The sequence below is a fragment of the Maribacter confluentis genome, assembly GCF_030505015.1.
Classification (GTDB): domain Bacteria; phylum Bacteroidota; class Bacteroidia; order Flavobacteriales; family Flavobacteriaceae; genus Maribacter; species Maribacter sedimenticola.
On sequence record NZ_JAUKUC010000001.1, the window covers coordinates 3,517,964 to 3,633,306 of the forward strand.

Sequence of the window (115,343 nt, forward strand, 5' to 3'; positions counted from 1 at the left end):
TTTCATTAAGTACGGCCATTACCTTAAACCACAGGTCGTCTGCCTTAGGTGCAAGTTTTAAAAATAGACTTGTATTCATTACTTGCTCGGAAAGGCTTTTTGGAGGGTATAGTACGCCCTCGGCTCCAATTGGTATTACTGCAGTGCTATTGATAGAATTGTGTTTTGGATATACCCAATTTTTATAAGGTAGTACATGTCCCTCTTCATTATAGGTAATATATCTGGTCTGGTTTGCAATGACGGCATTAGGATATAGCTTGTGTTCTTTATATAACAACTGTAACCAATTTTCTCTATACATCATATCATCATCGCACGTAACAATGGTTTCGTTGGGATAATGTTCCAGACTATGGATTAATTTGCGATGAGAGCAGGTTAAATGTGAATATTTTATTTCAAATATATCCGATTCTAAGCGTGATAGTCGTTTGGGAATCTCCGTTTTCAAGGACTGGTGCAACCATAACACTATTTTTTTAGGTCTTTTATTCTGATTCAGTAGGCTCCTTATAGTTAAATGGAGCGTGCCTAATCTAGATGGTATTGAAGTCAAAGAAACAATTACGGGAACAGGGTCTTTTTCCTTCTTGTTCATCCTAGAAGGGGAAATAGCTAAAAGTTTGGCTGAGGTGTAAATTGATACAGGTATTTCTTTTAACTTCATTTTACAATGCTGTAATTTGTCCTTTTAAAAATTAGACCGTCTTTTCTGCATCAAAGATAGATAAGACTTTTATATTTTTGCCGTAATTTACAAGTAGCATGGAGATTCCTAAAATTAGTATCATTGTTAGTACCTATAATGCCGAAGAGTGGTTGAAAAAGGTATTATGGGGCTTTGAACAACAGATCTTTAAAAATTTTGAGGTCGTTATTGCCGATGATGGTTCCGGGCCGGCTACAAAAAATCTCATCGCGGAAATGTCCAAAAAGGTGCATTACCCTATTGTTCATGTTTGGCAAGAAGATGATGGTTTCCAAAAATCAAGAATTTTAAACAAAGCGGTTACGGCGTGTACCGCGGATTACATTATCATGACCGATGGGGATTGTATCCCTAGGGAAGATTTTGTGCAGGTTCATTATATCAACAAGGAACCAGGATATTTTATATCTGGGGGATATTACATGCTTCCCATGAATATTTCAAAACTAATCACTCTAGAGGATATTGAAAAGCAACGTTGTTTCAATATACATTGGCTCAAGGAAAAAGGTATACCCCAAACCTTTAAAAACAATAAACTGACCGCTCAGGGGTTTATTTCCAAAATATTAAACTGGATAACGCCTACCAATGCCAGTTGGAACGGACATAATTCTTCTGGGTGGAAAAAGGATATTGTAAACGTCAATGGCTTTGATGAGCGTATGCAATACGGTGGTCAAGATAGGGAGTTGGGGGAACGTCTCTTTAATTTTGGTATTAAATCCAAACAACTTCGTTATAGTGCAGTTTGTGTGCACCTAGACCATAAAAGAGGATATAAAACCCCAGAGTCTATCGCAAAAAACGTAGGAATACGGAATACTACCAAGAAAGAGAAACGGGTGTGGACGTTCTACGGCATTACCAAGTAATAGGCCAATTCATTCTTTTGTTCCAATCGCTTTAGTTCCTTGTAACGTTCAAGTACGCCCAAAGCATTAAGATAGCAAATGATAAACCCTTTTTTGCCATCTAGGACTCCTAAGCGCAAAATGTAGTGGTTAAAGAATTTCCATCCGGTCTTCAATACCATTTTTACATAATTGTATTGCTTTTCCTTGTAGAAAGACTCAATGGCCTTTAAGCGACCATATTTAAGCATTTTGCCTTTGTAATCCTCGTAATTTTTATAGCAATAGTGCACTAATTTTTCCTTGAGAATACCAGATGTGCCATTCACATCCAATGTTTCATGGACTATTTTGCAGTCGGAAAATTTTACCTTGCTTTTTCTAAAAAGACGAAAATTCTTATCGGTCTGCCAACCGCTATAGTTCAACTTTTCATTTTTGAACATGAACTGTCTGTAGAACCAAAAAGCGGAAATTTCCGTTTTACTGGAAATAGTGGTCAATATTTCCTGCTGCAATGCACTGGTCACTATTTCATCTGCATCTAAAAACAGTACCCAATCATTGGTTGCCTGTTTTAAAGTAAATGATTTTTGTGCTGTGAAATTTTCAAACGGGTTCTGTATTACCTTTACTTTTGGATGGTTTTTTAAAAATTCATATGTGCCATCCGTACTAAAAGAATCCACAACAATGATTTCATCTGCAAATGAAACGGATTCTATACATTTTTCAATGTATCCCATTTCATTATAGGTGATGATCAATGCTGTAAGTTTTTCTTTTGCGGTAACCATAAATTTCCAAATTGGTAGGTTTACTCAAACCGGAGTGAACAAAGTTATAACAAAAAAGGAATTAAAAAATTGTGTAAACGACTAAAATTCTTACAAATTCCCTATATAGCATTTGCTTGTTCCTACATATAATATAGAGGCAATTTTTTTAAATGGTTGCGTTTATTTTAAAACAAAATGGCGTAAAAACAAACCTCTCCAATTATCCGTTGGTAATCAGGTAATTGGAGAGGTGATATATAGTTGTTGATTATTTAAACAGCAACATCATATTCTCTCAACGCTTCATTAAGTGAAGTTTTTTTGTTGGTACTTTCCTTTCTTTTCCCAATGATCAACGCGCAGGGAACATTAAACTCTCCTGCCGGAAATTTTTTGGTATAGCTTCCAGGAATAACTACAGATCGTGCAGGTACCAACCCTTTTCTTTCCACGGGTGTTTCACCGGTTACATCAATAATCTTTGTAGAAGCGGTCAATACTACATTTGCGCCCAATACGGCCTCTTTTTCTACACGTACGCCTTCAACGACAATGCACCTTGAACCTATAAAGGCATTGTCCTCAATGATTACCGGAGCAGCCTGTAATGGTTCAAGAACCCCACCAATACCAACACCACCACTTAAATGAACGTTTTTGCCTATTTGTGCACAACTACCAACGGTGGCCCAAGTATCTACCATAGTACCCTCATCTACATAGGCACCAATATTGACATAACTTGGCATTAAAATAGTACCTGCGGAAATATATGATCCATGTCTTGCTACGGCATTGGGCACCACACGGATACCTTTTTCGGCATAGCCTCTTTTCAATGGCATTTTATCATGGTATTCAAAAATACCGGCTTCCAAAGTCTCCATTTTTTGTATTGGAAAATACATGACCACTGCCTTCTTGACCCATTCGTTAATCTGCCATCCATCGGTTGTTGGTTCGGCACACCTAAGCTCGCCTACATCCAATAAATTAATTACTTTTCTAATTTGTTCTTGGGTAGCGGCCTCTTTTAATAGGTCTCTGTTATCCCAAGCTTTTTCAATATGTGCTCTCAGTTCTGTCATTTTCTTCAAAAATTTTATCAAATATAAGTTGAAGAAGATGAATTCACCATTCGCAAAAGCACATATAACAAATTATCCTTTATTTTTGCCAAAAATTAAGTTTGGGAAGGATTCTTGCAATTGATTATGGAACTAAGCGAATTGGCTTGGCGGTAACGGATGAAATGCGGATGATTGCATTTGGTCTTACTACTGTAGAGACTTCCAACATTTTTTCTTTTTTGACCGATTATTTTAAGAAGGAACACGTTTCATTGATCGTAGTAGGGGAGCCTAAACAAATGGATAATTCCGCATCAGAATCTGAAATGTACATTCAACCTTTTGTAGAAAAGCTGAAAACAGTTTTTCCTACCATAGAAATAGAACGTCATGATGAGCGGTTTACCTCTAAAATGGCCTTCCAGACTATGATTGACGGCGGACTAAAGAAGAAGCATCGGAAAAACAAGGCATTGATAGATGAAATCAGCGCAACCATAATTTTACAATCGTATTTAGGAAAAAGTGGAATATGATGTTGCAACGATTGGAAATATTCATAAAGCGAAAATTCCGCAAAATATTCTCTTCCTTTTATCAAAAAAATGATCGGGATAGATTAAGGAACACGGATTTTGTATTGATTTCTAGAAATTGCTGGGGAGGACAAGCATATCAATGGTTGGGAAAACCTTATAATACTCCTTTTGTTGGACTATTTCTATACGGCCCTTGTTACATGAAATTGCTGCGTAATTTTGATGAATATATACATAAGCAACTAAGGTTTATTGAAATTTCTAAATATCCAGACGCTTATAACAACCACCCTATAGGCTTACTTGGCGATGTTGAAATACATTTTCAACATTATGACAATGAAAATGAGGCGCGTGAAAAATGGGAGAGAAGAAAGCAACGAATGTTAAAAGTATCCAAGGATAATTATTTTTACACCATATGTGATCGGCGTAACGTTACTTCTAATGACATTGAGGAGTTTCACGAAATGGAGTTTAAGAACAAATTGTCCTTTTCATTTGAACGTATAGATGGTTTATGCAACCGTCGGCATATAAAATTTATAAAAGACCCTTTGAAGAAAAAAGGGAGTGCACCCAACGGCAAAAAAAGATTCAAACTAAGTTTTTTGTATTTTGATATGATTCGTTGGTTAAATGATAAAACTGTAATTAGAACAAGATTTAAAGCGTAAATATGATTTTACCCATTATTGCATACGGTGATCCCGTATTGAGAAAAGTTGCTACGGATATTGATAAGGAATATCCAAAATTAAACGAGTTGATTTCCAATATGTGGGAAACAATGTACAATGCTAGCGGAGTAGGACTTGCAGCACCACAAATTGGACTTCCCATTCGTTTATTCCTTGTTGATACCACACCTTTTTCAGATGATGAGGACCTTACAAATGATGAGCAACTACAATTAAAGGATTTTAAACAAGTGTTCATCAATGCCAAGATAACCGAAGAAACAGGTGATGAATGGGCGTTTAACGAAGGTTGCCTTAGTATACCAGATGTTAGGGAGGATGTAAATAGAAAAGGTACCATACAGGTAACCTATTTAGATGAAAACTTCAAGCAGCATGCAAAAACCTTTGATGGTCTTTTGGCCAGGGTTATACAACATGAGTATGATCATATAGAAGGTATTCTTTTTACGGATAAATTATCTGCATTGAAGAAAAGAATGTTAAAGGGTAGGTTGACAAATATATCCAAGGGGAAGATTACAGTAGATTATAGAATGAAATTTCCAGCTTTAAAAAAAGGACGTTAATTCTCTTTATAATTAATAGAAAAGTATAATCTTTGTCGACTTAAATTTAAAATATACTATGGGTTTAGAGAAAATATTGTCCGTTGCTGGAAAACCAGGTTTATATAAATTGATAACACAAACCAGGACAGGATTTGTAGCGGAATCATTATTAGATGGTAAGAGGGTTACGGTAAGCCTTCGTAGCAGTGTAAGCGTACTTTCTGAAATAGCTATCTACACCCTTGAGGAAGAAGTACCTTTAAGAGAGGTTTTTCAAAAGATACAGACCAAAGAAAATGGGGGTAAGACTGCAGTAGGTCATAAAGATGAAAAAATAAAATTAGAGGAATACTTTTTTGAGGTGCTGCCTAATTATGATGAGGATCGTGTATATGTAAGTGATATCAAAAAAATTATACAGTGGTACAATATACTGGTTGATAACAATATAACGGACTTTACAAGCGAAGAGAAAGATAAGGAAGCAGGTTCTGAAGAAGAATAACAATACACTAATAGAATTTAAAAGGCCTCGATTTTAATAAATCGAGGCCTTTTTGTTTATCGATAAAACTGTTTCAACGACAGTTAACGGCAATTCCCCGATAGTTTTATTGCAAATAACCTAAAACACAAAAGATTCAACGTAATACTCTTGACCTTAGCATTATAAATTAATGTTCAATGTAGTATGTGTAAAATGGTCAACAATAGTATAGATGAAATTAATAACGATATAAAAAGCGCTTTTTTTGAAAACGCCCATTCACCTTTTGTGATTTTGGATGGTGATATGAATTTTGTGGGCGTAAACCATGCAGGTGTCAAAACCTTGGGAATTAACAAAGAAAATTTTATTGGTAAAAATCTATTGGATATCTTTCCTTATCTAGAAGGTACCAAACGCTATGATGCTTACAAAAAGGTTATAGAGACCGGCGTGCCAATTGGTTTTGACGAACTATTGTTCAAAGGTGCCAACGTTGAATTTAAGTTTATGGTAAGGGCCTTTAAAATAGGTGAATATTTAGGGGTGTCTACTTTAGATGTCACCAGTTTAGTGGAAACCATTGCCAAATTAAAAAGTACCCAAACTTCCTTGGAAGAGGTCAATCAAAATTTACAACGTAAAAATCAGGAATTAAAGGACTTTTCCTATGTTGCCGCCCATGATCTTAGAGCTCCGCTTACCAATTTAAAAAGCTTGCTGGAAATGGTCTTGACGGCCGATCCGGGTTCGACTGAAATTTATCCTGTAGTTGAGAAAATGCAGGTCGTTACAAAAGTTATGTGCGACAAGATTAGGGCGTTGAACCAGGTCATCAGTATAAAATCGAACTTTAGCGAGTATACAGAAGAAATGGTTTTTGCCGATGTGATCGGTAAAATCAAGTTAAGCCATTCTCAAGAAATTATTGAAGGAAGAACTATTATAAAGGAAGACTTTTCAAGCTGCCCTAGCATAGAATATAATCCGGTACAATTAGAGAGTATACTACAAAATTTAATGTCCAATGCTTTAAAGTACCGCCATCACAATAGAAAATTAAGTATTCGTATTTCAACTAAAAAAGTAAACGAAAAAACCATTTTAACCTTTAAGGACAACGGCCTGGGCTTTGACCAAAACTTGTCAAACAAAATATTTCTATTATTTAAAAGAATGCATACGCATGTTGAGGGGTTGGGAATTGGACTTTATATTATGAATTCCATCGTTAGTGAAAATGGCGGTAAGATAGAGGTTAGCAGTAAAAAGAATAAAGGAACGGAATTTAGAATACAATTATAAATTAGAATTTATATAAAAATGATAAAAATATTAATAATCGAAGACGATGAAATCACCAATTTCATTTCTAAATCCACATTGGAAAAATTTGGGTTCAAAAATATTAGCGTGGCCCTTAACGGACAGGAAGGCTTGGATTTTTTACGGTCTAATATGTGCCCGGATATCATACTACTTGATGTGAATATGCCTGTATTGGACGGGTGGGACTTTTTGGAAGCGAAAGAACGTGAAAACCTTTGTCCCAACGTACCCATAATCATTACCACCTCTTCTGGAAGACCGGAAGATAGAATCATGGCAGCAACTTATGATAATGTAATGAACTATATGGAAAAACCTATAGATTTCAATGCATTGAATATTATACTAAAGGATATTCAGGCTAAAAAAATCAAAAGAACAAAAAAAGCCTCGTTATAATCGAGGCTTTAAATTATTAATCTTTTATTATGGTTTCGTAAGTATAATTGCTCTTTTTCCAATCAATGAGAGGCGAACGGTAATACTTTACGTCCATACGGTCAAGAAATGGTGCCTGTTCTGCCAGACGGACTTTGTAATCTTCCCAATTTCTGTTATCGGGTATGCTCCAGCTAAGTTCAGAGTACCCTATTATCCTTGGAAAAGCTAAATATTCCAGTTCATCTATTGTACTGATAGTCTCTGACCATAATGGGGCTTCCACGCCTAGAATATTTTCCCTGGGAATTCCATATTCCTCAGGGGACCAGGTATAGGCCGTATCCACAGGTATATATGCTGCCCAGTGCAGTCCAAATTTGGATAAGGTATCATATTGCATATCCAAATAGGCTTTTTTGGCGGGCGATACTATTACCTTCATCCCTTTTTCTACCGCTTTTTTAGCATTTTCTTCACTGGCCCACCATTGTGAAATGGAAGTTTCATCTACATTGGCTATGGCAACTTCGTCCCAACCAATCATTCTCTTTCCATGCTTTTGAACAATTTTCTCTACTTTATTGATGAAATAAATGTAATCGTTCTTTTTGGTAACGTGGCTTTCATCTCCACCTACATGAAAATAGGGTCCGGGCGTAATTGCGGTAATTTCCCTAACCACATCATCTATAAAGGTATACACGGTATCCTTTCTAGTATCAAATGTGCTAAAACCTACTCGGGTACCTTCATATAGTTTTGGGGTCTTCCCGTTTCCGTTTAAGAAGGGATAGGCTACAGAAGCCGCATTGGTGTGGCCAGGCATATCGATCTCAGGTACAATAGTCATATAACGCTCTGCCGCATACGCAACGATCTCTTTATATTCTTCTTGGGTGTAAAATCCACCAGATTCACCACCAACCTCGGTTTGCCCACCAATTTCCGTAAGTTTGGGCCAAGATTTAATTTCTATTCTCCATCCTTGGTCATCGCTCAAATGTAAATGAAGTACATTGATCTTGTAATAGGCCAATATGTCAATGTATTTTTTAACATCTTCTACACTAAAAAAATGTCTAGCTACATCAAGCATTGATCCTCTATATGCAAAGTTGGGATTATCATAAATTTTACCGGATGGTACTGGCCAAATCTGTTGTGGTGCCAAGGTGTCATTGCTTTGTATTGGTATTAATTGGCGCAGGGTCTGTATTCCCCTAAAGGCACCTTCAGAATTGTTGGCATTGATGATAATGGAATCTTGATTGATGTATAATTGGTAGGCTTCTGGCGCAGCCAGTTCCAAACTATCAGATTGATTAATATAAATAATTCTTTCAACCGTATTGTTGCCTTCGGTATTAACAGGAATGGTCAACTTGGTATGGTCGTTCAATTTTTGGGACAAGAACTTTCCTACCTCTTCAAATCCTGTAGCATTTTTTGACGTGTAGATTGCCGTAAATTGGTCAAGGGCAAAGGCGGAGTTTGTTGGTATTGTCTTTAATGGCTTAGGAATTAAACTGTTGACGGATAAATCCGTCGTGGGCATTGGTATATGTGCTTTCTTTTTTTCAGTACAGGCAATACATACCAAAGTAATTGCAAGAAAGCAAATACTTCTTATGCTAATGGTTTTGATCATTATTTCTAATTATTGGTTCTCGACTAAGTTTATCATGGCATTATACCATATGTCATATCCTTTTTGATTCATATGTAGCCCATCTTCGATAAAAATATCGGTTCTTAGTTTTTTATTTTCCAACATAGGGTTCCACACATCAACAAAAAATAAATTGGTGTCCTTGCCGGATAACCGTTCCATCTTTCTGTTTAACCGTTTATATTTCCCACGTATCTTCCATCTACTAATGCTGGGCTTTGCAGCTATCAATATAATCTTAGTACCTGGATTGTGCGCTTTTATTCGACGGATGATTTCTTCGGTCGTATCAATAACTTGATTTGGTCTTTTTTTGGCCCATAGATCATTGTCACCTTCATAAATAAATACCTTTTTAGGGCTATATTTTAATACTAAAGTGTCCAAAAAATAGAGTAGGTCAGATGATTGGGAGCCCCCAAATCCTGTATTCAGAATTTGATGGTCGGCAAAACGTTCTTCCAGACCTTTCCATAAACGCACACTTGAACTACCTGTAAAAACAATAGTCTCTCTTTGTGAATCCCAAATAGAGTCATATTTTTTATTGATCTGGGCTACTTCATCCGTAAAACCGTTTTCTAATTGTGCTTGTGAGCCAAAAGTGCCGCACAGTATGCAAAAGGTTAAAAGAGGTAATAGTTTAATGGGTATTCTATACATAAATCTTATATCTGTTTTTTGTTAATTTGCACTTACCGTGGTAAACCCCTCTGTAAGTGCCCATGAATAAAATTGGGCAATCCAATCATCTGAGGCCAAATCCTGTTTTTTCATTCCAAAACCATGTCCTCCTTTAGAATACATGTGCAATCCTGCGTTTTTGTTGTTTTCCAGCCATTCCATATACAATGCCGCACTTGGCTTTGCCAATTGTAAGGGGTCGTCCGATGCACAGATTACCAACATGGCTGGCGCATCTTCTGGAACTTCAAAATCTCCTACCACGGTCATCCAAGGATAGACGGGAACTATAAAATCCGGTCTATCTGCCATGGTGTAGTTTTGTGTAACGCCCATGGTCACCGCACCACCGGCGGAAAATCCCATAAAGCCAATTTTATTGGGGTCTAGCCCAAGCTCTTTGGCGTTGGTCCTAACATAATTTACGGCCGCAAGCCCGTCTGCAATGGACAAGGGCAAGACCGGTTTTACCCGCTCCCCAATTTTTGCAGGATTGCTGACAGATTCATCGCTAATTTCCTTGATGCCATCTACACCTGTGGGTACCAATCTATACTTAAGGACAAATGCCGTAATACCCCTATCATTTAACCATTTTGCAACTTCCCTGCCTTCACTTTCTATACTAAGTCCGTAAAGTCCTCCGCCAGGGGCTACTATGACGCTCGTACCATTTGGGTTATTGGCCTTATATATTTCTAAACGGGGAACGGATACGTTCGTCACCACTTGGGTTTGCCATATTTCTGAATAAAATTCTTTTTCTTCCGTATGCCATGTAACTTGAGAGTCCGTGGAATAGGGAAGTTCAATAATTTCTTGGGCAATACTGTTCATGTAAAGTAATAAACAGGTAAATATAGATATTGTTTTCATAGCTGTTAGTTTAAATAGTCTCGATCAACATATAAAGTAGGGCTGCTAAAATACCACCAATTATTGGCCCTACAACGGGAACCCAAGCATAGCTCCAATCACTTTTTCCCTTGTGTTTTATAGGAAGTAGTGTATGCATAAGACGTGGGCCAAGATCACGTGCAGGATTAATGGCATATCCCGTAGGACCGCCAAGTCCAAAGCCAATACCCATTACCAAAAGGGCTACCGGCAAAGCGTCCAAAGAACCCAACGATACGGCATTATCACCTACGGTACCGCCTGCTATATAGAATACCCCAAATACCAAGGCAAATGCACCTATAATTTCCGTAACCAGATTCCAGAACGGACTTCTGATCGCTGGTGCCGTAGAAAAGGTGGCCAATATTGCATTTTCATCTTCTGTAGCTTCATACTGCTTTTTATAGGTCAACCAAACCAAAAGGTTACCGATCATGGCACCAATGATTTGCGCTACAATATATCCCGGCACTAAATTCCATGAAAATTTACCGGCTGTGGCAAGCCCTATGCTTACTGCCGGATTTAGGTGTGCACCACTAATATCAGCAGATATAAAAACACCTATAAATACAGCTATACCCCACGCAAGGGATATACCCACCCAACCGGAATCCCCTCCTTTGGTTCCTTTTAATACCAAATTGGCAACTATACCGTTACCAATTAAAATTAACATTGCTGTACCAATGATTTCAAAAATATAAATGTTCATGCTTTAAATATTTAGTGGATTAAGATAGAAAAAAAGAAGGAATAACTAATATTTAAAACTGTTTGTTGCATTATTGTCAATTTTATCGGAAATATCTATTTCTTGGACAAATATTTAAGAAAAATTAAATTATCACATCGCCCATATTTAGTGGTAGAAGCAGAATTACAAATAAAATTTCTTAAAACGGATTTTTAAATCAGTCCATTGGATATCTAACTCCATGAACGTTCATCTGCAACGTATAAACAGCGCCTTTGGCCGTAATAAAAAGTGTCTCTTGATTTTTGCCCCCAAAAGTTACATTTGCTGTCCATTCTTCATTTACGGGTATATGTGCAATTTGTTTACCGTCTTTGTTGAATACTGTAACGCCATCACCTGTTAGGTACACATTGCCCTTATGGTCTATGGTCATTCCATCGGAACCCATTTCGGTAAATAAGGTCTTGTTGGTAAGATCTCCATTATCATTTATTGTAAATGAATAGGTTTTTTTTGCACCTATATCCGCTATATATAATGTCTTGCCATCTGCTGTGCCTATAATTCCATTTGGTTGAACAAAACCTTCGGCGGCTATAGTTATATCTTTTCTATTTGGAGCTACATAGTATACTCGTTTTTCCTTGATGTCCGGAGTAGTGCGATCCCAATATGGTCTTTGATAATAAGGATCGGTAAAATAAATGCCACCCTTTAGATCTACCCATAAATCATTGGGGCCATTTAATTTCTTACCTTCAAATTGTGTGATCAAGGTATCAATATTATCATTCATGCCAATCTGCCAAAGCTCATTATGTTCATCGGCAGCCGCCAATAGATTGCCTTTATGGTCAACATATAGACCGTTTGCCCTTCCAGAGGGTTTTTTAAAAACTTCAATAGTGTTTTTTGATGCACTCCATTTTAAAATTTGATCGTTTGGCTGATCTGTAAAAAAAACATCTCCCTCCTCATTGGCGGCAGGGCCTTCCGTGAAACTAAAGGTATTGGCTATTTGGCTTAGTTCTGCCCCTTCTGCAATAATACCAGTGGATTGCGATGTACAGGAACAAAAGTTTACGGCCATTGATATGGTAAAAATCGATTTTAGGGTAATTTTAAAGTGTACCATTTATATGGTGTTTAAAAAATTCATATTATGCTTCATACTATTCTCCGGGGTAGTGGCATACTCTTCCTGTTCTACATAAATATGCTCTACTCCAGAAAGCTCCCTGTTTGTTAACATTAAAGGTATATCAAGTATTCCTTTACCAAATTCTGTACTTTCCTTTTTGTCCATATCCATGTCCTTTAGATGCCATAATGGAAATCTTCCCGGATATTTTTTAAAATAGTTGATCGGATTTCTACCGGCCACCACGACCCATCCCAAGTCAAGCTCCATATAAACCAGGTCCGCTTGCGTATGGTCCATTAAAACATCGTAAAGGACAACATTGTTGTGCGATTCAAATTCATATTCATGGTTATGGTAACCGAATTTTAAACCTACTTTCTTACAGGCTTCTCCCGCCTTATTGAATTGTTCCGCCACTTTTTTATAATTATCCACAGTTTGCCCATCTGAAGGCATGGAGGAACAAATTAAATATTGTTGACCAGAAGCCACCGCATCTTCCATAGTGCGTTCAAAATCAGCATCTAATCTTATATGTCCGCTTGTTAATTTCATGCCTAAATCATTACAGGTTTGCGCCATCTCCTTGGGGGACAACCCATAATAATATCCTTTGCTAGATCCAGCACTTTCAATTTCCTTAAAACCTAATTTGGCAATGGTCTCCAAAGTCTTTTTTGGATTTGAGAGCATGCTATCCCTAAATGAATAAAGTTGTACACCATAACCAGTGGATATACTAGAAGCACAACTGATCTGTGGCATAAGAAATGTTGCGGCCCCAAATAAGCCCGTTTGTCTTATGAATTTTCTACGAGTGGTCATTGTTTTATTTTAATGATTGTTAATTAGCTATGGAGCTACAATGCATTGAACTAAATAATAAGTTACAATGTTGTTCTCCTACATTCTAAATGTACGAAATCTGCATAGGATTATAGCGGGTAACCATTGGTATACGTATTTTTGCAAAAATCCACGGTATGAACAGTAGGAAAGATCAATTACAGGCATTGGACAGGTTATTGACCATTATGGACGAGCTCAGGGCAGAGTGTCCATGGGACAAAAAACAGACCATGCAATCCTTAAGGCACCTCACAATAGAGGAAACCTATGAGCTAGGTGATGCTATTCTTGACGAAGATCTTAATGAAGTAAAGATGGAACTTGGTGATGTGTTGTTACATATCTTTTTCTATGCTAAAATTGGTTCTGAAACCGGTGATTTTGATATTGCCGATGTAGCTAATGCCATATGCGAAAAATTAATTCATAGGCATCCTCATATTTATGGAGATGTCAAGGTTGCCAACGCAGATGAAGTGAAGCAAAATTGGGAGCAAATAAAGCTAAAGGAAGGTAAAAAAAGTGTACTGGAAGGAGTTCCAAGAAGTTTACCTGCACTTGTAAAGGCCAATAGAATACAAGATAAAGTGGCCGGTGTAGGATTTGATTGGGAAAAGCCAGAACAGGTATTTAGCAAAGTACAGGAAGAGTTAGGTGAATTACGGACCGAAGTCTCCGCTGGTAATGAGGAGAAAATAGAATCAGAATTTGGTGATGTGCTATTTTCAATGATCAATTACGCTAGATTTTTAGGAGTGAATCCTGAAAATGCTCTTGAACGGACCAATAAAAAATTCACAAAGCGATTTCAATTCTTGGAGGCGCAAGCGGCCAAATTGGGAAAATCATTAAAGGACATGACCTTACAGGAAATGGATGTTTATTGGAACCAAGCAAAAATGAACGACTAGACCTCTTTAAGATGTTCCGCTACTTTTGCGATCGCTCTCACCAAGTAATCATATTTTAAAGGTTTTACAAAGTATTCTGAAATCATGGAATAGGTTTTGGCGTGAAGCATATCCTTATTGTTCAAAGAAGAGGTCAACATAAAAATATGTATCTTCTTTGCCAATTCTTCTTGGAAAAAATTCAACTCATCTAAAAATTGAAATCCATTTAAGATCGGCATATTTAGGTCTAGAAAAATAATATCCGGGATTACTTCTTCAGAATGTCTATGTTTGGACAAGACCTCTAAAGGTTCAACTGAGTCTGGAAATTCAATAGTTTTTTTTATGCCTATTTCCTGTAGGTTACGTTTTAGGACATATTTTGAAATATCGTCATCATCGATAACCCAAACCAATGGTTGTGCAATCATTTTTTTTGGGGGAATTAGTTAATGGTTACAACAGTAACGTTTTATATGCTAAAATAGTGTTCTGTAAAGTAGAAAAATTGCGTAAAAAAATACATCGCATTTATCCTAAAATTTCGGATATGGAATTGATATCTAACCAACATCTGTCTTATGCAATCAATGGTTTTTAAATTAATAGTATTAAGGTCCGGTGCTTTACCCTAGGTTTTGGAATTAGAAGTACCTTTGTCCGAAATTTAGTTCCTTAGTTTTGTTCAAAGCATATACAAAAGAGTTTAGCTACAATATAAAATTGTCCGTTCCCGTAATACTGGGGATGTTGGGCCACACTTTTGTACAGCTTGCGGATAATATTATGGTGGGTCAATTAGGTACCGCAGAACTTGCTGCAGTTTCGTTGGGCAATAGTTTTGTATTTATAGCCATGTCTTTGGGAATAGGCTTTTCAACGGCTATAACACCTTTGGTTGCAGAAGCTGATGGTGCCGAAAACAAACAAGATGCAAAGAATGCATTAAAGCACGGTTTGGTGTTGTGCACCATATTGGGGCTGTCCCTATTTGGGTTGATTATAGTGGCCAAACCGTTAATGTACGCCATGAAGCAGCCCGAGGTGGTTGTAGAACTTGCCATGCCTTATTTGGATTTGGTTGCCTTTTCTTTGGTGCCTCTGATCGTTTTTCAGGCGTTCAAGCAATTTTCGGAAGGCTTGTCACAGACCAAATATCCTATGTATGCTACCATTGTGGCCAACATCATCAACATTGTTTTAAATTACCTCTTCATTTTCGGCAATTTTGGTTTTCCTAAAATGGGTATTATAGGTGCAGCTATTGGTACCTTGGTTTCACGAATATTAATGGTGCTTTACATTTGGTATATTTTAAAGAGTAAGGAAAAATTCAATTATTATGTTACCGGATTCAATTTTAGAAAAATTGAGCAAAAGGTTATTCGTAAAATTATAGCCTTAGGCTTTCCTTCATCATTGCAGATGTTCTTTGAGGTGGCCATATTTACCGGAGCAATATGGCTGAGCGGGGTGCTTGGAAAAAATGCTCAGGCGGCCAATCAAATTGCACTGAATTTGAGTAGTATGACCTTTATGTTCGGTATGGGGCTGGGCATAGCCGCCATGATTCGCGTGGGCAATCAAAAAGGCTTGGGCAATTTTAAAGAGTTAAGACGAATTGCACAATCCATTTTCTTTTTGACCTTGCTTCTGGAAATTATTTTTGCCGCACTCTTTCTCTTGGGTAGACACTGGTTTCCGGCGCTCTACCTAGATGTAAACGATGTAGCCAATATGGCGGATAATACAGAGGTGTTGATAATGGCCGCTGAATTATTGCTTGTAGCCGCCTTTTTTCAAATTTCAGACGGTATACAAGTCGTTGTTTTAGGAGCTTTAAGGGGATTGCAAGATGTACGCATACCTACAATTATAACCTTTATAGCGTATTGGTTAATAGGTTTTCCTGTCAGTTTTTATTTAGGGCTCTACACACCTTTTAAAAGCACGGGTATTTGGATCGGGCTACTTATAGGATTATCGGCATCGGCCATTATGTTGTATCTTCGATTTAATTATTTGACAAAAAAATTAATTGTTGGTTAAAGCGTTTGCACCATCAATATATGATTATAATGAACATTAGTTTTTAGATTATGGAGTTTCCGAAATTTTTATTGGGTGATAATACCGATTTTCCTACCGCAATTTTCGTAGTACATACTGAATTCCCCAGGTTTATTATCAATCTGGAAAATGATGAGGTAGAATGGTTGGAGGAATTTTCAAAAGAAGATGAAAAGGAGTTGGAAGAAGAGGCGGAGAACCTAATTGCGGCCGCCACTGCATTCTATGATCGTGAGGTTTCCAGATATGAAGAGTAATCAATATGCTTCAAGAACTACTAGATTTTGACAAGGATTTATTTGTATTCTTAAACGGTTTAGGTACAGACCGATGGGATTTTTTTTTTCAGTTCGTCTCCCATAAGCTAAGTGCATTACCTCTATATATTTTTTTGTTGGTCCTTGCCTATAAAAAACTAGGCCTAAAACAAACCTTGGTTTTATTGGTTACCATTACCTTGCTCATAACCGTCACCGATCAACTAAGCAATTTTTTTAAATATGGCGTGGCTAGATTGCGGCCTTGTCACAATCCTGAAATTACACCGGTAATGCGGTTGGTAAAAAGTTATTGTGGAGGCCAATACGGTTATTTTTCCGCCCATGCGGCAAACGCATTTGCGGTAGCCGTGTTTTTTAGCATTTTATTAAAATCTGAAATTAAGTACATAGGCGTTGGTCTGTTGATATGGGCAGCTCTTGTTGCCTATAGTAGGGTATATATTGGAGTTCACTTTCCGCTTGATATTTTTACGGGTGCGGTATTGGGCTCGTTGTTTGGTTGGTTGTTTATAAAGTTATTTATATTTGCACTTCGCAAATTTTCCCTATGATATCCAATCTAAGGTATTGGTTTTTAATTGCTTTGATTTTCTTGGTCTACCTGGCCGGTATGTTTGCAACCTTGTTTGAGAACGATTCTGCCCAGTTTTCCGTGATGGCCATGAGGATGGTCCAGGAAAATGACTTTTTAAGTCTTTTTAAAGGTCCCAATGAATATTTGGATAAGCCCCATATGCATTATTGGTTGGCCGCCATTTCCTACAAAATTTTTGGCTTGCATGCATGGGCCTATAGAATTCCAGGAATTTTGGCAACGTTACTTGCGGCTTATAGCTGTTATGGACTTGGCGCTTTACTGTATAACAAAGATGTGGGTAGATTGGCAGCTTTAATATTCATGACTGCCCAAACCATAGTTTTAGGTGCAATTGATGTTCGTACAGATGCTGTTTTGACCGGTTTTAGCATACTGGCCATTTGGCAATTGGCTAAATATGTGGAGCATGGATCGGTACGTAGTATTGTCATTGGTGCTTTTGCAGCCGGAATGGCCTTTTCTACCAAAGGGCAAATAGCACTTCTTGTAATTGGTTTGCCCTTGATCTGTCATATAGCATACACTAGAAAATGGAATGCTTTTTTAAGTTGGAAGGTTCTTTTGGCTTTATTGGTTTTTGGACTTACAATAACTCCTATGTTATATGCCTATTACACGCAGTTTGATCTGCATCCGGAAAAGGTGATTAGAGGTAAAAGCAATCGTAGCGGTATTTTCTTTATATTTTGGGAACAAAGTTTTGAACGTTTAAGCGGTGAGGGCATAGGTAAGAACAGTAGTGATTTCTTTTTCTTTTTCCACACTTTTTTATGGGTTTTCCTTCCTTGGACCATTATTGGTATTACTGCATATTGGGGTAGACTAAAAACTTTTTTCAAGTCTAGGCTAAAATTCGATTCCAAGTATGAATTTTTAACATTGGGCGGTATAACGCTTATTTTTGCGGTCATTAGTTTTGCCCAATTTAAGCTTCCACATTATTTAAATATAACCATTCCTTTATTTGCGGTATTAACTGCTTCATCTTTATATAATACCTACAGGCTTCAACAACAGCGTACTATTCATATTTTAAAAATAGGTCAGTTTTTTGTACTTGGAATCGTATTCATTGCTTCTGCCTTAATATGTTTTTATGTATTCAAATTAAACAGTGTCCTGGCATATATATCGCTAGTCGTCGCGGCAATAATCATTGTGTATTATGCTATGAAGAGGGAAGGTGAATATATAAAGCTAATAACGGTTTCCGTTTGCGCTTCTGTATTATTGAATGCTGTTTTAAACTTGCATTTTTATCCAAACCTATTGGAATACCAAGGCGGTTCTTCTATGGCTAAAATTGTTGAACAAAAGAATATTCGCGTTGATCGTATTTATAAAATTGGGGACGATTTCACATGGGCCCTGGACTTTTATAATCAATATCCCGTTCAGATAACTTCGGTAGATTCCTTAAAAAACAAGAAGGATGTTTGGGTATATGTTACTGAGGATGAAATGGAATTATTGAAAAACAAAGATTTTGATTGGGATGCCCAATTTAGTGTTGACCAATTTAGGATTACAAGACTTCAGGGTAAATTCCTGAATCCCAATACCCGGAAAAAGGTGACTGGAAAAATGTACTTACTACATATTTATTGACCTTTACCGTGTAAAGTTCTTACTTGCAATTTTATTTTTTTAAAGTGATACCAAATGCCGCACAAGGAAATTATAGCGGTTATCAAAAAAAACAAAACACTGATACTTACGGATATATTTTCATCTAAACCTAAGAATTGGGCACCATAAAAGAATGTTACCTCCCTACTACCTATACCACCTAATGTCAATGGTAGTACGGCAACAATAGATGAGATAAGAAAGATAATTAGATAGGAGATTTGGTGCAACGTAATATTAAGGGCCATTAATATACACCATAGACAGATTAATTGTGCCAATTGTACCAAGCCGGACAACAATGTTGTTTTCCAAAAAATAGGAATTACATAATCAAAGAATTTTTTGTTGAGCAACCAATAGACCGCAATTGATAGTGGTATTGCCAGAATAAAAATCCATTTATAATTTACCAGTTTTTCTATTTCTGCTACTGCCAATAACCCACAGGCAAAAATAAAGAGTAGCAGTAGTCCTCCTAACCGATCTAATATTAAAACACTTATTATTTTTTTGGTTGATACCTCAAAATTCTTTTTAAGGACATACCCTTTATAAGCATCACCACCAATACCGCCAGGAAGAAAAAGATTGTAGAACATACCCAAGACATACAATTTAAGATTACTTTGTTGGGTCAAGGGTACGTTAAGTTGATGAAAGTAAAGATTTAGCCTAAAGGCCGCTATAATTTTTGAAGCAACAAAAAAAAGAGTAGCAATTATCAGGTAGAACGGATCACTTTCAAGTACAATATTCTTTATCTCACCAATATTTATCTTGGTGTAGATGAAATAGATTAAGAGGGCACTGATCAGTACCTTGATGCCAGTGGTTACTTTTTTATTTAATTTGGCCACCTACGCTTACTTTTTTAACACGGTAAGGTCTTTTCTTCTGGGATTCATAATAGGTACGTATTAAAAGCTCCATTACTATTCCTATGGTAAACAGTTGAATTCCTGCAAGAATAAACATCATCCCGAACATCAATAGGGGTCTAGTGCCTATATCCTCCCCAAAACCAACTTTTACGATCAATAGATATACATTGATTAATATTCCCAATAATATCATTAAGAAACCAAAAATACCGAACAGATGTATGGGGCGTTGAAAATATTTGCGAATAAATAAAAGGAGCATCATATCTGCTACTACCTTAAAAACGCGTTCCAAACCATATTTGGACACACCGGCATGGCGTGCGTGATGTTTTACGGGGATTTGTTTTATCTGTCCGCCTTCCAAATGAGCCAAAAGGGTAATGAACCTATGCATTTCTCCGTAAAGATTTAAATCTTTGGCAATATCCTTTGTAAAGACCTTTAGGGCGCAACCATTGTCCTTGATATCTAATTTTGTAATTCGCCTGACTAGGAAATTGGCAATTTTTGAAGGTATTTTTTTAACTAGGGAGTCCTTTCTTTTTTGACGGATACCGGTCACTACATCATATTCCTCGGTTACGGCATAGCTGAGCATTTCAGGAATATCAGATGGGTCGTTCTGCAAATCCCCGTCCATGGTAATGATATACTCTCCCTCCGCATAGTCCAACCCTGCCGCCAAAGCCAAGCTTTGCCCATAATTTTTCTTTAATTCTATAAGATGGACTTTTTCATCCTTTAATGATTTCACTACTTTTTTGGTGGTGTCCGTAGAAAAATCATCCACATATATGATTTGATAATCATAGCCTACCAGACTTTCGTGAATCTTTTGTGTTAGTAAAGTAACATTTTCCTCTTCATTATATAAAGGAACTACGACCGAAAGTAGGGAAGTGGTAATAGGTTGCATTGGGTTGTTTTTGGAATAGCGACAAAGTTATGTTTTTTATCCTTAATAATAAGGCAAAGCTGGTAGGTAACTATGTGGGGATTGTTACTTGAGCAACTTTAATAATTTTTCTGCCGCAGCAAATGGAGATGTTTTGCCGTTCATTACTTCATCTTTAAGTTCTGGCAGTAATTCCTTTGTTTTGTTGTTGTCATAGAAGGCGGTCAATACTTCTTGCTCTAAATATTGAACGAGCCATTGCTCATTTTGCTTTTGCCTATTTTTTGCAAAGAATCCGGAATCTTTCATTAAGGAGCAATAGGTTGAAATGACCTGCCAAATTTTCCGGAGTCCCTTGTTTTCAAGTGCGGAACAAGTAAGTACTTCGGCAGACCATCCGTTTTCCTTAGGAGGGAACATATGTAAGGCCCTTGTAAATTCCGTCTTTGACAATTCAGCATTTTTAATATTGTTGCCGTCTGCCTTGTTAATGACTATTAAATCCGCCATTTCCATGATGCCCCTTTTTATACCCTGCAAGTCATCACCGGCACCGGCTAATTTTAATAATAAAAAGAAATCTACCATACTATGTACGGCTGTTTCACTTTGGCCTACGCCAATGGTTTCAATAATAATGGTATCATACCCTGCCGCTTCCAGCACAATAATACTTTCCCTGGTTTTACGTGCAACGCCTCCCAAAGTTGAACCTGATGCGGATGGCCGTATATAGGCATTGGGGTTTTTGGCCAATTCCAGCATACGTGTTTTGTCCCCTAAAATGCTTCCTTTTGTTATCCTGCTAGAGGGGTCAACGGTCAATACCGCCACTTTTTTCCCCAAATTTGTGAGCAGTGTGCCAAATTGTTCAATAAACGTACTTTTACCCACTCCTGGAACTCCTGTAATGCCTATTCTTACAGTATTATGATTTGATATACACGCTTGCACTATGTCGTTTGCCATTGTGCGATGTTCTGCCTTGGTACTTTCAATAAGCGTAATTGCTTTACTGACCAGAGCTATGTCATTGTTAAAAATACCATCTATAATATCGGTAGAAGTAAGGTTGGCTAGATTCATTGCTGTGTATTTTTAACCGTTGGCAACAAAAGTACTATTTGTAAACGGGAACCATTATTTTGGTGGTATCCCAAGCTAAACTTATAACGTTTTGTGATTTTTGTTGTAATGTTTGTTCTTCAAAAGTAATGGTAAAATCTTCCACAGGATTTTGGAGGTCTATGACCGGTACCTCTACAGTTATTAGATCATAGTTGCTATCATGGGTTGTCTGGTTGCCATTGATGCGGGTAACCCCCCAATCCGGTATTTGCGTGTTGAACATTATTTTCCAGCTCTTTTTATTGGGTATGGACCATAGTGAATAAGTGCCGGCAGGAAGTGGTTTGTCTATAATCTTAATTGGTTTGGAAACGGTTATGGTAGTGGGTTCATTGGCGCCGGTACGCCATACATTGCCATATGGAACCAACTCCCCAAAAATTTTCCTTCCTTTTTTGGACGGACTGGAATAATCTATTTTTAGAACGGTATTGTCAAGTTCCAAAACGGAGGTCTTGTAGGGACTAAATTTTTTAGTCTCTCGGTGTACATAAGGTATGGCTACAAAATAAACCAGAGCGGCCAGTACCAACATGACCACAACAATTTTTTTAATCAGCTTCATACACGTGATTATTTTAAAGAGCTATCCAGCTAGGTCTGCAAATCAAATTTAAAGATAGAAATGTTGTTGTAGATATCGCCGGGTCTTAAGACGCTTTTAGGAAAATCCGGTTGGTTGGGAGCATCCGGATAATTTTGTGTTTCAAAACAGATTCCTGGAAATTCGGTTGGTGTATAAACGACCACCGCGGGTTGGTTGGTATATACCCTCATATGAATACCAGATGTCCTAGATCTTAATTCCGCTACTTTTTCGTTTCCCAAATCTTTGACAAATACCGTATTGAAACGTTGCAGTCCAATTTTTCTAGGTAATAAAAAATCATAGTCGGTCTTTCTAACCGGTATTAAATTACCCGTGGGTAAATGGTTTTCTTTAGTTTCTAATCGGTATGGACAATTTAATTGCAGTTCGCATTCATCAATGAAGGGGTCCTTATCTAATTTAAAATAGGAATGGTTGGTAAGATTAATGACCGTGCTTCTGTCCGTAGTACCTTCATAAATGACCTGCAAGGCATTATCCATTAGCCTGTAGGTAACACTAACTGTTAAATTGCCAGGATAGCCTTCTTCTAAGTGTTTACTGTAATAGGTTAGTTTTACGAAAGGGTTATCTGTGGTATTGACTTCATCAATTGTCCAATATTTTTGATGAAAGCCCTCTTTTCCCCGTGTAAGTGAACCCCATCTTCCTGATAGAGAAAAAACTTTTCCCTATCCAAATCAAACCCACCTCTGGAAATTCTGCCTGCATACCTACCCACACTTGCGCCCAGTATATTTTCGTCCAAACGGTATCTACTGGGATGGTTAAAACCGGCTACAACATTCGTAAATTCCCCATCCTTACCCTTTACGAGCAATTTTTGAATTGTAGCGCCATAATCCAACACCATAAGTGTCATAAACCTATTGGAAATCGTAACTTGTTTCAAAGGGAAATTTTAAAAATAAGTTGTAAAAATAAAGATTTTTGCAACATCCTTTTTTTTCTATCGTCTTTAAAATAACAACAACCAAAAACCAATCTTTTTACCCAATGTTTCAAAGCAATGTTGTAGAGAAATGCAAAGCAAACGATAGGTCTGCACAGGTACAACTGTATAGGAAGTATTGTGAAGGAATGTATATCGTTGCCATGCGTTTTGTTAAGGATGCGGATGATGCGGAGGATGTTTTGCAGGAGGCCTTTATAAAGGCTTTTCAAAAACTTGATCAATTTAAGGGAGATGTGACTTTTGGGGCTTGGTTAAAACGTATCGTCATCAATAAATGTATCGACTTCCTTAAATCAAAAAAAGAGTATTTGGTTTCTTTGGATGAGGGTTATATGCAGAACAAGGATGATGATGAAAATTGGAATATTGAGGCTACGATTACTATTGATGAAGTAAAAAAAGCCATAGATAATCTACAGGCTACCTACAGATGTGTGGTATTGATGTATTTAATTGAAGGATATGACCATCAAGAAATTGCACAGGTATTGAATATCTCCGAAACCGCATGTAGAACAAGATTATTAAGGGGGAAGGCAATCTTAAAAGAAGTATTAAAAGCAAATAGATATGGAACAGGATCTTAGGGAAATGTTTAAGACGCATCATAAAGATGAACGATGTGCCTTGAAGACGGGACATGAAGCACGCTTTTTGCAAAAACTGGAAAAAGAATTGCCAATAGGTAAAAAGAAAAATAGGTCTTGGCTATTTATGGCGGCGTCTATTGTAATCTTATTGGGTATTGGTCTAGGATATACCTATACAAACAGAAATGTTGAACAACCGGCAGTGGTTAATACGGAGGAGAATTTACCTGATCGGGAATTTACATTTGGCGATCTGTCCCCAGACCTAAAAAAGGTAGAAAATTTTTATATGGCAAATATCAATATTGAATTATCCAAACTTCAGTTTTCTACGGACAATAAGGATTTGATCGATAGTTATATGGAACAGTTGAACAACTTGAACATGGAGTATAAAAACCTTAATACCGAATTAAAGGAATTGGGACCCAATGACCAGACCATAACAGCTCTTATAGAAAATTTACAATTACGCTTACAATTATTACAAAAACTAAAAAAGAAGTTAAACGATTTAAAACAATCAAAAAATGAACAGATCATGTAAAACTGTATCGGCGCAACTCATCATTGTGCTGGGACTATTAATGCCTTTGGGGCTACTTGCCCAAACAGAAAGTAAAACCTATAAAGAACGCTATAATGTGGCAGATGATGCCGTATTGGAAATCAATACCAGCTATGCCGATATAGAATTTGAAACCTGGGGCAAGGACGAAGTTGCCATAACCGCAACCATTACCCTTGAAGGTGCAACAAAGGAAGAAGCCGAAGCGTATTTTAAAGGAAATCCTATTGAAATATTAGGAAACAGCAGCAACATCTCAATATCAACTAAATCTAAGAACAACAGGTTTTTTGCTATGGAAGGCACTGAGTTTGACCACAACGACCTTCATATAGAAATACCGGAAATTGCCACTTTTGTCATGAGTATGCCACAAGTTGCCCCCTTTCCAAGTATGCCCCCATTACCACAAACGGAAGCATTTTCGTTTGACTATGAGGCTTTTGAGAAAGATGGTGATAAATACATGAAGCAGTGGCAAAAGAATTTTGAAAAAAGTTTTGATAAGGAACATCAAAAACGATTGGAGGAATGGGCGGAAAAGATGGAGAAACGCGCAGAGGAAATGGAGCAACGTTTAGAGGAACAGAATGAACAACGTCAAAAAAGGTTTGAGGAACGTGCGGAAGAGATGGAACAACGACTTAAGGAGCGAGAAGAGGTCCGTGCCAACCAAATGGTGAAACGAGACTCAATAAGGACAAGTTTTTTTGTACGAAGAGACAGTTTAAGGAGTGCACCCAATATTTTTTATCTAAATACCGATCAAGGCACTAAAAACTATAAAATAAAGAAAACCATAAAGATTAGTTTACCTAAGTCTACCCGAATTAAAATGGATGTAAGGCATGGGGAGGTTAAATTGGCGGCCAATACCAAAAACTTGAATGCGAAACTTTCGCATTCAAGCCTTTGGGCCAATAGTATAGATGGTAAGGAAACCAATGTTTGTGCTTCTTATTCCCCGGTGACCGTTGCTCAATGGAACCATGGTCAATTGAGTACGTCTTATTCTGAACAAATTTCCTTGAATCAAGTTGTACAGCTACAGTTAGAAACCGTTTCCTCAGAAGTAACCATAGAAAAATTACTTAAAAGCGCCCTTGTAAAAAATAATTTTGGTGCGGTGCATATTCTTGAGCTCGGCCCTGATTTTAAGGATTTGGATATTAGTCTAAAAAATGCGGAATTTAGATTGGCACTCCCAAAGGTGGCCAGTGATATATACGTAAAAGGAAATTCCTCAACCTTTGACAGGCCCAAAGGGTTGAACTTAAAAGAGACCATCAATGGGTCCACAAGAATTAGTAAAGGTTATCACTTAAATGACAACAGTGGTAGGTCTATAATGATTACTTCTGATTATAGTGAAGTTGTTGTTCAATAACTACTTATCCAAAATCAATGTGCCAAAAGAGTTTGCATTGATCCAACCTTGATTTTTATCTTCTCCGGGAATAAAGACAGATCCAATTAAATTTTCCCTCTTTTCACTTTGGTCATTATCTCCATAGGCCAAGGCAAAACCAATTTTATCACCCTTTTTTAAAACTGCCGGTTCTACATTTGAACTTGTTGTATAGGTATCCGGATATACTTTCACCAATAGCTCCCAGTAGGTCGTGTTTCCTTCGGTTTTATGAGCAGAAATTATATGATCATTAAAAAAATGGGCTTCCTTGTCTTCTGCAAGATCAACCACATTGCCATCCAATGCAACGTGATAGGTAAAGGCATTGCTATTAAAGCGGTGTAGCCCACCAGAATTGTCCTGATCAACATAGACTAGAACAGAATCATCGTTCCACCAAAGTTTCAGTGGGTCTTTGGCCTGTTTATAAATAGAATCATCAACAATTTCTAAAAGCAGGTATAATCCTTCTTCTTTCCAAGCTATTCTATATTTACCGTTGAAATCCGTATGTTCAAACGGGCCGCCTATCCAATTTTGATCAATGGGATACCACTCTAGGGTATTCCAGAAATTTTCAATTGGCCTACCATCTAACTTGGGCGCATCTTCTATATAGGTAACGGTGGAAATATGGGTATCTTTCTTTTTTTCGATATCACTACATGATAAAAGGGATACCAAGACAATCAAAATGAGAGTCCATTTCATAACGTAAAGGTTTGAAATCTTAAGTTCAAAGATAGTATTTTATTGAGAAGTAAGATTTTAAGCACACTACTATATGAAAGACATTGACCTTTAGAAAGAAAACAGCCTGCAGCATCTATGACGATGGTGCAGGCTGTTATAGTCATAATAGTTTAACGGATAGGTGGGTTTTTTTATAATTTTGGTTCCCAACCATTTTCGTAGATACGCTTCCAAGACTCCATTACTTTGTCGTTATTGGTTACTTTACCGGTCTTTGCATCTATTTGTATGGTTTCTCCCGCGTCTTGGGCCATATTGCCCAAATGGCACAACATGGTAGAAATACTGGCATCCCTAATATCAGAATTTAAGTTTTTGTCCTCACGTATGCCCGCAAAGAAATTAGAGATATGGTTAATGTCCAAAACACCTTCTCCACGAGTATTTGTTGTCAGGCTTGTGCCACCTTCCAACTCTTCTTTTATAAGGTTACCTTCCAAATCAAAAAGGCGATAGAAATTACGGTCTAGCATAATGGTTCCTTTAGAACCATAGATGGTACTACCTCGTCCAGGTCTCTCCGGTTTCATCATTCCTCTACTGTGTCCTGTCCATGTCAGGAATTTATCATTATCAAAGGTATAGGTGACCTGCTGGTTGTCCACAAACTCCCAATCATCTTGAAAAGTATATTTTCCTCCAAACGATGTAACACTATTGGGAAGGTCTACCCCTAATGCCCATCGGCAAATATCTATCTCATGGGTTCCGTTATTATGAATTTCCCCAGTTCCATAGGTGCGGAACCAATGCCAATTATAAGGGTGAACATTGTTTCTATAGGCTTGTCTTGGCGCAGGACCCTGCCATAAATCCCAATTTAATGTTGAAGGGACGTCTATTTCCTTGCCAATGCCTATGGAGCCCCTATTGTTGGAATAATAAGCCTCTCCTTTATATACATCGCCAATGACGCCTTCCTTAATATCCTTGATTGCACTGATTGATGTTTTGGCGGAGCGTTGTTGGTTACCCATTTGCACTTTCTTTCCATACTTTTTATGGGCAGCGACCAAAAGGTCGTTCTCATAAGGATTATGGCTACAGGGTTTTTCAACATATACATGTTTGCCCGCCTGTAAGGCCATTATGGCCATAGGAGCATGCCAATGTTCTGGGGTTGCTATAAAAACGGCATCAACATCCTTATCTTCCAATACTTTTCTAAAATCTTTTTCAACCTTAGGAATGTAGCCAATGGTTTCTTGGCACCATTCATTATGTTCCTTAAGTATTACGTCGTCCACATCACAGGAGTAAACGATTTTGGCATTTTTATCTTTATGAATGGCCATTATATGTGCCTTTGCCCTGCTACGTACACCTATAATTGCACAATTTATATGGTCATTTGCACCTAAAATATTAGCATATGAACTAGTTGGGAATACTAAGCCACCTAAGGTAACGGCTGCAGATCCAGCTGTTGTTTTTTTGATAAAATTTCTTCTTGTCGTCATGTGTTATTCCTTTTCAATTGGTTTTATCTTGATATTCTTAAATGATACCCTATCTCCATGATCTTGCAATAGAATATGACCTTTTTCAGCTTCGCCAAAATTAGGCCATTTTACATATTTACTCTCGGATACCAATTTTCTAAAATCGTCACTTTTGCGTTCGTACTCCAACACTTTCATACCATTAAGGTAATGTTCTACGTGGTTGTCCTTAGATACGATATGGGCAGTGTTCCATTCTCCCGGGCCGTTCATAGGTTTGTTTGGGTCTGCTTTGATAAGGTCATATAATGATGATACGGTACGGCTACCTTCATGGTTTCCAAGTTTGGCATCCGGATGTCTTGCATCGTCCAGTATTTGATATTCCAGTCCTATAGAAGATCCTGGTCCTTTATTGATATCTGTATCTACATAATATTTTATACCGCTATTGGCACCTTCGGTAATTTTAAAATCCAACATCAATTCAAAATCGCCATAAAGTTCTTTGGTCACAATATCACCACCGGCAGCAGATTCTTCACCACCAGAGGAAAGTACGGTCAGTATTCCATCTTTAATCTCCCAGCCTTTTGTTGGGAACTCATCTAAGCGGGCCCCTCTCCAACCATTGGTGGTTTCTCCGTCCCATAACATTTTCCAGCCTTTTTTGACCTCGTCCGCTCCTAAGGCATTTTTGGTATTTATGGGTTGAATTGGTGTTTGTCTAGAATATTTGGATAGACTATCGGTCAATATCTTTATATCTTTCCAAATAATATCCGTTCCATCTTTTTGCTCATCGGATATGCTGTGTACCTGTAGCGCTATAAAACCTTCTGATGTCCTATCATCTATTAAATGAGCCGCAGGTACATCATTGATCCATGTTTTTATGGTATCTCCAATGGCCTCTATCCTATAATGGTTCCAATCATTTTGTTTAAACGCTTGTTGCGCGGTAGGGTTATCGGTCATAGGATTTAGCCAACCACGTCTGGCCTCATCATAAATACCGGCACTCCATGCCCTTTCCGAAGGGTCAATTTCTATTTGATATCCATGTACGCGACCATCCATATAGTGCGGTAAACTGTTGCTTCTTATCTGTACACCGGAATTCATACTAGGATCTACTTTGTAGTCCAGTTCCAAGATAAAGTCCCCGTACATTTTATCCGTCGTCATAAATGAATTTGGTGTGTTGTGCACGGTAGTACCCACAATGGCATTGTCCTTTATGGTATAGGTAGCTTCACCACCTAATTGTGTCCATCCATTTAAAGTTTCTCCATCAAATAGATTAACCCATGGGGTATCATCCTTTGGTTCTTGCTGACAGCTATATAGTAGTGTTGTTAGGGCTACGGTACATAGCAAGTAATTGATTGTTGATTTCATTGGTTTGGTAAATTTTGATTTATAAAAAAGCGCCCAAGATAGGGCGCTTGAATATAGTAATTTTTTAGGAGTCTACTAGTGGGCATCTACCTTTAAATAATCTCCAAAATTTTCTTTAAACCTGTTTAGCCTTGGTATGGATACATTGCGTATATATGAATTGTTTGGATTGTTTTTTTCATAGTCCTGATGGTAGTCCTCTGCTCTGTAGAATATAGTGTGCTTGGTAACCTCGGTAGTAATGGGGTCATTGTCATAAACCTTTTGATCGGTTAGTGCTTTCATATAGTTTTCAATGATTTTTTTTTGTTCTTCCGTTTTATAAAAGGCTATTGAACGGTATTGCCTACCACGATCTGGTCCTTGTCTGTTTAATTGAGTAGGGTCATGAGATCCAAAAAACACCTGTACCAATTGTGTAAACGAAATTTCCTTAGGGTCATAATACACTTCAACCGCTTCGGCATGGTCCGTTTTTCCATAACCCACTTGTTCGTAAGTCGGATTTTTCTGTGTACCCCCCGCATATCCGGAAATGACCTCTTTTACTCCTTTAACACTTTCAAAAATGGCCTCTACACACCAAAAACAACCACTTGCAAAATATGCGGTCTCATATTTGTCTAGTTGCTGAGGTGTAAGTTTTTCCGTTTTTTGACTTTTATCAACGGTAGCTTTGGTGGTATCTGAAAGTTCCGGAAGTATATTTTTTTTGGCTTTGGATTGACAGCTGGTTGCCAATAAGGTGGCACCTAGTAATAGGGTCAGTTGAACTAATTTCATAACAATTTTCTTTTAACAATTGGTAGGTAATTTACAAAGACCTTACGTGGTATAGGGTTAAAAAATGTTAAGAACATGTTTAGATCAATTATTTTTGATAAATGGATGCATTCATTAAGGATTTAATTTCAGTATCGGACACGACTATTCAAATTTTGGATAAAGATCTAGTAACGGAACAATATGTGCCCCTTGATCTATCTAAAAATAATGCTGAATTATATAATTTAAATATAACCGACCCTATGGTTTGTCAAGATTATATTGATAAGGTACTTGGCTACGAAAAAGGCTCTGTAGCTTTTGGCGGGTATTTGGAAGAACGAAATCTTTATAGTGACAAGGAAAGCTTTACCTCCAGTACCGCGCCAATAAGAAATATACACTTAGGGATAGATTTTTGGTGTCAGGCCCATACAAAGGTCATGGTGCCTATTGATGGGATAGTACATAGTTTTAAATTTAATAACGTTCCAGGTGATTATGGACCCACTATAGTTTTACAGCATAGCCTAAACAACCATACCTTTTATACCCTGTACGGTCATTTAAGTTTGTCCTCCTTGGATAATCTAAAATTGGGCAAAGCCTTTTATACGGGCGAAGTATTGGGTGTATTAGGGACTCCGGATATAAATGTAAACTATGCACCACATTTGCATTTTCAAATAATACGCGATATGGAAGGTTATATGGGAGATTATCCAGGAGTTTGTGCCAAGAATAAATTGGAACACTACAAAGGTAATTGTCCTGATCCAAATATATTGTTGAAGCTTTAAAGGACATATCGATAAACTACTTGTTTGATCGCTATGAGGAATTGATGAGGTTTGTTGTTCATCGGACGTAATTTACACTTTGTCCATGTTGTTGTATCGTAACGGAAAATCGTGTTTTTGAGCGAATTGGAATGGGGTAGGACTAGGTTTGCTGCGTTATTTAAGTGTAACAAATCAAGTCATGAAAACAATAGTATCTATCATCTTTATCCTCTTTATAGGAATTGCTGTCCAAGCACAGGATAAAGGTAAGGACGTTAAGGTTGAAACTATTGAATTGATCAATGCACCTAAAATTACCAAGGAATTCAACGCCAAGGATTATAACCAAACAGCACGTTTGTACAGGTCTAAAAATTCGAAGATAAAAAGAGAGCTGAATTTCATCACCAAGGCCAATAAGGCCAAAATGGTCTAATATTATCTATAGGGTGTTACATTGATAATGATATTCTTCAATTCTTTTTCGTATAAGAATTGTCAACCTAAGATAAAGAACCGTAACTGTGATTATAAGTAAGAAAATTGTTTTGTAAGAAGGAATATACTGGATATTGAATAATTGTAGGAATTTAATTACAATACGGGTAAAATGTACGGTTTTATCGATTATCGGTAAATGTTTTTGTAGGAAAACGGACTACAAAAAATGGTAATACATCGAAAAGCTAACATTTCATCGTAAAAAATATACCTTTTGTCGAATTGAAAGTACGTAAAATTAAAAACGGGTAGTTATCTACAAACCAAATTTACCTACTTATGCGTACCCTTATATTTTTATTCCTTGTTATCTGTTTGGGAACATTGTCCCAAGCACAGGAAAATCCTACGGCCAAAAGAGTACAGGTTATTGTTATGCCTATGGCGCAAGCAAAACCTATGGCAGAAAGATTACCTATGAGTTCCCAAACAGCTGCAAGGTTTTTTAAAGTCAAGAATGCTAGAATTAAAAGAGCATTGGCGTTTAAGCCAATTTCAAGAAGAACATTGGTAGCCTAATTGGTCATTGTATTCTTATCGCTTTCCAAAATTTCCGAATTTTCCAAACCTGTGGTGACTATAGGTTTTAATATTTCCCAAACATTTTCGGCCACAATTTTTTGACCTTCGGCCGTAGGGTGTATACCATCTTCCAAATTCAATTCAGGTATTCCTGCAACGCCTTCCAATAAAAATGGAATGAGATAGATATTATTGGATTCTGCCAAGGCGGGATACATTTGCTTGAACTGTGTAGCATAATCTGCACCCATATTTGGAGGTATCTGCATGCCGGCAAGTATTATTCGGGTTTCTGGGTTCCTGTCTTTAACCATATTGATCATGGTCTGTAGGTTGTTCATTGATTCCGTAATGGGTATTCCCCTTAAACCATCATTGGCCCCTAGTTCCAATACAAAAATATCTACTGGCTGGTTTAGCACCCAGTCCAACCTGTTTAGACCTCCAGAAGTGGTTTCCCCACTTAAACCGGAATTAATGACTTTATAATGTAAGTCTAAGGAGTCCAAACGCTCTTGTATTCTTTGTGGAAAACCCTGCTCGGTATCCAATCCATAAGCGGCGGTAAGACTGTTTCCATAAAATAAGATGACCTTTTCATCCGTTTCCAACATTTCTTGTTCCGTTACTTTCGTGGCATTTTCATTAGGTCCAACTTTCTTTTTTTCAACATTTTCCTTACAACCTATAATAAGCAATGCACATAAAAAATAACGAAACTTTAATACTTTCAACATAGCCTTATCTAATTAGAATCCAAATCATTTGCTTATTTTGTTCTCTTGTAGAAAATGATTTATGACAAAGATATTAAACGTTCACAACCTAAAGAAGGTCTATACCAGTGGATCAAAGAAATTAACGGTTCTCGATAATATTTCATTCTCAATAGAGGCAGGTTCAAGTTTTGCCATAGTAGGTCCATCGGGCAGTGGTAAAACTACTCTTTTAGGACTATGTGCGGGTTTGGACCAAATTGATGAAGGAACAATAACCTTATGTGGGGAAGATTTAAACGGCTTGAACGAGGATCAACGTGCTCTTCTTAGAAATGAAAAGGTTGGTTTTATTTTTCAGGATTTTCAACTGCTACCTACGTTAACGGCGTTGGAGAACGTTAGTGTGCCCTTAGAGCTGCAAGGGGTTAAAAATGCGTCCAAAGATGCTAAGGAACTTTTGGATAAAGTTGGGTTGGGCAGCAGATATGACCATTATCCGTCCCAATTATCAGGCGGGGAACAACAACGTGTAGCGCTTGCACGTGCATTTAGTACCAAACCCGAAATTTTATTTGCTGATGAGCCTACGGGCAATCTTGACGAAGAAACCGGAAAAAATGTAATCAAGTTATTGTTTGATCTAAATAAGGAAATGGGAACTACTTTGGTAATAGTAACCCATGACCTGGACTTGGCAAGATTAAATGAGCATGTGTTGCGCTTAAAAGGTGGTAAAATAGTAATCAACGAAACTACGGCGATATCTTGAGCAACTTAAAACGGATTTCAAAGGCAGACTTTGGCTGGTTGGTTAAAATGGCTTGGCGAGATGGCAAAGCCAGTGGCAAACGATTGTTATTTTTCATGGCCTCCATTATTTTAGGAATCAGCGCCGTGGTTTCCATACAATCCTTCAGCAATAATCTAAAAGAAAATATTGGCCTGCAGTCCAAAGCGCTTATGGGTGCCGATTTTTTAATAGACAGCAACCAACCTGCCAATGAAAGGGTAGAGGAATTAATGGATTCCCTTGGTGGGGCAGAAGCTAAAGAAGTCAATTTTGCCTCTATGGCAGCTTTTTTAAAAAACGGCAATACAAAATTGGTACAGGTACGTGGAATAGATGGTAATTATCCATTTTACGGGGAGTTGGAGACGGAGCCTCCCAGTGCCGCAAATTCCTATCAAGAATTAGGTGGGGCCTTGGTAGATGCTACCGCAATGTTACAGTATAATCTTCAGCCGGGCGATAGCGTAAAATTGGGTAACATTACCTTTCCTATTGTAGGTTCATTGCTAACCGCCCCGGGTAGTACCGCTATTGGGGCCACTGCGGCACCGCCCATTATTGTACCCTATCGTTTCATGGAACAGAGCGGACTATTACAACGTGGAAGTAGGTTGGAATATAACTACTATTTTAAGAATGCTACGATAGATTTAAAACAGCTGGATAAAATGGTTGATCCTATGCTGGATGCCGAAAATGCAGATATGGATACGCATACGGATACCAGTGAACGTCTGGGACGACGCTATGACAATGTTGGCCGGTTTTTAAATTTGGTAGCGTTTATAGCCCTATTGTTAGGGTGCGTGGGTATTGCCAGTTCCGTACATATTTATATTAAGGAAAAATTGAAGGCGGTCGCCGTACTAAAATGTTTGGGGGCGACCCGTAAACAAACATTCATGATTTTTCTACTTCAGATTGCTGGAATGGGTCTATTGGGCGGACTTATTGGAACGGTAATAGGATTACTATTGCAACAGACGTTTCCATTAATATTACAGGAGTTTTTACCATTTGAGGTGGAGATTTCCACTTCGTTCCAAGCAATTTTTGTAGGGTTGTCGTTAGGGGTGATTATGTCGGTTCTATTTGCACTGTCCCCTTTAATAAATACCTGGTTTGTATCTCCATTACAGGTACTGCGTGTACAACAGGACACTGGTAAAAAATCTAGACCGTATCAACTTTGGGTCATGTTGACCATTATCCTGTTTGTTTTTTGGTTTGCTTATTGGCTATTGGGCCGTTGGACTTTTGCTGCCAGTTTTGTCCTAGGTATATTGGTAACGTTCTCCATTTTGGGATTGGTATCCATTGGGTTTATGCGCTTGATAAAGAGATTCTTTCCAAAATCATGGAGTTTTGCGGCCCGTCAGAGTTTGTTGAATCTCTTTAGACCGAACAACCAAACCGTAGTACTGATATTGGCTATTGGTATAGGTACATTTTTAATTAGTACTTTATACTTTACCAAAGATTTTTTATTGGCAAAAACTGCTTTTGAAACGAATGAACAAAGTCCTAATCTAATACTTTTTGATGTACAGACCGATCAGCGCAATGAGGTAGCAAATACAATTACCCCAAATGGATTGCCCTTAATAGATAATATTCCAATAGTAACCATGCGATTGGAACGTATAAAGGACCGATCCGTAAATGATATTCGATTAGACACAACTACGCGGGTGAACAAGTGGATTTTAAATCACGAGTTTAGAACCACCTATAGGGATTCCATGATCGGGTCAGAACAATTATTGGAAGGGGAATGGATAGAACGTGTAGACCCCAATGCAAAGGTAATACCAATATCATTGGCGAATAATGTGGCCAATGATGCACTGGTTACCGTTGGAGATACATTGTTGTTCAATGTTCAAGGTAAATTAATGACTACAGTGGTTGGTAATATAAGGCAAGTGGATTGGGCACGGATGCAACTTAACTTTTCCATTGTTTTTCCGCAAGGCGTATTGGAGAATGCACCGCAGTTTCATGTTCTTACCACGAACGCACCAGATAAAAAATCATCGGCCAATTTGCAGCGAGAGCTAGTGCATAAGTTTCCAAATGTATCTATCATTGATTTAAGACAAGTTGTTTCCCTAATCGAAAATATATTGGACAAAATTTCATGGGTCATCACCTTTATGGCATTTTTTAGTATCCTAACAGGAATCATTGTTTTAATAGGTTCCGTACGCAATAGCAAATACCAACGAATACGTGAAAGTGTCTTGTTACGTACATTGGGAGCACAAAGCAAACAGATTTTAAAAATAAATGCTTTGGAGTATTTATTTTTAGGCATATTAGGTAGTGGGGTAGGTGTACTACTTTCATTGTTCAGCAGCTTTTTGCTCGCCTATTTTGTTTTTGACACGCCATTTGTACCTTCTTATGTTCCGTTTATAATTCTTCTGCCTGGCATTACCTTATTGGTGTTGTTTATAGGATGGTTCAATAGCAGGGGGATTTTAAAAAGTCCGCCTTTAGAGGTGTTACGTAAAGAAGGAAGTTAACAGTATTTCATCTGGGGCTAAACAAGGACAAAAACAAAACACCCCACGGTAGTGGATTATTATTGGTCTAAACCCTAATTTTATACCAATAACCTGATAATTGTCTCACTTTGCGTGATTTGTCAACTAATCCACATAGCTTTGCATTTTAATACAAAAGTCATTATATGTCCTTGTTTACCGATTTAAAGATTTCTAGAAACCTTGAAAAAGCGTTGGCAGATTTAGGTTTTGAACAAACTACCCCTATTCAGGAAAAAGCTTTTCCAATAGTTATGAGTGGTAGTGATGTGGTAGGAATTGCGCAAACAGGTACAGGAAAGACATTTGCCTATTTGCTTCCTATTTTAAACACGTTGACATTTTCTAAAGAAATTCATCCTAAAGTAGTAATCTTGGTGCCCACTAGGGAGTTGGTGGTCCAGGTTGTGGAAGAAACGGAAAAACTTGCTAAGTATTCTGGTATTCGTGTACTTGGAGTTTTTGGAGGTAAGAGCATGCTGCGTCAGAAAGAGGCATTGGCTAAAGGTACGGATGTTTTGGTGGCTACTCCGGCACGGTTGTATGATTTAATATTGACCAAGGCGGTGCAACTCAAGCAAGTTAAAAAACTGGTGATTGATGAGGTCGATGTAATGCTAGACCTAGGTTTTAGATTTCAATTGATAAATATATTTGAATTGTTGCCTCAAAGAAGGCAGAACATAATGTTCTCTGCCACCATGACCGATGATATCGATATTTTTATTGCTGATTTTTTTAAGGGAGTCCAAAAAATAGCTATTGCCGTTAGTGGTACACCTTTGGAAAATATTAAGCAACTTGGCTATGCCACACCTAATTTTTATACCAAAGTGAATCTATTGGTGCATCTGTTACAGAACGAAACTGAATTTCATAAGGTGCTGGTTTTTGTTTCTAGCAAGCGAAGTGCAGATTTACTTTTCAAGGAAATGGCAGAGTTTTTTAGTGAAGAGATTTGTATCATCCATTCCAATAAAACCCAAAACTATAGGTTAAGGTCCATTAACCAGTTTGATGAGGGTAAGAACCGCATTTTGGTGACAACAGATGTAATGGCTAGGGGGCTGGACCTACAAGAAATCTCTCATGTCATCAATTTTGACACCCCAGTATATCCAGAAAATTATATGCATCGTATTGGTAGAACCGGTAGGGCAGAGAAAGAGGGTATTTCAATATTACTGTATACTCCTGCAGAAACTGAATATAAGGAAGCTATTGAGACTTTAATGGGACAGGAAATACCATTAAAAACGTTGCCCGATGATGTGGAAATAGCAACCAAACTCACCTATGATGAACAACCCAAACATAGGGAGCGTGAAAATCCTTTACACATTAATGAGGAGGAACGTGGTGCCAGCTTTCATGAGAAATCGGAAAAGAACAAAAAGCAGAATCAAGGTGGTTCCTATAAGCGCATTATCAAAAAGAAATATTCCAAACCAAAGACCAGGGGAGATAAAAATTATGCCAAACGTAAGAAAAGATAATTTCAACATTATTTTTAAACTACCCTAACAACAATTCTTTTATATAAAGTACGATAAACATAACCATAAGGTATTGCAGATGATCAAATCTGCTCATATCTAGTGCTTCTTCATCATAAATTGTACTCGGCAATCTAGTTTTTTTTGAACTGAATTACTCCTGTTGAACATTCTTGTAATTTAATATCATCGACGAAATGCACCCTGTCTCGACATGTGGTTTTTGACCTAAAAACCATTCATCGATACTTTTTGTCTATTCATCAATGAAAATTACAATAAGCGAAAATTATAGCACTTCAGCGAGGTCAACGGGCACTCTTCAACACCTGAAGGTATCTTTACATTGTATTTAGATTAGTTATGAAAACACTTTTTACCTTATTAATAATTCTTTTTACCGGTGGGGTTGCACTGGCTCAAAATACAAAGCAAAATGATAAAGTTGACACTCTTGAAATGGGTATTGTTATGGTTGGTAGCATTAGTGATTCTGACCTTGAGGAAAAGGTTACAGTTTCTGACGAAACTTCAATAGCCCGTTTATATAGATACAAGAATTCTAGGGTCAATAGGGAATTGGCCTTTATTACAAAGAAAAATTACGGTAAATTGGCATAATCTTTGCCATATTAAAAAAGGTGCAACGAAGCACCTTTTAAATATTGAATTATGATTTTACTTACGATTTTAATACCAGTACTTATTGTTCTTGCAGTGTTTACCATTAATACAAGAAAACAAAATAAACTACAAGCGATCAAAGTGCCTGTGGACAAGAAGAAGTTTTAATTCTTGATACCGGGCTGTTTAATGTTATAATTACTTTTTGCCTTGGCTTCATCTACTTGTCTTTTAACATCAGCCAGTAGGGCCTTGGCGTCATATACGATACCATCTTTGATCGTATACTTTACACCACCAATACGAACCACCTCATTGTCATCGGTAAGCCTTATGGCTCCAGTTCCATATAACACTTTAAAGTTTTGAAGTGGATTTTCTTCTACTACTACAAAATCTGCGTATTTACCAATACTGACCGAGCCTATTACATCGTCCATTTCAAGCGCTTCTGCGCCATTTAGTGTGGCAGATTGTATAATTTCCAACGGATGAAATCCAGCTTCGCGCAACAACTCCAATTCACGTATATATGCAAAGCCGTATAGTTGAAAAATGAATCCGGAATCCGATCCCGTCGTTACACGGCCACCTCTATTTTTATATTCATTGATAAAGGTCATCCACAGCTTGTAATTGTTTTTCCATTCCACTTCCTGCTCTGTACCCCAATCATGCCAATAGGATCCATGGGAAATTTTACTTGGTTGATAAAACTCCCAAAGAGATGGCAGTGTATAATCATCATGCCATTCTGCACGTCTAGCTCGTTGTAAATCCCTACTTGCCTCATAAATATTGAATGTGGGGTCAATAGTAAAATCCAACGCCAATAGTTCGTTCATTACATTGTTCCAATGTTCAGAGTATGGTGCTGCCGCCTGTTTCCATAACTTACCCGCATTTTCAAAACGATCCTGCTCATTTTGGTAATTGTAGTCCAACGGAAAATCTTGCACCATACGGTCCTCAAATAATGCCTCAGGCAAACCATACCAATGTTCCATTGAGGTCAACCCGGCCCTAGCGGAATGTAACACGTTCCACCTGGCTACGCTCATCTGTGCATGGTGACATGCCGATCCTAGGCCCAACTTTTTGTTTTCATCCAAAGCGGCTGCCATAATTTCAGGTTCGGCCCCAAAGAATTTAATTCCGTCCGCGCCTTTTTTTGCATTGGCACGTACCCACTCCCGAGCCTGTTCTGGTGTAGAAATAGGTATGTCGTTCAAGGGGTTGAAGGTTTTACTTGTCTGTCCAAAGGCAGTATAGGAAATTATGCGTGGTGCAATTATTTCGTTTCTTTTACTCTTTTCTTTTAAATCTAACGCTATATCAATACCTCTTCCCGCTACTTCTCTCACCGTAGTAACTCCATGTGCCATCCACAGTTTAAACACATAATCCGGGTCTGCTCCTTGTGCATCGCCCCCTATGTGGGTATGCATATCTATAAAACCGGGCATGAGAAACATACCAGTACAATCGAGTTCCTTTCCACCGGGTTTAAGTTTTGGTCTTCTACTTTCATCTATTATTACCCCCGGTAACCAACAACTTTCACATCTTTAATAATGTTGTTCTCAACAACAATATCAACAGGTCCTTGAGGAGGGGCTCCATTACCATTAATAAGCATGACTCCTCTAATAATCAATTGGTTATGTGGTCCGTCACCTTGCAAAGACTGGGCAGATATATTATTTATGAATATAGTGGCGATGACCAGTACTATATGACCTAATTTTTTTTTCATGTTCAATTTTAAAATTTTAAATAGGTATTATTAATCCTGCGAGGGAACTTTTATTTTATCTCCAAGAAAAAGGGCGTTTAAGAATAGCCTGTTTGTTCCATACCATGAGCCTCTAAAATTTGGATTATCAGCAAATAATACGGCCCTGCCTTTGCCTACCTTACTTACAATAAGCGATGCCGAATTCATAATATGTTCCGCCATGTTCTTTTTGGTTATAAAACCGTCAATATGTGGGTCTTCAGCATATTTGGCAACGGTTGCATACGGATTTTTACTGGGAGCCAACCAAACGGAATTGTTTTTATAAACAGGTAATTGATTGTCCCTATAGCCATAGGAGAGTGGATGGGTAATATCCAAGTCAACTTTTAAGATAACACCACCAATACTTTCCTTACCAATATTCTCACGTGCATCTACATAAAGTTTTCTAATAGCTATTTGGGTAGAATCCTTTTCTTTTGAAATGAGCTCTTCTTGAACTATTTTTTTGTCTATAGCCCATTTACTGGCAGAGCCTATAGTCACCAAAGTATTTCCTTTTTCCGTCCATTGCTTTATTTTTTCAATTTGATTTTTAGTAAAATTATATTGTCCCGAAACCATTACTAGGGAGGTATACTTATCTAAATTCAACTTGTTGAAATTGCGAATGGGTACCTTCGTAATAGGCATATGTACACGGGTATCCAGTAGATGCCAAACCTCACCTGCCTCATAAGACCTTACTCCATTACCAATCAACATTACGGCTTTTGGTTGCTTTATAGGTGAGATATTGCCGCTGCCCAAATCAATACCATTATCGCTAAGTCCAGTGTTCACCGCATAAAAAGGAACATTGAATTTTTCCTGTGCTTCTGTAATCATTTGATGAATTGATGTGCCATCTACTTTTTGGAGACTTACCGGAATCAAGACTGCACCATAATTAAATGATTTGTTCTCCTTGTTGGCCCTAACTGAAAATGGCTTTGCAGCGGACGAGGCTATAATTCCTTTTTGCTGTAAATAATATAAGGCTGCCGGTGCATTATAATCGTCCCAATCCATGATATAGGCATAGCTGGATTTGGATACGGGTTCTAATTTGATCAGCTCCTGCGTGGTGGAAATTTTCTCCCCTAAGTCCAAATTATTAACGGGTCTATATTTCATATTGTAAAAATTGGCAACGGACCATGCAGAGGCATCATAGTATACACTGTCTCTATATTTTTCATAGGTTTCAAACATTGTTTGCACCATACGGTATTGTGGTTGCTGGGTGGGTACCGCAAACCTATTGCCAGACCGGTACACCTCTACTTTGTGAAGAAGCAATTTATCAATAAAGGCTTTTGTTCTGTTTTGATCATGAATATCCCCAAAAAGATAGCCTTTAACCTTGTTTTTGGTAGCATTGGTCAAGGCGCTCTTGAAAAAATCTTGTTGATACTTACGCATTATTTCTTTATTGTCCACCGCTGTTTTTACAGTGGTTAACCCAGATACATATTGGTTTCTTATCGTAAAGGCAAAGGTAATTTCACCAAATGCCGTAGTTTGTCTATGTCCTCTTGAGCTGGCCTGTTCAAACAATAGTCCTAGTCCGCCCTGTAGGTCTGGGTAGGAAGAGCCATAGCCGGGATAAGTACCATCAAAAACTTCCTTTGTAAAATATAATGATCCTATGCTATCCAAACTTTTTGCAAATTCATTTCCAAATAGGGTGTTCAAATCTTCATAATTCTCTTTGGGCATAATGGGGTCAAAAGAGGCATTCGTTTTCATTGGTTCAAAAAAGTATGTGCTTTGGGTTCCCATTTCATGAAAATCTGTCACAACGTTGGGGTACCATTGATGGTACCATTTCAATTTACCCCTACTTTCAGGATTAATGGCCAATAGCCAATCCCTGTTCAGGTCAAACCAATAATGGTTAGTTCTTCCCATAGGCCAATATTCATTATGCTCCGCGTCTTGGGGATCTGCCACTTCTGGACTCCCTTGATATGTATTTACCCATTGGGTATGCCTATCCCTACCATCAGGATTAATGGTGGGGTCAATAAAAATAACTGCATTGTCTAAATATTTTAAAATTTCAGGATTTTGGGAAGCTACTAGTGTATACGCCGTTAACATTGCGGCCTCTGAACTTGAAGGTTCATTGCCATGGACGTTATATGCTAAGTTAATGAAGAGAGGAACCTCGTTATAATTGGAAACTTTTTGTTTTGGGTCGGTAAAGGCCAAGTGCGCTTCACGCAAATTGTTTAGGTTGTTTAAATTATTTGGACTGGTAACGGTAAGCATGACCAGTTTTCTACCTTCATGGGTTCTACCGTATTCTTCTATACTTGCCCGATCGGAAAGTTCGGCAAGTTTTTCAAGGTAAGCTACTATGAGGTCATGCCGTGTATGATGCTCACCAATACCATAGCCCAAAAATGTTTCGGGCGAAGGAATTTCAGCTGTAAAGGGTTTGTATTTTTGAACAAAATAATCTTGGGCAGATAAGGTAAATCCAGAAAGAATTACTAAAAGGAGTAATTTTTTAAGCATCCAGTCAGTTATTTAGTTGGTTGCTTAAATATAAACAATTAACTGCAATTACTTTTGTAGTGAATTTTCCTGAACGCCAATTAAATTACTGGCATTATTCTCAACATAAACTTATAGGGTCTGGTTTAACTGCTGACTAATTTCTTGAAACTGTATGATGTAATTAGTTCCTTTTTTAGAGTGGTCCCTTTCTATGGAGCCTCTTAATTGGCGGGTAAGGTTATGTATTAATTTTAGCCCTAATGATTTAGTATTCTTATAATTTACCGTATCTGGGAAACCTTTTCCATTATCACCAATTTCCAAAATATAACAGTTTTGTTTGGCTGGGTCTTTTTGTAATTTTATATGGATCTCTCCGGAATCATCACCTTCAATTCCATATTTTAAGGCATTCGTCAATGCTTCATTGATTAACAATCCTAAAGGTATGGCAGTATCAATACCTAATTTAATATTGGGAATTTCAATATTTAACACAATTGAATTTTCAATTCCTTTTATGGAACGTATAAGGTATTCGCTCAATTCTTGCACGTACGATTTATATTCAATATGGCTAATATCATTACGCATATATAACATTTCGTGAACCATAGCCATGGCTATAACCCTGTTTTGCGTCCCTTTTAGAAGTCCTTTCATAGGTCCGTTTTCAATGTTTCTGGATTGCAGGCTCAATAAACTTGAAACGGTCTGTAAATTATTTTTTACCCTATGGTGTACTTCTTTTAATAGGTTCTCTTTTTCATGAACCTGGATAGCCATATTTTTCTTGGAAGTATATAAGGCATTGTAGGTTTTTAACAAACTTTTGCCAAAGGTATTGCCCAATAGGTATACTGAAATCAATATGGAAAGAAAACTAAATGTTCCAAAGTACTCTTCCGGAACTACATTTTCCGTAACCCTTAAACTTGGTATAGTTTGCGTGAAAAGCAAGCAAATTAGAACGTAAATTAGATTAAAATAATTTCTGCCATATTTACTGCTATTGACAAACCCGCCAAAACCTATTAAGGGAAGCATGAATATAAACGAACTTTGAATACCACCACTATAAAGGGTTACCACAAATGCAGATATAAGTCCAATGACCGATGAAATATTGAACGTGGGTAAAATTTGCTTATGAACCTTGAAATATTGAAGGTTTATAAGGTTGATTATACCAAATGCAACTAATAAAAACGGTATTATTTGGGTAACATGCAATATAAAATAGCATATGGCCCCAAATAATATGGAGATGATACTAGTGGCATAACTTACCCTTAAAAATAATTTGGTTTTATCCTGTAGACGCTCTTGGTCAATGGTAAATCCGGGCATAAATGTGGTTTAGATACTATAAATTATACTGTTTATACAATGTAAATCTAATTATGTTTTTAACATTATACTAGTAAATTTGAGGATAGTATAGCCTAATGCAACAAAAAAATTATTATGAACGTATTTTTTTAGGTTCCAGGTCTGTTAAATCACCAATTTTTATTGCTTTTCCTGACTCTATACTCCTTCTTGCTCCAATTCCTATTAAGACGGACATGGCCCCATCCCTAATGCCTGCAGTTCTGCCATAAGGGTCTGTAGTTTCTGGATTGACAAAGATTTTATCATGAAGACGCTTATCACCGCCACCATGGCCCCCTTTTTCAATGGGTACTTTGACAACCTCATGTTTTTCCCATAATTTATGTACAACGATCGAACCAAAATGTTCTTCCTCTTTATTATTCTGGGCCATTTCCAAAGCATGTTTTTCAGCTTCACTGACCGTGCTGACCGAATGGTAGGGTATATCCTCAGAAGCTTCAATTCTGCCCTTTGTTCCGTTGAACGAAACACGCCAACCTTCAAAAGGGGAGTAGGTCGTTAAGCTATAATTGACTACCGTATTATCGGCATATTTAACCTGTGCGGACATTTTATCATAAATATCTATCTCGTTCCTAAAGAGACAATTGTCCCTGATATAACCATCTTCATGCTCATGGTCGGCATAAAGCTTTTTCATGGACTCATCCTTTGTAATATCCCAATAGAACTCACAAGTGGATTTATGGTCACATGACCTGCAATTGGGACCTCTTTGCGGTCCGTTTTTGCCATAAAATTCCAAATCGCCATAGGCAAATACTTCTTTAGGTTCAGAATTTATCCACCAATTTAACAAATCAAAATGATGGGTAGATTTATGTACCCATAACGAACCACTGCTTTCCATTTCTCCATGCCATCTCCTAAAATAAGATGCACCATGATACGTATTAAGGTACCAATGGAAATCTACGGAAACCAAATCTCCTATGGTTTTGTTGCTTATCAATTCCTTGATTTTTGTAGCATACGGACTCCATCGATAATTAAAACCTACAATTAACTTTTTGTCCGATTTCTTTTCTGCATCAATAATTTCTTGGCATTTGCTTTCGTCCGTAGTCAACGGTTTTTCCGTAAGGACATCACAGCCCATTTCCAATCCTTTAATAATGTATTCATGATGGGTGGAGTCTTTAGTGGTAACGATGACCAAATCAGGTTCAGTCTTTTGTATCATCTCTTCAAAATCCGTAAAGAGCGGGCAGTCCGCTCCTATGAATTTCATGGCATATTTTAAGCGGCTTGAGTTAATATCGGATAAACCAACAAATTCCAATATTTCACCATATTCATCTACCAAACGTTTACCCCAAAAAGTGGTGCCCCTAATACCGGTGCCTACCAAGGCAACCTTTAATTTAGAAGTTTTTTTAAACGCAAAAGTTGATATAGGAAATGCCGAACTGGCTGCAAGCATTCCTATAGAAGTAATGAATTTTCTTCTGGTATTGTTCATTTTTCGGCTTTTTAAGTGGTAACTTAAATATACCGTTTTTTTTATACCAAAATTTTATAATATTCTGATTTAACAAGTTGGAATTTAAAAGTGAGAATTTTACACATAAAAAAAGCATTTCAATAAAATGAAATGCTTTTTAAAAAGAAATGTATTTTAAATTAGTCTTGTGTTAATACCCAAGAGCCACTTTGAATCAGCGGTTCTGCCTGTTTAAACTTTACGGTTTTACTTTCACCGCTCATTACATTTTTAATGGTAACACGTTCGTTTCTACCAATTTTTGGTTGTTCCCTGGTAATGGTTTCTGTAACAGCAGGTCGCTCTCCTTGGTTTTGACCAACTGCTCTATTACGTGCCGCCAATTCATCACTATTGGGTATTTCCTCTTTGGTGGTTTTTAATTTTTCCCTTGAACGCTGAACCATACGTTCTTCTTGAATTGCATTGGTGTTTTCTGAAGGTAGTTCCCCTTTAAAAAGAAAGGAAACAACTTCTTTGTTCACTTTTTCTATCATGGACTTAAAAAGCTCGAATGCTTCAAACTTATAAATTAACAATGGATCCTTTTGTTCGTGAACCGCCAATTGTACAGATTGTTTCAATTCATCCATTTTACGCAAATGGGTTTTCCAAGAGTCGTCAATAATGGCCAACGAAATATTCTTTTCAAAATCTGTTATTAATTGTTTGCCATTGGTATCGTAAGCATCTTGAAGATTGGTTACAACGTTTAGACTTTTAATGCCATCTGTAAAAGGCACAACGATACGTTCAAAATTATTGGCATTATCCTCATGTACTTTTTTGATTACCGGATACGCAGCTGCGGCATTACGTTCCATTTTTTCATTATAATGTTTGTAGGCAGCCTTGTATACTTTGGCGGTAATTTCCTGTGCACCGGATTTGTCAAACTCAGTTTCCTCTACGGGAGAGGTCATTGAGAAATACTTGATCAGTTCAAATTCAAAATTCTTGTAGTCACTGGCACTTTTATTGCCCTCAACGATTACCTCACAGGTATCATAGATCATATTGGCAATATCTAGCTTTAAACGCTCTCCCTGTAACGCATGGCGTCTTCTCTTATAGACCACTTCACGCTGTGCGTTCATTACGTCATCATATTCCAATAGACGCTTACGTACTCCAAAGTTGTTCTCTTCAACTTTTTTCTGTGCGCGTTCTATGGATTTGGTCATCATACTGTGCTGAATGACCTCACCGTCTTCCAAGCCCATTTTATCCATCATTTTGGCTACCCTGTCAGAACCGAACAATCGCATTAGGTTATCTTCCAGGGAAACATAGAACTGAGAACTTCCCGGATCTCCTTGACGTCCGGAACGACCACGTAGCTGTCTGTCAACTCGTCGTGAATCATGCCTTTCCGTACCAATGATTGCAAGTCCTCCAGCTTTTTTAACTTCTTCGGACAATTTAATATCCGTACCACGACCCGCCATGTTGGTAGCAATTGTAACTACTCCGGCATTACCGGCCTCAGCAACTACGTCTGCCTCCTTTTTATGAAGTTTGGCATTCAGTACATTATGGGGAACCTTGCGTACACTCAATAGTTTTGATAAAAGTTCTGATATCTCTACAGATGTTGTACCAATCAATACGGGTCTACCAGCTTTACTGATCTTGGTAACCTCTTCTATGATCGCATTGTATTTTTCCCTTTTGGTCTTATAGATTAAGTCATTACGATCATCTCTGGCTATTGGTCTGTTGGTTGGAATTTCCATAACATCCAATTTGTAGATCTCCCAGAATTCGCCCGCTTCGGTAACTGCCGTACCCGTCATACCCGCAAGCTTGCTGTACATTCTAAAATAATTCTGTAAGGTAACGGTTGCAAAGGTTTGTGTTAAGGCCTCTATTTTTACATTTTCCTTTGCTTCAATGGCTTGGTGCAAACCGTCAGAATATCTACGGCCATCCATAATACGACCGGTCTGTTCGTCAACGATCATTACCTTATTGTCCATGACCACATATTCGGTATCTTTTTCAAATAAGGTATACGCCTTTAATAATTGGCTCATGGTATGAATACGCTCACTCTTAACGGTAAAGTCCTTGAACAATTCTTCCTTTAGTTCCGCTTCTTTTTCAATATCAAGATTCTGATTTTCTATTTTGGCAATTTCACCACCAATATCCGGCATAACAAAGAAATCCCTGTCCTGTTCCCCAGAGATATAGTCTACGCCTTTATCCGTTAATTCTATTTGATTGTTTTTTTCATCTATTACGAACAACAGGTCCTCATCTACCTTGGGCATTTCCCTATTGTTATCCTGCATATAAAAATTCTCAGTTTTTTGAAGCAACTGTTTTACTCCTTCCTCACTCAAGAATTTTATTAAGGCCTTGTTCTTAGGAAGCCCACGATATACGCGCAGTAAAAGGAATCCTCCTTCTTTGGTATCACCTTCAGCAATCAATTTTTTAGCTTCCGCCAATACACCAGTTAAATGCTGACGCTGCTTTTGTACTATTTCGCTAACCTTAGGTTTTAACTCATTAAACTCATGGCGGTCACCTTCGGGTACGGGTCCGGATATAATAAGCGGTGTACGCGCATCATCTACCAAAACGGAATCTACCTCATCTACAATGGCGTAATTATGGGGGCGTTGTACCAAATCTTTTGGGGTATGCGCCATATTATCCCTTAAGTAATCAAAACCGAATTCATTGTTGGTTCCATACGTAATGTCCGCATTATATGCAGCCCGTCTACCATCGGAATTGGGTCTATGGTGATCTATACAGTCTACGGAAAGACCATGAAATTCAAAAATTGGGGCCATCCATGCGCTATCCCTCTTGGCCAAATAATCATTTACGGTAACCAAGTGCGCACCGTTTCCACTTAATGCATTTAAATATAAAGGTAGGGTAGCCACAAGAGTTTTACCTTCACCTGTCTGCATTTCTGCAATCTTACCTTGGTGTAAGGCAATACCTCCTATAAGTTGTACATCATAATGCACCATGTCCCAAGTTACTTCTTTACCTGCGGCATCCCAGGAGTTTTTCCAAATGGCATTATCACCGTCTAAGGTAACATAGCCTTTACTACCTGACAAGGTTCTGTCATATTCAGAAGCGGTAACGGTAATGGTCTCATTATTTGCAAAACGTTTGGCCGTTTCCTTGACCACTGCAAATGCTTCTGGAAGTATTTTGTTCAATGTTTCTTCAGAAAGTGCATAAGCTTCTTCCTTTAATTTATCTATCTCCGTATAGATATCCTCGTTCTTGTCAATGTCATTTGAGTTTTTGACCTCCTCTTCCAATGCATTGATCTGCTCAGTCTTTTCTTTATAGGAATCTTGAATGATTTGTTTAAAATCCAAGGTCTTTTGCCTTAATTCATCATGGCTCAGGCTTTTCAACTGTACTTCAAAAGATTTTATTTGGTCCACTAAAGGTTGAAGCTCCTTTACATCTTTTTGCGATTTATCACCAACAAAGGCCTTTAGGATAGAATTTATGAAACTCATATGTTTTAATCTAATTAGAAATGATACCTAACTTGCCTATTGTTGAACAAGGTAGGTTTCAAAATATTATAGAGTCGGCAAATGTGTCGACGTTGAAAAATAGCAAAAGGTATTCCAGTCTCTGTTTTTCTATGAAATAACCTAACTACCTGTCAAAATTACATAAAAAAAAAGCCTCCTAAGAGACTTTTTTGTAGTTATTATGATATCGAATATTAATATTCGTCCTCGTTCCAGAGGTAGTCTTCTTCCGTTGGATAGTCAGGCCAAATCTCTTCTATCGATTCATAAATCTCTCCACCTTCTTCTTCCATAGACTGTAAATTTTCTACGACTTCCAAAGGGGCTCCAGTTCTAATAGAGTAATCTATTAACTCATCTTTACTTGCCGGCCAAGGTGCATCACTTAAATAAGATGCTAATTCTAATGTCCAATACATAGTAATTGTTTGATTTTAAAATTTTTGCAAAAGTAATTTTTAAATTGAGATAGCCAAGAAATTAGCCTTAAAAATCAATTTTTGTTCCATTATTTTTTGCTTTGATAAATTGATAACGAATAAATTAGCTTTTTATTAGTCCTTTTTTTCAGGAACCCATTTTATTTCATTCGCTTTATGATCTACAGACAATTTTCGTGCCAATACAAATAAATAATCTGATAACCTGTTCAAATATGACAGCACGGTCATATCAAATTTTTCATTCTTAAATAACAAGGTGGACATTCTTTCCGCTCTTCTACAAACAGTTCTGGCAATATGACAGTATGACACGGTCGTGTGACCGCCTGGTAGAATAAAATGGGTCATTGCCGGTAATTTTAAATCTATTTCGTCAATGGCCTTTTCTAAAAATTGGAGCTCTTTTGTACTTATTGTTGAAATGGCCAGTCTCTTTTGCCCATTTTTTAAAAGTGCTTTATTGGGATCTGTAGCCAGAATAGCGCCAACCGTAAACAAATCTTTTTGAATCTGTATTAATTGTTCCTTTGTGGTAGTGTCTATTTTTTGATCGCGTATAAGGCCCAACCACGAGTTTAACTCATCAATAGTGCCATAGCTTTCTATTCTAATATGGTGTTTGGGAACCCTGGTCCCACCAAAGAGTCCGGTAGTGCCATCATCACCTGTTTTTGTGTATATTTTCATTGTACTCTAAAACTATAAGGGATTACGAACATATTGCTCTTATTTACCGTTTGTTGATCGTAACTTATTTTTTGGTTCACGAAATTAACGGCTTAATTTTTCTTGTGCTTATCCTTACGCTCATAATCGCCCATGAATTTTTTTGATTTGCGGGATTTGGATTTGTTCCTATTTATTATCGTAAGTGCCAAATAAAGTGCAAATACTACTGCCAGTATAATGTAAATAGTATTGTTCATTTTTATTGATGAGATTAAGTTTAAAATTACAGGTTTATATCCGTATTTTAAAATGTTCTTTAACTTGTTCCTTTCTAACGAAAACCAAGCCACAATAAAACAAATCTATAGTAACGGTTACTTTATTATGTGCCTGTATATATTTCCATTGTTCAAAATTATTTTGATTTTTATGGATTTTATCAATGAACAGCATTGTTCTATTTTCAAGTTTCTGATCTAGAATTTTACTGTGCAGGATATCATTAACGGAGCCAACAATTACAATTGGGTTTTCTTGGGTAAAATTGACATTAGGGCAATGGTCAAATATATCTTTTTCCAGATTTTTATTCGCGGTCAATAACCTTACGGTTTGGTAATTAAAGTATAAAATACTTTTTACTAGAACTTTTGTACTTACAGGTAGCCTGATTCGTTCTTTTTTATACAAACATTTTGTGACGTAGTCATAGACAAAAGGGGAGTGTACACCGTGTTGATTGGTAGCCGTAACATAGAATTTTAAAAAGGACAATATTTGATACAAAACATTTTTTTTCAAAAATAAGTATCCTTTATCAACTGTAATTGTTTTGAAGTATTTAGTTTGGAATATGAGTTGGCTAAAATGCGCACGTATAATAAAAAAAGTTAAACGTTACGTTAAGCCATTTTTGGTTTGTTCGCTTTTATGTCGAACGCCAATGCCTTAATTATTCTGTTGTTCTTGTTTTTATGCAACCTAGCTACTTCAATTTTATCAGTTGTACTTTTAATTAGTGTTGCTTTATTGGTCTCTATCTTTTGAACTAAAATTGCCTTAGGTGTCCTTGTTGGAGCAGTATTGTCTTCTGTTGTTTTTTGGGCATGACCCAAAAAGTTAGTTAAAAATAGTGCGGTAAAAGCGATAAACAGTCTCATATTCGTTTAATTATACTGCTAAAGTAGTAGCATAGTCTAACTAAATTCTATGACGTTAGGTGAGTATCATTTTACTGTAGACGAACGGTAATTTTTGTTCGTTGGTTATTTTGTCCAAACAAGAGCATACTGCTTAATAACTTTATTGTACCACTAACCTTCAATAATTGCCGAGAGTTCAAACCAGCGCTCTGTCTTTTGGTCAATGGTACCCGTTAATTCTTTAAGTTCAATGGACAGGTCTTTTATTTCATCTGGAGATAAGGAGGTATCCGTAAATTTTTCTTGCACTTTTACCTTTTTTTGTTCCAGTGTCTGTATTTCCCGTTCCAATTTTTTAAACTCCTGTTGTTCCGCGTATGAAGCTTTTGCATTTGAGGAAGTATCTTTCCAATTAGATTTAGGCGTGCTCTTTAATTCTTTCTGTTCTCGCTTTTCCTGTATCTGACTGTCCTCATAAGCCCTGTAGTCCGAGTAATTACCGGGAAAATCCTCAATTACGGCATTACCCCGAAAGACAAAAAGGTGGTCTACGATTTTATCCATAAAATAACGGTCATGGGAAACGACCATTAGACAACCTTGAAAATCCATCAAAAAACTTTCCAATACATTCAGGGTAACAATATCCAAATCGTTGGTTGGTTCATCCAATATCAAAAAATTGGGATTTTGAATAAGTACTGTACATAAATATAGCCGCTTTCTTTCCCCACCACTTAATTTTTCAACAAAATCATATTGTTTCTTTCTATCAAAAAGAAATCGCTCTAAAAGTTGTTGGGCAGAAATTTGCCTGCCTTTCATTAACGGAATATAATCTCCAAACTCACGTATGACATCTATTACCTTTTGACCCTCTTTTATCTGAATGCCCTTTTGGGTGTAATAGCCAAACTTTATGGTATCACCTACCACCACCTTTCCGGCATCAGGTTGGTCCTTGCCTGTAAGAATGTTCAGGAAAGTAGATTTTCCTGTACCGTTCTTACCAATAATGCCTATGCGCTCACCTTTTTGAAATACATATTCAAACTTATCAAGTATTGGTTTATTGGGGTAAGATTTTGAAATCTTATGCAACTCCAATATTTTACTGCCAACACGCTCCATATTCAACTCTAGCTGAACTTGATGGTCCTTTCTCCGCTGGCTGGCTTTTTCCTTGATTACCGCAAAATCATCTATTCTTGATTTTGATTTTGTGGTACGTGCCTTTGGCTGACGCCTCATCCAATCTAATTCTTTCTTGAACAGCAATTCCGTTTTATGTTGCTCTGTGGCCTCCTGTTCTATACGGGCTTCCTTTTTCTCCAAATAGTAAGAATAATTTCCTTTATATGGGTACAGTTTGCCATTTTCCAATTCAATGATTTCATTGCATACACGCTCTAAAAAATAACGGTCGTGCGTTACCATGAAAAGGGTCATGTTTTCTTTTGCGAAAAAATCCTCTAGCCATTCGATCATTTCAAGATCTAGATGGTTGGTTGGTTCGTCCAGGACCAGTAAGTCCGGTTTATTGATAAGTGCATTGGCCAATGCCAATCGTTTTTTCTGCCCACCGGATAACCTGCCCACCTTTGCATTGAGGTCATCCAATTTTAGCTTGGACAATATTTGTTTGTACTGGGTCTCAAAATCCCAAGCTTCAAAACGGTCCATTGCCTCAAATGCCTTTTGGTAAGCATCCGAATCTTCAGGATTTAATAAGGCTTTTTCGTAGTTTGAAATAACTTGTAAAATTTCATTATCAGACGCAAATATGGTCTCTTCAACGGTTAAGTTGGGGTCCATTACCGGCTCTTGTGCCAAAAAGGAAACTCGGGTAGACTTACGATAATTCACTTGACCGGAGTCTGGGGTGTCCGCCCCGGATAGAATATTTAATATGGATGTTTTTCCTGTACCGTTTTTTGCGATCAAGGCAATTTTTTGGTCCTTGTTAATACCAAAAGAAAGGTTGTCAAACAAGACCAGCTCGCCATAGGATTTTGAAATATTTTCAACGGTAAGTAAATTCATATATTTTTTATTGTTCGTTATTGATGCTACGTTCTAAAACCAATTTATTCGTGAGAATTTTAATTAGTTTTGGTTTTTTGGACGGTTTTAAAAAATGAATACAAGAAGATATATCTAATGCTCAATACCCCTAAAACAAGTATCATTAAAATGGAAAATACCTGGATTTTTAAAATCCATATTAAAATGGATATTAGGACCAAAATCATTACAATGATCAAATAGGTATTTATCCATTTTGGAGGGTCGTTTTTTAGAAGATATAATGCCACAATTGCATTTGGAGCAAACGCCCACAAAGCATTATAATTCATTTTTGTTGCCAGGTGGTCGGTACCAAACCAAAGAAAAGCAATTAAAATTCCTGAAAGTCCAGTAAGGATAAACAGTGAAAAATCTAGCCACTTGGTACGTTCTCCTTTGGAATGGTCTCTATAGGTTATCCAGCTAACCAGAACTAAAAGTAATCCTAGCCAAAAAGCGGGACTAAAAACAAAAATAGAACTATCGTCCTGTTCCGGAATATCTAAAAGAACCGTTTCTTTTTTAACAAATGGCTCTCCATTTAGAGTAGTGTGCTTCATCTGCCGATAAACATAAATAGGGAGGAATAAATGTTCATACGGGGTAGCTTTGCGGTCTATCACAGAACCTAAAGCCAAGTCTATTCCAAAATTGGACCAGCTATTAGGGTTGAGCTTTAAACGTATAAGTTGCCTAAATGTTAAATGCTCGCTTAGATGATCAAAATTAAAATGTAATTCATTGCCTAACGTTTTTTCAAATACCATTGGTATTCTAGTGGCACAGTTATCAAATAGGAAATCATACTTGTATCTCTTGTTTTCAGGAAGTAAGTTATGCTCTAAAAAGCCGATTATAGCATTGCGTTGTTGTAAATTCAAGTTAAGTGATTGTTCCTTGACCCAACGTTGCTCTTGTTTGTAAGATCTCTCAAAATATGAATATGGAATTCTGGAAATAGTATAGGCCAATTTACCCCTTGTAAAATTTAAATAAAAATTGGGGTCCTCAAAATCATAGGTGCCGTAACCATATACCTCATCAATTCCTATGGAAGGATCTTGTAAACGAATGGCGCTATGACCAAATTTTGCGGCCAAATCATCACCGGTACCCACGGTAAGCAAGCTTATTTTGGATAGCGGGGATAACTGCACTTCTTGGGATTGCCCCAAAAAGTTAAAAAGGAATATGGTAAAATAAAAAAGTATTTTTTTGAACATAACAAAACATGCACGTGGCGGATACAAAGATGCGAATAATAACAGATTTAATTCTAAAAGCTTTTATAATTTAGTATTGTCTAATGGGCTCATAATTTTACTTTCATATATTACATCTATGATCCATTAGAATTATGTTATTTTTATAGCGCATATTTTGCTCCCTGTTGCCAACATGGTTTTAAAGTGTACCTAACTAAGATTCTTATGAAAAAACATATCCCTAATTTTATAACACTTTTAAATGTCTTCTGCGGTTGTGTTGCCACAATTTTTGCCGTGATGAATCGCTTGGAAATTGCTGCAATATTCGTTGCATTGGGCATTTTCTTTGATTTCTTTGACGGATTGGCAGCAAGGGTTCTTAACGTAAAGAGTGAATTAGGATTACAGCTAGATTCATTGGCAGATATGATTACCAGTGGTTTGGTGCCCGGTATTGTCATGTTTCAGCTATTGGCCATGTCCCAAACAGATGGGTGGGGAGATGGTTCTCACTTTTTTATGGAAGAAGGACAATTAAAGCTCATGCATTTATTGCCCTTTTTTGGATTCATAGTGACAATGGCCTCCGGCTACCGTTTGGCTAAATTTAATATAGATGAAAACCAAACCTCATCATTTATAGGTTTGCCTACCCCGGCAAATGCATTGCTTATACTTTCCTTACCGTTAATACTTCTATATCAAAATAATGATATTATAAATGGTATTATTCTTAACCAATGGTTTTTGATCGTACTTACCCTGTTAAGCGCATACCTATTAAATTTTAGTTTACCGTTATTTGCGCTAAAATTTAAGAATACCAGCTTTAAGGATAATGCTATGCGATATATCTTTATAATTATCAGTATTGTTTTAATCGTAACCATGCATTATATGGCTATTCCTGTAATTATCCTGTTTTACATAGTAAGTTCCTTTGTGCAGGACAAATTTTAAAAGGTAGAAAAGAGTAATATAATATTCCCCAAAAGCATAGTTGATTATGGAAGATGATAGTTTAGAATTTTGGTTAAGTGGGCCAATCCCTAGTATACCCGGTACATTGCAACCCGCAGCACATGCGTTGTTGCAATCAGAAAGGGAATTAAGGAAATATACGGACAATTTCCCAAAGGAATTATTGTGGGCCAAGGCTAGCGGAAGGGCTTCGGTAGGTTTTCATATGAACCATATGACAGGAGTCTTAGACCGGTTGTTGACCTATGCCAAAGGAGAATCGTTATCTGAGGAACAATTTAATTTCCTAAAACATGAGGGTACATTTAATCTACAAACCGAAGTTACTTTTTTACAGGAACAATTTTCCCGTAAGGTAGAGGAAGCTTTGGAGTATTTTAAAAGCTTACCTGAAGAAACCCTAAGTGAAAGAAGAACCGTTGGCAGAAAAAAATTACCTACTACTGTTTTGGGACTGTTGTTCCATGCCGCAGAACATTGTCAACGTCATATAGGTCAATTATTGGTTACGGCAAGCGTATTAAACGATCGGGCATAATTGAAAGACATTACCCTTTTATCGTCCCCGTTACAAGGCTTTACCGATTTTAGGTTTAGGAACGCCTTTCATCGGTATTTTGGAGGTGTAGATACGTTTTACGCACCCTACATACGCTTAAACGGAAAGTTGATCATTAAAAACTCCTATCAAAAAGATATACAACCGCATAACAATACAACCCTAGAGGTAATCCCTCAGGTTATGACGAATGATGCCGACGAATTTTTATTTGTTGTAAATTATATTCAAAGTTTGGGATACAAGGAACTGAATTGGAATTTAGGTTGTCCTTATCCTATGGTGACTAAACAGGGAATGGGAAGCGGACTCATATGTGATCCAGGAAAAATAGACCAAATCCTGAAACGTACGCATGAAGAAACGGATGTAACGGTTTCCATGAAGATGAGGATGGGCTATGAGCATGCCCAAGAAATATTAGACGTATTTCCTATATTGGATAAATACCCATTAAAAAATATTGCAATACACGCGCGTATAGGCAAACAATTGTATAAAGGCGGAGTAGATTTAGAAGCGTTTCAAAAGTGTATAGACAATACCCGCCATAAACTATATTATAACGGGGATATTACATCGGTGGCAAAATTTAGGGAGATGAAAGAACGCTTTCCTGGTATTGACCACTTTATGATCGGCAGGGGGTTAATTGCAGACCCGTTTTTACCGAGTATGATTAAGAACGATACAACGGAATATCCAAAGGATAGATGGAAGATTTTTTCCGAATTTCATGATACTATCTATCAACAGTACGATGAAGCGCTATCAGGTCCAACCCCGATAAAAATGAAAATGCAAGGCTTTTGGGAATATTTTTCCCAATCTTTCTCCAATCCGCACAAAACATTTAAAAGAATCAAAAAGGCCAATAACCCTAGGGCATATCAACAAGCGGTACGCGAAAATCTAAATGAAGGATAATCAGTCCGGTAACCATTATCTTTGCAATATTCCTTTAAAATTACCTAGTGAAAGACCTCTTATTAATAACTCCTCCGTTTACCCAATTAAATACGCCATATCCCGCTACGGCATATATTAAAGGTTTTTTGAATACGAAACAGATTACATCGTTTCAATCAGATTTAGGTATAGAGGTCATTTTAAAATTATTCAATAGGGGTACGTTTCAACATCTTTTTGAAAAGGCGTATGAAGAACAATCCATAGTTTCGGAAAATTGTCAACGAATATATCAGTTACGTGAGCAATACCTACAAACCCTGGATCAGGTACTATTATTTTTGCAGGGCAAGAACCATACGTTGGCCAGGCAGTTATGTACCGATAATTTTTTGCCGCGCGCTTCTCGTTTTCAGCAATTGGACGATTTGGAATGGGCCTTTGGGAATATGGGCATGCAGGACAAGGCCAAACATTTGGCAACATTGTATCTAGAGGATCTGTCAGATTTTTTGGTGGAATGTGTAGACCCTAATTTTGGTTTTAGTAGATATGCGGAAAAATTGGGACGTAGCGCAAATTCTTTTGACGAACTCTATGAACATCTAAATGCCGAGCCTACCTTCATAGATGATATGACCTTATCCATATTGAAGCAAAGGTTAATACAACACGAACCCAAGTTGGTATGCTTTTCAGTTCCTTTCCCTGGAAACTTATATAGTGCTTTTCGCTGCGCCCAATTTATTAAAAGGAATTTTCCCGATATAAAGATTGCCATGGGTGGCGGTTTCCCAAATACGGAGTTACGTAGCGTAACCGATGAAAGGGTATTTGAATTTGTTGATTTTATTTCCTTGGATGACGGAGAGCTTCCTTTAGAACTTATATATGGGTTTGTGCTAAATGGAGTAGGGGAGCTAAAACGGACCTTTATTTTGGAAAATGATGCTATTGTCTATAGGAACAATAGTACCAGATCGGATTATAAGCTGCAAGATGTAGGTACACCGGATTATACGGACCTTCTGTTAGACCAATATATATCCGTAATAGAAATAGCCAATCCAATGCATAGTTTATGGAGTGATGGTCGTTGGAATAAATTGACCATGGCACATGGTTGTTATTGGGGCAAGTGTACCTTCTGTGATATATCGTTGGATTATATTAAAGTATATGAGCCTCTAGCCGCCAGCTTGTTGGTAGATAGAATAGAGGCCATAATTGCCCAGACAGGAGAAACCGGTTTTCATTTTGTGGACGAGGCCGCTCCGCCATCGTTGATGAAGGCGTTGGCCATGGAAATTTTAAAGCGTAAATTGACCATTACATGGTGGACCAATATTCGTTTTGAGAAAAACTTTACCCAGGACCTTTGTTTTCTTTTGAAAGCATCGGGTTGTATTGCCGTTTCCGGTGGTTTAGAGGTAGCTTCTGACCGGTTGTTGCAGCTTATCGATAAAGGTGTAACGGTGGCTCAGGTTGCCCAAGTGACACGTAATTTTACCGAAGCCAATATTATGGTCCATTCTTATTTAATGTATGGCTATCCTACACAGACCGTTCAGGAAACCGTTGACAGCTTGGAAATGGTAAGGCAGTTATTTGAATTGGGAATTATTCAATCAGGGTTTTGGCATCAATTCGCTTTAACGGCCCACAGTCCGGTAGGTCTACGACCAAAAGACTTTGGTGTTGTTCCGGATCTAAAAAAGATTACTTTCGCCAATAATGATATCGAATTTGTGGATGGTACAGGTATTGACCATGCACAATTTAGCTTTGGATTAAAAAAATCATTGTTCAATTTTATGCATGGTATAGGCTTTGACATGCCGTTGCAGGAGTGGTTTGATGTAGAGTTGCCGGTAACGACCATACAACCGGATTATATTTATAACTGTTTGCAGGAGGATACTGTCTTTAAAACCAGACCTACGGCTAGAATTGTATGGCTGGGATCGTCACCTATTTGTACCCAAACGATAAAGTCCAAAAAAGGAAAGATTTGGGAAATGTTGACATTAAAATTTCATACAAAAACCAATGTTTTTGAGATAACCGTAGATAGGGTTCATGGGCACTGGTTATATGACCTTTTAAACAGAATTACACCACAACGCAATGCAATGACCTTTAAGCAAGTAAAAGCGGATTTTGAACTTCAATCCAGTGATTTTGAACTATTTTGGTATTCCAAGCCAATTAGAAGGTTATTCGCTCAAGGTCTTTTAGTAGTATAATTTTGGTTTTTAAGTAAGAAACAACTAAACTATATTTCCATGGTTATTAAGAAATCAAATCTTCTGGATATTGAGGAAATATTTAAACTGTACCGCATTGCTTCTGATTTTCAACGTTCTAAGCAAGAGGTTGTGGTCTGGTCAGAATTTGACCGTACAATGGTAGTCCAAGAGATTGATCAAAAAAGACAGTTTAAGCTTTTAATCGATAATACAATAGCCTGTATTTGGGCCATAACTTTTTCCGACCCTCAAATTTGGGGAGCTAGAAATGCTGATACTGCTATTTACATTCACCGTATTGCCACCAATCCAGAATTTAGAGGGAGAAATTTTGTAGGTTCCATTGTCAATTGGGCCAAAAAGTATGCTGCATTAAAGCAAAAAAGATATATACGGTTAGATACAATTGGAGAGAACAATGGTTTAATACGCCACTATACAACTGCAGGTTTTGACTTTTTGGGTATGTTTGAATTGGATAATGTAGATGAACTGCCGCCTCATTATAAGGAAGGGCCCGCCTGTTTGTTTGAAATTGATATACTAAAACGTAAATAAATGGAACCAAGAATATTGCAGTTTAAGGAAAAATTGGTTGTCGGTATTTCTGCGGATATGAGTATCATAAACAATAAAACCGGCGAGCTTTGGAGAACTCTAAGGTCAAGGGCGGGTGAGATATCGAGTAGGAATTCCGCTGAGTTTATATCGCTACAATTGTATCCTCCAGGATATTTTGATGATTTTGACCCTAATAATACATTTACAAAATGGGCATGTGTTGAGGTGTCAACATTGAATCATATTCCTCTTAACATGCATTATTTAACCATACCAGCTGATTTATATGCGGTTTTTGATTATGTGGGTTCCAGTAGAGACGCTGGTATATTTCAATACATCTATGGGGAATGGGTCCCTAATTCCATGTATAGATTAGATGATAGACCTCATTTTGAGGTCTTGGGAGATGCCTATAAACATAACGACCCTACATCCAAAGAGGAAATTTGGATTCCAATAATCCAGAAATGACAGCTACAAAACAAGCACCTTGGTATTATTTGGTATTGCTAATCTTGGCAGGCGAGAGTGTTTTTATTCTCCCTTTTGTTTTACAACGTGTTTTTAGACCAACAGTCCTTAAAGTGTTTGAATTGGACAACGTGGCATTGGGACTGTGTTTTTCGGTGTATGGTTTTGTGGCTTTGCTCTCCTATTTTTTTGGTGGGCCCTTGGCGGATAAATACCCGCCAAGAAAGTTAATTGCAATGGCACTATGGCTTACGGCGTTAGGAGGATTGGTTTTTGCCACTTTTCCACACTATGCAACACTTCAAATTTTATATGGATTTTGGGGTTTTACTACAATATTTCTTTTTTGGTCGCCCATGATAAAGGCCACTCGTGTTTGGGGAGGAGTGAACGCTCAAGGTAAGGCTTTTGGGTTATTAGATGGTGGCAGGGGCTTGGTAGGTGCACTTTTTGGTACATTAGGGGTTGCCGTTTTTTCTTTTTTTCTACATACCGATTTAGAAGTTGCATCCTTACAGGAAAGTAGGTTTGCTTTTAGATATGTAATTTTATCATCATCCGCCCTTGTTGCACTAGTTGGTGTATTGGTATTGTTGTTCATGAAACTGCCCAATTTAAATGAGCAGGATATTGTGGTTGAGGAAATTACCGTATCTCAAATAGGTCAGGTATTACGCTTGCCATCGGTAATTTTATTAATGGTAATTATTCTCTGCGCGTATGTTGGTTATAAAATTACCGACGTCTTTTCACTTTATGCACAAGATGTTATGCATTTAGATCAAGTTGGGTCAGCACAGGTAGGTACTTTTTTACTATTTGCTAGACCTGTAGTTGGTATTGTTATTGGTGTTTTGTCAGACCGATCCAAACCTAGTGTATGGTTGTTCCTGAGTTTCATAATTGCGTTTGTCGGCTCGATCGTGTTTGCATTGGGAGTCGTAGAAAATATTCCGTATATCTTATTTTTAATTTCAATACTCATAGTGGCCATTGGTGTTTACGCTGCAAGGGCATTATATTTTGCAGTCATGCAAAGCGGTAAGATACCACTGATTTTTACCGGTACTGCCGTAGGCCTAATTTCTTTAATAGGGTATACCCCAGATATATTTGCAGGTGCTGCAATGGGTTATTTGTTGGATGCTTCCCCAGGACTGCAAGGCCATCAACATGTATTTTGGATGCTAGCCTTATTTTCCTTTCTTGGTGCAATAGCCGCATATAAATATGTTCAACTATATGGTAAAAAGGCTAATGAAACTACCTAAACACCTAAATCTATTATTGTCAGGCATAATTGTTATTATAGCAGGCTTGGTATATGGTGGGCACCCTACGGTTTTAATACCGTTAATTCTAGATTATGAGGTAGAGTCCTTAGAGTTGATGAATATGTTACGGGCTATAATGGGAATATACGTGGGAATCGGAGTTTTTTGGCTTATAGGTGCATACAGTACTAAAATTTGGTATAGTGCAACCCTTTGCAATGTGCTTTTTATGGGCGGAATCTCATTTGGCCGAATTATAAGCACTTTTTTAGATGGTATTTCAACACCCTTTACACCGGCACTTTTTTTAGAGCTTCTTTTCTTAGGGTGGGGTATATATAATTTAAAGCGCTATGGAAATGTCTAATAATATCAGCCCTGGTCTTAAGTTCTAAATTTATCCTGTATTAATTACCTAAACGATTAATCACTAGAAATTTTCTAATTGGATTTTTAAAATTTAGAGTAATGTTTTACTGGGTGTTCACAATTAATTGGATAGTTTTCTTTTTTTTGTATAGAATAAATTTTGTTTTCTAAAGTGTTCATTATAAGTGCTATGGCAATTGTGTTCCTACAGTGTTTTTGTATGAATTTTAACCCATGGAATATATTTTAACACTTTATATTCCTAATTACTAAATAATATTTTGAATGATAACCCGTATCCTAGGCCTACTTCTTTTGCTTGTAATTGTACTGCCTTGCAGGGCCCAAGAGATAAGGGGAACTTGGTTAGTGGATAATGGCGGGTATGTAAGGAAAACCAATACCAATATGCTGAGAAATTCTCGAATGATGATTGATTTTGACACCAGGGTCATAAGTGATTTTGACACAAAAGCAGCGTATTCCATTGCCATATAATCCAAAAAAAGCTAGAATAAAGGCAAAAGGTAAAAAGGGAAAATTGGTTTATAAAATGACAAAGAACAACACTCTTGAGGTACAAGGTTCAAAAAACACCAAATTTACATTAAAACAACTGGATTTATCACATCCTATAGGTTGGAACGAAAATGATATCACGGACATTATCATAGATCAGCAATGCAATCCTGTATACGGTGTAGATTTAAAATTTATAAATCAACCTTACGATGATGGTGGGCATGTTAATAGTAAAGGGGTAAACTATAGTTTGCTTAACCAAGATAAAGAAAATACTGGTTATTGGTTTGTACGCAAAATAGAGGGTAACGCTTTTATTGTGTTAAATTTAGAGGAAAAAGAACCTGTAAGCATTTTTCAAATTACCTCAATTACCTTGAACGGACTAAAATTACTGCCCATGCAAGAATACAAGGAGCTTCAAAATTTAAGATTAATTACTACTTGTCAATAATTAATAAGTAATTTCAGGACAAGTTTCCTCTGGTTAAGGGGGGGGTAAGTTGTAACGGAAAAGGCTTAAAAATCAAGTTTCTTTTTACGAAGCTCAAAATTTTGTCCTAAATAAACTTTTCTTACCATTTCATCCGCAGCTAAATCTTCCGGTATGCCGGATTTCAAAATGCCACCTTCAAACATTAAATAGGAGCGTTCCGTAATGGCCAAGGTTTCCTGTACATTATGATCGGTGATTAGAATTCCAATGTTTTTGTCCTTAAGTTGAGCCACAATACGTTGAATATCCTCCACGGCAACGGGATCTACCCCGGCAAAAGGTTCATCCAATAAAATAAATTTGGGGTCAGTGGCTAGGGCCCGTGCAATTTCTGTTCTTCTACGCTCACCACCGGATAATAGGTCACCGCGATTCTTTCGTATATGGCCCAGACCAAATTCTTCTATGAGCGACTCCATTTTCATGTGCTGCTCTTTTTTGCTTAGTTTGGTCAATTGCAGTACGCTTAAAATATTTTTTTCGATACTTAATTTTCTAAATACCGAGGCTTCCTGCGCCAAATACCCAATACCATTTTGTGCCCGCTTGTACATGGGGAACTTGGTGATTTCCATATCATCTAGCCAAATACTGCCGCCATTGGGTTTTATAAGCCCTACGATCATATAAAAAGATGTGGTCTTACCGGCACCGTTAGGACCAAGAAGACCAACAATTTCCCCTTGGTTGACTTCTAGTGAAATTCCTTTGACCACCCTTCTGCCCCGGTATGACTTCATTATATTATCGGCACGTAACTTCATGGTTTCAAATCTATTGGTTATTGCTTGGTTAGAAAAGATTTTAGGGATTATTTAACCTTGTCATTTTGCTGTTCCAGCGCTTCCCAATATTCATAGGCCCTTCTTAGGTGGGGTATAACTATGGTGCCGCCTATTAAAGTTGCAATACCTAAAGTTTCCATAACCTCTTCTTTGGAAACTCCTTCATTGTAAGAACTTTCCAGATGGTATTTTACACAATCATCACACCTTAGGACCGTAGAGGCCACAAGGCCCAATAATTCCTTGGTCTTTACATCTAAGGCCCCTGCAGCAAAAGCATTGGTGTCTAGATTAAATATGCGCTTTACAATTTTATTGTTGTCCGCCAACAGCTTCTCGTTCATCTTGGAACGATAGGCATTAAATTCTTCAATTTGGTTTGACATTGGTATGTTTCTTTTTTTCTTTTTCAGCTTTTTTTCGTTCTTTTCTCAACACCATTGCAGATATATAAATACTTACTTGGTACAGTATCAATACCGGAATTGCCACAATAATTTGGCTGGCAACATCCGGAGGGGTGATTACGGCGGATAATATTAATACGATAACAAGGGCTATCTTCCTGTATTTTCTCATAATATCCGGAGTCACCAGACCCACCTTGGTCAAAAAGAAAATAATGATCGGGAGCTCAAATAGAATACCACAGGCAATAACGGAAGCCCTAACTGTTGAAATATAGGAAGCCAAGTCAAATTCATTCGTAACCTCGGCACTTACTTGATATGTTCCTAAAAAATTAATGGATAGCGGGGCAACTACATAGTAGCCAAAAAGAACCCCTAGAAAAAACAATAATGATGCTATTAAAATAAAACCCCTTGAGTTTTTTCGTTCCTGCTCATATAATCCCGGACTAATAAATTTCCACATTTCATAAAGTACATATGGGAAACCAATGATAAAGCCAGCCCAAATAGATGTCCAGATGTGTGCCGAAAACTGTCCGGACATTAAACGGCTTTGTATGGTAAAAGGAAGCTTTTCTGCACAGAAGGCAGAGTCAAAACCAAAATAAGTGGCTACGTCACAGAATAACTGATAGGTTGGGAAATCCATTTTCTTGGGTCCGAAAATGACCGTATCAAAAATGAAATCTTTCATCAAAAAGGCTACGGAGCCAATGATGACGATCGCCAATGTAGATCGTATTAAATGCCATCTTAACTCTTCCAGATGGTCAAGAAATGACATTTCGTTAGGGGGCGTTGCTGCTTTGGAACCCATTATAAAATACCTTCGTTTATTAAATTATGTAAATGGATGACACCAACATAGGTTTCATTCTTCATGGCCAACAATTGGGATATGCCGTTTTTTTGCATGAACTCCAAGGCCTTTATGGCCAAAGTGTCCGCAGGAATGGTTTTTGGGTTGCGGGTCATGATCTCTTCGGCCGTTAACCCTTTGATCACATCATGCTTGTTCAACATGCGCCTTATATCACCATCGGTAACGATGCCTACAACCTTTTCTCCATCGAGCACCGCTGTGACCCCAAGCATTTTCTTGGAAATTTCAACGATTACCTCCTTTACTTCGGCATTTTTTTGAACTTGTGGCACTTGATTTTTTTCTACTAGATCGGCAACTCTTAAATATAATCGTTTTCCCAATGAACCGCCCGGGTGGTACTTTGCAAAATCCGTACTTGTAAACCCTTTCATTTCCAATAATACTATGGCAAGTGCATCTCCCATGACCAATTGGGCCGTTGTACTTGTGGTTGGGGCCAGACCGTTAGGACAAGCTTCTCGCTCCACATACGTATTCAGGATAAAATCTGCCTGCTTGGCCAAAAAAGAATCGGTGTTGCCGGTCATGGCTATCAATTTGTTGGTTCCCCTTTTAATCAGCGGGACCAACATTTTAATTTCTGGGGTGTTGCCACTATTAGATATACAGATAACCACATCGTTTTCCTGAATGGTACCCAAATCACCATGAATGGCGTCTCCGGCATGCATAAATATTGCAGGAGTGCCGGTAGAGTTCATAGTAGCCACTATCTTTGTGGCCACAATTGCACTCTTTCCAATTCCGGAAATAATGACACGTCCTTTTGCTTCAATAATACAATTAACGGCCAATGCAAAATCATCTGTTAACAGTGCGGAAAGATGGGCAATAGCATCGCGCTCTGTTTCAATGGTTTTTTTCGCTAAGTCAATAATGGTGTGCGTAGCTATCAATCTATTATTCAAATTATGGATTGTAATCCTAAAAGAATGTGTTATCTTTAAGATTACAAAATTAAACAAACTTAATTTTAAATGCCGATTATCGCATAAGAATTTAGAATCACCAAGCTTGGTCTATAATAATTTTGACCACTTATGAGTTTTAAAATAAGTAGTGCTCCCTTAAATGTTAAATGTGACAGACAGTAAAGAATTTGATGATATCGATTTACATGCATCATTAAAGAAGTATTTCGGGTTTTCCCAATTTAAAGGACTTCAGGAAGAAGTAATCAGAAATGTTTTAAAACGTAACAATACGTTTGTAATCATGCCCACCGGTGGTGGTAAATCGCTTTGCTATCAATTACCCGCCCTTATGCAAGAGGGTACGGCAATTATAGTTTCCCCATTGATCGCATTAATGAAGAACCAAGTGGATGCCATTCGTGGCATTTCTTCGGAAAATGGTATAGCCCATGTCCTTAATTCTTCATTGAACAAAGGAGAAATAAAGCAAGTAAAACAAGATATAACGGAAGGTAGGACTAAGCTGCTATATGTGGCCCCGGAATCGTTGACCAAAGAAGAAAACGTTGAGTTCCTGCGTTCAGTGGTCATATCATTCGTAGCCATTGATGAGGCACATTGTATCTCTGAGTGGGGCCATGATTTTAGACCGGAATACCGTAACCTAAAATCCATTGTGGAACGTCTGGGCGAAGATATACCCATAATAGGCTTAACGGCAACGGCAACCCCCAAGGTACAGGAAGATATTATCAAGAACTTGGGTATTGGTGGGGCCAAACTATTTAAGGCTTCCTTCAACAGGCCCAACCTTTTTTATGAGGTCCGTACAAAAACGGAAAACATAGAAGCGGATATCATTAGGTTCGTTAAACAGAATTCCGGTAAATCTGGAATTATTTATTGCCTAAGCCGTAAAAAGGTTGAGGAATTGGCACAGGTACTACAGGTTAATGGGATTAGCGCCGTACCATATCATGCCGGGTTCGATGCCAAAACAAGGTCCAAATACCAAGATATGTTCTTAATGGAAGATGTTGAGGTGGTGGTGGCTACCATAGCTTTTGGTATGGGTATAGACAAACCAGATGTAAGATTCGTCATTCATCATGATATCCCTAAAAGTATAGAAAGTTATTATCAAGAGACCGGCAGGGCAGGAAGGGATGGTGGTGAAGGACATTGCTTGGCCTATTATTCCTATAAGGATATTGAAAAATTAGAGAAATTCATGTCCGGTAAACCTGTGGCGGAACAGGAAATTGGCAATGCGTTGCTACAAGAGGTAGTTGCGTATGCTGAGACTTCCATGTCCAGACGTAAGTTTATGCTACACTATTTTGGTGAGGAGTTTGATGAAGTCAATGGAGAAGGAGCGGATATGGACGATAACACCAAAAATCCCAAGGAAAAGGAAGAGGCCAAGGACAATGTACTGAAATTACTTAAAGTGGTACAAGGTACTAGTGAAAAGTTTAAGTCCAAGGAAATCGTTAATGCCATTCGTGGTAAGACCAACGCCATTATATCATCTCATAAAACCAATGAAAAGGACTTCTTTGGTATTGGCGCAGATAAGGACAAGAGCTACTGGATGGCATTGGTACGCCAAACTTTAGTGGCAGGTTTATTGCGAAAGGAGATTGAGCAATATGGTGTGTTACACTTGACCGATGCCGGCAAGGAGTATTTGGAAAATCCTGTTTCGTTTATGATGACCAAAGATCATGTATACAATGCCGAAAATGACAATGCTATTGTAGGTGCCGCAAAAGGTGGTGGTATAGCGGATGAAATTTTACTAAAACAATTAAAGGATTTAAGAAAGGCCCAGGCCAAAAAACTTGGGGTGCCGCCCTTTGTAGTTTTCCAAGACCCATCATTGGAAGATATGGCCTTGAAATACCCTGTGTCGCACGAGGAGCTTTTAAATGTTCATGGCGTTGGCGAGGGTAAGGCCAGAAAATATGGAAAGCCCTTTACCGCTTTTATCAAAGGGTATGTAGAGGAAAACGATATTGTTCGTCCAGATGATCTAGTTGTAAAAAGTACTGGAGTCAACTCGGCTTTAAAACTATATATTATTCAGAACGTAGATCGTAAACTACCATTGTCGGATATTGCATCCTCCAAAGGACTGGAGATTCCTGAACTCATCAAGGAAATGGAACAAATTGTATTTAGCGGTACCAAATTAAATTTGAACTATTGGATAGATGAGGTTTTGGATGAGGATCAACAAGAAGAAATTCATGAGTATTTTCTGGAAGCCGATACCGATAACCTAGAGGAGGCTATGACGGAGTTTGATGGAGAATACGAAGAGGAAGAACTAAGGTTGTACCGTTTAAAATTTATAAGCGAAGTCGCAAATTAAATTGGTTTAAGTAATTTACTGAGTCCATTACGAAATTCTCGTGATGGGCTTTTTTTATGGCGTTATTTTATTAATTATATGATTTTCAATTATATAATTATGTTTAATTATTCTATTAAATGGTTATTCATTTGGTAATGTGTATATTGATAAATATGATTTTTATATAAATGAAGCACTAAACATTTATTAATAATTTGAAGTCTTGTATAAAATTATAATTTAATTAGAGGTTCTTTCGGAAACTTTATAATGTTTAACATATTATAAAAAATATTAAACAATTTTTAAGAATTTATTGGTGGGTAAGGCGTTACATTTACATCAATCTAAAAAAAAATAGAACTATGAAAATTTTAAAAATTACAATCTTTAGTGCGTTAATGTTATTCATTTCTACTTCTTATGCACAGTCTAAAACAATTGTTGGAGTAGCAGCGGGTAATGAAAATTTTACAACATTGGTTGCGGCGGTTAAAGCGGCAGATTTGGTGGAAACGCTAAATAGTGAAGGACCCTTTACCGTCTTTGCACCGGTCAACAGTGCTTTTGATGCATTGCCAATGGGTACAGTCGATAATTTGTTAAAACCGGAAAGTAAGGATGCATTAACCGGAATTTTAACATATCACGTGGTTGCCGGTAACTATAAGGCAGGCGATGTAATTAATGCTATTAAAGGTAATAATGGTGCTTTTTCCGTAAAAACAGTACAAGGGGGGTCAATTACCCTTAGTTTGAGTGGTGATAAGGTGATGTTGAAAGATGCGAATGGTAATATGGCAACTGTTATTATGGCAGATGTAGCGGCTAGCAATGGTGTTATACATGCTATTGATACTGTAGTTATGCCTAAATAATTCAAGTATTTAAAATTAAAAAGCCCCATCTGAATTCAGATGGGGCTTTTTATTTATTCTATTTAAGGTTTTGAGGCGCTTTCTAAGTTGGACTTATCCCTTTTTAGTTGTCTTTGTATTTTTTTTATGGCAGATTCAATAGATTTTTCCGGTTCTATAATATTGTATTCTCCCCAAAAATTTGGGTCGGCAAAACCTATGGCTTCATCGCTTAAAATTATAGATGATTTTATTCTATCCTTGGTCTTTGGTATTGTGTTCTCCAGATTTTCTTCCCAATCCGTTATAGCCATTTCACAGCTCATACTGTAAACGGAGTTGAACAAGCGCTTGTCCCAATTGACCTTAAATTCTAACAGTACGTTACTATACCCATAGTACCACTTGCCGTTCTTTTCCCTATAATCTACCCTATAGGAAACATCTGTAGGCCATACCTCTGCATTTTTGGGCTTTCTGCGTACGAACATCTGTGAGGCCAACCTTTTATCGGTTATGTTCAGTGAGTAAATGGCACTGGTCAAAATTTTATTTTCAGCATCTATGTACAGTTTGCCCGTATAAAGTGGGTCCAAGATTTCTTCCTTTTGTTTAAAATCTATAACATAGATAAGTTGGTCGTTTACCCTAGTGGAGGTATTAAAGGAGAATTCATAATAGGACAATGTTTCTGGCGTAAATATATAATCTGGGTATTTGACCATATCAACGAACAAGGTATTGAAAGGGCCGCCTTGCAGTTTTAAGGCAACTGTATCCAATTTACTATAGTCGGTGCTTTTTCTGGCTTTGTAAAGTTCCAGCGCATCTTTTTTGTTAGAGGAGTAAGGTGCTTTGTATATATTGACAACGGCTTCGGATAAACTAACATTGGTTCTTCTTTTTTTAATTGTTTCCCTATAAAATGCTGTCATGACCGTATTTTCGTTAAGGTAGTTCGTGCCTTTTTTGTCCAAGACTTCTTTTACCAAGGCTTCTGCATCATTTGGAGCATCTATGCGAGCTTCTGAAAGTGCCATGGCAAACTCTTCCATAAGAATTTTATTCTTTTTGGTCTCTAACTGCGCTATAGGAAACTCTTTGGTCTTGTAACCCAAAAAGGCGACGATTAAATTACGATCCTCAAATTCCATAGGAACCTTAAGTGCAAACTCACCTTCAGAATTGGTTATAGTACTCACATTTGTACCTTCAATACTTAAGGTGGCAAAGACCAGGGCCTTGTTAGTATTGGTATCTAAAACTTCACCCGTATATTCGGTAAAATTAACTGTCTGTGCCTGTAAATAATTAGTGCCTGTGGCCACCAGTAGTATCCAAACTAAAATATGGCCCAATTTTCTTGAAATAAACATGATATATGGTGCTTTAAAATTAAGTGTAATTTTTATATAAGATAATGTTTTTCAGTGAAATAGCATACTTATTTAACACGCTTTTGTTGCAGTTTTAAGAAGATGGACTAGTTTTTCGGTCGGTTTTAGAATTACTGTCCGTCAAAGGTTTTTGAAGAAGTGCTTACCAATCTATTGATTTCCTTTAATTCTTCTTCCGTAATGTCTCTCCATTTGCCTACGGGCACGTCCAAATGTACATTCATTATTCGTATGCGCTTTAATTTTTTAACCCTATAGTCCAGGTATTCGCACATTCTCCTAATTTGTCTATTAAGGCCTTGAGTAAGAATAATACGAAATTGATAAGTGCTAACCTCAAATACCTCACATTCCCTGGTAATGGTATCCAAGATTGGAATTCCCTTTCGCATTTTGACCAAAAAATCCTTTGTGATAGGTTTGTCCACGGTAACTAAATATTCCTTTTCATGATTGTTTCGTGCACGTAGTATCTTATTGACAATATCGCCGTCATCCGTAAGAAATATAAGTCCCTCACTAGGTTTGTCCAGTCTACCGATAGGGAATATTCGTTTGGGGTAATTGATAAAGTCAATGATATTATCTTTTTCTACTCCGGTATCTGTTGTACAGACAATGCCAACAGGTTTGTTAAATGCCAAATAAACATTTTTTCCTTTAGGTTCTTTAATAAGTTCACCGTCAACCTTAACCACGTCATCCGGGCCAATTTTGGTGCCCATTTCAGGAATTTTTCCATTGATGGTAACCCTACCTTGGTCTATTAATTTGTCTGCGGCCCTACGTGAACAATAACCTGCTTCACTTAAGTATTTGTTTATCCTTGTTTTATTGCCGTTATCTTGCATGTATTCTCATTCTAGATTGTAACTATTTTTTTCTTTTTAGCTCAAGGTCATAAATTTCACGACCTAATTGTGCTAGAAAGGGTATGCCAATTTCATTAAACTCATAATGGTCATTATTAAATATGCCATCCTCATTAACCAGAAGTGTAGCGGTCAATAAAAATTCTACATTATTGGCAGTATCTTTAATATAGGCACAATCTGTCACAGTGCCATAAGCAAAGCCTACTTTATTATATATATTTAAGGATGTAGGAATTTCTTCATTGCTATCACCATACATAAAGAATTTGCAATACCCGTCATGAAAGGTGTTTTGGTCATAGCCAACCTTTCTGGGCACGGTAGACATTGCGTTCAATAAAAGTTCACGTTGTTGTTCACTGATATGAAATTGCTCTTTGGGGTCAAATTGTTCAGGAAATATGATTCGTTTTAAAATTGAATGCAGCGAAGAAATTGGCAAATAATTTTTTAAACTGAAATCAAAAGGCTCTTCTATTGGCTTACCATTGGCCATGTAACCAATTCCTTTTTTGATGTTTTGAAGTTTCAACGGCTCAGGGTTGGTGTTGTAAGAGGATACCGTCATACCGGTTGTTGAGTCATTTAAATAAACGACCAAGGGTTTTGTTCGTAGATCTTCTGAATGGTACCCTAATCTATGCGAAATACGCACAGGTCCTATATTCTTTTGGCTTAAGGAGGAATTAATTGCATTTTGGCCAAGCAGTTCAAACAAACGGTTGTTGGCCAAATTATCGCTTACGGCAAAAATTGCTGAAATATCCTGGGCAACCGTGCTTTCTATGGTATCGCCCTCAACATAATATTTGGTCAATACAGTTAAGGTGTCCGTTTGGTGAAGTCTTTCCAAGGCCAAAACCGCTATTGGTAGTTTTACGGTGCTAGCCGGATAAAAATATACACTATCATGTACTTGAAAATCAAAATCCGTAAATACAATACTATCCTTTAAGCGGTCTATTTGGGTGTATTTTATTTGCACCTCATAGCGATCAACACTATCCATGACCAGTCTAATTTTGGGGTGGTCAGAGGTCAATGCTTTTTCCAAAGGGTCAGTAGCTGCGTGATCTTTGGTACATGACCAAATTAGGAAAGACCATAAGAATAAGATGCAGATTCTCAACTGAATTATTAATTAAGGTTCGTATACTTCACCACGATGTGGTTTTAAGGTGTCTCTAACGGAAATCATTTCATGTTCTTCTACCACCATGAACGCTATGCTGAACATATCGTTAATCTGTTGATGCCCTGTAATATTCAATGCAGTACTTTCAATTGCAATGAATTCCTTTAAATGTTTAACATGATGTTCTGCGGTCTTTAATGCGGCCGGGCCTCTAAAATCCCAAATCAACTTAATTTTTCTGCTCAAAAAATAATTTTTAGTAAGGTATATATCGTCGCAAATTTACCTAAAATTCATTTGTAAAACCCTTCCTTTATTAAAGAGGCTTAATTGTTTTAGTAGGTTGTTTTTAATTGATAATAAGATAATTGATAAACTGTTCACTTTTAAAAAATGTGTTAAGTAAATCATTTTGCATTTGCACACGAGAGTGTAATTACTATTTTTGCTCGATGTTTTCTTCTAAAACAAAAATGAAAATGAAAAATGTATACCCTTTTATATGTATGGGGCTGTTTTCATTGGTCATTTTTTCATGTACTGATCTTTTTAAACGTGAGGAAGATAAAAAGCCCATTGCCAGAGTGGGAGCGTCTTTCTTGTATGAAGAGGATATAAAGGCGTTGATTACTGAAAATATGAGTAAGGGCGATAGTGCATCATTTGTTTCTAACTACATCAATAATTGGGCTTCCAAACAATTATTGCTATCCAAGGCAAAGATTAATTTATCCGAGGAAAAATTGGCGCAATATAACGTTCTGGTAGATGATTACCGTACGGACCTTTACACTAGGGCTTATAAAGAGGCTTTAATGTCAAGGGCAACGGACTCGGTAATTACCGATGCTCAATTGGCGGATTTTTACGAACAGGGAAAGGAAAACTTTAAACTAAAGGAGAGAATTGCAAGGATTAGGTTTGTTGCCTTGCCAAAAGGCTTTTTGGATAAGGATGAAGTGTCTAAAAGATTAAAAAGATTTAAGGTAGAGGATATACGTTATCTGGATTCTATAGGGGTGCAATTCAATAAGTTGAATTTTAACGATTCTATTTGGGTGCGCTATACCAGAATTTTCGAGGAAATACCTCCAATTACCGTAGATAATGCCGATAAGTACTTAAAAAATTCACAATTTTTTGAATTAGAGGATTCGATCGGGGTATATTTGGGTAAAATTGAAGAGATAAAGGATATTAACGATATAGCTCCTTTGTCATTTATTAGGCCTACCATAGAGCAAGTTTTATTAAGTCGCAGAAAAATGAACTACCTGCGTAAATTAGAAACTGAATTATTAGATGAAGCAATCAAGGATAAAGAATTTGAAGTGTTTGAAATTAAGGAATAGTATGTTTTTTGGTGCGTTGGCGCTTATTGCAGTTGTTGCCAATGCGCAGGATTCCATATCTACGCAAGCAGAAGGCCAGATGGAACAAATGGAGGCCGTTGCGGAAGCTACAAATGTCCGTAAGGATTCTTCCAATAACTTTAAACGTGTTAAATTAGATGGTATTGCGGCCGTAGTAGGGGATTATGTAATCTTGGATTCTGACATTGAGAAAACATTGATAGACCTTAAAAGTCAGGGTGCATCCGCAGAAGATATTTCTCACTGTAGTCTTTTGGGCAAATTGATGGAGGATAGGTTATACGCTAACCAAGCGGTTCAGGATAGTATCTTGGTTTCTGATGATGAAGTCAATGCAACCGGTGACCGTCAATTACAATCCTTGGTTCAACAGATTGGCTCAATGGAAAAAGTCTTGAAATATTATAAAAAAGAGGACGAGGCCAGTTTTAGGGAAGAGTTATATAAGATCAACAAATTGCGTATGCTTTCTGAACGCATGCAGCAAGATATCATAAAGGAAATTGAAATTACGCCAGAAGAGGTACGTCAGTTCTTTAATAAGATTCCTGTAGAGGAACGACCTGTATTTGGTGCCGAACTAGAGATTGCACAGATTACAAAGGAGCCGGAGCCATCAGAGGAGGAGAAACAAAAAGTGATCGATAAATTAAACCAGATCAAGGCAGATGTGGAAGATAATGATGCCAGCTTTAGCGTAAAGGCAATTTTATATTCCCAAGATCCAGGTTCCAAATCTAAAGGAGGTTTTTATAGTATAACCAAGGATACCGGTTTTGATAAGACTTTTAAGGATGTAGCGTTCAGCTTAAAGGAAGGAGAGGTTTCAGAACCATTTGAAACGATTTTTGGTTACCATATAATATATATAGAAAAAATAAGGGGACAGGAATTGGACCTTAGGCATATCTTGATTCAACCTGAAATTTCACAGGATGTTTTGGAAGAGGCAAAGCAAGAATTGGATAGTATTCGTCAAAAGATCATTAATAATGAATTTACCTTTGCAGAAGCCGCACTTAATTTTTCCGATGAAAAGGAAACGAAATTTGACGGCGGACTTCTGAGAAATCCACAGGATTTTAGTTCGCGTTTTGAGTTGACCAAAATGGATCCTACATTATACAATCAGGTACAAGGGTTAAAGGATAACGAAATAACACACCCTGTGTTGGAACAAGATCCTAGAGGTGGGGCACCTAAATATAAAATATTGAAGATTACCAATAGGTTTGATGAGCATGTTGCGGATTTTGCCAAGGACTATACCAAAATTCAGGAGCTTGCGCTTACTGAAAAGAAATACAATGCCATTAAAAAATGGATGGACGAGCATATTAAGGATACCTATATAAGTGTAAACGATGACAATAAAGATTGTGAATTCGCTAACAACTGGATAAAGGAATAAATATATGTCAGACGTTGCCGCTATAGAGCTACTTGTTGAAAAACATGCTGCTTTAAAAAAAGAAATAGCCAAGATAATTGTAGGTCAAGATGAAGTTATAGAGCAAATTCTTTTGTCTATTTATACTGGCGGCCATTCATTGTTGATAGGTGTGCCAGGGTTGGCTAAAACCCTAATGGTAAACACCATTGCCCAAGCCTTGGGTCTAAATTTTAAAAGAATACAATTTACCCCGGATTTAATGCCGAGCGATATTCTTGGAAGCGAGGTTTTAGATCAGAACAGGAATTTTAAATTTATTAAAGGGCCTATTTTTTCCAATATTATCTTGGCGGACGAAATCAATAGAACACCGCCTAAAACCCAAGCTGCACTTTTGGAAGCCATGCAGGAAAGGGCTGTTACCATTGCCGGACACCAGCATAAACTAGAATTGCCCTACTTTGTTTTGGCTACGCAGAATCCAATTGAGCAGGAAGGTACTTATCCGTTACCGGAAGCGCAGTTAGATCGTTTTATGTTTGCAATTGAATTAAAGTATCCTACGGTAGAGGAAGAAATCTTGGTTGTCAAAAATACGACTGCAGACCGTAAACAGGTAATCAATCCTTTGTTCAATGCCAGTGAAATTATCGCAATCCAAGAATTGATAAGAAGAATTCCTGTTGCTGATAATGTGGTGGAGTACGCAGTAAAATTGGTAAATAGTACACGGCCCAATTTACCATCGGCTACAGAATATGTGAAACAGTATTTAGATTGGGGTGCTGGGCCTAGGGCTTCGCAAAACCTTATTTTGGGCGCAAAGGCCAATGCTGCGATCTATGGCAAATTTTCACCTGATATTGAGGATGTACACATTGTGGTAAAAGGAATTTTGCGCCATAGGATCATTAAAAACTACAAGGCGGAAGCAGAGGGTATCTCAGAGGAAGATATCATTGATAAATTGTTGTAATCCATTTTTTTCTAAATCGTTTGCGTCTTTTTTTGAGTCATTTTAATCTTAACGAGTAAAATTAGATTCATTATACCTATCCATTTGTGAAAAAGCGATCAATCATACTTAATTAATTTTAATTGCGTTATAGATTTTCTTAAATTTACCGAATTGCGTTAACTTAAAATAACTTAAAGAATGGCATTTGATATTGATATGATAAAAGAGGTTTATGCCAATATGGCTAAACGTGTTGATGAAGCGAGGAATATTGTAGGGAAACCTCTTACTCTTTCTGAGAAAATTTTGTACTCCCATTTATGGGACGGTACGCCTACCAAGGCATTTACCAGAGGTAAGGATTATGTTGATTTTGCTCCAGATCGTATTGCTTGCCAAGATGCAACGGCACAAATGGCCCTATTGCAGTTTATGCAAGCAGGCAAGCCCAAGGTTGCGGTACCGACTACGGTACACTGTGATCACTTGATACAAGCTAAAAGTGGTGCTACCGCAGATTTGAAATCTGCAAATTCTACCAGTGCAGAGGTTTTTGATTTTCTAGAATCGGTCTCTAATAAATATGGAATTGGTTTTTGGAAGCCGGGAGCGGGTATTATTCACCAAGTGGTATTGGAGAATTACGCATTTCCGGGTGGAATGATGATAGGTACGGATTCTCATACTGTAAACGCAGGTGGTTTAGGTATGGTAGCCATAGGTGTTGGTGGTGCAGATGCCGTTGATGTAATGGCAGGTATGGCTTGGGAACTCAAATTTCCAAAATTAATTGGTGTTAAGTTGACAGGAACTATTTCTGGTTGGACCGCACCAAAGGATGTAATTTTAAAAGTTGCCGAAATTTTGACCGTAAAAGGTGGAACAGGCGCAATAGTTGAATATTTTGGCCCAGGTGCCAAATCATTGTCTTGTACCGGTAAAGGAACTATTTGTAACATGGGTGCGGAAATTGGGGCTACCACCTCAACGTTTGGCTATGATGAATCTATGGAGCGCTATTTAAGGGCTACCGATAGGGCAGATATTGCGGACGCAGCCAATAAAGTAAAAGAACATCTTACTGCAGACGCAGAGGTTTACGCTAACCCAGAGCAGTATTTTGATGAGGTTATTGAGATTGATCTAACTGCATTAACCCCATTGTTGAACGGTCCTTTTACTCCAGACCTTTCTACTAAAGTGGGTAGTGATATGACCAAAAAGGCTACGGAGCATGATTGGCCATTGGCGGTTGAATGGGGATTGATCGGTTCTTGTACCAATTCTTCATATGAAGATCTGTCCAGGGCATCATCAATAGCCCAACAGGCGATAGATAAAGGATTGAAAATGAAGGCTGAACTAGGAATAAACCCTGGTTCCGAGCAAGTTCGCTATACAGCGGACCGTGATGGTATATTAGGCATATTCGAGAAATTGGATGCTAAGATATTTACAAATGCCTGTGGGCCTTGTATAGGACAATGGGCGCGTTATAGTGATCCTAAAAATGCTCCTAAGAACAGTATAGTCCACTCATTCAATAGAAACTTTGCAAAACGTGCGGACGGTAATCCAAATACCCACGCATTTGTTGCTTCTCCGGAAATAACTGCGGCCATTGCCATTTCCGGTCGATTGGATTTTAATCCTATGACGGATAAGTTAATCAACGAAAAAGGAGAAGAAGTCATGTTCGATGAACCAACAGGATGGGAATTGCCTCCAAAAGGTTTTGAAGTTGAGGATGCAGGTTACTTAGCGCCAGATGAGGATGGTTCCGGGGTTGTGGTAAAGGTTGCTCCAGATTCTGAAAGATTACAATTATTGGAACCCTTTACCCCAATTAAGGATGAAAGCTTAATGGGCGCAAAATTGTTGATAAAGGCATATGGTAAATGTACAACCGACCACATTTCCATGGCTGGACCTTGGTTGCGTTTCCGTGGTCACTTGGACAACATTTCTAATAACTGTTTAATTGGTGCGGTAAATGCATTTGGTCATAAGACCAATATGGTAAAAAACCAACTTACCGGTGAATATGGCGGCGTACCGGATACGGCACGTGCATATAAAGCGGCAGGGGTAAGAAGTATTGTTGTAGGTGATCATAACTATGGTGAAGGTTCATCTCGTGAGCATGCAGCCATGGAGCCACGTCATTTAGGTGTTGCCGCAGTACTCGTAAAATCTTTTGCCCGTATTCACGAAACTAACCTTAAAAAACAGGGAATGTTAGGGCTTACCTTTGCAAATGAAAACGATTATGACCTGATTCAGGAAGACGATACCTTTAATTTCCTAGATATTGCGGAATTTGCCCCCGATAAACAATTGACCATTGAAGTTGTTCATGCAGATGGCAGTAAAGATATGATCAAGGCAAACCACACCTATAACGATGCTCAAATTAGATGGTATAGGGAAGGATCGGCGTTAAATGTTATTAAGAAAGAAAACGCTGCATAAACATCGTTTAAAATAAACACAGAAAACTCCTGATAATATTCAGGAGTTTTTTAGTTTTGGGTCCTATCTAATTTTAATGAAAAGACAAACTGTTTTTACCTTATTGATCATTGCCTTTGTGCTTTCTTTTTTTGTAACGCCTTTAGGTGATTTTAGCAAAATACAGTTGAATAGAATTTTTGCTACTTCCCCAACAATTATAAAAGCGGAAAAAAGAGGTAGAATTGCGGATTATAATTGGAATTTAAAGGATAGCAATTGGAATATATTCAATTTTCAAGAAGCAAAGGGTAGCGTTGTATTCATTACTTTTTGGACTTCTTGGCATATGCCGTCCCAAGCGCAATTAAAAGACGTTCAATATCTTTTTGATACCTATGGGGACCGTATTAAATTCTATGTAATTACCAATGAGGAAAGAGCACCTGTAGAGCTATTTATGGAAAAAGAGGGCTATACTTTTCCTGTAACCTATCAAATCATTGGTGAGCCAAGTCCCATATCCTTATTAAAACCACCGGGTTCATATGTAATAGATAAAAAGGGCTCAATAGTGATTCACCAAAACGCAATCGCTGATTGGGACAATGACAAGGTAGATCGGTTATTTGATCAACTTCTTGCGGAATAGTTATCTACTAGGATGTACGTAACTATTACTTTTTAAAATATTTAAAGGGAACAAATAGCATTCCAAAGCATTCACCATCACCTTTTCCTAAATGTTTATGATGCATCTTGTGAGCCCTTCTTACACCTCTACTGTACCAGTTATTGGCATTCCTGAAAAATTTAAAACGTTGGTGTATAAATATGTCATGTACCAAGAAATATGCAATTCCATAGGCTAAAATGCCAAATCCAGTAGGGTATCCGTACCAAGACCCATTTGCTCCAGTGTAGAACAATGCCATACTTACAATTGCATAAAAAATAAAGAAAGCATCATTTCTCTCAAACCATGAATCGTGGTCTTTATGATGGTGATCTTTATGTAGGCTCCATAGAAAGCCATGCATAATATATTTATGAGTAAACCACGCCATAAATTCCATAAACAAGAAAGTTCCTAAGAATAGTAAGATCCAAATAATTATGTCCATTACACTAAATTCATTTTATATTTAACATACGACCTTGCCAAAAGGCCAAATTTTTGATAGTTGGGTACTCTTATTCTAGCATTTTTAATTTCTAACGATGGGGTCTTCTGTAATTTTTTTAATAGTTTGAAATAATATTTATAAGCCGTATAAACTCCAAATTTTGCTTCTGCGGGCAAGTTGATAATTCCACTATAACCTAATCTAAAATCAGCTTTAATTTCTTCTACAATCCTTTTTTTGGAAAGTTCGTCTAACTCTCTTAGGTTGGTATTTGGAAAGTAAGAACGGTTTAATTGTTCAAAATCTGACTTTACGTCTCTTAAAAAATTAACTTTTTGAAAAGCCGACCCCAATGCCATTGCGGAATCCTTTAAGCTTTCATACCTGTCTACGTCACCTTTAACGAATACTTTTAAGCACATTAGGCCAACCACATCTGCAGAGCCGTAAATGTATTCCTTGTACTCCGCATCTGTACGGTATATGTTCTTAACCAAATCCATACGCATGCTTTTCATGAATGAATCTACCAAATGCTTTGGAATAGAATACGTATGATAGGTATGTTGAAAAGAATTTAAAATTGGATTAAGGCTTATTCTGTCATGCAGGGCTTTTTCCAAATCTTGTTCAAATTTATTAAATAAGAGCTCTTTATCATAATCGTGAAAAGTGTCCACGATTTCATCGGCAAAACGTACAAACCCATAAATGTTATAAATATGGCCACGGATAGATGTATGAAGCATCTTGGTAGCCAAGGCAAATGATGTGCTATATCGTTTTGTGACGATTTTGCTACATTCATACGATACAAGGTCAAATGTTCCTTTCATGTACTAAACTAATTATTGGTTCTAATTAATTCTGACACTAATTTACCGGAAATCAAAGCTGGAGGAACTCCGGGTCCAGGAACAGTCAGTTGTCCTGTAAAATATAAATTCTTAACTTTTTTGCTCTTCAAGCTGGGCCTTAAAAAGGCTGTCTGTGTTAATGTGTTTGCCATTCCATAGGCATTTCCTTTGTAAGAATTATATCTTTCTATAAAATCCTTGACACAAAATGTTTTCTTGAATATAATATTATTTCTAATCTTTTGACCTGTTCTTTGTTCAAATCTATCCATGATCATGTCAAAATACTGGTCTCTTAATTCTTGGGTGTCAATTAAATTCGTTGCAATGGGCACCAGAAAAAAGCCTGCTTCATTATTTTCCGGGGCCATGGTAGCATCCGTTACAGAAGGAAAATTTGCATAGAACAATGGACTTGTAGGCCATTTGGGATCATCATAAATTTCTTGGGCATGAAGCTCAAAATCCGTATCAAAAAAAAGGTTATGATGTTCTACGTTCTTTAATTTGGTATCGAAACCAATATAGAACAGTAAAGATGAGGGGGCAAAAACCTTTTTGTCCCAATAAGAGGCACTGTACTGTCTAAATTTATCTTCTAGCAATTGTTCCGTGTGGTGATAGTCTGCTCCGCTAATAACCATATCCGCACGATGGAATTTGCCATTACAACTTACACCTTTTACTTGGCCGTGTTCTACATTAATGTTGTCTATAGCACTATTGGTGTGGATGGTTACCCCAAGCTCTTGCGCAAGTTGTTGCATTGCTTTTATGACCTGGTACATACCACCCTTTGGATGCCATGTGCCAAGACCAAAATCTGCAAAGTTCATAAAATTATAGAATGACGGCGTATTGCTTGGTTTTGCGCCAAGAAACAATACTGGAAATTCTAGGGTTGATACCAACTTTGGGTTTTTAAATGACTTCCGTACCTGTGAGCTTATTGTTTTAAAAAACTGATCAACTTTTAAAATAGTTTCTTTGGTTACTAATTCTAAAGGTGAAAGGCCAGGTCTTAGGACAATTTTATTAATGGCAATGTCATAATTTTCTTGTGCTTTATCAATAAACTTTTTTAGTGCTATTGAACTGCCTTTTTCAATTCTTTCAAATTCTTCGCAGATTTTCTCCATCGTATCGCCAATGGTGATAATGTCATCTGCAAAAAAGATTTTGTAGGCAGGGTCAAGCTTGTCCAATTGGTAATAGTCTGATGTTTGTTTATTGAAATCGGAGAAAAATTTATCAAAAATATCGGGCATCCAATACCAGCTGGGTCCCATGTCAAAAGTAAATCCGTCTTTGGTGAATTGAGATGCACGTCCGCCCACACTATCATTTTTTTCAAACAAGGTTACATTAAAGCCATCTTTCGCCAGATAGCATGCCGCAGATAATGATGAAAAGCCAGAACCGATTACAATACAATCTTTGCCCATAAAAGGATTTGTTTATAAATGGTTTACCAAATTGTCTATGGAAGAAAAAGTTTTGCAATATGCTGGTTTGGTAGCATCATCAATATACCTTGTTTGTCTGCCCAGCAACCATAAATTAGGATTGTTAAAATTGGAAACTAATTTGTCAAAATCCTCCAAATATTTGTTTACCCGATCCTTTTCGGGAAAGACCGTAAAATAGGATACAAAATAAACGTTGTCAAAATATTTTAGGATATCCTCTAAATTTTCAATGGGTATGGTTGGGCCCAAATAGATACATTTATAGCCTTTAAGTAAGATTTCATAATTCACATACAGTAATCCAATTTCATGAATCTCATTATCAGGTAAGAATGCTACAAATACCTTATCATTTTTTACAGGGCTTAAATGTTGTAGTTTCTCTGTATTCAAGAGAATTTTTTGCTTTATTAAGCTACTGATAAAGTGTTCGTGTGCAGGGCTTATTGTATCCGTTTGCCATAATAGACCTAATTCGTTCAAAAGAGGTACAAAGGTTTCCTTAAAAATCTCACGGAATGAATTTTCACCTAAAAGGGCATTATAGGTATTAAAGAACATGGTCTGGTCAAAATTGACCATAGCCAGTTTAAAGGCGTTGATTGCATGACTTTCATGACTATGTTTGGCTACTATTTCCCTAACAACGTAAGCAATTTCCCCTTCTGGTATCTTGGCAATCTTGGAAATCTTTTGTCCGTTGTTATAGAGCAAAGTTACATTGAGTAACTTTTGAAGGCTGGACAGACTGTAGGTACGTATATTGGTGTCCGTACGTTCAGGCTGCAATAAATTGTACCTTTTTTCCCAAATTCTAATGGTGTGAGCTTTAATGCCAGAAAGATTTTCCAAATCCCTGATACTAAATTGCTTTTTTACATTGTTCATGTTTTTTGACAAATAATTAAACAAACTTACGATTATTTGTTTAACGTAGTATATTGTTGAAGTTAAAATTATCAAAATAAAAAAGGTTAGATACCATATCTAACCTTTTTGTGCCCACGACTAGATTCGAACTAGCACGTCCTTACGAACACTACCCCCTCAAGGTAGCGTGTCTACCAATTTCACCACGTGGGCTTCTTATTATGAAAGAACCGCAAATATAGAAACCAATCCTACATTTTAAAATTATTGGCCATAATTAATTCTATAATTCCTATAACTAGATAGTCTGTATGGTATATATTTTAATTGATTAAATTGTTAGTAGTTTTTTCAATAAATGCTGTAACCAATAAGATTTGCGCCATATTTATCGGAATATCACTGATTAATATGGTTAAAGGGGTAATATACTATTAGGTATGGTTAACATATAAACATAATTCAAAAAGCTTTAACATTACTTTTACGTATCAAAAAAATAGAATATGAGTATAGAATGGAAAGGTGTCATGCCTGCGGTAACAACAAAATTTACTGCCAACGATGAATTGGATTTAGAAATGTTCGCAACGAATATTAAAGCACAGATAGATGCTGGCGTTAGTGGAATTATTTTAGGGGGTACCTTGGGCGAAGCCAGTACACTTACTAATGATGAGAAAAAAATATTGATGAAGGAAACCGTCAAACTTGTTGAAGGTAAGGTTCCCGTTATCATCAACATTGCGGAGCAGACTACCAAAGGGGCCATACATGCCGCAGAAGTTGCGGAAGAATGTGGAGCTACCGGATTAATGATGTTGCCACCAATGCGTTATAAAGCAAATGACTATGAAACGGTAACCTATTTTAAAGAAACGGCAAAGAGTACCGACCTACCTATTATGATCTATAATAACCCTATAGATTATGGTATTATGGTAACTATGGAAATGTTGGAGGAATTGACCGTCTGTGACAATATCCAGGCCGTAAAGGAATCTACAAGGGATATTTCTAATATTACCCGAATTAAGTCCAAGTTTGGAGACCGTTTACGAGTTTTGACAGGAGTAGACACCTTAGGGATGGAAAGTGTACTGATGGGTGCCGATGGTTGGGTTGCGGGATTGGTATGCGCGTTCCCAGCAGAAACCTGTGCCGTTTTTGAATTGGCAAAGGCAGGTAGAATTGCAGAGGCATTGGATATATATAGATGGTTTCTACCTTTATTGGAATTGGATATTAGTCCGCAATTGGTGCAGAACATTAAAATGGCAGAGGTGGCCACAGGAATAGGTACTGAATTCGTTAGGGCTCCGCGACTACCATTAATTGGCAAGGAAAGGGAGCGTGTTGCTGCGATTATTAAGGCGGGAATGGCTTCTAGACCTAAGCTGCCGGCCTATAAGGGAATCAACTAATTGTGGTATATTTAAATGAATATCGCAATATTAAAAATATAGCGGTATTTATGCGAATGGACCGGATTTTTACAAAGGTTCTTTCTTTAACATACACAAGTAGCTCAAAACTGAAGATATGATAAGTGGAAAAAATATAATAGGAAGTAAAATGTCAGCAAATGGGAAAAAAACGTTTAAAACGTTCAACCCAATAGCGAACCAAGAAAACGAATGGATTTTTAATGAAGCCACTACTGCAGAAATCAATGAGGCCGTTGTATTGGCCCATGATGCTTTTAAGGTATACAAGGATATTTCCGGTGCCAAAAAGGCGGAATTTTTAAACGCCATTGCCTCAGAAATAGAAACACTGGGCGATGAGCTTATTCATACGTACTGCTTGGAATCTGGGTTGCCCGAAGGAAGGGCGCGCGGGGAACGGGGTAGGACCATGGGGCAGCTTAAAGCGTTTGCCAATTTACTGAAGGAGGGTTCTTGGGTAGAAGCAGTCATTGAAAAAGCCCAGCCCACAAGAGAACCTATGCCTAAGGCGGATATTCGCAAAATGTTATTTCCATTAGGCCCTGTAGTCGTTTTTGGTGCAAGTAATTTTCCCTTGGCATTTTCTACAGCAGGAGGGGACACGGCAAGTGCCTTAGCGGCAGGATGCCCCGTAATCGTTAAGAGTCACCCCATGCATGCCGCTACGGGAGAATTGGTAGCTTCTGCCATCATAAAAGCAGCTGTCAAGACCGGTATGCCCAATGGGGTATTTTCCAATCTAAATAGTAGCGGGGTAGAAGTAGGCCAACAATTGGTACAACATCCCAAAGTCAAGGCCGTAGGTTTTACAGGTAGCTACAATGGGGGAATGGCCTTATATCAATTAGCGAACGAACGCAAGGAGCCTATACCTGTATTTGCGGAGATGGGTAGTATTAATCCCGTAATTGCGCTGCCTTCTGCCTTAAGGGAAAGTGGAGATATGTGGGCCACAAAATATGCTGCTTCTATAACTTTGGGGGCAGGCCAGTTTTGTACAAATCCCGGATTGGTCTTAGGTCTTGAAGGTGAGGACCTGAATTCTTTTGCCTTAAAATTATCGGAAGAAATTCTAAAGCTGCAACCTGCTGCTATGCTTCATCCAAATATCCATTCCAAATACATGGAAGGTAAAGAGGTATTATCTACACAAAACGGTGTAGAGGTTTTGGCAGACCATAAAGATGCGGTAAATGCCAATACGGCCGGTCCTACAATCCTAAGGGTCAAAGGGAGTGAATTTTTACGGAACCATAGGTTGCATCAAGAAGTATTTGGTCCTTTTTCTGTAGTTGTAAGCTGTGAAGATACAGTTCAAATGGAAGAAATCCTAAATCAGCTAGAGGGTCAATTGACCGGTACTGTACTAGGTGAAACGGAGGATTTAAAAACTTATGGTGGCATTGTAGATGCATTACAGGAAAAGGTTGGTAGAATTTTGTTCAACGGTGTGCCTACCGGGGTAGAAGTTTGTTCATCCATGGTGCACGGTGGCCCTTTTCCGGCAAGCACGGACCCACGTTTTACTTCGGTAGGTACTTCTTCCATTAAAAGATGGGTTAGACCTGTATCCTTTCAGGATTGGCCCAATAAATTTTTACCACAAGCCCTAAAAGATGATAACCCGTTGAACATCGTACGCTTGGAAGAAGGAATTTATTGTAAATAAAATGCTTATAAAGTATAAACTTATGCGTAAAATCATTGTGTTAATTGCCTTATTGGGGTTTGTTTTTTTTGCACCCTGTACAACGAATGCCCAACAGGACCAACAACAATTAGATCAAATTATAGCGGATTTTGAATCATACAAAACATATGATAGAAAAGCATATCCGCTTGGATTGTTTACTGAGGCAAAAGAAGAGAAAGATGCGCAATTTGCAAAGGGGTTATTATCCCGTTTGCAAGCCTTGGATACTTCTTCCTTGACGGAAACCCAAATGATTTCAAAGGAGTTGCTACGGTTTAGGCTTCAAAACCAAGTAGATGAGTTTAGGTTTAAAACCTTTTTAAACCCTATACAAGCAGACCAAGGCTTTCATTTAAATCTAAATTATAGGATAAAGCCAATATTGAACTATGCAGATGCCAAAAAATATTTAAATATGTTGAATGCCATACCTACCTATGTTGATCAACATTTAGTTTTATTGGATAAAGGGCTTCAACTGGGTATATCGCAACCTAAAATTATTTTTAATGGATATGGTTCTACTTATGATACCCATATAGTAGATAATGCTGAAGAAAGTAGTTTTTATAGTCCCTTTACGGCATTGCCATCGGGGCTGGGTACGCGTCAAAGGGACTCGGTTATCAAAGCCGCCAAATCGGTAATAAATAATAAGGTCGTACCGGCGTTCAAAAAGATAAAGAATTATTTTGAAACCCAATATATTCCTATTACTAGAACTGCCATAGGAGTTTCTGAAACCCCAAATGGTAAAGAATTTTATCAGAACAGAATTAACTATTATACCACAACGGAAGAATATACGGCAGGGGATATTCATGCGATAGGACTTGCCGAGGTAGCTCGGATAAAATCAGAAATGGAGCAAATTATATCCAAGGTAAATTTTGAAGGTAGTTTTAGTGATTTCCTTACCTTTTTAAGGACGGATCCCCAGTTTTATACGAAAACGGGAAATGAGCTTTTAATGCATGCTAGGGATATTGCAAAACGGATAGACGCGGAATTGCCCAAATATTTTAAAACGTTGCCCAGAACGCCTTATGGAGTAAAAAAAGTACCCGATGCAATTGCACCCAAATATACAGGTGGTAGATATTCCGGACCTTCTTCTGATACCCAGCCCGGTTTTTATTTGGTAAACACTTATAAATTGGAAAGTAGACCATTATATACTTTGCCGTCACTGACCGCCCATGAAGCGGTGCCAGGCCACCACTTACAGGGTAGTTTAAATAGGGAGTTGGGAGATAGTATCCCCAAATTTAGAAGAAATATGTACTTATCCGCTTATGGTGAAGGTTGGGCCCTGTATACTGAGTTTTTGGGAAATGAACTCGGTATCTATAGAACGCCATATGAGGAGTTTGGTAAACTAACTTATGAAATGTGGCGTGCGTGTAGGCTGGTAGTAGATACAGGAATTCATGCAAAAGGGTGGACTCGTGAACAAGTCGTGGATTATATGACCAATAATACGGCATTGTCTGCCCACGAGATCAATACGGAGACAGATCGTTATATTGCATGGCCGGGACAAGCGATCTCCTATAAAATGGGAGAGATTAAAATTAGGGAGTTGCGTAAAAAAGCGGAAAGAGAGCTAGGCGAACAATTTAACATTCGCGATTTTCACGAAATTATATTGGAGCAAGGAACGGTAACCTTGCCCATATTGGAGCAACGGGTCAATAATTATATCAAGCGCAAAAAATAATCCATTATGGCAAGCAGTACTTTTGTTTGTATAGATGCACATACCTGTGGTAACCCTGTACGGGTAATTAAGCATGGTGGACCAGAATTAATTGGAGCTACCATGAGCGAAAAGCGGCAACATTTTTTGACCGAATTTGATTGGATAAGAAAGGGACTCATGTTTGAGCCCAGGGGACATGATATGATGAGTGGCAGTATTTTTTATCCGCCCCATGACCCTATGAACGATTTTGGAATATTGTTCATTGAAACCAGTGGTTGCCTTCCAATGTGCGGTCATGGAACTATAGGAGCTATTACCATTGGTATTGAGGAAGGACTGATCAAACCCAAAATAAAAGGTGAGGTACGTATGGAAACCCCAGCTGGCTTGGTACTGGTAAAGTATGGGCAAACCGGCAATAAGGTAGATTGGGTAAAACTTACCAACGTAAAATCTTATTTGGCGGAAACAGACTTAACCATTGATTGTTCCGATCTTGGAGAACTGCAATTTGATGTTTCGTACGGAGGTAATTTTTACGCTATAATAGACCCCCAGAAGAATTTTACCGGTATTCATGATTTTTCTGCCAGTAAATTAATTCAATTCAGCCAGGAAATTAGAGAAAAAATAAACCATAAATATGCCAATGCATTTGTTCACCCTGAGGATGTGACCATTAATGGTGTAAGTCATATTTTATGGACAGGGAACACCATTGCGGATACTGCAACCGCAAGAAATGCCGTCTTTTATGGAGATAAAGCAATAGACCGTTCACCATGTGGTACTGGGACCTCTGCGCGAATGGCCCAATGGCATGCAAAGGGCAAACTAAAAATTCATGAGGATTTTGTACATGAAAGCTATATAGGTTCACAATTTATTGGTAATATAGAGGAAGAGACCGTACTTGCCGGTAAACCGGCTATTGTTCCCAGTATAAAAGGATGGGCCAAGATATATGGTCATAACACGATCACCATAAATGATGATGATCCATATGCATACGGATTTCAAGTCATATAAACATAAACAATCGATCAATGAAAAAAATAAACCTTTTAGTAATCCTAACGGCAATAGTATTTATAGGTTGTAAGGAGAAAGTGGTAACAGAAGAACAATCAATGACCGTCATTGAAAAAGCTGCTGCACAATATGAACATTTGTATCATAATGCTATTTCCTATATGGATAGTGATCGACCAATGCCCAGAACAATTGTGAACGGTAAATTGCATACCGTTGGTGTATATGATTGGACAAGCGGATTTCATCCCGGGTCTATGTGGAACCTATATGGACTCACAAATGATATTACATGGAAAAACCGTGCAGTAGCTTACACCCAAATCATGGATACCATTCAATATTATGAAGGTACCCATGATTTGGGCTTTATGATTGGTGATAGTTATGGCAATGCTTTGAAATATATGGATAAGGAGGCTTATGAAAAAGTAATGGTACAAGCGGCCAAGTCCTTGGTTTCCCGTTTTAAGCCAAAAGCTGGGGTCATACAATCATGGAATTCAAATGATCGGTGGCAATGTCCGGTGATTATAGATAATATGATGAATTTGGAAATGCTATTTGAAGCGACAAAAATATCCGGTGATTCTACATTCTATAATGTAGCCATCATGCATGCAGATACTACCATGGCAAAACATTTTAGGGCCGATTATAGTTCATACCATGTTTTGGACTATGATACGGAAACCGGAAAAGTTCTAAAACGCAATACAGCACAGGGCTATAAAGATGAATCTGCTTGGGCTAGGGGGCAAGCATGGGGACTGTATGGGTATATTGTAATGTATAGGGAAACAAAAGATGAAAAATACCTGGACCAATCAAAAAATATAGCATCGTTCATAATGAACCACTCCAATTTGCCCGAAGATAAAATTCCGTATTGGGATTATGATGCCCCTGTTACTAAAGATACTCCACGAGATGCCTCTGCCGCTGCTATAACCGCATCGGCACTTTTTGAACTTAGTACCTATGTTGAAGACGATTTAAAAAACACGTATGTAGACAGGGGCAATTCCATTCTTGAATCCTTAAGTAAGGAACCCTATTTTGCGGAAATTGGAACAAATGAAGGCTTTATTTTAAAACACTCTACTGGGCATAAGCCTCAAAATTCTGAAATAGATGTTCCGTTGAACTATGCGGATTATTATTTTTTGGAAGCTTTACTGCGCCAGCGCGATATGATCAAGTAAATTATCCATGGTTAAAAATATACTGATAATTGGTGGTGGTATTATAGGTTTATGTTCTGCGTATTATTTGAGCAAAGAAGGGCATAATGTCACTATTATTGAAAAAGGTAACGGCAACGAGGGTGCTTCATTTGTAAATGCAGGATATATAACCCCAAGCCATATTATTCCTCTGGCCGCGCCTGGAATGATAGCCCAAGGCATTAAAATGATGTTCAATTCGGCCAGTCCTTTTTATATGAAACCTCGCCTGGAAACTGATTTTTTAAAATGGTCCTGGTTTTTTCATCGTTCATCCACAAAGAAAAATGTTGAAAAGGCCATTCCGCTTATAAAGGAAATCAATCTTATGAGTAGGGACCTTTTTGCAGATATAAGGGAATCAGGTGATTTGGGAGAATTTCAATTGGAGCGGAAAGGGCTTTTGATGATGTATCAGACCCAAAAAAGTTTTCTACATGAAAAGAAGGTGGCAGAGAAAGCCAGTGCATTGGGCCTAGAAGTTTCTTATTTGGACAGAACACAACTGGGCAAATTACAACCCAATGTCCGTTTGAATGCAGAAGGGGCCATACACTATGAATGTGATGGACATACGACCCCAAATGAAATAATGCCCAAGTTATTACAATTTTTAAAAGACAAAGGAGTAACAATTTGTATGGGGGAAGAAGTGATGGATCTAGCAATGAACAACGGCCAGATACAAACTGTTAAGACCCAAAAAAACACTTATGTAGCAGATGAGGTCATTTTGGCTGCCGGTGCATGGAGCGGAGCGCTATCCAAAAAATTAAATCTTAAATTGCCCATACAAGGTGGCAAAGGATATAGTATTAATGTAGAGCGCAAAACCGGTATTACCATACCTGCCATATTAATGGAACCAAAAATGGCGGTTACCCCAATGAACGGGTTTACGCGGTTTGCGGGAACCATGGAATTTTCGGGGAATAATACTATGGTTAGAAAGGAGCGGGTAACGGCCTTGGTAAATGGTGCAGAATCTTATTATCCAGACCTTAGGATCAATGAAGAAGAGCTAAGCAAGGTCAAAACCGGTCTGCGACCCGTATCTCCTGACGGTTTGCCGTATATTGGAAAGACAAGACATATTAAAAACCTCACTATTGCCACTGGTCATGCTATGATGGGGTGGAGTTTGGGTCCGGCCACGGGTAAACTCGTTTCTGAAATAATAGAAGAGCGAAAAACCAGTATGGCTATTGAAGCATTTTCACCGGATAGAAGGTTTTAACCATTAAAAGGCAATATACTTATCGATATGTAAATACCGTTCACCGACAGTAAATGAACATTCACCTACAGTGGGCCTAAAAAGAGAATCAATTAGTAGAATTTTGAATCATCAAATATTATAGACTATGGATATCTTGTTAATAGAAGATGATTTAATCGAAGTGATGAAGTTGAAACGTACCGTTTCTAAACTAAATTTAAAGCATTCGATAATTGAAGCCAAAAATGGTGAGGAAGCCTTGGAATATTTGAAGTCTGGTAAAAAATTACCGGACATTATACTTTTGGATCTGAACATGCCAAGAATGAACGGCATAGAGTTTCTTAATATCTTAAAGAATGATGAGATATTATGTTATTTACCTACAATCATTTTAACTACATCAGAAAATAGGGCAGATTTACTGAAATGTTACCAAGCCGGTATTGCAGGTTACGTCATAAAGCCCTTAAAATACGAGGATTACCAATTTAAATTAAATGCAGTTTTAGAGTATTGGAGTGTTAACCAATTGGTTAAAGGCTAACAAAAAAGTAGTTTTCACAACATTTCTTTACTTATATGTATTATTTTTCCTACGTTTGATGCCGTAGTAATAGTTTATATTTTTAAATGAAAGGAATTGTATTTACAGAATTTCTGGAAATGGTAGAGACCCAATTTGGTCTTGAAACCGTGGACAGGATTATAGAAAAATCAGATTTGCCATCAGAAGGCATATATACTTCGGTAGCTACCTATGAATTTAATGAGATGGTTGCTTTGATTACACATTTAAGTGAAGAAGTAAATTTACCTGCCGGTGATTTGATCTATGCATTTGGACTTTATTTGTTTACAAGTCTAAGCAAGGCCCACCCAGAGGTCATACAAAGTTATAGGTCCCCAATTGCCCTATTATATTCCATAGAGGACCATATTCACGTTCACGTTAAAAAATTATACCCCGAAGCGGAATTGCCTTCTTTCAAAATTCTTGAGAAAACGGACAATTCCCTATCTATGATTTATACCTCTACCAGAGGTTTGTACAGGTTGGCAGAAGGTTTGATCGAGAAATCTTTTGAGCACTTTAATGGTAAAGCCAGTATCACGTATGAACTATTGAAGGATGATGGTACGGAAGTAAAATTTGATATCGTGCAAAATGGACAATAATGAGGTTTCTCTTCTGAAAAAAGCCCTTGAGCGACAAAAAAAAGCCAGAAAACAGGCGGAAAAAATTTTAGAGGATAAGTCTAAGGAATTGTATGATGTAACCCGTCATTTGCGGGAAAGTAATGCCAAACTTGAAAATCTACTTAGTGAAAAAACGTCAGAGCTAGACGGTGTGTTTATCAACATCATAGATCCTTACGTAGTTATGGACCTTAGTTTTAATGTGATAAACATGAATAGGTCCGCTAAGGAATTTTTAGGATTTGACCACAATATCAATAAAGTCCACCTTTCTAAATTTATTCATCCAGAGTTTATGGACTATACCATAGAGTCCATGCGTTCCTTAATGGAAGTGGGTACCTTAACAAATTATCGTGCCAAAATTATATTGGACGAGGCTACCGTAAAGTGGGTACAGATCAATGGTAGTTTAATTTACAATAAGAATCGTAAACCAATTGCCGCACAAGGTATTTTAAGGGATATTACCCAAGAAATGGAAGTTAAAAAATTGCTTTCGGAGCAAAAAAAGCAGTTAGATATTATTGTGGAAAATTCCCCCTTAGGTATCATATTGGCCAAAGATGGTCAAATAGTAAAGGCAAACAACACTTTTGTGGAAATGTTGGGTTACCAAGAAAAGGAATTAAAAAAGGTTACCCTAAACACCATTTCCGAACCGGATAATGAAACAGAGAGAGATGGTAACATTAATGAGGGGTTGAATAAGGTTACTTCAATAGTAAAATTTATTAGGAAGAACGGATCAAAATTTACGGCCAAGACCACCATGACTTCCATCTCTGAAAATGAAGTAAAGTCAGATTATCAGGTTGCGATCATTGAGGATATTTCTAAGGAACTGGAAGCGGAAAGAAAACTTAAAGCATCTGAAAGTAGATTATCTGCCTTAATTTCCAATTTACAAACAGGTGTTCTTTTGGAAGATGAAGATGGTAAGATTGCCTTGACGAACCAAAAGTTCTGTAATATTTTCAATATTAAGGACAAACCTGCAGAGCTAATAGGGAAGGATTGCGATTCTTATGAAGAACTTAATAAGCATCAATTTAGAAAACCTGATCAATTTATACAGCGCATTGCAGATATTTTAGCAAAAAAGGAAACCACATTGGCTGATGAACTTGAAATGATCGATGGCCGAATTTTAGAACGGGATTTTATTCCTATTAATAATGATGGCGCATATAAAGGACATCTATGGGCCTATAATGATGTAACCATCAGCAAGAACTATAGAAAGAACCTAGAAGTTCAACGAGAAAAATATAGCAGTATTATTGCGAATATGAACTTAGGTTTGGTAGAGGTAGACAATGATGATGTTATCCAAATGGTTAACCAGAGTTTCTGTAAAATGAGCGGGTATAGTGAAGATGAACTTATTGATAAAGTGGCATCGCGCGTAATTCAGTTTAAGGAAGAGCAAATAATATCCCAGAAAAATGCCAGTAGGCTAAAAGGTAAAGTAGATTCTTACGAGGTTGAGGTGATCCATAAAAACAATTCCGTAAAGCATTGGCTTATCAGTGGTGCTCCCAGATTTAGCGATACGGGTAAGGTGATAGGTTCTATTGGTATTCACTTGGATATTACGGACCAAAAACATTTGGAACTGCAAAAGGAAAAGTTGTTAAATGAATTGGAGAATAGTAACCAAGGGCTACAGGAATATGCGCATATCGTTTCACATGATCTTAAGTCGCCATTGCGCAGTATTAGTGCATTGGCAACATGGCTATACGAGGATTATAAAGATGTACTTGATGACGGGGGTAAGCAGAACCTTGAACTAATGCAGGAAAAAGTTGGTTCAATGGATAAATTGATTCATGGCATTTTGGAATATTCAACAGCAAATAGTTCTGAACTTGATAATTCTAATGTAGACTTGAACGATGTAATTACGGATATTGCGGAGATTATATATATACCGGAACATGTACAGTTACGTGTGCCGGTAAAATTACCGGTCATAATGGCTGATAAAACCAAAATGCATCAGGTCTTTCAGAATATTATAGGTAATGCCGTTGTCCATATTGAGAGAGAGCATGGTATGGTAGAAGTATTTTGTAAGGAAGAAAGTGATTTTTGGCATTTTACCGTAAGTGATAATGGTGTGGGTATACCCAAAGAATACCATAAAAAGATTTTTGACATATTTCAATCTATAGGCCATAACGAACGTTCAACAGGAATAGGACTTTCCATAGTTAAAAAAATTGTGGACCGTTACCATGGTAAAGTATGGATCGATAGTACGGTTGGCCAAGGAACCCAATTTCATTTCACCATAAAAAAGAATGAAACGTTAGAAGAACTTCCATGAAAATCATTCAAGCAATTAAAAAGCCCAACGCACCCTTTGTTTTTAAAGGATGTTCCAGTGGAAAACATTTAAAAAATCCCCTTGTTTTGGTTTTTGGCAATAGGTATATGTTAGAGGCCGATTCTATTTATGAAGAGGTCAAGGCTCTTTTTACAGATGCGCATGTGGTTTTTGGTTCTACGTCAGGAGAGATTATAGATGATACCGTTTTAGATGGTACCATTGTCCTAACGGCAATAGAATTCGAGAAAAGCTCTATTCTGGTTCACAGAAGCAATGTAGGTGAACATAACAACAATGATGAAAAGTTGGGACAACATTTAATGGGGCAGTTTCCTAAAGAGGATTTAAAGCATTTGTTTATAATCTCAGAAGGTAGTACGGTCAATGGGAGTGCGCTTATTAACGGTTTGGAAAAACATAAGCATAGTATGATAAGTTTGTCCGGTGGTTTATGTGGAGATGACGATCGTTTTGAAAGGACTTTGGTCTCTTATAACGAAAATCCCAAAGAGGGTGAAATTGTGGCCATAGGTTTTTATGGAAGCTCTTTGGAAATAACCAGTGCCAATTTTGGTGGATGGACACCTTTTGGTCCCGAGAGAATTATTACGAAAGCTCAAGGCAATATACTGTATGAACTTGATGGTAAACCTGCTTTGGACCTCTACAAGAATTATTTGGGCGAGAAAGCCAAGGAGTTGCCAAAATCCGCTTTATTGTATCCGCTTAGTGTTCGTACCAGTGAGGAATCTGAACCTTTGGTGCGTACCATCTTAAATATTGATAATAAGAAAAATGCTATGATACTTGCCGGTGATGTACCTATTGGATCTAAGGTGCAGTTAATGATGTCCTCTGTAGATGATATTGCAAGTGGGGCATATAGCGCTGCGGAACTTGCCATGAAAGGAAGAAATAATAATCCAGAGATTGCCCTGTTGATCAGTTGTATAGGACGTAAATTGGTTATGGACCAAAGAACAGAAGAGGAAATAGAAGAAGTAAAGTCTGTTATTGGGGAAAATACTTTTATTACCGGTTTTTACTCTTATGGTGAAATGGCGCCATTTCAAGGTCAGGATCAATGTAAACTCCATAACCAGACTATGACCTTAACCTTATTCAGCGAATAATGCATTCATTAATAAAAAGACAATTAAAGAAACATCTCTCTGATGAATTGCAAAATAATAAGGAAATTGCCAATTTTCTTGATGCAGTAGATAAATCATATGAAAATTATGATGAAAAACTGTCTATGATGCATAGGGCTTCTACAATTAGTTCCAAGGAATTGTACGAGGCAAACCAAAGATTAAAGGAAGAAGCGGATCAACAAAAGAATATTCTAAATTCCTTAATGGAGGCCATCCATAGTCTTACGGAAAATTTAAATGAAGAACAGTTGTTCGATCATGAAAAATTAAACGAGTTCAATGCAGCGTACCTCGCCGAAAACATAAGTAACCTGGCATCCAAGGTTTCTGATATGACTGCAGAAAAAGATAAATTGCTCGTTAGTCTAGAAGTACAGAACCAGTCTTTGAACAATTATGCCCAAATGGTCTCACATGATTTAAAATCCCCCATACGTAATATCAATGCTTTAATGAATTGGATAATGGAGGATGAAAAAGAGAAATTTTCTACGAACAGTAAGGAGAACTGTACATTGATCTCACAAAATCTTGAAAAAATGGATAAGTTGATTACCGGTATACTTAACCATGCTACCCTAGGACAAACAGAAGAATTAAAGGTCTCTTTTGATCTTACCGAAACTTTAAAGGAAATAGAAAACACCATTTTTGTTCCTGAACATATTGTTTTTGAATACGCTGATAACTTACCAAATATGTATTTTGAGCGAGATAGACTTGAACAATTATTCATGAATTTATTCACCAATGCCGTCACTGCAACGGAACATGTTGAAAAAGGAATTATTTCCATTGGTTATGAACATGATGAGGTTTACTGGAAATTCAGTGTAACTGACAATGGAAAAGGTATCGCCAAAAAGCACCAAGATGGGCTTTTTCAAATGTTCAAAAAATTGGAAACCGATAACAATGCTACAGGAATTGGACTTGCTATTGTTAAGAAAATTGTAGTTCTTTATGAAGGAGAAGTTTGGTTGACCTCTACAGAAAATGAAGGAACTACTTTTTATATCACTTTAAAGAAGAATTCATGATAGAACGGCCAAATTTAAAGTATGTGGATGAACTGGCTGGCGATGATATCGCCTTTAGAAATCAGTTTATTGAAATAATCAAGGATGAGTTTCCCATAGAAAAGAAAGAATATTTAGACCATATTGCGCAAAATAAACTAAAGGAAACCGCGGAAATGGTACATAAGCTTAAGCATAAATTCAATATTTTAGGAATGGAAAAGTCCTATCAGCTAGCAGTGGATTATGAGAAGGAGCTACTTATGGGAAAGACAAATAGTGAACCAAAGTTCATGACAGTTTTAGACACTATAGAATCATATATAAAAACGATTTAAATGAATTGTATAATAATTGACGATGAAGCAACGGCTAGGGCCATTGTAAAAAAATTATGCTCTAAAATCCCTGATTTGGATGTAATCGAGGAGTTTGATAATGCTATTTCGGCAATTAAATTTTTAAACCAACAACATATTGACATCGTCTTTTTAGATATACATATGCCTGGCTTTAGCGGTGTTGATTTTGTACAGACTTTAAAAAACCCCCCACATATCGTACTTACGACTTCAGATACCAATTTTGCTATTGAGGCTTATGAATATGAATGCATCGTTGATTATTTGGTTAAACCCATTACCCAAGAACGCTTTGATAAATGCATTAGTAAAATAGAAAGTATTGGTTATCAAACTTCTAAATCCCAGCAAACAACAAAAACCAATGCCAATGAGGGAGAGGATCTTTATATTAATATTGATAGGCGGTTAATAAAACTTAAGCTCAATGAAATATTGGTTATTGAGGCCAAAGGTGATTATATTGATGTTAAGACCGAAAAAGAAGAGTACAGGGTGCATACTACTTTAAAGAAAATTAAGGAGAAGCTTCCTGAAAAATTGTTCTTACAGATTCATCGATCTTATATCATTAATTTTACAAAGATTATTGATATTGAGGATAACAGTGTTTTGATCGCAAAAAACGTGGTTCCCATTAGTAGGTCCAATAGACCGGAATTAATGAGAAGGTTAAACCTTTTATAATATGCCTATGGGTATCCCATGCAGGTCTACCAATTTTCTTGAATTATAGTTTTGAATATTTCTATTAATTGACTTTGATCTACCGGTTTTATAACATAACCGGTAAGTTACTCTAAATTATCGGTCCGTTTTTTATCACTTTCAAGCATGGAAGAACTTACCATGTAAATATTGACCTTATTGGTAATTAGTAGTTTTAGTTTATTAAATTCCGCCAAAAAACCCCATCCATCTAAGAAAGGCATACTAATATCTCAATAAAATAACTTCTGGTAAAGGAGTCTTTTCATTGGTGCATTGTGTAATGTATTCATTAGCACGCTCTCCATCAATAAAACTAGTTACTTCAAAGAATTTGATATTTGTTAAATTGTTCTTTCTGTCACAAACAGATAGAGTTCATCATCATAAACAAGTAAAATATTGGACTTCATATGCTTGCTTAAAAAATTAGTTAAATTTAGTGCCTTTTCCTACTTCACTTACAATTTACATAGCGGCGTTGAGTGCCTCTAATTGAGATTTTATCAATAATTCCCTTATCGGACCTATTTCTATGAAACCTTTTGTAAAGGTTAGAATATTTTCACCATGCTGGTCCAAACTTAAACCTATACCAATATTTTAAACCTAAAGCATTTTATTATTGTTTTCCTAGACGAATTTAACCATGATGTAGGAGGATTCATTTTTCTACCCATATTTAAGGACATTTCATATAAAATTGTGGAGGATGCTTTGCAAATAAAATTCTGAGTAGGTTAGTGGTCCCAAGCTATAAAATTTTGCTTGACCTCAATATCCCCATTGGTCAAAAGTGTTTCGGTAATTTCATGTTTCAACACATGTATTAACCCAGGTACGTTGATTTCTGTTATTCTAATTTCCTTATTCGCTAAAAATGATTGCGCATAAACACCTACTTGTTTGTTCTATAATTGTCCTATTATCAAAGAATCCTGGCTATAACGTACCGCCCTAAAAATTAATGTCCGTTAAAATCAATGAATCTAAATTGATTTTAATCCGTTTTTTTCTTGATAAGGTTTATAAAAGGTAGTATAAGTTCTTTATGCTTATACATAGAGTCAAAATCATTGGGATAGTTCAATGTAGCCCAATAATAGGTATTTCATAATAATTTGAAACTATCTTCCATTAATTTATTTTTCTTGAAAGTTGTTGCTGTTATTTTTGAATAAATTGCTAATTGTTTGATTTAACAATCTTTATAAAAAGAGTATAAGAATATTGTTAGTGTAAACAAGGGAAGATATAGGCTAACCAACATTTTAAAAACTCTTGTCCACATGGATATTCGTTTAGAGTTTCATTTTTATAGGTACGCTATATCGGTTTTTTTGGGGATAACTACTACTTACGTTAAAGTAGCTAAATCTCTTAAGTTTGTATTATTTTAAAATATTATTTCTGATTTGATAAAGTTCTCCAAATAAGATTAAAATAAACACTTAATGTAATCTGACAATGAATTATTATAGCTCGTTTTTATTTATAGATAAGATAAAATCCTTTATTTCTTAAATGTGATTACTTACCTATCAATCTTGCAGTTTAAGGGTTTTAAAAAAAAGTGGTTTGCTTAAAAAGAGCCATTTTGCCTTCAACCCAATCTCAGTAAATTCAAAACCAGCAGCAGTGGCAGATGCAATATTACTGTACTTACCATATATATTTAAACTGAATCTTTTTGAGAATTGATGTTGAATGGAGGTTTCCGCTCTAAAAATGGTAGTATTTGGGTCAGATTCTACCCGTTGTATTCCTGTTGCCGCACTTGCCATATAGGTTGTCTTATCACTGAACGTTCCTCTAATATCGCCAAAGATTTCTATAGCCCTATATTTTTCCGGACTAAAATAGATGGTTGGTAGTTGATCCTTAAAAGTGATATATTGATAATTAATTCCCATTTTTAATGCCGGCTTTTGCAGTACAGTATAATATAATGAGGTGAAGAGTAAATTTCGCGTGTTCGTATCACTTTGTTGGGTGTGCATTAATTGGGTATACCATCCTAAGTTAATGTTCGTGCCCAAATTATAGTTTAACCCATAATGGTGCTGAATAATTTCTCGTTCAATAAGGTCTGCATTAAAGTTCTGTACTTCACGTTGATATCCCAAATTTAAGTTTTGAAGTTTTAATGGCCTTAACATTAGTTTTATATCTATTACCGGTTGGGTATAGGAATCGGACATAAACCTAGAATTGTTGAATCCTAAGATTGACTTTAATAAGGTTTTGGGCAATAATTTATAGTGTAGACCTGCCAATACTACATGAGATTTAGCTTGATTGTTGGTTACCGTATTTTCTGTTGTTCTATAAAAATAGGACAGGGTAGTCCTAAACTTGGTAGAAAAAGGGACCTCAACTGTAGTGTTGGTAAAATAGGCTACATTTTTGCCATTATCAAAGGTATAGGCAGCGTGTTCTTCTATAGTGGGGGTGTGCATTAAATTTAGTTTTTCTATAAAGCCTTTTGCATCCTTTTGGTTTTTATAATATGTAAGGGTTTGGTTTGCCATATGATAGGCCGGTAGTATACGGTCTTCCGCAAATAATGCATTAGCCTTCCCTAAATTTCCATCAAAGGAAGTACTGTCGTTGGTCAATATTTTGTTATAATTCTCTACACTGGATTTGGAATTGCCGGTATAAAGGCCTAGTGTGGCCTTTAAAGCATAAATATAATTACGGTTTGGCATGGCATTTTCCAAACTGTCAATTTGTTTTTTCGCACTAATAAATTTTCGGTTCCATATAAGTGCTTGTACATAACGATCATACGTACGTTCTTTTAATTCCTCATCGTTAATATGAAGGACTTTGGCTATAGCGGACGATGAAATTTTAAGAGCTTCTTTGTCATTCTCATCTATATGCGCTGCCAAGGCTATTCCGTTAAGGGATTTTATAGAATCTTTTGGCGTTACGGCTAGTTGATTATAGGTGGCCTTGGCTTTATCTACCTGTTTTGTTATGAGGTAAAGGTTGGCCAAATTCAATAGGGCATCCTTATCTTCTGGAAAATCAATAAAAATTTCTTTTAATAACTCTTCTGCTTTTTGATACAATTGGTCATTTATGAACTGATTGGCATATCCTAATTTTATATATTTTCTGGAAGTCTGTGCACTTAAGCTATTGGGTTGAATCAACAATGCTTTTTCTACCCATAGCAAAGCATTTTTATACTCTTTAAGATTGCTTAAGGTATTGGCAAGTCCTAATACTGCGCCAAACTGATTGGGATTTTTATTGACCAAATCTATATATAATGGCTTTGCGCGCTCATATTCTTTGGCCCATAGGAAAGATTCATTATAGTTGATTTGAATCTCAAAATCTTCTGGATAGTCCAATAATAAATTGGCGAACAGAGCGGTTGCTTTTTCTGGTTCACCACTCAATCCTACCGCTCTTCCATAGCAAAGTCGTGCCGTTTTATTTTCAGGGTCTGTTTTAAGATACGCTTCAAAGAACTCTTCAGCTTCTTGAAAATTTCCTTTTTCCAATAGAGTAAAACCTGAATCCATTTTGGATTGCGCGCTTAAAACCATAGTAGTAAGCAAAAAAAGGAATATAATTTTCTGTATCATTTAATGTAAGATTATTACCACAAATACCTAACGTAAATTTTTTCGTTTTATTAGTTTTATATATTTTATAAAGGTAGTATGAGTATGTAATTATTTGGAAGTATGATAGTTGTAGCTCAACTACAGTTAAAGGTTATTGGTCTATGTGGTGCTATTATAAACTACTGAAAAAAAGATATTTGTACCGGAAATAGTTAAAGAATAGGACGTATGGTAACTAGAAATGAAAAATGAACTTTATAAGAGTACGGGCTCAATTGACAAGAATTTAAATAATCAAATAGATATTTTTAAATGTATTGTTCGTAAAAATTATGCTATAAATTTTTGGTTAGGTTTAGTGGAAGAGGGAGTAGTGTGGTTAGCTACTTCCTTTTTAAAAACGTTAGATAATAAGAACCAATGTCTAAATCCTTTCAACTTTTTACCCGCAAATTTTTTTGTCAAACAACCATTAATGACGTCAATGAATTTTAACTATATCAATGCTATGCATCGTATTGATATTTGAATTACATCAAATAATTAACACTATTATCTTACAATATAATAAGAATAAAACGTTATATGTAAGTTAAATCTTACCTAAATTTTAAAAATGAAAATTTTAACTATAGATGATCAACAGCTTATTCTTTTATCTGTTGAAAAACGTTTGACAGAGTTGGGTTATCAAGTAATGACCGCTAATTCTGGCCAGAAGGGCATAGCCTTGTTCAATTCTTTTGAGCCTGATTTGGTTCTTGTTGATATCAATATGCCAGATATGTCTGGTCTGGATGTAGTTAAACATATCAAGACAAGTAGTAGTAAAAATATTCCTGTATTAGTAATGTCCGGTAATACCGAGGAGCATATAATTATGGATGGTTTTACTTTGGGCATTGATGATTATATGAAAAAACCGGTAAGTCTAGATGAAATGGCCGCTCGTATAAAACGTCTTATCGGTTCTCCTGAAATTGTAACAACACAAACCTCAAATGCGTCAAGAATGTTGCAAAAAAACTGTGTGGGTGTGGTCATACCTTGTTATAATGAAGAAGAGCGACTTCTTAGTATGCAGTTCAAGGATTTTGCGCATAAGAATCTAGGATACCATTTATGCTTTGTCAACGATGGTAGCACGGATAATACGTTGTCAGTACTTCAGGAGCTCCAAAAAGGAAGCGAGAATAATATAAGTGTATATAACTGTGAAAAAAATGGCGGTAAGGCACAGGCCGTTAGGCAGGGCATGCTGCATTTGGCTGAAGATACCCAGCTGGATTATATTGGTTTTCTGGATGCGGACCTCTCTACGGATTTTAGGGATTTTGATGATTTGGTAAGCACGTTGGACCAATCTGATTTTAAGATTGTCAGCGGGTCAAGAATGAGTAGAATGGGAGCCGATATTACTAAGGAATCCGCACGAAAAATCATAAGTAAAACCATTAACCTCATCATAAGGACTATATTACGGATGCCTTTTAATGATACACAATGTGGGGCAAAAGTGATGGAACGCTCAGTAGTACCCTTACTTTTTAATAAGCCATTTATTACCAAATGGTTATTCGATGTTGAAATGTTCATAAGAATGCGTAAGCATTATGGCAAGACCGAAGCTAAAAAACTTATTTGTGAGCAGCCTTTAAAACGTTGGATCCATGCAGACGGCTCTAAACTTTCCATGAAAGATTCTGTAAAAATAGTTGGTCAACTTGCTAAAATAGCCTTTGTATATAGATAGTATCTCTTGATAGGGCATTTAAAAAGATCGAACTCATGACCACCGTAAAAGTAGCATTGAACAAAGTTTCTTCCAAGCATTTATTTATGGGTAGTGCCATCCTTGTAAACGGCGGTAACTATCTATATAATTTATTACTTGGCCGTATTCTTGGACCGGAAGCATTTGCAGATGCGGCATTGTTGGTTACCTTATTATTGGTTTTATCCTTTGTAGGGATGACATTTCAATTGACAACTACAAAATTTGCCGTACTTTTTTCTGGGAATACATGGACTGTATTTAAAAGTACAATGTATAGATATGCTTTAATGTTTGGGGTATGCACTGGAGTCGTGGTATTTTTCATTTCCGAACAATTGCAAGTGCTTTTTCAAACTGAAAACCATGGGATGTTCAAAATTTTTGCGCTGTCCGTTCCCTTATATTTTTTTATGAGTGTGAATAGAGGAAGGTTTCAGGGCAAACATCATTTCGGTAAACTTGCGGCAACCTATCAAACCGAAATGTGGAGCAGACTTATATTAACATTTTTACTATTGGTGCTTTTACCCCTAGAGTCAAGTTTGTTAATTGCTATGGGTATAGCACTATCTTTTATATTTGGTCTATTTCCTTCTGATATTAAAAATATCCAGGTATTTGCCAAAGAACGTTTAAGCAGTGCGCACTTGAGAGAGGTATGGATATTTATAGGCCTTACCGCAGGTTATGAGCTTACCCAGATTATCATAAACAATAGCGATATCCTTCTGGTAAAACATTATTTTAATGATACGGATGCCGGCCTTTACTCTTCTTTGGCCTTGATTGGGCGTGTTGTATATTTTGTTGCATGGATGTTTGTCATGTTATTAATGCCAACAGTAATCCAAAAACAAAAGTATGGGGAACCCACTGCTCCCATATTATTTAAATATGTCTTTTTCATTAGCGCTTTGTCAAGCACAATAGTTCTTGCATGTTATTGGTTTCCGGAACTGATTATTTCCTTAATGTTCGGTGACGCCTATATTAGTATAGCCCATTTACTTTGGCAATATGCCTTGGCAACCTCATTGTTTGCCATTAGTAACATCTTTGCCTATTATTTTTTGTCCTTAAACCAATATGCCCCCGTTATTCTTTCCGGAATTTTAGGGCTTTCACAAGTAGTTTTGGTAACTCTTTATCATGATAGTCTAGAAACTGTAGTTCAGGTTCAGATAATTGCCATGGTAATTCTGTTAATAGCGCAGGTCATATTTTTTCTTATAAAAAATTCTTCATCTTCTAATAAAAATGATTTAAGGGATGTACGTCCACGTACGCTATAACCACTAAACATATTAAAATTTAATCAAATGAAATTAGCCATTGTAACCGCATACCCTCCTAGTAAAGTAACACTGACCGAGTATGGGTATTATTTAGTAAAACATTTTAGGCTTCAAGAAGAAGTTACGGAACTTATCTTGATCACCGACCATACAAATGCTCCTAAGGATTTAAATTTTGAAGAACAAGGTTGTAAGATTACGGTAAAGGAATGTTGGAATTTTAATAGCTACAAAAACTTAATCAATATTAGTAAGGCTATTTCCCAAACTAAGCCAGATGCTGTTTTATTTAATCTTCAGTTTTTAAAATTTGGGGATAAAAAAGTACCGGCCGCTATGGGACTAATGCTGCCTTTTATTTGTAAAATTAAAGGTATTCCTACCATATCGCTATTGCATAATATTCTTGAAAAAGTAGATTTGGAAAATGCCGGTTTTACCAAGAATAAGGTATTACAGGGTATATATAATTTTATTGGTACTTCATTGACCCGTTTTGTTTTGGCTTCGGATATATTGGCGGTAACCATTAGTAAATATGTGTCTATTTTAGAAGAGAAATACAAGGTTAAAAATGTTGCGTTGATTCCGCATGGCGCTTTTGAAACTCCGCCAGAACCTAGTTATCAACTTCCTGCCGGTCCTAAACAGGTAATGGCTTTTGGTAAATTTGGAACATATAAAAAAGTGGAGATTTTAATAGAGGCGGTAGAAGAAATAAGATCTAGGAGCAATGCTGATATTGAAATCGTCATTGCAGGTACGGATAGCCCAAACACTCCTGGATACTTAGACGGGATAAAGGAGAAATATAGTCATGTTCCAAAAATTAGGTTTACCGGTTATGTGGCCGAAGAGGATGTTCCAAAACTTTTTGCGGAAAGTGCGGTCACGGTTTTTCCTTACACCTCTACAACAGGTAGCTCCGGTGTATTGCACCAAGCGGGTAGTTATGGTAACGCTGTGGCATTGCCTGACCTTGGTGACTTAAGTACATTGGTAGAGGAAGAAGGATATCAAGGAGAGTTTTTTGATGCTCATAATACTTCATCATTGGCATTGGCAATTGAAAAAATCATTACGGATGATGCCTATAGAATAAAATTGGGCAGACAAAACTATAAGGCTGCCTGTTCATTGCCTATGTCAACCATTACCCAAATGTATATAGATTATTTTAAGGCAATTCAAAAATCCAAGGATACCGGGTACACAATTGATATTCCAGCTATGGAGAAGAAACTGGTTCAATAAGGATTGGTTTGGTTATGAAAAGGGTCGGCAATTTAGCCGACCTTTTTTAATTAATGATCTCTTGGTAGGCGGGCTTTAGGTTTCCTTGATTGTCCAACAACCCAAAATGTTGTTGTTGACTTTTGCGCCAAGGCAATCTGCCTACGACATTATCCGGTACCTCCGTAAAATCATAAAGTGTCCATAATAAGAATGGTAATTTAGCATTGGTGATCATGGTTTGCATTTCCTTATAGTAGTTGGCCTGATCTTCCTCAGAACCCATATAAGCGTTCCAAATACCGTCGTATGATGAATAGCCATATTCCTGTAATACGATTGGTTTATTGTTAATGGCATCTTGTAATGCATTGTAGGATGCTAAAAAATCTTTGGGTTTTCTATAATAATGAAATGAGATGAAATCTAATTCAGTAGTAAGGTTCAATGCGGCTTCTGGATTGGACCAACCAATGGTAATGGGAGTATTGTTATCCCATTTTCGAATTTCCTTTACCATTTGTCCCAACCAAGAAAGTACATTTTCTTTCCCACGTGAGTTAAAATCCAAATCAGGTTCATTTTTAATGTCCCAAGCCTGCAAGGCCTTATGGTCCTTTAATGCCGTTATAATTTTTTCTGCATGTCTATGTGTCAAGGTCCAATCGGCCAATGAATAATCCCCATAAAAATCGAACAGGGTTACTGTGACTTTTAGTTTATTTTTGCTGGCTAGGTCCATGGTACGTAGTAATTGCGACATTTTATCAGTTTCAACAGTCGCTTTACCAAATCCTTCATAGGGTATGAATATTCTAATGGAATTTAGTCCTAAGGATTTGATCTTGCTAAAATCACTGTCAATGATAGTATCTTGAAAATGTTTCCCAAACATATTCCATGGGTTTTCACGTGGATAATAATTAAGCCCTTTAATATCTCTAATTTCTGAAAGAACAGCTTGTGGAATTGATTGATCTGTGGATACTGACACAGGTGTGTTCTCAATTTCTACTAGGTGACGTACACGCCAGAAGCCATCTTCCAATAGTAACATAGCTTGGAATGAACTTTCATAACTCCTTTTTAAGAACGATGTGTTGTCAACAAAAACCTGTTCTTGTATTTGTACGTTCTTATCGGTCAGAACGGCTAACTTACCATCTGCACTATAAAAATTAAGTATGGGGTTATGTTCTATGGTAGTAGTTTTTACTGAAATATTATTCGCTTTATTATGGTCAAGCACTTTATACAGTTTTACTCTTGCGCTATCTGTGTAATAATCGTTTATGCCATAGTGATTGTTTGTTTCTAACGCATTGTTCTTTACGTACCAAGCCTTTACATAATCTCGCTCTAATTCTTGTAAAGTCTGTAATTCCATAGGCCTGCCATCATTGTTTAGCGGCGACCAATTAACCTTGGGCAAATAATTGGAAGTCAGTTGGGCGGGAAGATGTAACATAGTCTTACGGTCTGCACCGGTATTTAAATAGGACCATATAGAACTTATACCGTATAAAATAAGGCCATTCAACGTTAAGAACGTGATCAGTAAAAATGCCCTATATAGATTGCGGTTCATTTTCATTCCAGTGTAATCATTTGTTCTTTAACAATACCGGCCACGTTGGCTTTAATTTTGTAGTTGCCGGATTTAAAATATTCCTGGGGCAGAGCAAACCCAATTTTTCCCAGTCGTGAAGTTTCCCTAATTATAGTGATATAAACACCCTGTTCATCATAAAGTTGTAAGGTAACTGGTAAGCCATCTGGGACAATCTGGTCCATAAAACTTAAAATGTTTTCTACGGTTATTGTACGACCGGTTTTGGACGGTGTTATGTCATAATCCTTAATAGCTGCTGTAAAAGAAACATTTAACGGGCTACTTACTGCTGCACCGGTAATATATGCTTTTACGCTCCAAGTATCTTCTTCGTTAGGGTGAAGAAAACGTGCATTCGCCACCCCGTTCAAAGTTGTTCCGTTTGCGCTTAATTGCAGCCCTTTGGAGTTTGTGGCCAAAAAATGGACCAAAGTACCATCACTGATTACATTGTTATTTACATCCTTTATATCACTGGTGAAAAATGTTATAATTTGGTTGCCGTCCGCAAAACTGTGGTTTCGTTGAAAATCAATTTTAAAATTGGTACCATTTCCTGGATATACAATTGTTGTAAGTTCTTTGGAACTACTAGCGTTACAACTAGAGGTTACTAAAATTCTACCGGCTTGGGTAGGGGCATAAATTGAGGTCCATGCCAAAAGATTATTGATTTCTAAAGTAGTCGTATTAATTTTATCTTGAAATTGAAAGGTGCTTATAACTTCGGTTCCTTGGGATAATGGGTTGTCATAGGCATCAGTGGGTGATATTACATGCATGGAAAAGTCTGTAGCAACGGCAGTGATGCTCCTAGGGCCCAAATAAGATTCTATATGGGTTTTTAACGCTGTATTGGGTGTAATGTCAAAAGCTCCTTCATTTAGAACTTTGGCATTATGCACCAAACTCCAATGGCATATTCCGGATTTTCTAATGAGGTGTTTTGGAAAGTCAAATAGGAATTGATCATTATTAATTTTAGGGGTTAGCACAGTAATACCCAAACTGTTTCTTACCACTAATTTTAACCGATGGTCTAGATTTCCTTTAAAACGTAACTGAAAAGGTTCACCCGCCGCTATTACTTTATTGTACGGCAATAGGGAAATTTTAGTTAGGGCAGGGGGAGTATCATGTGTACTATGCTTGCATCCAACTATAACGAATAAAATTGCAACTATGTAAAAACTTTTTTTCAAATTACTTAGGATTTCCAATATAACCGTTCACTTCAATTTTCATATACGAATACCCTTCTCCCCTTAAAGGTTGCAGTTGCTCAATGGCGTGCCCTTTATCCCTATTTGGAATGGCATTTTCCATTACTGTTTTGTTAGGCATACCGTTTATAAAACAGTTTTCCAAACTAGAATTTATTACAACAAGCCCTGTAAGGTCTTTGGGCTCAAACTCAAAAAATTGCTTTCGCTGAATACGTACACCCTCGGTCAAAAAATGATGCTCTACCCATAGTAATTCTTTTGCATCTGAATAATATGAGACCAATAATTGGGGAATGGTTACCTCTTGAATACCTGAATTAAAAAGTGCGCCTGATATAACGCTAGGGTTAAGTTCAACTTCCTGAATGGTTATTTCTTTATAAAGATCAGTATTTGCCACATTACCTGCGCACTGAATGTTAAATTTTGTGGGCTGTTCCAGAAAATCTATCGGTGTAAATTCATCTGGATCAAAAGTTGGTGGCAAGGTGTCCTTGGTAGATGACCACGCAATTCCTTCAAAATCTATTCTAAAAGTGGTCGTTTCCTTGGGCATTAATTTATGTTTCATCTGGTATTTGCCATTATAACTGGCAAGCTCGGTATTTTGATCGTTGTAAAGGCTTGCTTTAAGAACTACATCAGAAGGTACGTTATCTACATTTTGTAACTCACCTATTATACTGTAACTACCTTTGTTCTTTACCAATTTGGCGGTTAAAATTTCAAGTGTTGGCTGTTTTAATACATCTTCATGATTGGTCTGTTGTGTGGTAATTCGTCTTCTTCCATGATTAAAGAATGATGTACCGTTAGAAGATAATAGCTGATCTGGAGGCAGGTCATTGTCAAATGTATCTGGATTAATATACCATTTGCCATTTTTTTTGACCAGGTCATGCTCGTAAAGTTTTTCTATTTTCTCTAACGGTGTAACCCAATGTGTTAAGACTTTGGCTCTTGCGGCAGTTTGGGTTTCATTAAAAAGTTCAACCCCTATGGAATCTAATTTGGCATATGAACTTAAAATACCATCCGTTACGGAAACTTCTAACATATATTGGGCAATACCTACATTGCTATCTGGGTTTAAATAAGCGTGAGCCCTATTAAACTCTTTAAAATCAAGGGCATCATAATAGGAAACAATTACGTTCTTTGGGGATATTTGTGTGGCGTTAGATAGGTAGAAATGATACATTCCAAAACCTAAAACCAATAGAAGTAGTAATGCCCAAACATGGCTGATATTGACCAATGTCCTAGAAAATTTTTGATAACGTAATTCGTAGTTTAAAAATACGCCCTGTACTAAAGGTCTGGACTTTAACATTCTAAACCAAGCCATCTGTATATTGATAATAAAGGCAATGATTACGGTTAATAGCGGAATAGTACTCCACATAATCTTGAGTAGTACAGAAACATCTTCCTTTTCAATTATTGCAGGAATTGGGGGTACATTTAATTTCTCCCAGACCATGATTCCGTTTTCTAACTGTTGCAGTCTTTGCCAGCCACAGAAATAGAGCAGGGGATCATAAAACTTATCATTGGAGAAAATATATTTCAAATTATACTTTTCAGGAACGGTCAAAAATTGCTGGAGGGAGCCAATTCCTTGAACACCCCTAAATTTTGAATTTTCCAATCTTTCTATAGGCCTTGTAGTTAGTTCTGGAAGCCTTCTTGCGGAATGATAGTTACCATCGACCGTCATGGCATTGGTCTGTGCGGACAACCATGCCATTTGATCACCAAACCCTAAGGGTAAATAGCGCCAATGGTCATGCATATCCTGGCTTAAAAAATTGACGATAGGTAACATGTTTATTTTCTGAGGTTGTGAAGGCCTAAAGTAATTTAGACTCATGGTAAAAATGACCATGGCCAATATACCTCCAGCCAAAAGACCACCTAATATTCTATGGTATACCGCGCCAAAACGATACTGTAAGTTTGCCTTTAGGTCTCCTTCTACAAACCTATACATGAACTCGCCAAATATAGGTAGTGCCATTATCGTGGCCCAAAGCGTAAAACGGTCTAGGGTCAAAATATTAAAAGCGGTTTCCCCTAGGACCAAAAGGGGTACCGGAGTAGTGCCACCGGTTCCCAAAATGGTCAGTGCGGTAAACGATAACCCAAAGAATAAATACCGCTTGCTAAAGTATCTATAGAAGATATAGGGTAGTATAAATAACAATATCCCCCAAGGAATTAAAAAAAAGACCAAGCCAGATGAGGTCACCTCTAAAAAATTATCACGTGAACCATGCGGTATTGGTACTTGGGTAATAGGATTTTTTTTGGAATTGATCCAGTAAGGCAGTATACAGAATATGAACAATAATAACGAGCCAAAACCAAAACCTACTATGCGCCAGAATAATTTTTTAAATTGTTTAAAAAATATTTTGAAGGTTATGGATTTTACATGATCCACTTGATCTTTACTTGCATCCATTATTACCATACCTATTAATGGAAAAATAAAGAATACCATGCCAAAAATAGGGGTAACATGATGGGATGTAACCGTTACCGAAATTAATGACAAGCTCGTAGCTAGATACCTAAGTTTACCGGTTTTTATCCATAAATAAATTTCGGGTAGGGCATGTAGTAAGATTGAAAGTGCCAAAATACTTGGCAATTGCCCAAAAATATGTAATGTCTCTACAAAGGTCGATGAAAATACCGCCAATAGGGCAGTGTATCCTGCAATCTTACGACTTCCAGTCATTAAAAGGGCATATCTGTAAGCACCTGTTATAAAGAGTATTATACCAATTATAGCTATGGTAAACATTCCAAACTTTAGTCCACCTATATAGGATAATGCCGCAATGCTTTGATGTACCAACGGAGGGTAGGCCTGTACGGTAAAACCGGTATACCACCGGTAATCCCATGGTTCAAACCAGCTATTGGCATAATGGTCCGCAAAGAATAGATGAATCAATGCATCATATGTAGTTTCTAGCGTAAAGAATATGCTAGAACCATGGAATGCGACTCCAATAAAAAGTGCCAGTATAAGTAAGACATTTGTCTTTTGCATTAATTGTTAATTGTAAGAAAATATAACAAAACAAAGATAGGTTTATTGTACACTTTCCTCATAATCAACCACCGATGCAAAAATGTCATTCGTCTACAGTAATCCGCATACTACCTTTCATGGCTCCATCTAGGCTATGCTATTGATTAATTTTGTATCGGTTCCAAATCTTATCATTAAACCTAATTACTATGAAAATTTTAGCAATAGATAACGATACTCATGTTTTACTTTTTTTAGAAAGGCACTTATCCCTTTTAGGGTATGAGGTTATTACTACTCATGAAGGTGAAGAGGGTATAGCACTTTTTCATAAGGAAAATCCAGATTTAATTCTTGTGGATATCAATATGCCTGGCTTATTCGGTCTAAATGTTTTAAGACACATACGTTTTGTACATAATTCCAAGACCCCGGTTATAATAATGTTAGAGGAATCCTATGAGCAGATTGCCAGTGCCAATTTAGGACCTGGTGTGGATTATTTTATGAAGAAACCCTTTGGTCTTGATGATATTTCTAAAAAAATTGCACAAGTATTGGATATTAATACCTGTTCTATTAACAATGCTCCTAATGAACAAATGTATAGGAATGACCAAGTAGGTATCGTTGTACCTTGTCAGGATGTAGAGGATGAACTATTGAGTACCACGTTCATAAACATGCCATTTCAAGATTTAGGATATCATATTTGTTTTGTTAACCAAGGAAGTGCTGACCAAACCCAGCCCATATTAGATAGTTTGCAGGATAAATATTCTGGGATTATAAAGGTATGTCAAGGTCATAACCTTGATAATGACGAGGCCATTAGCTTGGGAGTTGAACATCTTTTACAAGATCAAAGTACGCGTTATGTTGGTTTTTTGAATGCTCAGATTACATCAGATTTTACGGATTACAAAGATTTGGTGAAGATTGTAAAGAATTCGGACTTTAAAATTGTCAATGGAGCCAGAATTGCCCGTATGGATAGAAAGGTCTCAAAACAAACGGCCAGGAAAATTATAAGCTCTACCGTACATATTATTATGCAGACGATTTTAAATATTCCGTTTATGGCACATAAAGGACAAGAAGGGGAAGTGAATTATAGTTAATTCTGGGAAAAGGAATTTTAAATTAATGCATATAAAAATTAGGAGATAATACATTTTTAAAATCATAGGTATTATAAAATTTTAGAAGATAAATTTTAGTAAGATTTTGTTTGGTTGTTTAGGTTGTATTTTTTGAAAAAGCCTTAATCCGGTTGTGTGATTAAGGCTTTTTTTTTGTGACCAGATTCGATGAAATGCCCTGTATTATCGTTAATGTATTAAGGGCCTAAACATCAAAAAATACTTTACATCAACAATTTATAGGGCATTGACTTTCAGTGACTTTTTTTTCAATTAGCTAACAATCTAAAATTCATTGTGTTTGGGCCAATATTAAGAATTTGTTAATAAAGTGTGGAAAACCTAAATCCATTTACTGAAAAATGAGCGAAATATGTTGCGACCTTTACACTTCTCTTAAGTACCAATTCTTATATAATATACAATGACAATTACACATCTTATTAAGCGCGATTCTACCAAGAAAACTTTTCAACTTCACAAAATTACCGATGCCATTTTAAAAGCCATGACTGCTGTTGAGCATGGTGGGCCGGGAGATGCGGAAAAGATCGCCAATAGTGTGTATGCCTCACTTTTAGAGCGTAAAGCACGTGATGAAGGTTATGTGCCTACCATTGAGGAAGTGCAGGATTTTGTGGAAAACAGGTTAATGGAAAGCGGCTTTTTTGATGTGGCCAAAGCCTATATCCTGTATAGAAATGAACAGGCACAAAAGAGAAAATTAAACATCTTTGAAAAGCGTATTAACTTAAAACCATATGAATATCCTCAGTTATATGAATATGTACCTGCAATTCGTCATTCATATTGGATCCATACGGAATTTAACTTTACCAGTGATATCCAGGATTTTAAGACCGGCCTACAAGATGCGGAAAGAAGCGCCTTAAAGAATACCATGTTGGCTATATCGCAAATAGAGGTTGCGGTCAAAAGTTTTTGGGGAGATATCTACCATAAAATGCCCAAACCTGAAATTGGTTCTGTTGGGGCAACATTTGCGGAAAGTGAAGTGCGCCATGCAGATGCCTATTCTCACCTACTTGAAATCTTGGGGTTAAACGCCGAGTTCAAGAACTTGAAGAAAAAGCCGGTAATGATGAAGCGTGTTCATTATTTGGAAACCGCTCTGAAAAATTCCAAAAGTTTGGATAATAGAGAGTATGCTGAGTCCGTATTGTTGTTCTCACTGTTCATTGAGCATGTTTCCCTATTCTCACAATTTTTGATCATAATGGCTTTTAATAAGTATAAGAATATGTTCAAGGGTATCTCTAACGTAGTGGAGGCTACCTCAAAGGAGGAACAGATTCATGGAGATTTTGGAATTGATATCATTAAGATCATTAAGGAAGAAAATCCATCATGGTTCAATGAGGAATACCATAACATGATACAGGACATGTGCCATAAAGCATTTACCGCTGAGAGTGAAGTGGTAGATTGGATTTTTGAAAAAGGTGAATTAGACTTTTTGCCTAAGGCGGTCATTAATGAATTCATAAAAAATCGATTTAACAATTCTCTTAAAAGTATTGGTATCGATAAAATATTTGAGGTCGACGAAAAATTATTGGCCGAAACAGAATGGTTCGATGATGAGATCATTGGCACCAAACATGGCGATTTTTTCGTAAAACGCTCCATCAATTATAGTAAAAGAACCCAAAGTATAACTAGTGACGACCTTTTTTAAATGAACGAATTAAACACTACACCACAGATTAAAGGAACAATTTCAGAAAGCGAACAACTTGTACAGGCAAGAAAAGAAGCACTGAAAAACAGTAAAAAAGAGCCAAAAGGCGGATTTGAATGGCTTACGGACCATAGCTTGAATTTTTTAAATTCCGGTTATTTGACCAAAGGGGTCACGGCAGAACAGCGTATACGCGAAATTGCTGATAGGGCGGAACAATTATTGGGAATGCCCGGTTTCTCGGATAAATTTTATGGCTATATGTCAGAAGGTTTTTTCTCATTGGCATCTCCCGTTTGGTCCAATTTTGGAAAGGAAAGAGGTCTACCGATCAGTTGTTTTGGTTCACATATTGGCGATGATATGGGTAATATTCTTTATACCCAATCAGAAGTTGGTATGATGTCCAAACTAGGAGGCGGAACTTCTGGTTATTTTGGTAAAATAAGACACCGTGGCGCAGAAGTAAAAAATAACGGACAAGCATCTGGGGCCGTGCATATCATGCAGCTTTTTGAGTCTATGGTAGATGTTGTAAGCCAAGGTTCGGTGCGTCGAGGTCGATTTTCACCGTACTTGCCTATAGAGCATCCGGATATTAAGGAATTTTTGGAGATAGGGACGGAAGGTAACCCAATTCAAGAACTTACCCATGGTGTTACCGTTACCAATG

General features: G+C 37.2%; 108 protein-coding genes, 1 tRNA gene and 1 pseudogene (2 of these 110 running past the window's edge). 59 read left to right on the forward strand and 51 right to left on the reverse strand.

What is annotated here, in order from left to right:
• Nucleotides 1-670 carry the 5' portion of a hypothetical protein gene (locus tag Q2T41_RS15400; RefSeq protein WP_304436801.1) on the reverse strand. Its footprint begins 161 nt before the window's first position, so 670 of the gene's 831 nt are visible here — the first part of the coding sequence; it begins with the start codon at nucleotides 668-670; its stop codon lies off the left edge, out of view.
• Between the two features lie 98 nt (nucleotides 671-768).
• Between Q2T41_RS15400 and Q2T41_RS15405 the strand changes: the two genes are divergently transcribed.
• Nucleotides 769-1,587, forward strand: a complete 819-nt coding sequence (locus Q2T41_RS15405) for a glycosyltransferase family 2 protein (RefSeq protein WP_089262168.1) — start codon at nucleotides 769-771, stop codon at nucleotides 1,585-1,587.
• Here Q2T41_RS15405 and Q2T41_RS15410 read toward each other — a convergent pair.
• Together Q2T41_RS15410 and Q2T41_RS15415 are read right to left on the reverse strand one after the other, a co-directional pair.
• A complete protein-coding gene (locus Q2T41_RS15410; protein WP_304436802.1) occupies nucleotides 1,569-2,363 on the reverse strand; it encodes a glycosyltransferase family 2 protein in 795 nt (264 codons plus the stop codon). The two genes, Q2T41_RS15405 and Q2T41_RS15410, sit on opposite strands and share 19 nt — an antisense overlap.
• A gap of 254 nt (nucleotides 2,364-2,617) precedes the next feature.
• Entirely contained in the window at nucleotides 2,618-3,433 is an 816-nt protein-coding gene (locus tag Q2T41_RS15415; protein ID WP_304436803.1) for a 2,3,4,5-tetrahydropyridine-2,6-dicarboxylate N-succinyltransferase, read from the reverse strand.
• Nucleotides 3,434-3,534: 101 nt separating this feature from the next.
• Here Q2T41_RS15415 and ruvX point away from each other — a divergent pair, with 101 nt between their 5' ends.
• The 6 genes from ruvX (at nucleotide 3,535) to Q2T41_RS15445 (ending at nucleotide 7,421) form a co-directional block, all read left to right on the forward strand.
• Nucleotides 3,535-3,951 carry a Holliday junction resolvase RuvX gene (ruvX, locus tag Q2T41_RS15420; RefSeq protein ID WP_304436804.1) on the forward strand — a complete coding sequence of 139 codons (417 nt, stop codon included), beginning with the start codon at nucleotides 3,535-3,537 and terminating at the stop codon, nucleotides 3,949-3,951.
• A complete protein-coding gene (locus Q2T41_RS15425; RefSeq protein ID WP_304436805.1) occupies nucleotides 3,948-4,631 on the forward strand; it encodes a DUF1919 domain-containing protein in 684 nt (227 codons plus the stop codon). Before ruvX ends, Q2T41_RS15425 begins: the two co-directional genes overlap by 4 nt.
• A 2-nt stretch (nucleotides 4,632-4,633) precedes the next feature.
• Nucleotides 4,634-5,224, forward strand: coding sequence for a peptide deformylase (gene def, locus Q2T41_RS15430; RefSeq protein WP_304436806.1), 591 nt, complete (start codon nucleotides 4,634-4,636; stop codon nucleotides 5,222-5,224).
• A 58-nt stretch (nucleotides 5,225-5,282) separates the two neighbouring features.
• Nucleotides 5,283-5,711 carry a DUF5606 family protein gene (locus Q2T41_RS15435; protein ID WP_304436807.1) on the forward strand — a complete coding sequence of 143 codons (429 nt, stop codon included), beginning with the start codon at nucleotides 5,283-5,285 and terminating at the stop codon, nucleotides 5,709-5,711.
• A 195-nt stretch (nucleotides 5,712-5,906) separates the two neighbouring features.
• Nucleotides 5,907-6,998, forward strand: a complete 1,092-nt coding sequence (locus Q2T41_RS15440; RefSeq protein WP_304436808.1) for an ATP-binding protein — start codon at nucleotides 5,907-5,909, stop codon at nucleotides 6,996-6,998.
• Between the two features lie 18 nt (nucleotides 6,999-7,016).
• The gene (locus Q2T41_RS15445) at nucleotides 7,017-7,421 is read left to right on the forward strand and encodes a response regulator (protein ID WP_304436809.1); all 405 of its coding nucleotides are present in this window, start codon (nucleotides 7,017-7,019) and stop codon (nucleotides 7,419-7,421) included.
• Between the two features lie 16 nt (nucleotides 7,422-7,437).
• Here the strand turns inward: Q2T41_RS15445 and Q2T41_RS15450 are convergent, their stop codons facing one another.
• The 6 genes from Q2T41_RS15450 to Q2T41_RS15475 all read right to left on the reverse strand — a co-directional run bounded on the left by Q2T41_RS15450 (nucleotide 7,438) and on the right by Q2T41_RS15475 (nucleotide 13,325).
• On the reverse strand, nucleotides 7,438-9,051 hold the full coding sequence (locus Q2T41_RS15450; protein ID WP_304436810.1) for a beta-N-acetylhexosaminidase: 1,614 nt from the start codon (nucleotides 9,049-9,051) through the stop codon (nucleotides 7,438-7,440).
• Nucleotides 9,052-9,060: 9 nt separating this feature from the next.
• Nucleotides 9,061-9,735, reverse strand: a complete 675-nt coding sequence (locus Q2T41_RS15455) for an SGNH/GDSL hydrolase family protein (RefSeq protein ID WP_304436811.1) — start codon at nucleotides 9,733-9,735, stop codon at nucleotides 9,061-9,063.
• Between the two features lie 21 nt (nucleotides 9,736-9,756).
• Complete coding sequence (locus Q2T41_RS15460; protein WP_304436812.1) at nucleotides 9,757-10,632, reverse strand: alpha/beta hydrolase; 876 nt, start codon at nucleotides 10,630-10,632, stop codon at nucleotides 9,757-9,759.
• A gap of 10 nt (nucleotides 10,633-10,642) precedes the next feature.
• Nucleotides 10,643-11,371 carry an MIP/aquaporin family protein gene (locus tag Q2T41_RS15465; RefSeq protein WP_304436813.1) on the reverse strand — a complete coding sequence of 243 codons (729 nt, stop codon included), beginning with the start codon at nucleotides 11,369-11,371 and terminating at the stop codon, nucleotides 10,643-10,645.
• 199 nt (nucleotides 11,372-11,570) lie between these two features.
• Complete coding sequence (locus Q2T41_RS15470) at nucleotides 11,571-12,491, reverse strand: SMP-30/gluconolactonase/LRE family protein (protein WP_304436814.1); 921 nt, start codon at nucleotides 12,489-12,491, stop codon at nucleotides 11,571-11,573.
• Nucleotides 12,492-13,325 (reverse strand): sugar phosphate isomerase/epimerase family protein, encoded by an 834-nt coding sequence (locus Q2T41_RS15475; RefSeq protein ID WP_304436815.1) that lies wholly within the window; start codon nucleotides 13,323-13,325, stop codon nucleotides 12,492-12,494.
• A 158-nt stretch (nucleotides 13,326-13,483) separates the two neighbouring features.
• Between Q2T41_RS15475 and mazG the strand changes: the two genes are divergently transcribed.
• Nucleotides 13,484-14,260 (forward strand): nucleoside triphosphate pyrophosphohydrolase, encoded by a 777-nt coding sequence (gene mazG, locus Q2T41_RS15480; protein WP_304436816.1) that lies wholly within the window; start codon nucleotides 13,484-13,486, stop codon nucleotides 14,258-14,260.
• Here mazG and Q2T41_RS15485 read toward each other — a convergent pair.
• Nucleotides 14,257-14,673: a response regulator gene (locus tag Q2T41_RS15485; RefSeq protein ID WP_304436817.1), complete on the reverse strand. Its 417-nt coding sequence runs from the start codon at nucleotides 14,671-14,673 to the stop codon at nucleotides 14,257-14,259. The genes mazG and Q2T41_RS15485 overlap by 4 nt on opposite strands.
• Before the next feature lie 250 nt (nucleotides 14,674-14,923).
• Here Q2T41_RS15485 and Q2T41_RS15490 point away from each other — a divergent pair, with 250 nt between their 5' ends.
• The 4 genes from Q2T41_RS15490 to Q2T41_RS15505 are packed head-to-tail and all read left to right on the forward strand — an operon-like array spanning nucleotide 14,924 to nucleotide 18,799.
• The gene (locus tag Q2T41_RS15490) at nucleotides 14,924-16,291 is read left to right on the forward strand and encodes an MATE family efflux transporter (RefSeq protein WP_304436818.1); all 1,368 of its coding nucleotides are present in this window, start codon (nucleotides 14,924-14,926) and stop codon (nucleotides 16,289-16,291) included.
• A gap of 50 nt (nucleotides 16,292-16,341) precedes the next feature.
• On the forward strand, nucleotides 16,342-16,569 hold the full coding sequence (locus Q2T41_RS15495) for a DUF8828 family protein (RefSeq protein ID WP_089262132.1): 228 nt from the start codon (nucleotides 16,342-16,344) through the stop codon (nucleotides 16,567-16,569).
• Between the two features lie 5 nt (nucleotides 16,570-16,574).
• Nucleotides 16,575-17,144, forward strand: coding sequence for a phosphatase PAP2 family protein (locus Q2T41_RS15500; protein WP_304436819.1), 570 nt, complete (start codon nucleotides 16,575-16,577; stop codon nucleotides 17,142-17,144).
• A complete protein-coding gene (locus tag Q2T41_RS15505; RefSeq protein WP_304436820.1) occupies nucleotides 17,141-18,799 on the forward strand; it encodes a glycosyltransferase family 39 protein in 1,659 nt (552 codons plus the stop codon). The genes Q2T41_RS15500 and Q2T41_RS15505 overlap by 4 nt, the downstream gene beginning before the upstream one ends.
• On the opposite strand, the gene Q2T41_RS15510 is transcribed toward Q2T41_RS15505, so the two are convergent.
• The 6 genes from Q2T41_RS15510 to Q2T41_RS15535 all read right to left on the reverse strand — a co-directional run bounded on the left by Q2T41_RS15510 (nucleotide 18,793) and on the right by Q2T41_RS15535 (nucleotide 23,232).
• Entirely contained in the window at nucleotides 18,793-19,680 is an 888-nt protein-coding gene (locus tag Q2T41_RS15510; protein ID WP_304436821.1) for a lysylphosphatidylglycerol synthase transmembrane domain-containing protein, read from the reverse strand. The genes Q2T41_RS15505 and Q2T41_RS15510 overlap by 7 nt on opposite strands.
• Entirely contained in the window at nucleotides 19,664-20,623 is a 960-nt protein-coding gene (locus tag Q2T41_RS15515) for a glycosyltransferase family 2 protein (protein ID WP_304436822.1), read from the reverse strand. The genes Q2T41_RS15510 and Q2T41_RS15515 overlap by 17 nt, the downstream gene beginning before the upstream one ends.
• Before the next feature lie 84 nt (nucleotides 20,624-20,707).
• Nucleotides 20,708-21,688: a methylmalonyl Co-A mutase-associated GTPase MeaB gene (meaB, locus tag Q2T41_RS15520; RefSeq protein WP_304436823.1), complete on the reverse strand. Its 981-nt coding sequence runs from the start codon at nucleotides 21,686-21,688 to the stop codon at nucleotides 20,708-20,710.
• 34 nt (nucleotides 21,689-21,722) lie between these two features.
• Nucleotides 21,723-22,295 (reverse strand): DUF2911 domain-containing protein, encoded by a 573-nt coding sequence (locus tag Q2T41_RS15525; protein ID WP_304436824.1) that lies wholly within the window; start codon nucleotides 22,293-22,295, stop codon nucleotides 21,723-21,725.
• Nucleotides 22,296-22,324: 29 nt separating this feature from the next.
• Nucleotides 22,325-22,933, reverse strand: coding sequence for an aldose epimerase family protein (locus tag Q2T41_RS15530; protein WP_304437461.1), 609 nt, complete (start codon nucleotides 22,931-22,933; stop codon nucleotides 22,325-22,327).
• Complete coding sequence (locus tag Q2T41_RS15535) at nucleotides 22,897-23,232, reverse strand: aldose epimerase family protein (RefSeq protein WP_304436825.1); 336 nt, start codon at nucleotides 23,230-23,232, stop codon at nucleotides 22,897-22,899. The genes Q2T41_RS15530 and Q2T41_RS15535 overlap by 37 nt, the downstream gene beginning before the upstream one ends.
• 104 nt (nucleotides 23,233-23,336) lie before the next feature.
• On the opposite strand from Q2T41_RS15535, the gene Q2T41_RS15540 reads away from it, so the two are divergent.
• Genes Q2T41_RS15540 through Q2T41_RS15550 form a run of 3 tightly spaced genes read left to right on the forward strand, consistent with a single transcriptional unit; the run spans nucleotide 23,337 to nucleotide 25,840 of the window.
• Nucleotides 23,337-23,882, forward strand: coding sequence for an RNA polymerase sigma factor (locus Q2T41_RS15540; protein WP_304436826.1), 546 nt, complete (start codon nucleotides 23,337-23,339; stop codon nucleotides 23,880-23,882).
• On the forward strand, nucleotides 23,866-24,432 hold the full coding sequence (locus Q2T41_RS15545; RefSeq protein WP_304436827.1) for a hypothetical protein: 567 nt from the start codon (nucleotides 23,866-23,868) through the stop codon (nucleotides 24,430-24,432). Before Q2T41_RS15540 ends, Q2T41_RS15545 begins: the two co-directional genes overlap by 17 nt.
• On the forward strand, nucleotides 24,416-25,840 hold the full coding sequence (locus tag Q2T41_RS15550; protein WP_304436828.1) for a hypothetical protein: 1,425 nt from the start codon (nucleotides 24,416-24,418) through the stop codon (nucleotides 25,838-25,840). The genes Q2T41_RS15545 and Q2T41_RS15550 overlap by 17 nt, the downstream gene beginning before the upstream one ends.
• Here Q2T41_RS15550 and Q2T41_RS15555 read toward each other — a convergent pair whose 3' ends face one another.
• From Q2T41_RS15555 to msrA, 4 genes are all read right to left on the reverse strand, one after another.
• The gene (locus tag Q2T41_RS15555; protein WP_304436829.1) at nucleotides 25,841-26,575 is read right to left on the reverse strand and encodes a sugar-binding protein; all 735 of its coding nucleotides are present in this window, start codon (nucleotides 26,573-26,575) and stop codon (nucleotides 25,841-25,843) included.
• 173 nt (nucleotides 26,576-26,748) lie between these two features.
• A complete protein-coding gene (locus tag Q2T41_RS15560; protein ID WP_304436830.1) occupies nucleotides 26,749-28,077 on the reverse strand; it encodes a Gfo/Idh/MocA family oxidoreductase in 1,329 nt (442 codons plus the stop codon).
• Nucleotides 28,078-28,080: 3 nt separating this feature from the next.
• A complete protein-coding gene (locus Q2T41_RS15565; protein ID WP_304436831.1) occupies nucleotides 28,081-29,460 on the reverse strand; it encodes a 3-keto-disaccharide hydrolase in 1,380 nt (459 codons plus the stop codon).
• 75 nt (nucleotides 29,461-29,535) lie between these two features.
• Nucleotides 29,536-30,243: a peptide-methionine (S)-S-oxide reductase MsrA gene (gene msrA / locus Q2T41_RS15570; RefSeq protein WP_304436832.1), complete on the reverse strand. Its 708-nt coding sequence runs from the start codon at nucleotides 30,241-30,243 to the stop codon at nucleotides 29,536-29,538.
• A 101-nt stretch (nucleotides 30,244-30,344) separates the two neighbouring features.
• Between msrA and Q2T41_RS15575 the strand changes: the two genes are divergently transcribed.
• From Q2T41_RS15575 to Q2T41_RS15585, 3 genes are all read left to right on the forward strand, one after another.
• Complete coding sequence (locus Q2T41_RS15575) at nucleotides 30,345-31,025, forward strand: peptidoglycan DD-metalloendopeptidase family protein (RefSeq protein WP_304436833.1); 681 nt, start codon at nucleotides 30,345-30,347, stop codon at nucleotides 31,023-31,025.
• 181 nt (nucleotides 31,026-31,206) lie between these two features.
• Entirely contained in the window at nucleotides 31,207-31,443 is a 237-nt protein-coding gene (locus Q2T41_RS15580; RefSeq protein ID WP_304436834.1) for a hypothetical protein, read from the forward strand.
• 344 nt (nucleotides 31,444-31,787) lie between these two features.
• The gene (locus Q2T41_RS15585) at nucleotides 31,788-32,027 is read left to right on the forward strand and encodes a hypothetical protein (protein ID WP_304436835.1); all 240 of its coding nucleotides are present in this window, start codon (nucleotides 31,788-31,790) and stop codon (nucleotides 32,025-32,027) included.
• On the opposite strand, the gene Q2T41_RS15590 is transcribed toward Q2T41_RS15585, so the two are convergent.
• Nucleotides 32,024-32,767: an arylesterase gene (locus Q2T41_RS15590; RefSeq protein ID WP_304436836.1), complete on the reverse strand. Its 744-nt coding sequence runs from the start codon at nucleotides 32,765-32,767 to the stop codon at nucleotides 32,024-32,026. The genes Q2T41_RS15585 and Q2T41_RS15590 overlap by 4 nt on opposite strands.
• Nucleotides 32,768-32,828: 61 nt before the next feature.
• On the opposite strand from Q2T41_RS15590, the gene Q2T41_RS15595 reads away from it, so the two are divergent.
• From Q2T41_RS15595 to Q2T41_RS15610, 4 genes are all read left to right on the forward strand, one after another.
• Nucleotides 32,829-33,518, forward strand: coding sequence for an ABC transporter ATP-binding protein (locus tag Q2T41_RS15595; RefSeq protein ID WP_304436837.1), 690 nt, complete (start codon nucleotides 32,829-32,831; stop codon nucleotides 33,516-33,518).
• 47 nt (nucleotides 33,519-33,565) lie between these two features.
• Nucleotides 33,566-36,067, forward strand: coding sequence for an ABC transporter permease (locus Q2T41_RS15600; RefSeq protein ID WP_304437462.1), 2,502 nt, complete (start codon nucleotides 33,566-33,568; stop codon nucleotides 36,065-36,067).
• A gap of 167 nt (nucleotides 36,068-36,234) precedes the next feature.
• Nucleotides 36,235-37,584: a DEAD/DEAH box helicase gene (locus Q2T41_RS15605; RefSeq protein WP_304436838.1), complete on the forward strand. Its 1,350-nt coding sequence runs from the start codon at nucleotides 36,235-36,237 to the stop codon at nucleotides 37,582-37,584.
• A 363-nt stretch (nucleotides 37,585-37,947) separates the two neighbouring features.
• On the forward strand, nucleotides 37,948-38,205 hold the full coding sequence (locus Q2T41_RS15610; RefSeq protein WP_304436839.1) for a hypothetical protein: 258 nt from the start codon (nucleotides 37,948-37,950) through the stop codon (nucleotides 38,203-38,205).
• 167 nt (nucleotides 38,206-38,372) lie between these two features.
• Here the strand turns inward: Q2T41_RS15610 and Q2T41_RS15615 are convergent.
• The 12 genes and pseudogenes from Q2T41_RS15615 to Q2T41_RS15670 all read right to left on the reverse strand — a co-directional run bounded on the left by Q2T41_RS15615 (nucleotide 38,373) and on the right by Q2T41_RS15670 (nucleotide 54,397).
• Nucleotides 38,373-39,964 (reverse strand): annotated as a pseudogene (locus Q2T41_RS15615) (amidohydrolase family protein).
• A gap of 30 nt (nucleotides 39,965-39,994) precedes the next feature.
• The gene (locus Q2T41_RS15620) at nucleotides 39,995-42,514 is read right to left on the reverse strand and encodes a M14 metallopeptidase family protein (protein ID WP_304436840.1); all 2,520 of its coding nucleotides are present in this window, start codon (nucleotides 42,512-42,514) and stop codon (nucleotides 39,995-39,997) included.
• Nucleotides 42,515-42,625: 111 nt separating this feature from the next.
• Nucleotides 42,626-43,846, reverse strand: a complete 1,221-nt coding sequence (locus tag Q2T41_RS15625) for a sensor histidine kinase (RefSeq protein ID WP_304436841.1) — start codon at nucleotides 43,844-43,846, stop codon at nucleotides 42,626-42,628.
• A gap of 115 nt (nucleotides 43,847-43,961) precedes the next feature.
• Nucleotides 43,962-45,356: a Gfo/Idh/MocA family oxidoreductase gene (locus Q2T41_RS15630; protein WP_304436842.1), complete on the reverse strand. Its 1,395-nt coding sequence runs from the start codon at nucleotides 45,354-45,356 to the stop codon at nucleotides 43,962-43,964.
• A 161-nt stretch (nucleotides 45,357-45,517) separates the two neighbouring features.
• Complete coding sequence (secA, locus tag Q2T41_RS15635; protein WP_304436843.1) at nucleotides 45,518-48,880, reverse strand: preprotein translocase subunit SecA; 3,363 nt, start codon at nucleotides 48,878-48,880, stop codon at nucleotides 45,518-45,520.
• Between the two features lie 215 nt (nucleotides 48,881-49,095).
• Nucleotides 49,096-49,320, reverse strand: coding sequence for a DUF2795 domain-containing protein (locus Q2T41_RS15640; RefSeq protein ID WP_027064442.1), 225 nt, complete (start codon nucleotides 49,318-49,320; stop codon nucleotides 49,096-49,098).
• A 135-nt stretch (nucleotides 49,321-49,455) separates the two neighbouring features.
• The gene (locus Q2T41_RS15645; protein ID WP_089262078.1) at nucleotides 49,456-50,031 is read right to left on the reverse strand and encodes a cob(I)yrinic acid a,c-diamide adenosyltransferase; all 576 of its coding nucleotides are present in this window, start codon (nucleotides 50,029-50,031) and stop codon (nucleotides 49,456-49,458) included.
• 92 nt (nucleotides 50,032-50,123) lie between these two features.
• A complete protein-coding gene (locus tag Q2T41_RS15650; protein WP_179213212.1) occupies nucleotides 50,124-50,270 on the reverse strand; it encodes a hypothetical protein in 147 nt (48 codons plus the stop codon).
• Nucleotides 50,271-50,304: 34 nt separating this feature from the next.
• Nucleotides 50,305-50,799, reverse strand: coding sequence for a hypothetical protein (locus Q2T41_RS15655; protein WP_304436845.1), 495 nt, complete (start codon nucleotides 50,797-50,799; stop codon nucleotides 50,305-50,307).
• 116 nt (nucleotides 50,800-50,915) lie between these two features.
• A complete protein-coding gene (locus Q2T41_RS15660) occupies nucleotides 50,916-51,173 on the reverse strand; it encodes a hypothetical protein (protein WP_304436846.1) in 258 nt (85 codons plus the stop codon).
• 153 nt (nucleotides 51,174-51,326) lie between these two features.
• Nucleotides 51,327-53,198 carry an ABC-F family ATP-binding cassette domain-containing protein gene (locus Q2T41_RS15665; RefSeq protein WP_304436847.1) on the reverse strand — a complete coding sequence of 624 codons (1,872 nt, stop codon included), beginning with the start codon at nucleotides 53,196-53,198 and terminating at the stop codon, nucleotides 51,327-51,329.
• 59 nt (nucleotides 53,199-53,257) lie between these two features.
• Nucleotides 53,258-54,397 carry a lipoprotein N-acyltransferase Lnb domain-containing protein gene (locus Q2T41_RS15670; RefSeq protein WP_304436848.1) on the reverse strand — a complete coding sequence of 380 codons (1,140 nt, stop codon included), beginning with the start codon at nucleotides 54,395-54,397 and terminating at the stop codon, nucleotides 53,258-53,260.
• A 255-nt stretch (nucleotides 54,398-54,652) separates the two neighbouring features.
• Here Q2T41_RS15670 and Q2T41_RS15675 point away from each other — a divergent pair, with 255 nt between their 5' ends.
• The 10 genes from Q2T41_RS15675 (at nucleotide 54,653) to Q2T41_RS15720 (ending at nucleotide 62,782) form a co-directional block, all read left to right on the forward strand.
• Nucleotides 54,653-55,390: a CDP-alcohol phosphatidyltransferase family protein gene (locus Q2T41_RS15675; RefSeq protein ID WP_304436849.1), complete on the forward strand. Its 738-nt coding sequence runs from the start codon at nucleotides 54,653-54,655 to the stop codon at nucleotides 55,388-55,390.
• Nucleotides 55,391-55,436: 46 nt separating this feature from the next.
• Nucleotides 55,437-55,949, forward strand: coding sequence for a DinB family protein (locus Q2T41_RS15680; RefSeq protein WP_304436850.1), 513 nt, complete (start codon nucleotides 55,437-55,439; stop codon nucleotides 55,947-55,949).
• Nucleotides 55,950-56,897: a tRNA dihydrouridine synthase gene (locus Q2T41_RS15685; RefSeq protein ID WP_304436851.1), complete on the forward strand. Its 948-nt coding sequence runs from the start codon at nucleotides 55,950-55,952 to the stop codon at nucleotides 56,895-56,897. It begins immediately after the preceding gene.
• Nucleotides 56,898-56,944: 47 nt separating this feature from the next.
• Complete coding sequence (locus tag Q2T41_RS15690) at nucleotides 56,945-59,125, forward strand: B12-binding domain-containing radical SAM protein (protein ID WP_304436852.1); 2,181 nt, start codon at nucleotides 56,945-56,947, stop codon at nucleotides 59,123-59,125.
• A 39-nt stretch (nucleotides 59,126-59,164) separates the two neighbouring features.
• Entirely contained in the window at nucleotides 59,165-59,686 is a 522-nt protein-coding gene (locus tag Q2T41_RS15695; RefSeq protein WP_304436853.1) for a GNAT family N-acetyltransferase, read from the forward strand.
• Complete coding sequence (locus Q2T41_RS15700; protein ID WP_304436854.1) at nucleotides 59,687-60,163, forward strand: GyrI-like domain-containing protein; 477 nt, start codon at nucleotides 59,687-59,689, stop codon at nucleotides 60,161-60,163.
• Nucleotides 60,160-61,434: an MFS transporter gene (locus tag Q2T41_RS15705; RefSeq protein WP_304437463.1), complete on the forward strand. Its 1,275-nt coding sequence runs from the start codon at nucleotides 60,160-60,162 to the stop codon at nucleotides 61,432-61,434. Before Q2T41_RS15700 ends, Q2T41_RS15705 begins: the two co-directional genes overlap by 4 nt.
• On the forward strand, nucleotides 61,421-61,804 hold the full coding sequence (locus Q2T41_RS15710; protein ID WP_304436855.1) for a DUF4345 domain-containing protein: 384 nt from the start codon (nucleotides 61,421-61,423) through the stop codon (nucleotides 61,802-61,804). The genes Q2T41_RS15705 and Q2T41_RS15710 overlap by 14 nt, the downstream gene beginning before the upstream one ends.
• A gap of 287 nt (nucleotides 61,805-62,091) precedes the next feature.
• Nucleotides 62,092-62,304 (forward strand): hypothetical protein, encoded by a 213-nt coding sequence (locus Q2T41_RS15715; RefSeq protein WP_304436856.1) that lies wholly within the window; start codon nucleotides 62,092-62,094, stop codon nucleotides 62,302-62,304.
• A gap of 55 nt (nucleotides 62,305-62,359) precedes the next feature.
• Nucleotides 62,360-62,782, forward strand: coding sequence for a hypothetical protein (locus tag Q2T41_RS15720; protein ID WP_304436857.1), 423 nt, complete (start codon nucleotides 62,360-62,362; stop codon nucleotides 62,780-62,782).
• Nucleotides 62,783-62,847: 65 nt separating this feature from the next.
• On the opposite strand, the gene lptB is transcribed toward Q2T41_RS15720, so the two are convergent.
• From lptB to Q2T41_RS15740, 4 genes are read right to left on the reverse strand one after another with little or no spacing between them, the layout of a single operon-like run.
• A complete protein-coding gene (lptB, locus tag Q2T41_RS15725) occupies nucleotides 62,848-63,588 on the reverse strand; it encodes an LPS export ABC transporter ATP-binding protein (RefSeq protein WP_144805310.1) in 741 nt (246 codons plus the stop codon).
• 47 nt (nucleotides 63,589-63,635) lie between these two features.
• A complete protein-coding gene (locus tag Q2T41_RS15730) occupies nucleotides 63,636-63,995 on the reverse strand; it encodes a carboxymuconolactone decarboxylase family protein (RefSeq protein ID WP_089262050.1) in 360 nt (119 codons plus the stop codon).
• Nucleotides 63,979-64,839: a twin-arginine translocase subunit TatC gene (gene tatC / locus Q2T41_RS15735; RefSeq protein ID WP_089262048.1), complete on the reverse strand. Its 861-nt coding sequence runs from the start codon at nucleotides 64,837-64,839 to the stop codon at nucleotides 63,979-63,981. Before tatC ends, Q2T41_RS15730 begins: the two co-directional genes overlap by 17 nt.
• Nucleotides 64,839-65,816, reverse strand: a complete 978-nt coding sequence (locus Q2T41_RS15740; RefSeq protein WP_304436858.1) for a KpsF/GutQ family sugar-phosphate isomerase — start codon at nucleotides 65,814-65,816, stop codon at nucleotides 64,839-64,841. Before Q2T41_RS15740 ends, tatC begins: the two co-directional genes overlap by 1 nt.
• Nucleotides 65,817-65,988: 172 nt before the next feature.
• Between Q2T41_RS15740 and Q2T41_RS15745 the strand changes: the two genes are divergently transcribed.
• The gene (locus Q2T41_RS15745; protein ID WP_304436859.1) at nucleotides 65,989-68,199 is read left to right on the forward strand and encodes a RecQ family ATP-dependent DNA helicase; all 2,211 of its coding nucleotides are present in this window, start codon (nucleotides 65,989-65,991) and stop codon (nucleotides 68,197-68,199) included.
• Between the two features lie 383 nt (nucleotides 68,200-68,582).
• Nucleotides 68,583-69,059: a fasciclin domain-containing protein gene (locus tag Q2T41_RS15750; protein ID WP_304436860.1), complete on the forward strand. Its 477-nt coding sequence runs from the start codon at nucleotides 68,583-68,585 to the stop codon at nucleotides 69,057-69,059.
• A gap of 62 nt (nucleotides 69,060-69,121) precedes the next feature.
• On the opposite strand, the gene Q2T41_RS15755 is transcribed toward Q2T41_RS15750, so the two are convergent.
• The 4 genes from Q2T41_RS15755 to Q2T41_RS15770 form a co-directional block, all read right to left on the reverse strand.
• Nucleotides 69,122-70,414 carry a carboxypeptidase-like regulatory domain-containing protein gene (locus Q2T41_RS15755; RefSeq protein WP_304436861.1) on the reverse strand — a complete coding sequence of 431 codons (1,293 nt, stop codon included), beginning with the start codon at nucleotides 70,412-70,414 and terminating at the stop codon, nucleotides 69,122-69,124.
• Between the two features lie 131 nt (nucleotides 70,415-70,545).
• Nucleotides 70,546-71,286: a 23S rRNA pseudouridine(2604) synthase RluF gene (gene rluF / locus Q2T41_RS15760; RefSeq protein WP_304436862.1), complete on the reverse strand. Its 741-nt coding sequence runs from the start codon at nucleotides 71,284-71,286 to the stop codon at nucleotides 70,546-70,548.
• A gap of 22 nt (nucleotides 71,287-71,308) precedes the next feature.
• Entirely contained in the window at nucleotides 71,309-72,439 is a 1,131-nt protein-coding gene (locus Q2T41_RS15765) for a serine hydrolase (protein WP_304436863.1), read from the reverse strand.
• A 12-nt stretch (nucleotides 72,440-72,451) separates the two neighbouring features.
• On the reverse strand, nucleotides 72,452-72,691 hold the full coding sequence (locus tag Q2T41_RS15770) for a hypothetical protein (RefSeq protein WP_304436864.1): 240 nt from the start codon (nucleotides 72,689-72,691) through the stop codon (nucleotides 72,452-72,454).
• A gap of 233 nt (nucleotides 72,692-72,924) precedes the next feature.
• On the opposite strand from Q2T41_RS15770, the gene Q2T41_RS15775 reads away from it, so the two are divergent.
• From Q2T41_RS15775 to Q2T41_RS15795, 5 genes are all read left to right on the forward strand, one after another.
• Nucleotides 72,925-73,797 (forward strand): peptidyl-prolyl cis-trans isomerase, encoded by an 873-nt coding sequence (locus Q2T41_RS15775; protein ID WP_304436865.1) that lies wholly within the window; start codon nucleotides 72,925-72,927, stop codon nucleotides 73,795-73,797.
• Between the two features lie 79 nt (nucleotides 73,798-73,876).
• A complete protein-coding gene (locus Q2T41_RS15780; RefSeq protein ID WP_304437464.1) occupies nucleotides 73,877-75,229 on the forward strand; it encodes a peptidylprolyl isomerase in 1,353 nt (450 codons plus the stop codon).
• A gap of 4 nt (nucleotides 75,230-75,233) precedes the next feature.
• Nucleotides 75,234-76,187 carry an AAA family ATPase gene (locus tag Q2T41_RS15785; RefSeq protein WP_304436866.1) on the forward strand — a complete coding sequence of 318 codons (954 nt, stop codon included), beginning with the start codon at nucleotides 75,234-75,236 and terminating at the stop codon, nucleotides 76,185-76,187.
• A gap of 180 nt (nucleotides 76,188-76,367) precedes the next feature.
• Nucleotides 76,368-78,641, forward strand: coding sequence for an aconitate hydratase (locus tag Q2T41_RS15790; protein WP_304436867.1), 2,274 nt, complete (start codon nucleotides 76,368-76,370; stop codon nucleotides 78,639-78,641).
• 76 nt (nucleotides 78,642-78,717) lie between these two features.
• Nucleotides 78,718-79,272, forward strand: a complete 555-nt coding sequence (locus tag Q2T41_RS15795; protein ID WP_367186886.1) for a TlpA family protein disulfide reductase — start codon at nucleotides 78,718-78,720, stop codon at nucleotides 79,270-79,272.
• A 25-nt stretch (nucleotides 79,273-79,297) separates the two neighbouring features.
• Here Q2T41_RS15795 and Q2T41_RS15800 read toward each other — a convergent pair whose 3' ends face one another.
• The 5 genes from Q2T41_RS15800 to Q2T41_RS15820 all read right to left on the reverse strand — a co-directional run bounded on the left by Q2T41_RS15800 (nucleotide 79,298) and on the right by Q2T41_RS15820 (nucleotide 83,156).
• Entirely contained in the window at nucleotides 79,298-79,744 is a 447-nt protein-coding gene (locus tag Q2T41_RS15800; protein WP_304436868.1) for a sterol desaturase family protein, read from the reverse strand.
• Nucleotides 79,744-80,583 carry a phytoene/squalene synthase family protein gene (locus tag Q2T41_RS15805; RefSeq protein WP_304436869.1) on the reverse strand — a complete coding sequence of 280 codons (840 nt, stop codon included), beginning with the start codon at nucleotides 80,581-80,583 and terminating at the stop codon, nucleotides 79,744-79,746. The genes Q2T41_RS15800 and Q2T41_RS15805 overlap by 1 nt, the downstream gene beginning before the upstream one ends.
• 8 nt (nucleotides 80,584-80,591) lie before the next feature.
• Nucleotides 80,592-82,049 (reverse strand): bifunctional phytoene desaturase/3,4-desaturase, encoded by a 1,458-nt coding sequence (crtID, locus tag Q2T41_RS15810; RefSeq protein WP_304436870.1) that lies wholly within the window; start codon nucleotides 82,047-82,049, stop codon nucleotides 80,592-80,594.
• 12 nt (nucleotides 82,050-82,061) lie between these two features.
• Complete coding sequence (locus tag Q2T41_RS15815; protein ID WP_304436871.1) at nucleotides 82,062-82,961, reverse strand: MerR family transcriptional regulator; 900 nt, start codon at nucleotides 82,959-82,961, stop codon at nucleotides 82,062-82,064.
• A 111-nt stretch (nucleotides 82,962-83,072) separates the two neighbouring features.
• Nucleotides 83,073-83,156, reverse strand: a tRNA-Leu gene (locus Q2T41_RS15820).
• A gap of 293 nt (nucleotides 83,157-83,449) precedes the next feature.
• Between Q2T41_RS15820 and Q2T41_RS15825 the strand changes: the two genes are divergently transcribed.
• The 13 genes from Q2T41_RS15825 (at nucleotide 83,450) to Q2T41_RS15885 (ending at nucleotide 98,029) form a co-directional block, all read left to right on the forward strand.
• Complete coding sequence (locus Q2T41_RS15825; protein WP_304436872.1) at nucleotides 83,450-84,367, forward strand: dihydrodipicolinate synthase family protein; 918 nt, start codon at nucleotides 83,450-83,452, stop codon at nucleotides 84,365-84,367.
• A gap of 118 nt (nucleotides 84,368-84,485) precedes the next feature.
• Nucleotides 84,486-86,060: an aldehyde dehydrogenase (NADP(+)) gene (locus Q2T41_RS15830; protein ID WP_304436873.1), complete on the forward strand. Its 1,575-nt coding sequence runs from the start codon at nucleotides 84,486-84,488 to the stop codon at nucleotides 86,058-86,060.
• A gap of 22 nt (nucleotides 86,061-86,082) precedes the next feature.
• Nucleotides 86,083-87,804, forward strand: a complete 1,722-nt coding sequence (locus Q2T41_RS15835) for a DUF885 domain-containing protein (RefSeq protein ID WP_304436874.1) — start codon at nucleotides 86,083-86,085, stop codon at nucleotides 87,802-87,804.
• A 6-nt stretch (nucleotides 87,805-87,810) separates the two neighbouring features.
• Nucleotides 87,811-88,818: a 4-hydroxyproline epimerase gene (locus Q2T41_RS15840; protein WP_304436875.1), complete on the forward strand. Its 1,008-nt coding sequence runs from the start codon at nucleotides 87,811-87,813 to the stop codon at nucleotides 88,816-88,818.
• Between the two features lie 17 nt (nucleotides 88,819-88,835).
• Nucleotides 88,836-90,026 carry a glycoside hydrolase family 88 protein gene (locus tag Q2T41_RS15845; protein WP_304436876.1) on the forward strand — a complete coding sequence of 397 codons (1,191 nt, stop codon included), beginning with the start codon at nucleotides 88,836-88,838 and terminating at the stop codon, nucleotides 90,024-90,026.
• A 7-nt stretch (nucleotides 90,027-90,033) separates the two neighbouring features.
• A complete protein-coding gene (locus tag Q2T41_RS15850) occupies nucleotides 90,034-91,284 on the forward strand; it encodes an NAD(P)/FAD-dependent oxidoreductase (RefSeq protein ID WP_304436877.1) in 1,251 nt (416 codons plus the stop codon).
• Nucleotides 91,285-91,411: 127 nt separating this feature from the next.
• A complete protein-coding gene (locus tag Q2T41_RS15855; protein ID WP_089262008.1) occupies nucleotides 91,412-91,813 on the forward strand; it encodes a response regulator in 402 nt (133 codons plus the stop codon).
• A gap of 86 nt (nucleotides 91,814-91,899) precedes the next feature.
• Nucleotides 91,900-92,445 (forward strand): heme NO-binding domain-containing protein, encoded by a 546-nt coding sequence (locus Q2T41_RS15860; protein ID WP_304436878.1) that lies wholly within the window; start codon nucleotides 91,900-91,902, stop codon nucleotides 92,443-92,445.
• The gene (locus tag Q2T41_RS15865; RefSeq protein ID WP_304436879.1) at nucleotides 92,435-94,801 is read left to right on the forward strand and encodes a PAS domain-containing sensor histidine kinase; all 2,367 of its coding nucleotides are present in this window, start codon (nucleotides 92,435-92,437) and stop codon (nucleotides 94,799-94,801) included. Before Q2T41_RS15860 ends, Q2T41_RS15865 begins: the two co-directional genes overlap by 11 nt.
• Nucleotides 94,798-95,937 carry an FIST signal transduction protein gene (locus Q2T41_RS15870; RefSeq protein ID WP_304436880.1) on the forward strand — a complete coding sequence of 380 codons (1,140 nt, stop codon included), beginning with the start codon at nucleotides 94,798-94,800 and terminating at the stop codon, nucleotides 95,935-95,937. The genes Q2T41_RS15865 and Q2T41_RS15870 overlap by 4 nt, the downstream gene beginning before the upstream one ends.
• Nucleotides 95,937-97,001: a sensor histidine kinase gene (locus Q2T41_RS15875; RefSeq protein WP_304436881.1), complete on the forward strand. Its 1,065-nt coding sequence runs from the start codon at nucleotides 95,937-95,939 to the stop codon at nucleotides 96,999-97,001. Before Q2T41_RS15870 ends, Q2T41_RS15875 begins: the two co-directional genes overlap by 1 nt.
• Nucleotides 96,998-97,318: an Hpt domain-containing protein gene (locus tag Q2T41_RS15880; protein WP_304436882.1), complete on the forward strand. Its 321-nt coding sequence runs from the start codon at nucleotides 96,998-97,000 to the stop codon at nucleotides 97,316-97,318. The genes Q2T41_RS15875 and Q2T41_RS15880 overlap by 4 nt, the downstream gene beginning before the upstream one ends.
• A complete protein-coding gene (locus Q2T41_RS15885) occupies nucleotides 97,319-98,029 on the forward strand; it encodes a LytR/AlgR family response regulator transcription factor (protein WP_304436883.1) in 711 nt (236 codons plus the stop codon).
• Between the two features lie 107 nt (nucleotides 98,030-98,136).
• On the opposite strand, the gene Q2T41_RS15890 is transcribed toward Q2T41_RS15885, so the two are convergent.
• Nucleotides 98,137-98,274, reverse strand: a complete 138-nt coding sequence (locus Q2T41_RS15890; protein ID WP_304436884.1) for a hypothetical protein — start codon at nucleotides 98,272-98,274, stop codon at nucleotides 98,137-98,139.
• A 1,317-nt stretch (nucleotides 98,275-99,591) separates the two neighbouring features.
• On the reverse strand, nucleotides 99,592-101,655 hold the full coding sequence (locus Q2T41_RS15895; protein ID WP_304436885.1) for a tetratricopeptide repeat protein: 2,064 nt from the start codon (nucleotides 101,653-101,655) through the stop codon (nucleotides 99,592-99,594).
• A 223-nt stretch (nucleotides 101,656-101,878) separates the two neighbouring features.
• Here Q2T41_RS15895 and Q2T41_RS15900 point away from each other — a divergent pair, with 223 nt between their 5' ends.
• The 4 genes from Q2T41_RS15900 (at nucleotide 101,879) to Q2T41_RS15915 (ending at nucleotide 105,963) form a co-directional block, all read left to right on the forward strand.
• On the forward strand, nucleotides 101,879-102,166 hold the full coding sequence (locus Q2T41_RS15900; protein WP_304436886.1) for a hypothetical protein: 288 nt from the start codon (nucleotides 101,879-101,881) through the stop codon (nucleotides 102,164-102,166).
• An 87-nt stretch (nucleotides 102,167-102,253) separates the two neighbouring features.
• Nucleotides 102,254-103,390, forward strand: coding sequence for a response regulator (locus tag Q2T41_RS15905; RefSeq protein ID WP_304436887.1), 1,137 nt, complete (start codon nucleotides 102,254-102,256; stop codon nucleotides 103,388-103,390).
• Between the two features lie 35 nt (nucleotides 103,391-103,425).
• A complete protein-coding gene (locus tag Q2T41_RS15910; protein WP_304436888.1) occupies nucleotides 103,426-104,706 on the forward strand; it encodes an MATE family efflux transporter in 1,281 nt (426 codons plus the stop codon).
• Between the two features lie 27 nt (nucleotides 104,707-104,733).
• A complete protein-coding gene (locus Q2T41_RS15915; protein ID WP_304436889.1) occupies nucleotides 104,734-105,963 on the forward strand; it encodes a glycosyltransferase in 1,230 nt (409 codons plus the stop codon).
• 46 nt (nucleotides 105,964-106,009) lie between these two features.
• Here Q2T41_RS15915 and Q2T41_RS15920 read toward each other — a convergent pair whose 3' ends face one another.
• Genes Q2T41_RS15920 through Q2T41_RS15930 form a run of 3 tightly spaced genes read right to left on the reverse strand, consistent with a single transcriptional unit; the run spans nucleotide 106,010 to nucleotide 111,844 of the window.
• The gene (locus Q2T41_RS15920; RefSeq protein WP_367186888.1) at nucleotides 106,010-107,530 is read right to left on the reverse strand and encodes a glycoside hydrolase 5 family protein; all 1,521 of its coding nucleotides are present in this window, start codon (nucleotides 107,528-107,530) and stop codon (nucleotides 106,010-106,012) included.
• Between the two features lie 2 nt (nucleotides 107,531-107,532).
• Nucleotides 107,533-108,756: a hypothetical protein gene (locus Q2T41_RS15925; RefSeq protein ID WP_304436891.1), complete on the reverse strand. Its 1,224-nt coding sequence runs from the start codon at nucleotides 108,754-108,756 to the stop codon at nucleotides 107,533-107,535.
• Nucleotide 108,757: 1 nt separating this feature from the next.
• A complete protein-coding gene (locus Q2T41_RS15930) occupies nucleotides 108,758-111,844 on the reverse strand; it encodes a hypothetical protein (RefSeq protein WP_304436892.1) in 3,087 nt (1,028 codons plus the stop codon).
• A gap of 191 nt (nucleotides 111,845-112,035) precedes the next feature.
• On the opposite strand from Q2T41_RS15930, the gene Q2T41_RS15935 reads away from it, so the two are divergent.
• The 3 genes from Q2T41_RS15935 to Q2T41_RS15945 form a co-directional block, all read left to right on the forward strand.
• On the forward strand, nucleotides 112,036-112,947 hold the full coding sequence (locus tag Q2T41_RS15935; protein WP_304436893.1) for a response regulator: 912 nt from the start codon (nucleotides 112,036-112,038) through the stop codon (nucleotides 112,945-112,947).
• A gap of 445 nt (nucleotides 112,948-113,392) precedes the next feature.
• Nucleotides 113,393-114,667 carry a ribonucleotide-diphosphate reductase subunit beta gene (locus tag Q2T41_RS15940; RefSeq protein WP_089261976.1) on the forward strand — a complete coding sequence of 425 codons (1,275 nt, stop codon included), beginning with the start codon at nucleotides 113,393-113,395 and terminating at the stop codon, nucleotides 114,665-114,667.
• On the forward strand, nucleotides 114,668-115,343 hold the start of the coding sequence (locus Q2T41_RS15945) for a ribonucleoside-diphosphate reductase subunit alpha (RefSeq protein WP_304436894.1). The gene runs 1,109 nt beyond the window's last position; only the first 676 of its 1,785 coding nucleotides appear in the window; its start codon is at nucleotides 114,668-114,670; the stop codon falls past the right edge of the window.

Excerpts from the sequence above, each read along its gene's own strand:
- Q2T41_RS15405 (WP_089262168.1), top strand. The coding sequence starts at position 769 with ATGGAGATTCCTAAAATTAGTATCATTGTTAGTACCTATAATGCCGAA.
- Q2T41_RS15410 (WP_304436802.1), bottom strand. The coding sequence starts at position 2,363 with ATGGTTACCGCAAAAGAAAAACTTACAGCATTGATCATCACCTATAAT.
- Q2T41_RS15415 (WP_304436803.1), bottom strand. The coding sequence starts at position 3,433 with ATGACAGAACTGAGAGCACATATTGAAAAAGCTTGGGATAACAGAGAC.
- Q2T41_RS15425 (WP_304436805.1), top strand. The coding sequence starts at position 3,948 with ATGATGTTGCAACGATTGGAAATATTCATAAAGCGAAAATTCCGCAAA.
- def (WP_304436806.1), top strand. The coding sequence starts at position 4,634 with ATGATTTTACCCATTATTGCATACGGTGATCCCGTATTGAGAAAAGTT.
- Q2T41_RS15435 (WP_304436807.1), top strand. The coding sequence starts at position 5,283 with ATGGGTTTAGAGAAAATATTGTCCGTTGCTGGAAAACCAGGTTTATAT.
- Q2T41_RS15440 (WP_304436808.1), top strand. The coding sequence starts at position 5,907 with ATGGTCAACAATAGTATAGATGAAATTAATAACGATATAAAAAGCGCT.
- Q2T41_RS15445 (WP_304436809.1), top strand. The coding sequence starts at position 7,017 with ATGATAAAAATATTAATAATCGAAGACGATGAAATCACCAATTTCATT.
- Q2T41_RS15450 (WP_304436810.1), bottom strand. The coding sequence starts at position 9,051 with ATGATCAAAACCATTAGCATAAGAAGTATTTGCTTTCTTGCAATTACT.
- Q2T41_RS15455 (WP_304436811.1), bottom strand. The coding sequence starts at position 9,735 with ATGTATAGAATACCCATTAAACTATTACCTCTTTTAACCTTTTGCATA.
- Q2T41_RS15460 (WP_304436812.1), bottom strand. The coding sequence starts at position 10,632 with ATGAAAACAATATCTATATTTACCTGTTTATTACTTTACATGAACAGT.
- Q2T41_RS15465 (WP_304436813.1), bottom strand. The coding sequence starts at position 11,371 with ATGAACATTTATATTTTTGAAATCATTGGTACAGCAATGTTAATTTTA.
- Q2T41_RS15470 (WP_304436814.1), bottom strand. The coding sequence starts at position 12,491 with ATGGTACACTTTAAAATTACCCTAAAATCGATTTTTACCATATCAATG.
- Q2T41_RS15475 (WP_304436815.1), bottom strand. The coding sequence starts at position 13,325 with ATGACCACTCGTAGAAAATTCATAAGACAAACGGGCTTATTTGGGGCC.
- mazG (WP_304436816.1), top strand. The coding sequence starts at position 13,484 with ATGAACAGTAGGAAAGATCAATTACAGGCATTGGACAGGTTATTGACC.
- Q2T41_RS15485 (WP_304436817.1), bottom strand. The coding sequence starts at position 14,673 with ATGATTGCACAACCATTGGTTTGGGTTATCGATGATGACGATATTTCA.
- Q2T41_RS15495 (WP_089262132.1), top strand. The coding sequence starts at position 16,342 with ATGGAGTTTCCGAAATTTTTATTGGGTGATAATACCGATTTTCCTACC.
- Q2T41_RS15500 (WP_304436819.1), top strand. The coding sequence starts at position 16,575 with ATGCTTCAAGAACTACTAGATTTTGACAAGGATTTATTTGTATTCTTA.
- Q2T41_RS15505 (WP_304436820.1), top strand. The coding sequence starts at position 17,141 with ATGATATCCAATCTAAGGTATTGGTTTTTAATTGCTTTGATTTTCTTG.
- Q2T41_RS15515 (WP_304436822.1), bottom strand. The coding sequence starts at position 20,623 with ATGCAACCTATTACCACTTCCCTACTTTCGGTCGTAGTTCCTTTATAT.
- meaB (WP_304436823.1), bottom strand. The coding sequence starts at position 21,688 with ATGAATCTAGCCAACCTTACTTCTACCGATATTATAGATGGTATTTTT.
- Q2T41_RS15525 (WP_304436824.1), bottom strand. The coding sequence starts at position 22,295 with ATGAAGCTGATTAAAAAAATTGTTGTGGTCATGTTGGTACTGGCCGCT.
- Q2T41_RS15540 (WP_304436826.1), top strand. The coding sequence starts at position 23,337 with ATGTTTCAAAGCAATGTTGTAGAGAAATGCAAAGCAAACGATAGGTCT.
- Q2T41_RS15545 (WP_304436827.1), top strand. The coding sequence starts at position 23,866 with ATGGAACAGGATCTTAGGGAAATGTTTAAGACGCATCATAAAGATGAA.
- Q2T41_RS15550 (WP_304436828.1), top strand. The coding sequence starts at position 24,416 with ATGAACAGATCATGTAAAACTGTATCGGCGCAACTCATCATTGTGCTG.
- Q2T41_RS15555 (WP_304436829.1), bottom strand. The coding sequence starts at position 26,575 with ATGAAATGGACTCTCATTTTGATTGTCTTGGTATCCCTTTTATCATGT.
- Q2T41_RS15560 (WP_304436830.1), bottom strand. The coding sequence starts at position 28,077 with ATGACGACAAGAAGAAATTTTATCAAAAAAACAACAGCTGGATCTGCA.
- Q2T41_RS15565 (WP_304436831.1), bottom strand. The coding sequence starts at position 29,460 with ATGAAATCAACAATCAATTACTTGCTATGTACCGTAGCCCTAACAACA.
- msrA (WP_304436832.1), bottom strand. The coding sequence starts at position 30,243 with ATGAAATTAGTTCAACTGACCCTATTACTAGGTGCCACCTTATTGGCA.
- Q2T41_RS15575 (WP_304436833.1), top strand. The coding sequence starts at position 30,345 with ATGGATGCATTCATTAAGGATTTAATTTCAGTATCGGACACGACTATT.
- Q2T41_RS15580 (WP_304436834.1), top strand. The coding sequence starts at position 31,207 with ATGAAAACAATAGTATCTATCATCTTTATCCTCTTTATAGGAATTGCT.
- Q2T41_RS15585 (WP_304436835.1), top strand. The coding sequence starts at position 31,788 with ATGCGTACCCTTATATTTTTATTCCTTGTTATCTGTTTGGGAACATTG.
- Q2T41_RS15590 (WP_304436836.1), bottom strand. The coding sequence starts at position 32,767 with ATGTTGAAAGTATTAAAGTTTCGTTATTTTTTATGTGCATTGCTTATT.
- Q2T41_RS15595 (WP_304436837.1), top strand. The coding sequence starts at position 32,829 with ATGACAAAGATATTAAACGTTCACAACCTAAAGAAGGTCTATACCAGT.
- Q2T41_RS15600 (WP_304437462.1), top strand. The coding sequence starts at position 33,566 with ATGGCTTGGCGAGATGGCAAAGCCAGTGGCAAACGATTGTTATTTTTC.
- Q2T41_RS15605 (WP_304436838.1), top strand. The coding sequence starts at position 36,235 with ATGTCCTTGTTTACCGATTTAAAGATTTCTAGAAACCTTGAAAAAGCG.
- Q2T41_RS15610 (WP_304436839.1), top strand. The coding sequence starts at position 37,948 with ATGAAAACACTTTTTACCTTATTAATAATTCTTTTTACCGGTGGGGTT.
- Q2T41_RS15620 (WP_304436840.1), bottom strand. The coding sequence starts at position 42,514 with ATGCTTAAAAAATTACTCCTTTTAGTAATTCTTTCTGGATTTACCTTA.
- Q2T41_RS15625 (WP_304436841.1), bottom strand. The coding sequence starts at position 43,846 with ATGCCCGGATTTACCATTGACCAAGAGCGTCTACAGGATAAAACCAAA.
- Q2T41_RS15630 (WP_304436842.1), bottom strand. The coding sequence starts at position 45,356 with ATGAACAATACCAGAAGAAAATTCATTACTTCTATAGGAATGCTTGCA.
- secA (WP_304436843.1), bottom strand. The coding sequence starts at position 48,880 with ATGAGTTTCATAAATTCTATCCTAAAGGCCTTTGTTGGTGATAAATCG.
- Q2T41_RS15640 (WP_027064442.1), bottom strand. The coding sequence starts at position 49,320 with ATGTATTGGACATTAGAATTAGCATCTTATTTAAGTGATGCACCTTGG.
- Q2T41_RS15645 (WP_089262078.1), bottom strand. The coding sequence starts at position 50,031 with ATGAAAATATACACAAAAACAGGTGATGATGGCACTACCGGACTCTTT.
- Q2T41_RS15650 (WP_179213212.1), bottom strand. The coding sequence starts at position 50,270 with ATGAACAATACTATTTACATTATACTGGCAGTAGTATTTGCACTTTAT.
- Q2T41_RS15660 (WP_304436846.1), bottom strand. The coding sequence starts at position 51,173 with ATGAGACTGTTTATCGCTTTTACCGCACTATTTTTAACTAACTTTTTG.
- Q2T41_RS15665 (WP_304436847.1), bottom strand. The coding sequence starts at position 53,198 with ATGAATTTACTTACCGTTGAAAATATTTCAAAATCCTATGGCGAGCTG.
- Q2T41_RS15675 (WP_304436849.1), top strand. The coding sequence starts at position 54,653 with ATGAAAAAACATATCCCTAATTTTATAACACTTTTAAATGTCTTCTGC.
- Q2T41_RS15680 (WP_304436850.1), top strand. The coding sequence starts at position 55,437 with ATGGAAGATGATAGTTTAGAATTTTGGTTAAGTGGGCCAATCCCTAGT.
- Q2T41_RS15695 (WP_304436853.1), top strand. The coding sequence starts at position 59,165 with ATGGTTATTAAGAAATCAAATCTTCTGGATATTGAGGAAATATTTAAA.
- Q2T41_RS15700 (WP_304436854.1), top strand. The coding sequence starts at position 59,687 with ATGGAACCAAGAATATTGCAGTTTAAGGAAAAATTGGTTGTCGGTATT.
- Q2T41_RS15705 (WP_304437463.1), top strand. The coding sequence starts at position 60,160 with ATGACAGCTACAAAACAAGCACCTTGGTATTATTTGGTATTGCTAATC.
- Q2T41_RS15710 (WP_304436855.1), top strand. The coding sequence starts at position 61,421 with ATGAAACTACCTAAACACCTAAATCTATTATTGTCAGGCATAATTGTT.
- Q2T41_RS15715 (WP_304436856.1), top strand. The coding sequence starts at position 62,092 with ATGATAACCCGTATCCTAGGCCTACTTCTTTTGCTTGTAATTGTACTG.
- Q2T41_RS15720 (WP_304436857.1), top strand. The coding sequence starts at position 62,360 with ATGACAAAGAACAACACTCTTGAGGTACAAGGTTCAAAAAACACCAAA.
- lptB (WP_144805310.1), bottom strand. The coding sequence starts at position 63,588 with ATGAAGTTACGTGCCGATAATATAATGAAGTCATACCGGGGCAGAAGG.
- Q2T41_RS15730 (WP_089262050.1), bottom strand. The coding sequence starts at position 63,995 with ATGTCAAACCAAATTGAAGAATTTAATGCCTATCGTTCCAAGATGAAC.
- tatC (WP_089262048.1), bottom strand. The coding sequence starts at position 64,839 with ATGGGTTCCAAAGCAGCAACGCCCCCTAACGAAATGTCATTTCTTGAC.
- Q2T41_RS15750 (WP_304436860.1), top strand. The coding sequence starts at position 68,583 with ATGTTATTCATTTCTACTTCTTATGCACAGTCTAAAACAATTGTTGGA.
- Q2T41_RS15755 (WP_304436861.1), bottom strand. The coding sequence starts at position 70,414 with ATGTTTATTTCAAGAAAATTGGGCCATATTTTAGTTTGGATACTACTG.
- rluF (WP_304436862.1), bottom strand. The coding sequence starts at position 71,286 with ATGCAAGATAACGGCAATAAAACAAGGATAAACAAATACTTAAGTGAA.
- Q2T41_RS15775 (WP_304436865.1), top strand. The coding sequence starts at position 72,925 with ATGAAAAATGTATACCCTTTTATATGTATGGGGCTGTTTTCATTGGTC.
- Q2T41_RS15780 (WP_304437464.1), top strand. The coding sequence starts at position 73,877 with ATGGAACAAATGGAGGCCGTTGCGGAAGCTACAAATGTCCGTAAGGAT.
- Q2T41_RS15785 (WP_304436866.1), top strand. The coding sequence starts at position 75,234 with ATGTCAGACGTTGCCGCTATAGAGCTACTTGTTGAAAAACATGCTGCT.
- Q2T41_RS15790 (WP_304436867.1), top strand. The coding sequence starts at position 76,368 with ATGGCATTTGATATTGATATGATAAAAGAGGTTTATGCCAATATGGCT.
- Q2T41_RS15795 (WP_367186886.1), top strand. The coding sequence starts at position 78,718 with ATGAAAAGACAAACTGTTTTTACCTTATTGATCATTGCCTTTGTGCTT.
- Q2T41_RS15800 (WP_304436868.1), bottom strand. The coding sequence starts at position 79,744 with ATGGACATAATTATTTGGATCTTACTATTCTTAGGAACTTTCTTGTTT.
- Q2T41_RS15805 (WP_304436869.1), bottom strand. The coding sequence starts at position 80,583 with ATGAAAGGAACATTTGACCTTGTATCGTATGAATGTAGCAAAATCGTC.
- crtID (WP_304436870.1), bottom strand. The coding sequence starts at position 82,049 with ATGGGCAAAGATTGTATTGTAATCGGTTCTGGCTTTTCATCATTATCT.
- Q2T41_RS15815 (WP_304436871.1), bottom strand. The coding sequence starts at position 82,961 with ATGAACAATGTAAAAAAGCAATTTAGTATCAGGGATTTGGAAAATCTT.
- Q2T41_RS15825 (WP_304436872.1), top strand. The coding sequence starts at position 83,450 with ATGAGTATAGAATGGAAAGGTGTCATGCCTGCGGTAACAACAAAATTT.
- Q2T41_RS15830 (WP_304436873.1), top strand. The coding sequence starts at position 84,486 with ATGATAAGTGGAAAAAATATAATAGGAAGTAAAATGTCAGCAAATGGG.
- Q2T41_RS15835 (WP_304436874.1), top strand. The coding sequence starts at position 86,083 with ATGCGTAAAATCATTGTGTTAATTGCCTTATTGGGGTTTGTTTTTTTT.
- Q2T41_RS15840 (WP_304436875.1), top strand. The coding sequence starts at position 87,811 with ATGGCAAGCAGTACTTTTGTTTGTATAGATGCACATACCTGTGGTAAC.
- Q2T41_RS15845 (WP_304436876.1), top strand. The coding sequence starts at position 88,836 with ATGAAAAAAATAAACCTTTTAGTAATCCTAACGGCAATAGTATTTATA.
- Q2T41_RS15850 (WP_304436877.1), top strand. The coding sequence starts at position 90,034 with ATGGTTAAAAATATACTGATAATTGGTGGTGGTATTATAGGTTTATGT.
- Q2T41_RS15855 (WP_089262008.1), top strand. The coding sequence starts at position 91,412 with ATGGATATCTTGTTAATAGAAGATGATTTAATCGAAGTGATGAAGTTG.
- Q2T41_RS15860 (WP_304436878.1), top strand. The coding sequence starts at position 91,900 with ATGAAAGGAATTGTATTTACAGAATTTCTGGAAATGGTAGAGACCCAA.
- Q2T41_RS15865 (WP_304436879.1), top strand. The coding sequence starts at position 92,435 with ATGGACAATAATGAGGTTTCTCTTCTGAAAAAAGCCCTTGAGCGACAA.
- Q2T41_RS15870 (WP_304436880.1), top strand. The coding sequence starts at position 94,798 with ATGAAAATCATTCAAGCAATTAAAAAGCCCAACGCACCCTTTGTTTTT.
- Q2T41_RS15875 (WP_304436881.1), top strand. The coding sequence starts at position 95,937 with ATGCATTCATTAATAAAAAGACAATTAAAGAAACATCTCTCTGATGAA.
- Q2T41_RS15880 (WP_304436882.1), top strand. The coding sequence starts at position 96,998 with ATGATAGAACGGCCAAATTTAAAGTATGTGGATGAACTGGCTGGCGAT.
- Q2T41_RS15885 (WP_304436883.1), top strand. The coding sequence starts at position 97,319 with ATGAATTGTATAATAATTGACGATGAAGCAACGGCTAGGGCCATTGTA.
- Q2T41_RS15890 (WP_304436884.1), bottom strand. The coding sequence starts at position 98,274 with ATGCCTTTCTTAGATGGATGGGGTTTTTTGGCGGAATTTAATAAACTA.
- Q2T41_RS15895 (WP_304436885.1), bottom strand. The coding sequence starts at position 101,655 with ATGATACAGAAAATTATATTCCTTTTTTTGCTTACTACTATGGTTTTA.
- Q2T41_RS15900 (WP_304436886.1), top strand. The coding sequence starts at position 101,879 with ATGAAAAATGAACTTTATAAGAGTACGGGCTCAATTGACAAGAATTTA.
- Q2T41_RS15905 (WP_304436887.1), top strand. The coding sequence starts at position 102,254 with ATGAAAATTTTAACTATAGATGATCAACAGCTTATTCTTTTATCTGTT.
- Q2T41_RS15910 (WP_304436888.1), top strand. The coding sequence starts at position 103,426 with ATGACCACCGTAAAAGTAGCATTGAACAAAGTTTCTTCCAAGCATTTA.
- Q2T41_RS15915 (WP_304436889.1), top strand. The coding sequence starts at position 104,734 with ATGAAATTAGCCATTGTAACCGCATACCCTCCTAGTAAAGTAACACTG.
- Q2T41_RS15920 (WP_367186888.1), bottom strand. The coding sequence starts at position 107,530 with ATGAACCGCAATCTATATAGGGCATTTTTACTGATCACGTTCTTAACG.
- Q2T41_RS15930 (WP_304436892.1), bottom strand. The coding sequence starts at position 111,844 with ATGCAAAAGACAAATGTCTTACTTATACTGGCACTTTTTATTGGAGTC.
- Q2T41_RS15935 (WP_304436893.1), top strand. The coding sequence starts at position 112,036 with ATGAAAATTTTAGCAATAGATAACGATACTCATGTTTTACTTTTTTTA.
- Q2T41_RS15940 (WP_089261976.1), top strand. The coding sequence starts at position 113,393 with ATGACAATTACACATCTTATTAAGCGCGATTCTACCAAGAAAACTTTT.